The sequence below is a fragment of the Clostridium zeae genome (assembly GCF_017312485.1).
Classification (GTDB): Bacteria; Bacillota; Clostridia; order Clostridiales; family Clostridiaceae; genus Clostridium_AR; species Clostridium_AR zeae.
This window is the reverse complement of record NZ_BMBA01000001.1, coordinates 1,672,474-1,787,816: the sequence shown is the minus strand read 5'-3', so window position 1 is coordinate 1,787,816 and position 115,343 is coordinate 1,672,474. Positions and strand designations below refer to the sequence as shown.

The following is a 115,343-nucleotide window of genomic DNA, read 5'->3' as shown; positions in this document are numbered from 1 at the left end:
AAAACAAATTAAATATTATCGTTCTTATCTAGAGAGGTGGAGGGACTGGCCCGATGAAGCCCGGCAACCCGTATATGTTCATTTACATATACAATGGTGCCAATTCCTGCGACGCATTTTGCGTTGAGAGATGAGAGTAAATTCAGGGTCTATATCGCCGGAGTTTATTCTCGGGCGTTTTTTGTTCTATTTATATGATAATAATTATTGTTTAATACTCAATTTAGGGGGATTTGTATGATAAAAATTGAAGGTGTAAATAAGAGTTTCAATGATATACAAGTTCTTAAAGACATTAATCTAGATATCAAAGAGGGCGAAATATTTGGATTGGTTGGCCATAGTGGGGCAGGAAAGTCAACCTTGCTTAGATGTCTGAATGGACTTGAGTCCTATAATGCAGGAAGTGTTACTGTTGGTGGACAAGAGGTAAAAGACCTTAAAGGTAAGGAAATGAGAAGTTTCAGAAAAGATCTAGGAATGATATTCCAACACTTTTCTCTTCTAGAAAGAAAAAATGTGTATGCTAATATAGCTTTACCGATGGAATGTTGGGGCATACCAAAGGATAAAGTAAAAGCTAGAGTAGACGAACTTCTAAAGATTGTAGGATTGGAAGACAAAGCAAAAAGTAAGCCAAGACAACTAAGTGGTGGACAAAAGCAGAGAGTAGCAATTGCAAGAGCTTTAGCACTTGAACCAAAGATTCTTCTTTGTGATGAGGCTACTTCAGCACTTGATCCTAAAACAACTAAATCAATATTATCACTTTTAAGAGAGATAAATGAAAAGCTTGGGATAACTATAGTTGTAGTTACTCATCAGATGGAAGTAGTTAAAGAAGTGTGCCAAAGAGTAGCAATACTTGAAGGTGGAGAAGTTCTGGAAGTTGGAAATGTTGAAGAGCTTTTCTTAAGACATACTAAAGCTTTAAAAAATCTTCTTGGGGAAGAAGAAATACTACCAACTGAAGGGGTAAACATAAAGATATTATTCCCTAAGGATAATTCCCATCAAAGTATAATAACCTCAATGGCAAGAGAGCTTGACATCGATTTTTCAATAGTTTGGGGTAAACTTGAAAAATTTAGAGATGATGTACTTGGATCATTAGTTATTAATGTAAGTAAAGATAAAGAACAAGACATTATAAACTATTTAGATTCTAAGCATGTTGGATGGGAGGTTACTATAAATGAGTGATAATTTTAGTCAGTTTTTTAATCTAGTTTTGGTACCGGCTTTAGGAAAGACACTATATATGGTGATAATATCAACTATTATTGCAAGTATATTAGGTTTTATACTAGCTATTGTACTTATAGTAACTGATAAGAATGGGTTAAAGCCAAATAAGGTAATATACAGTATATTAGATTTTATAATCAATATATTTAGAAGCTTTCCATTCATCATATTAATAGTTGCCATAATACCTCTTACGAGATTTATAGTAGGTAAGAGTATAGGTGAAACAGCAGCTCTAGTTCCTTTAACAATAGGGGCAGCGCCATTTATAGCAAGAGTTATAGAAGGTGCTTTAAAGGAAGTAGACAAGGGATTAATTGAAGCAGCTAAGTCTTTCGGAGCTTCAAATATGCAGATAATATTTAAGGTTATGGTTAAAGAAGCGTTACCTTCCATAATATCAGGTATAACACTTTCAATAATCTCAATACTTGGATACTCTGCTATGGCAGGAGCAGTTGGGGCCGGCGGACTTGGTGCAGTAGCATTAACTTATGGATATCAAAGATTTGATAATCAAGTAATGTTTTACACTGTATTTACCTTAATAGTACTGGTTCAAATACTTCAGTCTATAGGTAATCTTGCTTATAAGAAATTAAGATAAGCAGAAAAAAGGGGGCATAATATATGAAAAAAATATTAACACTAGTATTAACAGCGACACTGGCTCTTACTTTAGCTGGATGTGGAAAAAAAGAAGAAACAGCTAAAAAAGAAGAAAATAAAACAAATATTGTAGTTGGGGCTACACTTAAGCCAGCAGGTGAGATACTAAATTATCTAAAGAGTGATTTTGAAGCAAAAGGCTATAAGCTTGAAGTAAAGATATTCGATGACTATGTAGCACCAAACACTGCTTTAGAAGAAGGTTCAATAGATGCAAATCTATTTCAACATGAACCGTATTTGTTAAAGTTTAATGAAGATCATAAAACAAATTTAGTGACAGTAAAGAAGATTTATCTTCCACCGCTTGGGGCATATTCAAAGAAGGTAAAAGATATAAAAGAATTAAAGGATAAAGCTGTAATAGCTGTTCCTGCAGATGCTACAAATGAATCAAGAGCATTAAAGCTTTTAGAAGCACAAGGATTATTTAAGCTTAACAAAAAAGATCTTGTTACAAAAGTTGATATAGCTGAAAATCCAAAAAATATAGAAATTCAAGAAGTAGATGCAGCTCAGCTTCCAAGAGTACTTCAAGATGTTGATGTTGCTATAATAAATGCAAGTTATGCATTACCAGCAGGTTTAGATCCTAAGAAAGATACGTTGTTCTCAGAACCAAAGGATTCACCTTATGCTAACATACTTGCAACTAAAAAGGGTAATGAAAATGCAAAATGGATTAAGGATTTAACAGATGTTCTTACTTCAGATAAAGCAAAAAAATATATAGAAGAACAATACAAAGGAAGTATAATTCCAGTATTCTAACTCAACGCTATATTATATTGAAATTTAATTTATGGAGGGAAAATATTATGAAATTTAAGAAGTTTTTATCATTAGGTTTAGCATTAGCACTAGCAGGTTCATTAGCAGCTTGTGCAACTAAGAAGGATTCAGGAACAACAGGTTCTACAGATACAAAGAAAGAAGATAAGGTTATAACAGTAGGAGCTTCACCTTCTCCACATGCAGAAATACTTGAAAAAGTAGTAAAGCCATTACTTCAAAAAGAAGGCTATACTTTAAATATTAAAGTATTTGATGACTATGTATTACCAAACACTGCATTAGATGAAGGATCAATCGATGCAAACTACTTCCAACACGTTCCTTATTTAAATGAAACAATAAAAGAAAAAGGATACAATCTTACTTACACAGTTAAAGTTCATATAGAACCAATTAGAGCTTACTCAGATAAGTTAACTAAATTAGCTGATATAAAAGACGGAGCTCAAGTAGCAGTACCAAATGATGCTACAAATGAAGCAAGAGCTTTAAAATTACTTGAAAAGAACGGTCTTATAAAGTTAAAAGAAGGCGATTTAGTAACAGTTAAGGATATTACTGAAAATACAAAGAAACTTAAGTTTACTGAAGTTGAAGCAGCTCAATTACCAACAGTATTAAAGGATGTTGACGTTGCTGTAATAAACACTAACGTTGCATTAGCTGCAAAGCTTGATGTTAACAAGGCTCTAGCTGTAGAAGATAAGGATTCACCATATGCAAACATTCTAGCTGTTAAAAAAGGTAACGAAAACAGTGATAAGATAAAAGCATTAGGTAAGGCTTTAAACTCTCCAGAAGTTAAGAAGTATATCGAAGACACATATAAAGGAAGCATAGTTGCAGCTTTCTAATAGCTAATAATATAATGTAAGATTTAATTTGAGCCTCTGCTTTGTCAGAGGCTTTTTACTGTAAAAGGGCGTTTCGACTATCTTTTTACTGTATACAATCTGCAAATTTTTAATTTACAGATTTACCTTAATGTAGTATATTAAAAGAATGGTAAAAAGGAGTCAACTATGAAAATACACATAAATTATTGGAGGTATGATCATGCTAGATAAAGAAAACATTAATGAGAATGAACAAAAAGAAGAGGTAAATGAGGTGCGTGAGGATAACAATACAGCACAAGATGAAGCTGTTATTGAACAGTCTACAGAGGATATAGTAGTTAGAGAAGAAAAAGCTGACGAAAAACCACAAAAAGCTGATAAGGCAAATTTCTTTGTAAGACTAATTGGAAATTTAATGGATCAAACTATTGTTTTAGCCGTAGCAGTAGTATTATATTTTATTTTTAGTAAGGGCTTACCATTAGCAGGATATATGATAATAGAAGACACAGCGAGTAAGCTAGGAATATTCTTTATCATGTACGTAATATCAAATGTATTATTAACATCAATTATTGAAAGTACAAAGCTTGGAACAACATTCGGAAAGAAGCTTTTAAGAATAAAGTAGACAGGAGTAACATATGAAAAAAGGCAATGAAATAGAGTTACTGATAGAAGATATGGAATTTCCTTCCCAAGGAATAGGTTACAGAGACGATTTAAAGATATATGTTAAAAATGCTTTTCCAGGACAAAAAATCAGAGGAAAGGTAACTAAAAAGAAAACTGATTATGCTGAACTTAAATTATTAAAGGTTGTGGAAGGTGCTGATTATGAATTAGAACAAAAATGTCCACACTATGCTTTTTGTGGTGGATGTTCTTCCCAAAACATACCATATGAGAAGCAGCTTGAATTTAAGAAGAACCAAGTGTTGAACCTTTTCAAAGGAAATAGTGTAGATACAGGTGAATTCTTAGGCATAGAAAACAGCCCTATTCAGTGGGAATATAGAAACAAAATGGAGTTCACCTTTGGAGATATGGAAAAGGGTGGAGACCTAACTCTTGGAATGCACATGAAAGGGAGATCTTTTGGGATTGTAACTGTTGATCAGTGCCACCTTGTGGATGAAGATTATAGAAAAATTCTAAATACTACAGTTGAATTTTTTAAGAAGGATAAGCTTCCGCATTATAAGATAATGGCGAGAGAAGGTTTCTTAAGAAACTTAATAGTGAGAAAGACAAAGCATAACGATGAGATATTAATAAATATAGTTACTACCACTCAAATAAACTATGATTTCAAGCCTTGGGTGGAAGTTATTTTGAGTTCAGGTATTGAAGGGAATATAAAAGGTATAATACATACAGAAAATGATTCCTTCTCTGATGCTGTTATAGCTGATAAGGTAAATATATTATATGGAGTTGATTTTATAACAGAAGAGCTATTAGGGCTTAAGTTTAAGATATCTCCATTCTCATTCTTTCAAACAAACTCACTAGGTGCAGAAAAGCTTTATAGCATAGTACGTGACTTTATGGGTGATACTGCTGATAACAAGGTTGTCTTTGACTTGTACTGTGGTACAGGAACAATAGGTCAGATAGCGGCTGGAAAAGCCAAGAAGGTTATTGGAGTAGAGCTTATAGAAGAAGCAGTAGTAGCTGCTAACGAAAATGCGAAGCTTAATGGACTTGATAACTGCACATTTATAGCTGGAGATGTAGCAAAGGTTATAAACACAATTCAGGATAAACCAGACATAATAATATTAGATCCACCAAGAAGTGGAGTACACCCTGTAGCTATGAACTATGTAATTAAGTTTGATGCTAAGGATATTATATATGTAAGCTGTAATCCAAAGACTTTAGTTACAGATTTAAAAGTATTAGAAGAGGCAGGATATAAGACAGAGAAGACTTTGCTTATGGATATGTTCCCTAATACACCACACGTGGAGACGGTTGTGAAGCTGAAAAGGAAATTGTAATAATTAAATAAAGTCTTTCAATTTTGAAAAAAGATTTGCTTTTATAAAAAAAGCTTTGCAAAGAATTATAGAAAGCAAAATCTGAGAAAGATTTAGGAGCTCCGTCAGGAGCTCCTTATTTAATTAAGAAACGAAAAAAGAAAGAAGAAAATAAAAAGAAAATTAGTAATAGCAGCATTTATTATAGTATAATGTGATTTTCTGCAAGACTATTTTTAAAATGCTACGGTGGAATGCGGGTTTTAGGGTGTTAAAATTGCAAGACTTTTTTAGAAGTATACAATAGGCTGATATCAAAGGTGTTAGAGGATTTTAAGAATTTAATATAGTGTGTTTTATGTTTCCTCAGACTTAGGTTTGAGGGAGTTTTTTTACTAGGAGAAAGATTTATGAATAACATTAAGCTTTTTCAAGTATTTTAAAAAGGACTAATAATCTAATTAAATCCGAAGAGTATAAAGAATCATATAGAATAGGTAACTCATTTTCACGTAAAAGAAAATTATCTTTTTCTAACACTGTTTATTTTATATGCTCTGCACTAAGAAAATCAATTTCTTCTGAAATTAACAGTTTTATTGAGGAACATTCTTATTAAGTTATACTAGACCAACTTATGTGTTAGCTAAAGCTGATAAAGATAAGCAAGAAGCTTTTAAAAAAGATTTTGAAAATCTAAAAAACACCTTAATGGTGAAGTAGATCATATATTATTTGAAGACGAATCTATGATTAGAGACTATCAAGCTATTCAAAAGACATGGTTTTTAAAGGGTCATCAGCGAAAAAATACTGCCAACAAACAAAATATTAAATTGATAATAAGAGTTTACTCGCTTAATATAAACTTTTCAATAACGTGAGCAACTCCATCCTCTTCATTACTTTTCGTAACAAAGCCCCCAATTTCTTTAATATTTTCTTGAGCATTTCCAATTGTTACTCCTAAACCAGCATACCCTATCATCCCTATATCATTAACAGCATCACCAATTTCAATTATCTCTTCTTTAGTGATTCCTAAAATCTGAGCTAGTTTACCTACACCAGTTGATTTATCACAGCCTTTTTTCATAAATTAGAACATAAAATCAAGGCTTTGGTGAGTTGCGTACTTATTTAATAATTCAGTTGGAGTTTTAGGAACTGCCCCATCGAAATGTTTTAGGTCTTTGCCATTAATGGTACCAAGACTGCTAACAACTGAATAATCACTAGTTTTGCAGGTTAGAACTCCATTTAGTGCAATAATATAATTACAAGTAATTTCCTTATTTTTGAAGTGCAAGATATCACCTATCTGACTGAGGTATACTCAACCCGTCCAACAGCCTATTTTAACTGATAATATCAGTAACTTTTTACTATCTTATCGTAACTTTATACTATTCCTATAAAAAGGTAGTTAATTTAATATAATTATATATTAATTGTCTGAAAAGTACTTGTTTAATAATTACATTAGAAATTAAAGGAGGTAAGTAAATGGAACAAGATATATGAAAAATATTATATAAAAAGTCAAGAAAAGTTCAAAAATCAAGAATAATTTCACCTTTCATTGAGGTGGGTAGTGTAGCAAGTGCGATTCTAACGAGAAATGGAAATATTAATAGATTATAAGACTATGAAAACTGTAAGATTAAAAGATTTAATTCGAGATTGGTGGGGAGCTTATCGCTTTAATAACTAAGAATCAGGAGATATATTTAGGGAGTTTACACACGAAAAAATTGAAGTTAATGACGGGATTACAGTAAAGTTACACAACTATAAATATACAAAAACACCTGTAGAAGTAATACCAAAGCATTGGCATAGCACGGTGGAAATATTGTATGTAGTAGCAGGTAGATTAGATGTATTTATTAATTCTGTAAAATATGAATTAACCAAGGATGATTTAATGGTAATAAATTTAAATGAGGTGCATTCCACTCAAAATTTATCAATGAATAATGTTATATTGGTTCAAATTCCGTATGAGCTTTTAAAAGAATACTATGAGGAAATAGACAATTTATCATTTAATTGTAATTCGACTTTAGTAAATGTTGATGAGGCTGTTTTTGCTAAGATTAAATACATGCTGAGAAGTATGGATGATGTATATAATAAACAAGAACTTGGATATAAGTTTAAATTCGATCTAACTTCTCAATATTTATCTAGATACTTATAAAATATATGGGAATCCCATTTGTAAAATATTTAAATAGTCTAATGTTAGAAAGTGCATATAAAGATTTGATTTATACAGATTATTCTATAACTTATATAGAAATTAATAATGGGTTTCCTGATAATAAAGCTTTTACTAAGACTTATATATATATAAGGTTAATCCTAGGGAATACAGTAAAGGTTTTAGTAATCAGTGTAAAAATAAATTAATAGTTTGAGAAAAGTATTTAGAAGCTAAAAATTAACCTTTTTTAGATTAAAAAAGACAACGAATTCTTAATTTTATGAGGCTTTAATTAAGATGAAATTACTTAAATTACAGAAGTTAAATTTAATAGTAGGAGGAAATAGGATGAATGATGAGTTAATTGTAAAGGATATCATTATTAGTGTTGGTGAAGCTAAAGGATATACATACGAAGCACTGGGAAAAGCACATGATATATATAAAAGAAAAACTTAGTATAAAAAAATTAAAACAAATCAATGGTCTGATGAAAATTCATATTTTTATGGATATGATTGGATTGATGCTTTTTGCCATGATGTAGAAGAACATTTGCCAGATAATTGGCATGAAGAAGGATTTAGTATAGTACAAGCAATTCAAGATGTAGCATTATTATTTCTAAGAGGACAAGAAATTACTTGGCATCATGCAATGAAGAAATTAGTTCCAAGGGTGTGTTCTCATATAGTTTTCTTGATGCATTAACTATTAATAGTAAAAGAATTCTCTAGTGCTTCATTCTGATAACGGAGCTCCAATGAAGTCTTATACATTAAAGGCTAAACTAGAGGTTCTTGGCGTTTTATCATCATATTCTAGACCTAGAGTAAGCAATGGTAACTCATTTTCAGAAGCTCAATTTAGAACTCTAAAATATAGATCTAATATAATGGCGTATAGTAAAAAAGCATAGTTTGATGAGAAGGGGGAGTAGATGTGTCAAAAATAAGTAAAATAGTAGCGGTTGTATTTTTATTTATGGCAACAATGATGATGAATGTATTTGCTGCTGAAGATACAAACAGACAGCCGGAATTGTCGGTGCAAACGGACAAATCTGAATATTCAGACAGTGATAATATCACTGAAATTGTCAAGGTGAATAATCTTAGTACAAATCCATTGACAAATATTGAAATCAAAGTACAGATGCCGGAAGGGTATGTAACAGAGGATGGGAAAGGTTCTTCGGGAGAGCGGATCTATACCATCGCACAGATTGCTGGAGGACATACATCAGAAACAAGCGTTGTATTAACACCGAAAAAGGCAGAAACAAGTGTTGTATTACCAACGGGAAATGCAGAAACAAGCGTTGTATCACCAACGAAAAATGCAGAAACAAGCATTGTATCAACACCGAAAAAGGCAGAAACAAGTGTTGTATTACCAACGAAAAATGCAGAAACAAGTGTTGTATTACCAACGAAAAATGCAGAAACAAGCGTTGTATCAACACCGGAAAATGGAGAAACAAGCGTTGTATCACCAACGGAAAAGTCAGACCAAGTGAAAGGACTGAACGCAAATAATACAAAGACTGGTATCTTTAGTCATAAAGAATTGTGGGTATGCATTGTACTCATAAGTGCAGGCTTAATTGTTTTTGCTGTAAAGAAGAAAAAGGGTAAAAAATTATTTACATTTCTTTTAGTAATCACAATGATTGGTGCAGTGGTTCAAGATATTTGCATGAGCAGAGCCTATGCAGCAGAAACAGGCACAGCAACCAAGACAATAACAGCAACCAAAGATATTACAGTTGCTGGAAAGAATGTAACTCTGTTAGTAACGATGACATTTGAGAATCAGGGAGAGGTTGCACAAAAATTGTCTTATGAAGGTTATAAATTAAAGTGGCAGGATGATTTTAATGAGACAACACTAAACAGAGATGACTGGAACGTAGAAACACATGATGCCGGATGGGTAAATGCAGAAAAACAGAAATATGTTGATTCTGATAAAAATATCTATTTGGAAGACGGCAAATTAGTAATAAAACCAATCAAAACTGTTGATGAGAATGGAGTGACATCCTACACATCAGGTCGTATTAATACACAGAATAAAAAAGACTTTAAGTATGGTATTTTTGAGGCGAGACTCAAGGTACCTAAAGGACAAGGATATCTGCCAGCATTCTGGTTAATGCCTACAGATGAGAATAAATATGGTCAATGGCCAAGATGTGGCGAAATTGATGCGGCGGAAGTAATGGGACAAGATACATCGAAAGTATATGGAACCATTCATTATGGTAATCCTCATAATCAATCTCAGGGAACCACTAAATTAAGTAATTATACATTTTCTGATACGTATCATGACTTTGCTGTAGAATGGCTTCCAGGTAAGATCAACTGGTATATGGATGGAGTTATGTACCATAGTGAAGATAACTGGTATTCCAGAACAGAAGGTCAGGGAGAGATTACTTACCCGGCTCCATTTGATCAGCAATTCTATATGATCTTAAATCTTGCAGTTGGTGGAAGCTGGGTTGGAAATCCAGATGAAACTACAGATTTTGAGAATCAGGCTTATAGTATTGATTATGTAAAAGTATATCAGAAGGATAGTTATGATGAAAATGTAACGAAACCTGAAATCAGTGTCACTTTTAGAGACCCGGCTGAAGATGGAAACTATATTATCAATGGTAATTTTGCAACTCAAGAAAATCTGACAGATGATAAAAATTGGAAGTTCATTACAGCTGTAGGAGGAAATGCAAAGGCGGAAATAAATAATAAAAAGATTGATATTAATACCACCAATGGTGGAACTGCAGATTACAGTGTACAGCTGGTACAGCCTAATATTCCATTGAAAAAGGGTGGAACTTATCAGGTTACGTTTGATGCATGGGCAGATGATGCCAGAGCAATGAAGGTAGCCGTGACAGGACCCAATAATGGTTATGTGCGTTATATGGCTGATACAGGACTTAACTTAACAACAGAAAAGAGTCCATATACTTTTAATTTTTCCATGAAACAGGATGATGATGCAAACGGGCGTATGGAATTTAATATGGGTAATGCAGCTTCCACCGCGAGTATCCATATCACCAATGTAACGCTGAAGAAGATTTCACAGTCTGATGGCTCTAATGAAGCGAAAACAGTACTTGCAGATGGTAACTACGTTTACAATGCTAATTTCCAGGAAGGAACCAATCATCTGGGCTTCTGGAATATCAAGGCAGCAAATGGTAAGGCTTCTGTCACACCATTAGAGGATGGAAGAAGATTAAAGATTGAGGCTCCAGAAGGAACAACAGATGCGAATCCGGTTGTGATTTCACAGAACGGACTTGCATTAACAGCAGGTACGAATTATGCATTAAGTTTCAAAGCTGAGGGAGAATCTGGTAAGGACATTAAGGCAGCAGTCGCAGGTAAGACTTTTGATGCTGCACTTGATGGAAAAAATAATCTCTATAATTATAATTTCAAAATGCCAGCTACAAGCGGGGGAAATGATATTGCATTTACAATCAACGAACCGGGAGTTTATTATTTAGATGAGATTCGTATTGTTGAGGATACACTGATTAAGAACGGAAGCTTTAATGCAGGATTGGCAGGATATGATCCATATGTTGATGGGAGTGCAGACGCAACTTATGTAGCAGACAGCCTAACAGAGAAAAATGCAGCAGCTTTTACCATTAAAAATACAGGTGATCAGGGTTGGAAGATTCAGTTAAAGCAGAATAATGTGGAACTGGATAAAGACCAGTGGTACAGACTTACTCTGGAAGCAAAATCAAGTTTGAACAGAAAGCTGATGTTTGCAATTCAGAGAGATGGCAGTGCTGATAATAACTGGGACCCATATTCCGGAGAGAAAATTGTAAACCTGACAAATGATTATCAGACATTTACAATTGATTTCCAGATGCAGAAACCAACAGATCTTAAGTCTATATTAAGTATCTCTATGGGTGCTGTAGGTGGAACTCAGATTACAACGCAGCATCAGATCTGTATTGATAATATTAACCTGGAAAAGATTGATGCACCAGTGGTACAGGTGACACCTGTTGAAGAAAATTTGTTGAAGAATTCTAATTTTGCAACTGGCAGCGATGGCTGGGAAAGTGCAATTACTGCACCAGGACAGGGAACATCAGCATTTACAGATAACAAGGCAACTTACTGTATAACCAATGTAGGATCAGCTGACTGGAATGTTCAGCTCAAGCAGAGTGGGATTACGCTGGAAAAGGGAGGAAAATATAAAGTAACCTTTAAGGCTAATTCTACAGAAGCAAGAACAATTAAACTGGCTATGCTTACAGCAACATATGGCTGGTATGGTGGAGCAGATATTGCTTTAACAAAAGATGTGACGAAAGATGTAGTAGCTGAGTTTACAGTGAATGATCCTACTGATACGAATATAACAATGGTAGTATCTATGGGTCTGATTGATGGGGCGACTACTCCTACATCAACCATAACTTTATCAGATTTTTCATTGGTGAAGGTACAGTAGTTTATTCATAAGGTAAGAATGGCATGTGGCAGCCTGGCCACATGTCATTTTTGCATTATTGGGATTTAGTCTGCTGAGCACATTTATACGAGTTTCTCAACAGAGAAACGAAGTATGTGCGAAGTCAAACTCCACCTGCTATGAGGGTGGAGTTAATTTGAAGATATAGTGTATGTTTAGAAAGAATTATCAATATAAATTAAGTGAAGTGAGCACTTAATTTTGGAAGTCAGTAAAAATCTTAACATCGATTTAAATCATGTTAAAAATATATAAAGTACACAAAAAATAAGATCTAGCTCTTGCTTATACTATAAATCTTATACCTGTTATGAAAACTGTTTTGGAAGATTTTATCATTTAAATATTAGAAAAAGGCTAAGATTTTAATTTAAAATCCTAGCCTTTTTTGATACTCTTATTTAGTTTTAATTGAAAATACCTTTGTTATACTTCCTATATAGTTTCCTTTTCCGGTAATAGTTACTTTTGTGGTTCTTGCTTTTGAATTATAAGAATAGCTTGTTGTATAATCTTTTCCTTCTATCAAAGTGATGTCTCCATCCTTTACAATAACCTTTCCGTCATAGATGTTAGTAGAAGTTCCTAAGCTTACTGATAATTTGCAGACTTTCTTAGGTTTAATGATAAAGCTTTTGGTTATTACTTCTGTATAACCTCCTTTTCCTGTAACTATTATTTTTGCAATTCCTGCACTTATATTATCAATATAAGTAACTGTATAATCTGTGCCTTCTACAAGAGTTTTATTTTTGTCTTTTACACTAACCCTTGTAGTTTTAGCTGTACCATCATATATATAGCACGAGTTTTCAGATTTTACTTTTAATTTACTGCTGTCTTTAGGGTTAATTAAAAAGTTTTCTGTTAAAGTTCCTGAGTAGATTCCTATTCCTGTAATAGTTACAGTGGCTGTTCCTGGATTTATATTATCAGTGTAGGCAACTGTATAATCCGTTCCTGCTACAAGAGTTTTGGTTTCGTCTTTTACTGTAACCACTGAAATCTTTGCTGTTCCATCATAATCGTAAGAATAACTATCTAAGGTTACTTCCGATGAGGTGATATCTTTTGAAGTAATAGCAAAGGTTTTTGTTATTGTTCCTGTATAATTGCCTTTTCCTGCGATTGTTGCTGTGGCTGTTCCTATATTTGTATTATCAATATAAGTAACTGTATAATCTGTTCCTTTTATAAGAACCTTAGAACCATCTGTTACTGTAACTGTTGGAGTCTTTGCTGTTCCGTCATAGGTATAAGTTGCATTACTTAATATTGCTGTAGGTGAAGAGTCATCAGCTATATAACCATAGAAGTATACATTGCTTATAGAGCAGTTTGCCTGGTCTGTCCACCATGAACCTTTACCAAAATATATATCATTAGCTGAAGAAGTAAGCCAAGTTAATACCTTACTGTAATCTGTTAGTGTACCTGCTCCCTTTGTGGAATCGCTTAATATGGATTGGTCATATGCTTTTACACCATTTACAGCTACTTCAAAGCCTGTTGCAGTGATAGATATTTCTACAGTTGCTTTTGAATCTCCGATATAATCTGTTACCATTTTATAGTTAGAAACATTTGCATCATACCAGCCGCCTAATGCGTTATATCCTAAATAAGAACCTGGTGTGAAATATAATCTCCCGTTTGTTCCGCCATTGCCCAAGAAAGAAATAATAGTTCCAAGTGCATTTTTTACTCCGGTAGATTGTACATCAAACTTAATCTTTATACCCTTAGAGGCATCAATATTAGAAATCATTTTATAAGGGTTTTTCATAGACAAAGTACCGTCTGCCCTTGTTGTTAAATCTTGAGGTTGATTTATAAAAGCTGAACTTACAACCTGCGTACCGTTAGCATCAGTCATCATTTTAGTTGTTTGTAAAAGATAACCATAGAAATATACATTGCTTATAGTGCAGTTAGCTGCTTGATCTGTCCACCATGAACCCTTACCAAAGTACACCTTATTAGAAGTTGTAGAAATCCAAGTTAATACATTATAGTAATCTGATAATGTTCCAGCGCCTTTGGTTGAATCACCTATTATTGATTGGTCATAGGCTTTAACTCCATTAACATCCACTTCAAAACCTTTTGTAGTAAGTGAAATTTCTACAGTATCTTTTGAATCTCCAAGAAAATCAGTAGCCATTCCATAGTTGTGAAGATTTGCATCATAAAATCCGCCTAAAGCGTTATATCCTAAATAAGAGCCTGGCGTGAAATAAAGTTTTCCATTTCCACCATCCATAAAGGAAATAATAGTTCCAAGTACATTTTTTGTTCCAGTAGACTGAACATCGAATTTAATCTTTATGCCTTTTGATACATCAAGATTAGGAACTGAGCTATAAGGATTCGCAATAGACAAGCTACCGTCTAATTTTGTTGTCAAATCCTGAGGATCGTTTACAAAAGCAGAGCCAAGCACTTGCATTGTGCTATCATTTTTAATAGCCTTATGAACTAATACATTAAAGCCCTTAGTATATACCTTATTATTTTTTGATATTGTTGCAGTCATAGTAACATTAGTATCTTCTGCTGGAGTAGTTACTTTTCCGTCATTTCCAATAACAGTTGTATTTGATGAGGACCAGCTCACTGTTGCACCAAACACACTTGCTGTAGGAAGCGTTATATCTGAATAAGTTTCAGAAGTAACTGAAAGGTTATCCTTTGCCATTGCAATTGAAGCTTCATCAGATGGATATTTGGCTCCCCATATGCATACATCATTTGTTCCAACTACAGTAAATGCCATTGTATTTACATTGGTTCCCTCAATTGTTTGTTCAACAAAAAGACCTTCATAAGTAGTTCCACCAACATTTAATGTAACATAAGGTGAATTGGCATCCATTGTCCATGTTCCTGTGTAATCACCTGAAATAGTACCATCTGAATTTAAAGTCATATTTTGACCACTGCAATATTCAAGGTTTGAATAATTAATATTCTGTTTCTGTAAAATAACTTCATAAGAACCAGTAACACTAGAAGCTACATAGCCTGTTTTTGAAACAGTTTCTCCGTTGTATTCAAATGGAGCTTCTACTAGGAAATGATTTTTTGTTGTAAATAATTGATGTACTCTGTCAGTAAATCCTTCTGAACCATCATTTGTTCTTGTATGGTAAACAATATATGACTTTCCATCAGAATCAACAAAAGCTGAGTTATGTCCTTGAGCTACTTGAGCATATTTTTGATAATTCCATTTATAATAAGACATTAGCCTTGTACCAACATCATTATTGGTATTTACAGTATAAGTAGAGTATTTTGGTGATTGACCAGATACATCTGTATATGGACCTTCTGGATTAGAAGCTTTGTAGGCTCTAACATTGTAACCGCCTTTTGCTACAAGTCCACCATCTGATATAAACAAATAATAATATCCATCAATATATTGAACATAGGAAGCTTCCCCGGAAGTACCACTTCCACCTGCAAGTTTGATTCCCATGTATGGATCAGAGTTACCTGCAGAATAGCTATAGGTAGCAGCGGTATCTCTTAAACCTGATGCTGAATCAAGCTGAATAATATATATACCGCCTGACCAAGAACCATAGGTCATGTAAAGCTTTCTATCTTGGCCGTAAAAAGCAGTAGGGTCAATAGCATGTGCGCCATAACTATTATTCCATGTGGTTGTTTCAGTAGTTGTTGAATTATCTGAACAGGTATATTTATTTGAAATATATCTGCTTGGAAGTGTAGTAAGTCCTGTCACTGTTGTAAAATCAGTGTTTGCAAAATCATGATTATTATTTGCATCAGTAAAGCCTGAATAAATAACAGTTCCTACATAAGTCCAATCTCCATCTAAGCTATCTGCTGTAAGCAGTGCAATAGATGAATTCCATGAACAACCGTTGATACTCATATACATACACCATTTGTTTAAAGTAGGGTTATAAATAACATCAGGAGCCCACATATTTCCGGATGGATCATATACACTGTCACCCATTTTAGCCCAATTAAATTCTTTAGCAAATAAAGTTTTATAATTTGAAGTAATGTTGTTTGTAAATGGTGTCCAGTTTTTTAAGTCCGTTGATTTAGCAAAAGCTAAATGTGATCCAAAAATATAGTAGGTTCCTTTTCCGTCTGAAATAATTGAAGGGTCATGCACAGATACACGATCTACAGATATTTTTGAATATGCTGATGCTAGATCCGCATCAGTTAAGGTTGTAGTTTGATCTGTTGTAGACGCCATAACATTAAATCCTTGAATCGGAGTTAATATCATCGTAGCCGTTAACCATACGGCTATTCCTTTTTTCACGCTTCTACCAAACCATTTTGAAAACGATTTAGTTTTTGTTAAACTTAAAGCTAGCTTTGATGTCAATCTCGTCAAAGTTTTTGTTAACAAATAAATCCCCCCTGTATATTTTGATTTTTACCAGATTGAATATCAAAAACAATTAATGTTATATATTTTTATAAAGTGTTTTAAATATTACGTATATTATAGAATTTATTAAAATGTTTTAGATATTACTATATAATTATATTATTTATTTTGCATGAAAACAACTAAATTAGAATTTTATACAGATAAAAGTGTGAATATATTTTATACTAATCTAAAGTAAATAATGGTCTTATGTCAATATTTTGGACACATCCTTTCTTAACTAAATAACATTTTACTTAGTTCGACTTATTTAATGATATTGGATAGTTTCTAATATCTATCAAAGAATTTTTTAATGAAATTTTAATAGGATTTTAATGAGCAGAGTTTATAGTAGAAAAAGCAACAGCAAAGCTTTAAATATAGGTACTCCAATAATATGATACATGTGTAATTTGTTTTTCTGATTGACAAGTACGGATTAGTAATAGGAGAGAAGCACAATAAATAGGATAAAAACAAACAGAAAAGCCATACTTTAAATGAATTATAGTGATGGATATGGAACAACAATAGGAAAGGTAGGATCATTTGAAATGGATCTAACAAACAAAAATAAAACGAAGATTTTACTTAGCAAGGTACCTGAAGTTACAATTTTCTTCTGGATAATCAAGATTTTGTGTACAACAGTTGGCGAAACCTTTGCTGACTTCTTGAACATCAATCTTGGCTTGGGATTAACATTAACATCAGTTATTATGGGGGTAGCTTTTGCCATTGTCTTGTTTATTCAATTTAGAACAAAGAAATATATTCCCGTCATTTATTGGCTTACTGTGGTTCTGATTAGTGTTTTCGGAACATTAATAACCGATAATATGGTTGAAAATATGAATGTTAAGCTTACAACAAGTGTAATTATGTTCACAATTCTTTTAGCCGCAACATTTGTACTGTGGTTTATGAGTGAAAAAACACTTTCAATCCACTCTATTTATACGTCAAAGAGAGAAGCTTTTTACTGGCTTGCAATACTCTTTACATTTGCACTTGGTACTGCAGTCGGGGATTATGTAGCTGAAGAATTAGCGCTTGGGTACACTCTTACTGGGCTTATTGTAGTTACAATCATTGCTTGCGTTTTTATAGCTGCAAAATATTTCAAGTTTGATTCTATATTAACCTTTTGGATTGCTTATGTTTTAACACGTCCGCTGGGTGCGTCGCTAGGTGACTTTATGTCTCAACCCAAAAGCTTAGGTGGTCTTGGTCTTGGGGCAACTGTAACAAGCATCATTTTCCTTACTGCAATTTTAGCCGTAGTGCTGTTTTTGTCATTTACCAAAAGAGATAAGGTTGAAAACGAGAAAACACAGGTAAATGAAAATCGTGCAACATCAAAGAGGTTAGCTGTTCAAGTTTGTGTAATGGCTTTAGTATTTGTTTTTGCAGGAATTTTTATAGGCACATATGCAAGCAAGCATAACAAATACGTTGGAGATAAAAAAGATTTATCGGGCGAACTTGCAGGATTTATCAGCACAGAAAATGATATGAGAGGTTATGTCGCAGCAAACGACTTTAAAGATGCTAGAGCAAAGGCAGATACTCTTGAACATGATTGGGATTCTCAGGAAGGCACACTTCGCCCGCAAAACCAAAGCCAGTGGACAGAAATTGATACGACATTTGATCAAGTATTAACGGCTGTACGAACAACCACCGATATCGAAAAATGTAAGTCGGTGATTGACAATTCGCTTGCAGTGCTTACAAAAATAAATAGCACATCGCCGGCTAAAACACAGACTTCACAGGAGGAAGTACAAATTCCACCAGCTAAGACACAGACTCCGGAGTCAACATCAACACAGCAACCGACTCAAAGTTCAACTTCTAACACACCCAAAACATCGCCACTTGGTGATTTATCAAGTTTTATAAAGATTGAAAAGGACGCCTTGGCTCTTGTCAATAACGGTGATTTAGCTGGAGCAAAAACACGGGTAAAGGATTTGGAAACTGCATGGGACAATGCGCAAGCGAATATTCAGACTAAGAATCCTGAAAAGTGGACTCAGATTGATGGTACAATTGATAAAGTATTGTCACAGCTGAGATCAAGTAATCCAAAACAAGCCGCCTGTAAATCTGCTTTGGAAGCTTCAATTTCCGCTATGCAATCATAAAAAAATTAGGAATAAGGAAAAAATATAAGCTCTTTTCCAGATTTGCTTGTAACAATACTTTCAACTATAATCTAATTCCTATTTTACGACATGTAATCTTATATATAAATTACTGTAGAATTCTAAGAATAGCTTGGCTACCAGAATTAATTTTTAAACACACCGAAAATAAAATTCATATTGAAGAATCGTATAAAAAGAATCAAGAATTAGAAGAACGAAATATGGAACTTAATTGAAAGGAAAATTTAGCATATGAGTAAAAATTTTTCACATACTATAAATAATGTAAAGCCTATACTTAACAAGGTTCCGGAAATTACAATTTTTTTCTGGATTATTAAGGTACTAACCACTGGAATGGGCGAGGTAGCATCGGACTACTTTGTAAATCATATAGATCCTGTAATAGCGGTTAGTATTGCGGGGGGGTGTCTTGCAGTTTCATTAGTTCTGCAGTTCTCAGTACGTCGATATGTACCATGGATATACTGGTTAAATGTAGTTATGGTAAGCATTTTTGGTACTATGGCCGCGGATGTTGTACATGTTGGATTTGGAATTCCGTATGTTATTTCAACAATGTTCTTTATAGTTACATTGGGAATTATCTTTGGAATTTGGTATTTCAGTGAAAAGACTTTATCAATACATAGTATATATACTCGTAAAAGAGAGTTTTTTTATTGGGCTGTTATACTGACTACATTTGCACTTGGTACTGCCGCTGGAGATATGACTGCCTCAACAATGAACTTAGGCTACTTCTTTTCAGGTATATTGTTTGCTATAATAATTGCTATTCCAGCTATAGCCTATTGGGTGTTTAGAATTAATGAAGTTTTCACTTTCTGGTTTGCCTATATAGTTACAAGACCATTAGGCGCTTCGTTTGCAGACTGGATGGGAGTGTCTCATGAGCGAGGAGGTCTTGGATTAGGAACCGGGTCGGTTAGTTTAGTTTTAACAATCATAATTCTTGCTCTTGTGGGTTACATGGCAATTACAAATAAAGATGCTAAATGCTAAACATATAATAAACAGTAATCTATTTATAATTAATAAAAAGGAAAACCTTAATACTATCTATATCATCTTTCTATCACAATTCATATGGAAACTATGATAAAACTAAGTAGGTAAGTATTAGGGAAGGGCTAGGATTTTGATTTGAAATCCTAGCCTTTTCTCACATTAAAATATTATGTAGAGATCCTAAGATTCAAGTGTTTTTTAATAATATTTTTTGCATCCTCAACGATATCATAAATAATTGAAAGTCTTTCAGTAAAAATTTGTGTTTTTAAATTGTGTAGGATATACTATTTCTATATTTTGTATATAGCCAATATTATAAGCCACAGTGAAAAACTAAGTTTTGCTACTATAATTTGTGCACGGTGAAAATTCAGAATCATTATTTATTATATTTTTTTGAAACTATTTTAAAGCATAAAAATTAAAAGAAAGAAGGTACTAGTATATGATGAAGCGATCGTTATCTTTGAGTAATTTTAATGAATTGAAAATAATATTAGACAACATCTTTAATGAAATAATTATAGTTGATACCAATAATAAGATATTCTTTATCAATGAAGCAGCTAGTATTCTCTTTGACTTAGATTGCAAAAGTAGTTTGGGGAAAAATATTAATAAATTGATACCTGATCCAGAACTTCCTTATCTCTTATCAACTAAAAAAGAAGAAACTAAAAAGCCTATAGTTATAAATGAATTAAGTTTAATATTAAATGTCATACCTATATGTAATGGAGAAAATTTAGAGGGATCAATACTGATTTTCAATAATATAACAAATTATAAGGAGCTGCTTCATAAACTTGATGAAGAGAAAAACAGCAGCGAAATATTAAATACTGTAATTGAGACAGCTTACGATGGTATGGTGATTATAGATAAGAATGGAATAATCACTATGATGAGTAAGGCATATAAAGATTTTCTAGGAATAAAAAGTGAAGATGTAATAGGCAGACATGTAACTGAGGTTATAGAGAATACAAGAATGCCAATAGTACTTGAAACCGGTAAAGAAGAAGTAGCACAGCTTCATAGGATTAAAGGAAATTATATGATAGCTTCAAGAATACCTATAATAAAAAATGGAGAAGTTATTGGGGTTGTAGGGAAGGTATTATTTAGAAATGTAAAAGAACTTAATAGTCTTTACAAGAAGATAAGTGCTATAGAAAAAGAATTGGCCAATTATAAATCAAGGTTTAAGGAATTTAATACAGCTAGCTACTCCCTTGAAAATATTATAGGGGAAAGTGAGGCTATTCAGTCAGCTAAGGCCATAGTGAAAAAAGCTGCTCATACTAGTTCAAATGTACTTATCTTAGGGGAAAGCGGAACTGGTAAGGAAATATTTGCACATGCTATACATTCAGAGAGTAATCGTTATGAGGGGCCATTTGTTAAGGTCAACTGTGCAGCAATTCCAAGCGATTTGCTTGAGTCTGAACTATTTGGCTATGAAGCAGGAGCTTTTACAGGTGCAAGAAAAGAAGGGAAAATCGGAAAGTTTGAAATCGCAAATGAAGGTACAATATTCTTGGATGAAATAGGAGATATGCCTCTACATATGCAGGTAAAACTTTTAAGAGTGATTCAAGAAAGAGAAGTTGAAAAGATTGGTGGAGTTGCAACCAGGAAGATTAACATAAGGATAATTGCAGCTACAAACAGGAATCTTGAAAGATTAGTTTCAGAGGGCAAGTTTCGTGAAGATCTGTATTATAGGCTTAATGTTGTAACAATTGAAATTCCTCCTTTAAGAGAGAGAGGCAATGATATTATACTTATTTCTAACCATCTAATTAAAAAGCTTTCAGTGAGTTTAGATAAGAAAGTTAATGGAATGTCAAAAGAGGCTGAAGAATATCTTAAAACCTATGAATGGAAAGGTAATGTTAGAGAATTAGAAAATATTTTAGAGAGAGCAATTAACATTATGGGAGATAGTAACGTAATTGACGTAGATGATTTACCGAAAGAAATTACAGGTAAAAAGGTTTCAATAACTCCTAAAAGGCTTCAGGACATCTTAGAAGAAAGTGAAAAAAATGCTATTATTCTCGCTCTTAGAGCAGCAGATGGAAATAAAACGAAAGCAGCAAAAATTTTGGATATAGGTCGTACTAGTTTATATGAAAAGATAGAAAAATATAAAATACAGAAGTAGTTGTGCGGAAGTTCGTACAACTACTTTTTTTACATATCATAAGTGTACGGAACTACGTACTGTATGTAAATGTTTACGTTAAATTATGTACGGAAGTGTGAACATTATTTTTGAGCTTTATAAGATTTGGATACCTTTAAAGCAGGTGAACTCCTTTATTTACGTTTCTTTTATCACTAAAGTCTTGGCATGAATCTTGCTAATATAAATAAGTGAAAGCGAACTTATTAATAAATATTACACTTTTACTTTATGGAGTATATGAAAAGGAGGAGAAAATATGAGCAAGGTAATGTTGGCGGAACAAGCAATCTCCTTAATAAAAAATGGAGACACAGTGGCAGTAGGCGGCTTCATAGGTATTGGACATCCAGAGGGAGTTACAAAGAAGCTTAAAGAAATTTACCTAGAGAAAGGTGCTCCGAGTAGCTTAACTCTTGTTTATGCAGCAGGTCAAGGAGATGGTAAAGAAAAAGGCTTAAATCATTTAGGTCAAGAAGGTCTTCTTTCTAAAGTGATAGGAGGACATTGGGGACTCGCTCCTAAGGTTCAGGAACTAGCAATTAAGAATAAGATAAAAGCTTATAATCTTCCTCAAGGAGTAATATCAAGTCTTTACAGAGATATTGCAGCAGGAAAGCCAGGAACAATTACTCATGTTGGTTTGAAAACTTTTGTAGATCCAAGGGTTGAAGGCGGAAAATTAAATGACTATACTACTGAAGACATTGTAAAGGTTATCAATATTGACGATAAAGAGTATCTTTACTATAAAGCTTTTCCTATAAATGTAGCAATAATTAGGGCTACTTATGCAGATGAAGAAGGAAATGCAAGTCTTCAAAAGGAAGCTGCAACTCTTGATGGTCTTTCAATGGCTCAGGCAGCAAAGAATTCAGGTGGAAAAGTTATTCTTCAGGTTGAAAAAATAGTATCAAAAGGAAATTTAGATCCAAGACTTGTAAAAATTCCAGGAATACTTGTAGATGCCGTAGTTGTAGCTAGTGCAGAAGATCACATGCAGACCTTTGCAGAAGCATTTAATCCTGCTTTCTGTGGAGAAATAAAAATGCCAGCTAGTTCTATTAAATGCCTTCCTATGGACGAAAGAAAAATAATAGCCAGACGTTGTGCTATGGAACTTGTTCCAAATGCAATCGCAAATTTAGGAATTGGAATGCCAGAGGGTATTTCTATGGTGGCAAATGAAGAAAATATAGGTAATACCTTGAGACTTACAATTGAGTCTGGTCCAATTGGAGGAATACCTGCTGGTGGTCTGAGCTTTGGAGCAGCAATTAATCCAGATAGTATAATAGATCAATCATCGCAGTTTGATTTTTATGATGGTGGAGGTTTAGATGTAGCGTTTTTAGGGCTTGCGCAATGTGATGAAAAAGGAAACATCAATGTAAGCAAATTCGGTCCTAAGATAGCTGGATGTGGTGGCTTTATAAATATAACTCAAAATGCAAAAAAGGTTGTTTTCTGTGGAACCTTTACTGCAGGAGGACTTAAGATTAATATTTCTGATGGCAAGCTAATCATTGATAATGAAGGTAAATCAAAGAAATTTATCAAGGATGTTGAGCAAATCACTTTTAGTGGAGATTATGCAAGAGAAGTAAACCAATCAGTTCTTTATATAACTGAAAGAGCAGTCTTTAGATTGACCAGTGATGGAGTGGAACTAGAAGAAATAGCTCCGGGAGTAAATTTAGAAAAAGATATTCTGGATCAAATGGATTTTAGACCAATAATATCACAGAATTTAAAGCTCATGGATGTAAGAATCTTTAAGGATGAACTTATGAATCTCAAGTAACTTCTAAATGTGAAAAATAACTATGGTTAGAAAAAGTGGTTATTAAATAAAAAATAATAAATAAATGGAGGTTTTTTATATGGCGGTTATAGGTATTATATTAAGCTTAGTATTATTAATGATTATGGCTTATAGAGGATTCTCAGTTATTGTTTTTGCACCTATATTTGCAATTGCAGCAGCTATATTTTCTGGAATGGCAATAATGCCAACCTATACGGAAATATTCTTACCTAACTTAGGCAATTACGTAAAGGTTTACTTTCCGTTCTTCTTATTAGGTGCTGTATTTGGAAAAGTTATGGAGCAATCTGGTGCAGCAAAATCTATTGCTAAATTTATAGTTGAAAAATTGGGTAAAAAGCGTGCTATGTTATCTGTAATTTTATCAGCAGCCATTTTAACTTATGGTGGTGTAAGCCTTTTCGTTGTTGCATTTGCAGTATATCCATTTGCAGCATCAATATTTAAAGAAGCAGATATTCCAAAGAGACTGGTTCCTGCGACTATCGCAGTTGGTGCCTTCACATTTACAATGGATGCACTTCCAGGAACCCCTCAAATTCAAAACTCTATACCAATGAAGTTTTTTAACACAGATCTTTATGCAGCTCCTATATTTGGAACCTTAGGTGCGATTATAGTTTTAGTTTGCGGAGTATCTTATCTTGAGTGGCGTAAACGTATAGCTCAAGCAAATGGAGAAGGCTATGGAGATAACCATAAAAATGAGCCAATACTTGTTGAAGATGGAAGTTTACCAAATCCATTAATAGCAGCATTACCATTAATATCTGTACTTGGAGTGACTTTGGCCTTGCAAAAATTAGTATTTCCTAAATGGGATATAGTTTCTTGGGTTACTAAAGCTCCTTATAATATCCCACAGGCTAGTGTTGTAGGTTCAATGAATAACTGGGCTTTAATGATTGCACTTGTTTTTGGTATTCTACTTGCAGTTTGTATTAATCCAAAGCGTATGAAAGGTAATTTAGCTTCAGCAATTAATGCTGGTGCAGTTGGATCGCTACTAGCTGTTATGAATACAGCGTCAGAAGTAGGCTTTGGTAATGTTATTAAAACTTTACCAGGATTTCAATCCATAGCTCATGCTTTAACTAACATTAATCCAAATGGTAGTCCATTACTTTCAGAAGCAGTAACAGTAAACGTACTTTCAGGAGTTACAGGCTCTGCGTCTGGTGGAATGAGTATAGCACTTGATACTTTTGGTAAGCAATATTTAACTTGGGCAAATAGCTCTGGGATAAATCCACAATTACTTCATCGTGTTGCTGCAATGGCATCAGGTGGAATGGATACCTTACCTCACAATGGTGCTGTTATAACTCTACTTGGAATTGCAGGCTTAACTCACAAACAATCATATAAAGATATTTTCATGATCACTTGTATTAAGACAGGAACTGTATTTGTATTAATAGCTTTACAAAGCATATTACATTTTGTTTAATTAAGTACTTTGTGTATTAGTTGATAAATGGGAAAAGTCTTATAAAAGGAGGAATTGAAAGTGAAGGGTTTAACTATAAAAGAAATAAATATTGGTGATAAAGCGTCTTTTCAAAAGACAATTACAGAAACAGATGTATACTTGTATGCTGGTATAACAGGAGACTTAAATCCAGCTCATATAAATCAAGTTGAGGCAGAAAAAACAATGTTTCAAGGTAGAATTGCTCATGGCATGTTAACGGCCGGTTTAGTATCAGCAGTACTTGGTATGCAATTGCCAGGACCAGGTTCAATATATCTTGGACAAGAACTTAAATTTGTTGCTCCAGTGAAGATAGGAGATACAATTAAAGCTGAAGTTGAGGTTATAGAGAAGCTTGAAGATAAGAATAGAATAAAATTAAGTACTATATGTACAAATCAAAATGGTGTTGAAGTACTGATAGGTGTTGCAACTATAATGCCTCCAAAATAAAGACAAGTTATCTAAAAGCAGTGTGAGTCTTAAATAAATAAGATTCACACTGCTTTTTTGTATAGGTAATTATTTGAATACTTAGTTCAAATTAATGTGTCCACTGCTTTATACTAACACCACTACGTTACTATGAAAGAATAGGTCTTATTCTACCAGTTTGCAGGACAGAGTCTGGTATCCGAAAGTGTGATGAAATGTCATTCTGTGTTTTATATCAAGAGGATGTAAAGATATGAGACACAAATGTTATATTAGATTGCTGATGTATTCTGTTTTTCCACTAAGTACATCCTTGTAAAAGCCTTGTTTCCATTCAATATAATTAATAGAAGCGGTTATCTCTTCAATTTGGGAGAGTAAGGCTTCTTTTTTTATTTTCAACATTACCTGACGAGATGGAATGGATGATTTCCCTTCAAGACAAAGTGCAAGATATTCCTTCATATCTGCAATACTCATAGAACATTTCTTTAAACAGCTCAGGTCTTTTATCCATGCTAAATCTCTGTCATCAAAAATTCGACGCTTATTCCTATCACGTTTTACGTTAGGTACGAGACCTTCATTACAATAGAATTTTAATGTCTCATAGGTCAATCCGGTAGCTTCGCAAACTTTTTTCATCGTATACATATTTCATTCTCCTCTTCGCTTAGAAATTTAGATTTAAAAATTTTTCAAAAACACTTGACCGGTTGTTACAACCGATTGATACAATCGGATTATAACAAGAAGAAAAAGATTATTCAAGGAGGTTTCAGATGTTATTTTATTTTACAGGTACAGGTAATAGCCTTTATGTAGCAAAACATATCGATGACGAACTAGTTAGCATTCCACAGATTATAAATAAGGAGAAATTAAGCTTTAGAGATGAGAGCATTGGTATTGTATCTCCTGTCTATGGGCATGAGGTTCCACCTATGGTAAAGGAATTTTTGAAAAAAAGCACCTTTAACACAGAATATTTCTATATGATTCTAACCTATGGAAATCGTCATGGCGGTGCAGCAGAACTGGCTGATAAGCTTTGTAAAGAATGTGGGATAACAGCAAGCTATATCAATATCATTGTTGTGGTAGATAACTGGCTTCCAAGTTTTGATATGAATGAGCAGATTTTGCTTGATAAGAAGGTGGGTGAACATATTGCTGAAATCGTGGAAGATATTAAAAACAAAAAGAATATGATTTCTGAAGTAACAGATACTGATAGAGAAGCACATAAGCAATTTCTTGGAAATATGAGCAAAATGCCATCGGATGCATGGCAGCATCTTTTAAAAGTAGGAGAAAAATGTGTAGGATGCGGCATCTGTGAGAAGGTTTGTCCATCCAGCTCAATCAAAATAGAAAATGGAAAAGCCGTTCATATACCAGGAAACTGTCAGACATGTCTGGCTTGTGCACATGCCTGTCCGCAGAAAGCAATCGGACTTACCATACCAGAAAAAAATCCTGATGCAAGATACCGAAACGAGCATATAAAGCTGAAGGAAATTATAGAAGCTAATAACCAGAATAAGTAAAAAGTGGAGGTTTTAATATGAATGAAGTAGCAAAGAAAAGAATGAACGAACTTTTTAAAGGAGTAGAATGCACTTTGGCAGTAAGTGATCCGGAATGGGTAGAAATTACTGCAAACTTTTCTCAGAATGAAGTAGTTAATGCTGGAAGTCTAACAGAAAAAGAGCGAATGCTATGTATCCTTTCTGTATTGCTCGGATGTCAGGGCATGGGAGAATATCGAAATATGCTGCATGCTGCATTAAATGCAGGTATTGACCCGGTAGCTATCCGTGAGGTTGTTTATCAGGCAACGGCTTATTTGGGAATTGGCCGTATCTATGATTATGTGGTTGTTACAAGTGAAATCATGCAGCAGCACGGTATCAAACTTCCACTTGAAAAACAAACTACCACAAATGCAGAAAGTCGCTTTGATGAAGGATTAGCTAAGCAGGTAGAGTTGTTTGGTGCAGGAATGGCTTACAGACAGACCAACGGTCCGGTTTTAAGAAAAAATGTAAATCACTGGCTGGCGGATAACTGTTTTGGAGATTATTACACCCGAACCGGACTTGATAATCAGGAGAGGGAGATGATTACCTTCTGCTATATTCTTGCACAGGGCGGTTGTGAGAATCAGCTACGTGGTCATGCAATGGGAAACTTTGGTATTGGTAATGGTAAGGAAAAGATGTATCAGGTTGTAGAACAATGTTTGCCATACATCGGCTATCCACGTACGTTGAATGCGATGAATATTATTGATGAAGTTGCTGCAAAGGCACAATAGGAGGAATTAATAATGAATACAAATAATAATCCAAGTGCTTTTCCTATGGGACAGGAATTGCCGAAAGGTTCTTCAACTGAATGGCTGGAGCCAGTTACTGACGACGAGTATGAGAATCTTTAAAGTATAAATTTTTGATTAAAAGGAGATAGAAGTTATGGCATTTATGACTTATTTACCAACATTGACACTCTTTGGGGTAGGTTCTTTAAATAATCTGCATACACAACGTATCCCGGGAAAGAAGGCATTAGTAGTAATATCAAATGGAAAGTCAACAAAAACAAATGGTTCTTTGGATAAAACGTTGGAAGAACTTAAAACGGCTGAAGTAGAAAGCGTTGTTTTTGACAAAGTACAGGCGAACCCAACGAAAGTTATCGTTGAAGAAGGCGCACAGATAGCAAGGGAAAATGGATGTGACTTCATTGTTGCACTTGGCGGAGGAAGCTGCATTGATGCTTCAAAAGCTATTGCACTTTTGACATCAAATGAAGGCGATCTCTGGGATTATGTAGCAACAGGCTCTGGTGGTAAAAAACAAGCACCCAATAATCCACTTCCAATTATAGCTATTCCTACCACAGCAGGTACTGGTTCAGAGGCAGATCCTGCAGGTGTTATAACAAATGAAAAGAATGAAAAGCTTGGTGTGGGAGATTTGAGATTATTTCCAGCTATTGCAATTATTGATCCGGAACTTATGAAGAGCGTGCCACCCAAGTTTACAGCTTATCAAGGCTTTGATGCATTCTTCCATAGTGCTGAAGGATACATCGGAAAGAGAGCTAACCTTATGAGTGATATGGTAGGAGAAACTGCAATGAAAAATGTAGGAAAATACCTAGAGAGAGCTGTAAAGGATGGAAGCGATATGGAAGCAAGAGAACATATGGCATTTGCAAGCTATCTATCTGGCATTGAGATGGTTGTAGGATCTACTTCAAGCCAGCATTCACTAGAACATGCATTAAGTGCTTATCATCAGGATATTCCTCACGGTGCAGGATTAATTATGCTCAGTAAGGCATATTTCACTTATTGGATTAACAAGCACGTATGTGATGAGAGATTTGTCAAAATGGCTCAGCTTATTGGTATGGAAAATGCATCGAAAGCAGAAGACTTTATTGTTGCGTTAGACAAATTAATGAAAGCCTGTGGTGTGTCAGATTTAAAAATGTCCGATTATGGAGTTGTACCAGATGAATTTGAAAAAATGGCTGAAAATGCTATCTACACAATGCCGGGACAGTTTGCAGTTGGATATACAGAAATGACTAAAGATGATTGTGTTGCCATTTATAAACAAGCGTATGTATAAAAGAATTTTGGCAATGCTAAGCAATTATAATTTCAAATAAAAAACTGCTTTGAAGAAGCTTATTAGACAAAGATTAACTAATGTCTAATAAGCTTTTAGTATAAGTCATAAAAACGACCTTTAAACATAGTTTTTAAAATAATTAAAAATATTGACTTGGATTTAACTCTAGTAGGTATAGCACTAAATGAGGATCAGCTTGAAGAAATAGACAAGTTGCAAGGATTTGGTTAAGAATGAACTGGTCTAAAAATACTTATTTTTATAAGATAATAGTTTAACTTCTTAAGAACAGATTAATTTGGCATATAGCGCATATAGTGTCAGTGTGACGTTATATCGTTTCTCTCATTATAAATTGTTTTATCTTTTCTTTTGTATCTGTCTCAGCCATAGGGGTAAATACAGTCATTCTTAAGCTGGTATTATCGGCAAGCAATAAACTTGTTTCCTCAAAATCCAGTTTGCCTAAAACTGGGTGAATAATTGTCTTAAATCTAGTATCCTCTGTTTTAACATTATGCATTGACCACCACAAGTCAAATTCTTTGCTTTCTCTTTTAAGTTCATTTACCAATTCTTCGATCCAAGGATCGTCTATAAATTTACTGTAGACAGTACGGAATCTTGCAATCATCCCTTGTGCAGCAGAACTCCAATCAGTAAATGTCTCTTTAAATTCTTCGTTTGTAAACATAATTCTGAGCACATTGCGCTTATAAAGACTGATTTTACTGTAATCCAAGGAGAGTTTTGAAGCTGCATCATTCCACGCAATCACATTTAAGCGGGCGTCCATAATTAATGCAGGAGAAAATTCTAAGCTGTCCAGTACATGTTGAAGCATCGGGTCAACAGATTCATCGTAATTTGGAAAGCTTGTTGGTGGTGCTTGCCCAGCAAGAGTGTAGAGATGTATGGTCTCCTGATTATCAAGCATTAAGGTTCTTGCTAAACTTTCAAGTAATTGCGTAGAAACCTGTATAGGGCGGCCCTGCTCAATCCAGGTATACCATGTTAAACCGATTCCTGAAAGAGAAGCAACTTCTTCACGTCTAAGGCCAGGGGTTCGGCGACGTGTGCCTTCAGGTAAACCAACTTGTGAGGGTAATATCTTTGCTCTACGAGTTTTTAAAAAATCTCCGAATTCTTTATATCTTTGATTTGAATTATCCATAGTAATTAGCGCCTTTCTTTATGGTAGTAGTAATAATACTAGTATAATTACACTCCTATTACTAGTATAAATCAAATGATAAGATAAATACAAACTTAGGTTTACAGCTTATAGATAGGATAAAAGAGTTCTAAATTGTCAAACTACCATAACTTACTAAATAGCATGGTTTGGGTTAACTGGTACCTAAAATCAAAAAGAATAACAATCTTAATCAAATCACAACTATTAATAAATTGAAAGGGGTAAAAAAATGGAAAAAGAAAAAACTGTACTTGTTACTGGAGGATCAGGTTATATTGCAACATATATTATAGCTGAATTACTAAAGCAGGGGTATTCCGTTCACACCACAGTTCGTTCGCTTAAACGAGAAGCGGAAGTTCGAACAGCATTAGCAGAGCTTGGACAAACTACTAACCAAAGATTACAATTTTTTGAAGCAGATTTAACAAAAGATACTGGGTGGGAAGCTGCTGTAGCAAATGTTACTTATGTACTACATGTAGCATCTCCTCTTCCATCAGTTATGCCAAAAGATGAAAATGAACTGATTATACCAGCTAAGGAAGGAACATTGCGGGTTTTACGAGCAGCTAAAGATGCCGGTGTCAAAAGAGTAGTGATGACTTCCGCTTTTGGTGCTGCGGGCATGGGGTACACAGCAGCAAGAAATGATTATATATTTACTGAAAAAGATTGGAGTAATCTTGAGCATGACACAAAACTTAATGCTTACTATAAAAGCAAAACTCTTGCTGAAAAAAGCGCTTGGGAATTTATTAAGGGAGCGGGCGGAAATTTGGAATTTACAACTATTTTGCCAGTAGCAGTTATGGGACCTGTTCTTGGTAAGAAGGCCACTGGTTCTAATCAATTAATAGCTATGATGTTATCAGGTCACTTACCAGGATTTTTTGATTTGTATTTTCCGATAGTTGATGTACGTGATTTAGCTAAAGCTCATATATTAGCATTAGAAACACCTAATGCTGCTGGAGAACGTTTCATTATTTCTAACAATAACGCCATATCCATGAAACAGTTAGGTATGATTTTAAAGAATCATCTTGGTGAAGCAGCTAAGAAAATACCAAATAGAACAATTCCTAGTTTTATATTGAAATTTGCAGCCTTATTTAGCTCAATGGCTCGGTATACTAGTTCAGATTTAGGGATTAATTATAAAATGAGTAGTGATAATGCTCGTAAAATATTGCACTGGAAACCAAATTACAGCGTTGAACAAACAATTATTACAACAGGAAGATCAATAATTGAAAAAAGTATAATCTAAGAAAAGATCAATCATACATATTAATATAAAAAACATGTATTGAAAAAGTAAGGTTGGAAATATACGGTATTATCCAACCTTAATATAGATGAACCACTTCGATTTAAGAATATAAATTTTATTACGAAGTGGTTCATCTATATAAAACAAAATCTATTTAAAATTTATTTTAAGATGTCAGCAACAATTTGCTCTGCAGTTAAGTGATATCTCTTATATAGCTCATTCATAGGCACACCATCTGTAAATTCTTTATGAGCACCGTAACTGAAAACTCTCATCTTTGTAGGACCAAAGAATCTAGATATCTTTTCCCCAAAACCTCCATTTAAGAGACCATCTTCAAGAGTAATTACAGTATCATGGTTCTTAAGTAATAAGGTAAGCATATCTTCATCAACTCCAGTAATAAATCTTGGGTTAATCAAAGTTGGAGTTATTCCTTGCTTTTGCAATTCTTCAGAAACTTCTTCGCCTAGGCTTAAGAAATTTCCAAGACCTATGATTGCAACCTTTTCTCCTTCTGTAACTTTCTCAAATTTATTTAATTCATATTTTAGAGAAAGTTTGTTTTTTAGTTCCTTAATTGGAGAAGAGGATATTCTTATAGCAACAGGAAAATCTTTTTGTTCCATTGCCCAGTCTATCATTGCTGTTACTTCTTCTTTATTAGCAGGTGCTAGATATACTAAGTTAGGAATATTACTCATCATTGGTATATCAAATATTCCAAGGTGAGTTGCATCGCTACCAGAGATTCCTGCATTTTCAACCATGATTATAGCAGGATTGTTATTTATACATAAGTCCTGTGATATTTGGTCATAGGTTCTTTGTATGAAAGTACTTGGGAAGAAAGCAAAAGGCTTCATTCCTTGAGAAGCTAAACCTGAAGCAAAGGCAATAGCATGTTCTTCTGCAATTCCTACGTCAAAGTATCTGTCAGGATGATTTTCTCTAAATTCTACTAGATCAAGTGCACCAGGAACAGCTGCGTTTATTACAACAATTCTATCATCCTTTTGAAGTTTTTCAGTAATATGATTTATAGTAACTCTTTTATAGTTTTCACAAGTATTTTGAGCAAAAGTCTTTCCAGTCTCAATATCAAACGGCATTGACCAATGGAATCTTTCTTTATTAGTTTCTGCATGTGAATATCCGTTACCTTTAACTGTGTGGATATGTACAACTATAGGTTCATTTATATCCTTAATCTTTTGCAGTTCTTCTATTAAAACATTAACATTATTTCCTTCTTCAATATAAACATACTTAAATCCTAAAGCCTTGAATATGTTAAGTTCAGCGTCTCCCTTTGTCTTTCTAAGTAGGGCAAGGTTGCCGTAGATTCCACCATGATTTTCAGCTATAGACATTTCATTGTCATTAATGATTGTAATAAAGTTTGATTTAAATTCAGCTACATTGTCTAAACCTTCGAAAGCTTCACCACCGCTTAGAGAGCCATCACCAATTATTGCAACAATGTTTTCCTTTGTTCCTTTAAAGTCTCTAGCTTTTGCAAGACCTGAAGCTAAACTTATAGAAGTTGAAGTATGACCTATAGTGAAGAAGTCATGTTCACTTTCCTTAGGAGAAGTAAAGCCAGTTACAGTTTTATATATATCTTCAAATAGAAATGCATCTTTTCTTCCAGTTAAAATTTTATGAGCATAAGACTGATGACTTACATCCCATACAAATTTATCTGTAGGGGAGTTAAATACATAATGTAAGGCTACTGTTAGCTCAACAACTCCTAGATTTGGACCAAGATGTCCACCTACCTTACTAACTTTAGTTAATATAGCATTTCTCACTTCAGAGCATAAAATATTAAGTTCCTCAGTTGTTAGTTTTTTTATATCAGAAACATTTGATATTTTATCTAATATATTTGCCATGTTTTTACCCTCTTTCGTATGAACTAAATTTATTATTTCTTTGTGTAAGCGCATTAAAGCATCGGATGGATAAACACTTAATTTCATCCGGTGCTTTAACAGCATCATTATTTTATTCAAGAAGATATGAATAAATATCATACTTATACTAGCACTTAGAGTTAACTATAAGTCAAGAATTTTTTTGCTCAACCATTTTTTGGAAAATAAAAAAGTGCTTGACCTAAAGTAAGGTTTAGGTATTAGGATAAAAGCATAGCATTTTTGTTGAGTATTTGAATATGTGTAGAAATGCAACTTAAATGCAGGAAACAGTGTACATTTTGGAGGGGATATTAATGAAAAATTTAGAAGAATTAAAAGCAGCTACTGTATTTCCTATGGGAGATGAAAATAAAATGTTTGAAAAGTACTTTATAGGAAAGAGCTATTTAAACATGCTGACTATGGAAAGAATCGGAATCGGAAATGTAACCTTTGAACCAGGATGTAGAAATAACTGGCATATTCACCATAAGGGGGGACAGGTGCTTTTATGCACGGCAGGTAGAGGTTATTATCAGGAATGGGGAAAAGAACCTCAAGAATTACATGCAGGAGATGTGGTTAATATTCCGCCAGAAGTAAAACATTGGCATGGAGCTGCTCCAGACAGCTGGTTTGCACATCTGGCAATAGAAGTTCCATCAGAAGGTTCATCTAATGAGTGGTTAGAGCATGTATCTGATGAAGAATACGGTAACCTAAAATAGTAGGAGTAAAGATTTAGATAGAATATATTAGTTAATTTGAAGTCTCAAATATCATTAACTATATTGATGAAATTGTAAAAAATAAAAATTTAATTTATGCATCAAAGAGGTGCAGGAATGGAGAAAAGAATGAATTTAGATTTTACTTATCAGAACCCAACAACAATATATTTTGGGAAACATGCTTTAGATAACTTAAGCAGTGAGCTTGCAAGCTATGGTGAGAACATTATGCTTGCTTATGGAAAAGGTGCCATTAAGAAGAATGGGCTTTATGATCAAGTTGTAGCTATCTTGAAAAAAAGTGGTAAGAACATAGTGGAATTACCTGAAATTATGGCAAACCCAACTTATGAAAAGGTGATGGAAGGTGCTACTCTTGTACGTGAGAACAGTGTAGATTTGATTTTAGCAGTTGGTGGAGGTTCAGTAATTGATTGTGCAAAGGCAATTTCTGTATCTGCATATTGTGAAGGTGATGCATGGACACGTTACTGGTTAAAGTTTGAACCTGTAGATAATAAAATAGTACCAGTTGCATCTATTCTAACACTAGCAGGAACAGGATCAGAAATGAATGGGGGATCAGTAATTACTAACGATGATATGAGGCTTAAGATGGGTCGTGTTTTTCCATCAGAGATGAATCCTAAATTTTCAATATTGAATCCTGAATATACACTTACATTACCAGAATATCAGATGGTAAGTGGAATTTTTGATATGATGTCACACTTAATGGAAGCTTATTTCTCAGGTGAAGATGATGTAACTTCAGATTATTTGATTGAAGGACTTCTTTGTTCTATCATCAATAGTTCAAAAATCGCAGTGAAAGACCCTAATAACTATGAAGCAAGAAGTAATTTAATGTGGAGTTCTACACTTGCAATGAACCCAATTATGGGATTAAGCAAAGCTCAAGACTGGGAAGTTCATATGATTGAACATCAGCTTGGTGCTTACACAGACTGTGCACATGGTATGGGACTTGCAGCAGTATCACTTCCATATTACAGATATATATATAAGTTTGGCTTAGATAAATTTGTTCGTTTTGCTAAGCAAGTATGGGGTGTAGATGAAGCAGGCAAGACAAAGGAACAAGTTGCTTTAGAAGGTATTGATGAAATGGAAAAGTTCATAAAAGAATGTGGTATAGTAACTAGCCTTAAGGAACTTGGTGCAACAGAAGAAATGCTTCCACTAATTGCAAATTCAACTGTGCTTTTAGGAGGATATAAAGTGTTAACAGCAGAGGAAGTTTTAGAAATTTTAAAAGCTGCGTATGTTGCTGAATAAACGGAACATTGTATTCTAATTAGCGATTCTGATCACTGATGTGTGGTGAAGGATTACTATTGAAAATATAGGTAAATACTTTGACGCAGTTTTAAAATATGATGCGTTTCAGATATATTGATCAAAACTTATATGACAGGAAAAGAAATATATATAGAAAGGAATAAAGTTATGAAAAAACAAACAGCAGGTAGGGATGCTCTTGGATCATTTGCACCGAAATTTGCTGAATTAAACGACGATGTTCTTTTTGGAGAAGTTTGGGCAAGGGAAGATAAATTATCATTAAGAGATCGTAGTATCATTACTGTAACTGCATTGATGTCGAAAGGGATACTGGATAGCTCTCTAAAATATCATATTCTTAATGCAAAGAATAATGGTGTCAGTGCTGAGGAGATGTCAGAAATCATCACTCATTTAGCGTTTTATGCAGGATGGCCTAATGCGTGGGCAGTATTTAGATTAGCAAAAGAAGTATACACAGAATAGTAAACTATATTTTACATTCCCTCAGACTGATAGTTTGGGAGAATTACTTGCCAGTTATGGTTTTAATTCCATAGCTGGCATATATTATTTATATTGCATATTTTTAATATCAGTTATTATATCCATAATGTCCGTATCAAAACATAAACTTTTGTGTATAATTTGTTTATCAACTTCTGGATAGTCCATGTTCAATCTAATAAGAACAGCATCAGGATGCTTCATTGTAATTCTTTCAAAGGGCCATCGAATAATACCAGGAGTATTAAACCCAACCCCTAACTCTATTAGCACTAGTTTCCCATCCATTGAATTATTAACAAAATCCGTATAATCTTTTTGTTTTATCATGTGTGGAGCTTCTACAAAGGTATCATCTACACGAAGGTTTTTAGACATATATGAGCCACACTTAGGACAGTAGGGTATATCTTGTTCTAAAACTTCAAATTTATCAGTATCCATATTAACAATCATTTTATCAACGAATACTTTATTATCATAAAGTTCGTCACTGCAAGGCTTGTCACATTGAAAAAGACCGTAATCTCCTTGCGGAGCAAATATATTTTCTTTATTAAAGCCTGCTTTAATAAATTGCCCGTCTACATTTGTTGTTATAATAAAATGATTTTTGTTTTTTAATACTTCAAATAATTCTAGATATGGCTTTAATGCTGGTGACTCATAACGTATTTTATTAATGTGATTTGCCCAGTATGCCCAGAAACTTCTTCTGTGTGAATCATCTACATTCCAGTAAAAGGAGATTGCCTCACCGATAGTATCAATATCAAACTCTGAAAGCTTTGGGAACCATTTCTTAAATAGCTGACTATCACCATAATTTAATCCTCCAGTTGCTGAAAGACCAGCCCCAGCACCTACGAGGATATAATCAGCTTCTTGAATAAGTTTGGCTGCTTTATTTATATTATCTAAGTAGATTTGCGTATTCATTATAATCCTCCCTTGTAAATACATTGAAAATAATTCTATGGAACCTGTCTGGGTTTGTTTTAAGCCAGTTACAGATTGTATTGAGTGCTATTTGTGAAGCAATATTCTTTGGAAACCTGAATTCTCCTGTAGAAATACAGCAAAAGGCAATTGTTTTAATATCTTCATACTCACTAGCCTTATTTAGGCAGGAGGTATAGCAGGATGCAAGAAGTCTACGGTCGTCCTCGGATAATTTATCATATATTATAGGACCAACGGTATGAAGCACATATTTACTTGGAAGGTTATAGGCATTTGTGATTTTAGCATCACCAGTAGGTTCATCAAATCCTTGTTTCTGCATAATTTCATTACACTCAAGCCTTAATTCTATGCCAGCAGCTGAATGTATAGCATTGTCTATACATCTATGCATAGGCACAAAACATCCTAGAAGCTTTGAATTAGCAGCATTAACTATAACATCTGCAGCTATAGAAGTAATATCTCCCTGCCAAAGTACTAATTTTTCAGGAAAAGATATTTTTGTTCCTTTAAAAACCTCATATGCAGTAGGTAGCTTGTATGGATCAACTGGATTTTTCTCCTTAGTTTCCTCCGATAATAATTCATCATGTAATTCAAGGATATCTGAATCTATTGGCTCAGCATCTCTTATATTCATTAAAGCTCTGAGAAGCTTTCTTTTTTTCATATAATCAGAGGGAATATCTTTAACTTCTATTTCTCTATTTTCAGCTACGAGATATTTTACTAATTTATTTAAAACTTGTTCTTTTTTCATGGTAATCTCCTTAATGATAGCAAAAGTATAGGCTTTCATAGAAAGAACTATTATTTTATTTTTCATTATAGCTTTTATTACTATTTTTAATCTTTCAGATTTTCTATAATTAAATGGTTAGTAACTTAATACCGTTAGAAGGACAAGTTTAAAGACATAATCCACAATGCAGGCAGTTTTCCTGTCAAATAAAATATGGTGATAGTTTATCACTTATCTTTAAATTAAACACTCCTGTATGATAAATCATAACCAGGGCACTTCATTATATTTTAGCAAAGGTACGCATCCTATTAAACTAAAGAGAATATTCTGCAGGGAGATTACCTGAGAAGTCAGCTATAACAGCCTTTGCATTATCAAGGTAAAACACTTCAAATATTGGATTATTTGCAGTTTGATACTGGCCTTTTACAATAGGGTTGTTCATGCATGCTTCTTTTACATCTATGTTGTTTTCAATTACAACCTTGCCATTCAAGCGAATCCATGCATATGCATGACTGGAAACAGAAACTTCAACATATGGGTTTTCTTTAATATCCTTATAAACCTCTTTAGTATTATTAGTGCAGAACCATAGCTTGCCCTCTTGTTCAAAACAGAACATGAAAGGTCGGCACTTTGCCTTTCCATCGCGCCCAACTGTAGCGAGATACTGCACAGGATTTTCTTGTAAAAACTTTACTACTTCATTCATCTTTAACATCTCTCCTAAATTAAATTGATTTTTGACGGCTACAATCATATAATAAATGCTATAGTATTTGTTCGCAAGTAAGCACCTTAAAGTGCTATAGGTACCTAAAAGTAACTAATGGATGCTTTTGTAATTAAAAGAAAGAGGGGATAATTCATGAAGAAGGAATTACCTGCCTGTCCTGTTGAAACAACTCTTTTACTCATAGGAGACAAGTGGAAGGTATTAATATTAAGAGACTTAATTGGAGGAACCAAGAGGTTTGGAGAGTTAAAAAAATCTATTGGTTCTATAAGCCAAAAGATGCTGACACAGCAATTAAGAGAGATGGAAGAGGACGGTCTTGTAGATAGAAAGGTTTATGCAGAAGTTCCACCAAGAGTTGAATATTCTCTTACTGAGGACGGTTTTAGTCTGAAACCTATCTTGGATTCATTGTGGGCTTGGGGGGAACAGTATAAGTGTAAGATTAACCAAGGATAATAAATAAGTTGTTTTCCATTGTATAATATAGCAAAGTTTAAGACAGGAGATGAGTTTGTAGTGAATTTTGAAGAGATATCTTTAAAGAACTTTGATTTTAATCCATTTACTAAAGTTGAGGATTGGGCGCTTCTAACCGCTGGAACTAAAGACAAATTCAACATGATGACTATTACTGGTGTGATGTGTGGAAAGTTTTTTCTTAAACCAATGATGCAGGTATATGTTCACCCAGACAGGTACTCTTATAAGTTTGTAGAGGATAACGATTATTTTACCGTATCTTTCTTTGACGTTCCTCGCCATCCTGCTTTACAAATCTGTGGAAGACTGCATGGCAATGAATGTGATAAAGTAGCTGAGTCAGAACTACATCCTATTTCATTTGAAAATACTATTATTTTTGAAGAGGCAAAAACAATTTTTGTTTGCAAAAAAGTTTATCATACAGATGTAAAAAAAGAAAATTTTGATTCACAGCAGTTGTTTAAAGAATATTATAAAGAAACATCAACATATCATAGAATTTATTTAGGACAGATTGAAAAAGTATTGCAACGCAAATAACTGAACATGAAAGAAATTAAAATAAATATTGAACGGTGTTTTCCCTCAGACAGATAGTTTGGGGGAATTTTTGTGCACGTTTATACAGAAATATGGACAGTTTGGTTCTATACATTTGTTTAAAGTAAAAAAGTGAAAATTTATCTTCTGATTATTGTATAAATATACTTTGGGAAACACATTTTAAGATGAGTCAATAAGTATCAGTTAAAACTCTACTTGGAGCATTAGAAAAGTATTTAGATAGGGAAAGATTGTAGTTAATCATAAAAAAATTAAGATATGATAAGGATGAGAATAGCATTATGTTATCATTTTTGAGGTTTACTTTATTGAAAATAAAACTACCCCCACTTTAATTATAACATAAATAGAATTCTATTTAAAGACTGTTTGTTCTCAGGTGCTAGTGCTATAATTCAATAACAACAAATGAGATTTACTATTTTATAATTCAAGGAATTTGAAGAATTGTGGGTTTAAATAAGGAGGTAAAAACATGAGTTCATATGTGCTTGGTTTTCAGGAAGTTGATAAAACAAAAATCATGTTTGTTGGTGGGAAAGGCGCGAACCTAGGAGAACTTTCTAGAGTTGAAGAGATACGCGTACCAGATGGCTTTTGTATTTCTACCGAAGCCTTTAAAAGAGTTATTGGGGAAAAGTCGTCGATTAATGAATTACTTGATCAGTTATCACTTTTAAAGGTGGAAGACCGGGATGAAATAGTTGAGCTTAGTGGTGAGATTCGCAAGGTCATAGAAGGTATAGCCATCACTGAAGATATTAGTGAAGAGATCACCCACCTTCTTTCAAGGCTAGGAGAAAGGGAGGCTTATGCAGTGCGATCCAGTGCCACTGCAGAGGATTTACCAACAGCTTCCTTTGCTGGGCAGCAGGATACGTATTTAAACATTATTGGAAAAGAGGCAATCCTAAAGCATATCAGTAAGTGCTGGGCATCTTTATTTACAGAAAGAGCAATAATTTACCGCCTTCAAAATGGCTTCGATCACCGTAAAGTCCATCTGTCTGTGGTGGTTCAGAAGATGGTCTTTTCACAGGCTGCAGGAATTTTGTTTACTGCCGATCCAATTACTTCAAATAGGAAGGTGTTATCCATTGATGCCAGTTTTGGACTTGGAGAGGCCATGGTTTCTGGCTTGGTGAATTCTGATGTCTATAAAGTGTGCAAGGGTAAAGTTACAGATAAAAAGATATCTACCAAGAAGCTAGCTATCTATGCGTTAAAAGATGGAGGTACGAAAGAACAAAAGATTGATTCTGAGTTGCAGGATAGCCAGGTATTAACTGATAAGCAGATTTTGCAACTTGAGTATATTGGAAGAAAGATTGAAGCACATTTCGGTCATCCACAGGATATCGAATGGTGTTTGGTTGATGATACATTTTATATAGTGCAGAGTCGTCCAATCACTACTTTATACCCGATCCCTGAAGTAAATGATGGTGAAAATCACGTTTACTTATCTGTGGGGCATCAACAAATGATGACTGATCCATTAAAACCATTGGGTATGTCTTTAATGGAGTTAATATCTTTTGGACATAGGTTTAAAGCTGGTGGAAGGTTGTTTGTTGATGTGGCACAAATGTTGGCTTCACCAGACAGTAGAAAAATGTTATTAAATAATATGGGACAACACGATCCACTGACAAAAGACGCAATTATGACCATTATAGAGCGAGGAGATTTTATAAAATCTTTACCAGAAGATAAAGAGAATAAAAGTTCAGGCAAAAGCAATAAAGGTATGGCTTCTGCGGGGACAGAGTCAAAAGTAGAAAATGGACCTACAATAGTATCTGATTTAATTAATAAAAGTCAAACATCCATAGAAGAGTTAAAGCAAAATATTCAAAGAAAATCAGGAACAGATTTATTTGATTTTATCTTTGAAGATATTAAGGAGTTAAAGAAGATTTTATTTGACCCACAAAGTTCTGCTGTATTTATGGCTGCTATAAATGCTTCAGTATGGGTAAATGAAAAAATGAATGAATGGTTAGGTGAAAAAAACGTAGCAGACACACTTTCTCAGTCTGTACCAAACAATATTACTTCGGAAATGGGTCTAGAATTAATGGATGTGGCAGATGTGATTCGTCCCTATCCAGAACTAATTGATTATTTAGAACATGTAAAAGATGATAACTTTTTGGAGAAAATAGTTAAGTTTGATGGGGGACAGAAAACCCAAAATGCTATCTATAATTATCTTAAAAAATACGGGATGCGCTGTGGCGGAGAAATCGACATTACTAAAACTCGCTGGAGTGAAAAACCAACTACACTTATCCCCATGATTTTAAGTAACATCAAAAACTTTGAGCCTAATGCTGGCAATAGGAAATTTGAGCAGGGGCGACAGGAAGCTTTGAGAAAAGAGCAAGAGTTATTAGATAGATTGAAGGAGTTACCGGATGGTGAACAAAAAGCCAAAGAGACAAAGCGAATGATTGACCTAATTCGAAATTTCATTGGCTACCGTGAGTATCCAAAGTATGGAATGGTTAGTCGCTACTTTGTTTATAAGCAGTCCTTACTTAAAGAAGCTGAACAACTGGTGAAAGCAAACATTATTCATGATAAAGAAGATATATACTATCTTACTCTTGAAGAACTTAGCGATGCGGTAAGCACACATAAACTTGATTACAAGATCATAAGAGAACGAAAAGACCAGTATAAACTATATGAAAAGCTAACTCCACCACGTGTTATGACATCTGATGGTGAAATCATTGCAGGTGAGTACAAACGAGAAGATATCCCAAAGGGAGCTATTGTAGGTCTACCTGTTTCTTCAGGAGTTATAGAGGGGCGAGCACGTGTCATATTAAAACTAGAAGATGCTAATCTAGAAGCTGGAGATATATTAGTTACTTCTTTTACGGACCCTAGCTGGACACCATTATTTGTATCCATAAAAGGTCTAGTCACCGAAGTTGGTGGACTGATGACCCATGGAGCAGTTATCGCACGTGAATATGGCTTGCCAGCAGTTGTAAGTGTAGAAAATGCTACTAAACTAATAAAAGATGGACAGCGAATTCGTGTACATGGGACAGAAGGGTATGTAGAAATCTTATAATAAGGAAGGGCATATCTTTCTTATACAGTACGCATAGAAAAAACAAGAAAGCACATTGATAATCTTATCAGTGTGCTTTTCATTATACAGAAAAAAATTATGAAGCTTCGTGATCAATGGAATCTGGGGATATGGATTCTTCCTCTTTTGATTCTGAACTAGAAGTACTCCATTCTCCAGGGTTACTATTGTCTGGTATACGGTGGTTCATTATGTCTAGATACCAGGTTACTTTATTCTCAATATATTTATATCGTTCATTCATTTCCTTTAATTGTTCTTCTATTTTCTTCTTTTGCTCTAAAATAATTTCATATCTTATTTCTATGGTGGATTCACCCTTGAGACATAAATCTACATAGTCCTTAACTGCTTGTATGGACATACCTGATCCTCTAAGATTCTTTATACCTATAAGCCAATTCTTAGATTGTTCGTCAAAAAGTCTGTTTCCGTTTTTATCACGTTTTAAGGTAGGAACTAGTCCCATATCTGTGTAATATCTTACTGTATGTTCCGTCATATCAAGAAGCTTTGATATCTCTTTTACTGTATACATAGTTACCTCATTTCCATAGTCAAAAACGAAATATAGTTTTTCATTTCTGATATATTTTTTCATTAAATTCTTGACTTCGAGTTACACGAATGGTATACACTAACTTTAACACAGCTATCTAAATTGTGTAAAGATAGTTCTGCTTAATCAAATACAAAGAGTAGAATGAAATTAGAGTAAAGGAGAATTAATATGGAATTTGTAGAATTAAACAATGGTGTCAAGATGCCAATCTTAGGGTATGGAGTATTTCAAATTGCGGATCAAGAAGAATGTGAAAGATGTGTACTTGATGCGATAGAGGCAGGTTATCGCTTAATCGATACTGCTCAAGCTTATGGTAATGAAGAAGCAGTAGGAAAAGCTATTAAAAAATGTGGTATTCCAAGAGAAGAATTATTCATCACTACAAAGGTATGGATTTCTAATGCCGGATATGAAAAGGCAAGGAAGTCTATTGAAGAATCCTTAGAGAAACTTCAACTAGATTATTTAGATCTACTATTAATCCATCAACCATTTGGTGATTATTATGGAACTTATCGTGCAATGGAAGAACTATATAAAGAAGGAAAACTTAAAGCAATAGGTGTAAGTAACTTCTATCCAGACAGATTAATTGACCTAATCAAGTTTAATGAAGTTGTTCCAGCAGTTAATCAAGTTGAAACACATGTGTTCAATCAACAAGCAAACTCACATGAAATAATGAAGAAGTATGGAGTACAAATTGAGTCCTGGGGACCTTTTGCTGAAGGAAAAAACAATCTATTTACTGATGAAACATTGAAGGCAGTTGGAGATAAATATAATAAATCAAATGCTCAAGTTGCTTTAAGATATCTTATTCAAAGAGGTGTAGTTGTAATTCCTAAATCAGTTCATAAGGAAAGAATGATTCAGAATATTGACGTATTTGATTTTGAACTAACAAAAGAAGATATGGATTTGATTGCTACTTTAGATAAAGAAGAAAGTTTATTCTTCTCACATTATGATCCGCAAACAGTTGAATATTTAACAAGTTTAGTAAGATAAAATTTAATTTAGGACTTTTTTCAGCTAAGTGAGTATTTATAAGCTGCATTAAGAAAAGTGAGGAACCTCCTTGTTTGGAGGCTCCTTTTAATATACTTGAAGTTATTTTATTTTTGAGTACGATATTTTATACGGCTTATATTTTTTAGTAGAATTTAAATGCAATACCCCAATTTTTAATTTTAACTCATTGACAGATGAATTTTAATAATGATAGTATATGTATATGCATATAAGGTGATGAGAAAAATAAAACAAAAAATTTTTTAACATTTACGTGTATGTACACGAAAAATAAAAAATTGCCTATTTATAAAATTGGTATGGATTAAACGCAATTATTGTTTCTTAAAATAAAAAATAACGTGTTATAGCAATGTAAGAAATCTATATATTATTGAAAGGAATGTTGGAAATGGATTCTTTAGCATTACAAATAAAAAATGCAGCATTAGATATGGGATATGAAAAGTGTGGAATTATTAAAGTATCTGATATGTATAGTTATGAAGAAAAACTTGATGAAAGAATAGAAAGACTTCCGCACACTAAGCCTTTTTATGATCGTTATTACAAATTTGCACGTATACAAGAATCACATCCTTGGGCAAAATCTGTTGTAGTATGCGTAAGGAGATACGGAAAGTATAAGATTCCAGAACATTTAAAAGGTATGGTAGCTAAATATTACTTAGTTGATAGTAGGACAGATGAAAATTCTAAAGACTTTCAAGATAGTTTAAGCTTTGAAAAGGCTCTTCAAGATATGGGGCTTAGGGCAGAAACTGAGAGGAAATATGGCTTTACTGCATTACGCTGGGCAGCAATTAAAGCTGGACTTGGAATAGTTCGTAGGAACAATTTCTTTTACACTGAAAATGGATCGTGGGTATATTTAGAAGCATGGCTTATCGATAAGGAACTTGAAGCAATTGAAACACCAAACCTAAGACCATGTTCTGATAAGTGTAATTTATGTATAAAAGCTTGCCCATCAGCTTCTTTATCTCAGCCATATACTATGAATCCAATGGCCTGCGTTTCGTGTATAACTACATTTATGGGGAGAGATATGCCCAATGAAAGATATAAAGAAGAAATCGGAGATTGGGTCTATGGCTGCGATGCTTGTCAAGATGTATGTCCTATGAATATAAATCGTTGGAAAGAAGCAGAGGATTTTCCTTACTTAGAAGAATTGAGTAAAGAAATATCCCTAAAAAAAATCATTAAAATGGACTATGACTTTTTGGAAAATGTAATGCAGCCAAAGTTTTGGTATATTCCAAAACAAGATGTTTGGAAGTGGAAAGCTAATGCTATAAATGCGATGGTAAATAATTATAAAGAACAATATAAAGAATCTATTTATGAAGCTTGTAAAGATAGTCATGAAAAGGTAAGAGAAATGGCAGAATGGGCAATCCATAAATTGAATATATAGAGTTGGATTTATAAATGTAACGTGTCTGTGATAGGTAAATCTTTAAATATGGGGGTATCCTAATGAAAGAGGTTATAAAAAACAAAATTACTAATTATATTTTAAGCAGTGAAGACAATTGGAATATTGAAACTGATGACAGAATTTTTGATGAACCTATAATTAAATTTGCATCAGCAGATGATCCATTGTTTGAACAGTATAAAACAATAATTGGTGAAGAGCATTTTACGCCTAGGGAGATATATGAGAAAGCTTTTGGCGAGGATAGCTATCATGGTGGAACTGTAATTGGCATTGTTTTGCCTATAAATGAAAAAATTAGAATGGCAAATAGAAAAGAGAAACAGTGGGCGTCAAAAGAATGGAGTCATATTCCAGATTTTGATATGAAAGAATTATATAAATATATTATTAGCATGTTATCAGAGATGGGATATAAAACTATAGTTCCAGAAGATTCTGAGTGGTTTAAAAAATTAATTTCTGATAAAGTAGGACCATCTTCAAATTGGTCAGTACGCCATGCTGCATATGCAGCAGGACTTGGAACTTTTAGTTTAAATGATGGTTTTATTTCTGAAAAAGGTACTGCAATAAGGCTATTATCTGTTTTGACAGAGCTTAAGTTAGAGCCGGATGTAAGAGAAGCTACTAATCATCTTGAAAATTGTGTGTATTTTAATAAAGGAATTTGTGGTGCCTGTATAAAAAGATGCCCTGCAAATGCTCTTTCTAAGAATGGACATGATAAAATCAAATGTTATCAGCGTGCCTATGTAGAAGCTCCAAATAAAATTGGTGTTTCGCAGTGTAGTTTGTGTCAGACCAATGTTCCGTGTGAGTATAAAAATCCAATTAGATAAGTTTTTGAATGTTTTAGTTATCCTTCAAATTTTATGAAAGCCACCATTTGGTGGCTTATTTGCTTGCAAAAATTAACAATTAAATGAAAAAAATTAAAATAATTTTCCAATTCCATATATTAATTAAGGATAAATTAATAGAATGCAGCTTTAAATCTATGGAAAATAGAAAGAGGGCAAAGGTGAGAAAAAAGAAGCTGATTATGCAATGTACAGGCAAAAAATATAAAAAAGTAATTAGAAAAGATTATATATCAACCAGTTGACATATATGTTTCGCAGTCATATACTGTAAATATAATATTTTATTAATATACGCTATAACCATATAATTATTACTTTATATGGTTATTATTATACGCATTATGTCAATCGGTTGACATATAATAAGGGGGAAAGCAAAATGTTTGAGTTTGAGAATAAAATAAATTTTCTTAATAAGAAGAATGACATTTTAACTGTAGGAGAACTGCTTATAGACATGATCTCAGCAGATTATGGTGATGACTTTGAATGTAATAGTTATAATAAGTTTTTTGGGGGCTCACCAGCTAATATTGCTATGAATACAAAGATGTTAGGAATTAATTCGTTAGTTGCCTCTGCGGTTGGAAATGATGGCCTGGGTAAATTCTTAATAAATCATATTAAAAATGCTGGGATTAATACAAGTTATATAGATATTGTTGAATATTCAACAAGCATGGTTTTAGTTACAAAAAGCAAAAGTAGCCCTATACCAATTTTTTATAGAGCTGCGGATTATAATTTAGCTTATACTGATAGCTTGCAAGAGGCATTGAAAAATTCTAAAATCTTTCATTTTTCATGCTGGCCTATATCAAAGGAACCATCTAGGAGTACTATCGAAAAGTGCATAGAGGAAGCAAGAAAGAATGGTGTACTTGTTTCCTTTGACCCAAATTATCATCCTATGATATGGGAAAAAGGTGAAGATGGACCAGAGTATATTAAGTCAATTCTAGATAAGGTTGATATAGTGAAACCTTCAGAAGACGATGCTGAAAGATTGTTTGGAAGGGATACCCGTAAAAATCAAATAGATAAATTTTTAAGGCTTGGAGCAAAACTTGTTGTTATGACCTTAGGTAAAGATGGTGCTATAGCTTCAAATGGATCACAGACTATAACTTTCACAACACTAGCCACTAATGTTGTTGATACTACAGGAGCAGGAGATGCTTTTTGGTCAGGTTTTTATACTTCACTTATTAAGGGACATACCATAAAGGAAGCTTTAAATTTAGGTTTTGCAGTTAGTGCTTATAAGCTTAAATATACAGGCTCAGTGGTAGAACTACCAAAGCTTGAAGAAATAAAAGAAATGTACAAGTTATAGAAAGTAAATCTAAATAATATAAAGGAGAGATAAATATGGCAGTAAAGAATAAGGTACAACTTATAACCTATCCAGATTCACTAGGTGGAGATTTAGAAGCATTGAATGATATACTTTTAAAATATTTTTCAGATATTTTTAAGGGGGGAGTTCATATCCTACCTCCATTTCCATCATCAGGAGACAGAGGATTTGCACCGCTTACTTATTTAGAAATAGAACCAAGATTTGGTGACTGGAAAGACATAAAAGCTATAGGTGAAAACTTTGATGTATTGGTGGATTTAATGGTTAATCATATATCAAGGCAATCAGGGTATTTTCAAGACTTTCTTAAAAAGGGAGGAAAATCAGAGTATGCTGATTTTTTTATAACTCTTAATAAACTTTGGGAAAATGGAAGGCCTGTACAAGAGGATATAGATAAAATGTTTCTTAGAAGGCCATTGCCATATTCAACATTTACAATAAAAGAAACAGGTAAGGAAGAAAAGATCTGGACTACCTTTGGAAAAACTGATCCATCAGAACAAATTGATTTAGATATAAAATCAGAGAGAGTTAAGGAGCTTTTTACTGCTTTTTTTGAGAATTTTAGTAGAAATAATGTTAAGATAGTGAGATTAGATGCTGTTGGATACGTTATTAAAAAACTTGGAACTAGCTGTTTCTTTGTGGAACCTGAAATTTATGAGTTTCTAGAGTGGATAAAGAAATTGGCTGATTCCTTTGATATTGAGTTATTACCAGAGGTGCATGCACACTATTCAATTCAATATAAGTTAGCTGAAAGAGGATATTGGATATATGATTTTATATTACCTTATAGAATATTAGATACTTTGATAAATAGGTCAAGTGAGGATTTATGTGAGTATCTTAGGACTAGACCTAGTAATCAATTTACTATGCTAGATTGCCATGATGGAGTTCCGGTTAAGCCAGATTTGGATGAGCTTATAGACACTAAGGAAGCTAGAAAACTAATAAATCTATGCCTGGAAAGAGGATCAAACCTAAGTCTTATCTTATCAGATGAGCATAAATCAAAGGATGGATTTGATGTTCATCAGATAAGGTGTTCCTACTATTCTGTATTAAATTGTGATGATGACGCTTATATAGCAGCAAGAGCAATACAGTTCTTTACTCCAGGTATTCCTCAGGTGTACTATGTAGGACTTTTGGCTGGAAAAAATGATCTGGAAGCTGTAAGAAAAACTGGTGAAGGACGTGAGATTAATCGTCATAATTTCAGTCTTGAAGAAATCGAAGAAGCATATACAAAAGACGTTGTTCAGAGACTTTTAAAACTTATAAGATTCCGAAATGAATATGATGCTTTTGATGGAGAGTTTAAGATATTAGACTCTGGTAAGAATCAAGTTTGGTTATCATGGAAAAAGGAAGATAAATATTGCACATTGAATATAGATTTGAATACATATAAAGCCATAATTAATTTTGTTAATGATGACAGAAAGGAAGTTCAATATTTAGTATAAATATCGACAACATTGGTTAACTTTTAATTTGAAATTAATGGTTAACCATTTTGTTTACAATTGTTTAAAGTGTTTGTCAAACATAAAATATATTACTAGAACATTAATGATAAAATTTATTTATAATAACTATTTAACGTAGAAGGTTACTTAGTATAAACATAATATAAGTTCTTGATGCAGGTACAATAATAATATATAATGTTGTGAAAATAATAGAAGCGAAGTACAAACTGTACTAATGCTTAACAGTAGGTGCAATACAATGATTGATAAAAGAAAATATAAAAATTCTTTAGTATTTAGGATTACTGGAGGAACAGTGACTGTAATTATATTGCTTTTATTGGTGTTAGTTACTAGTAACTTTTATTCTTTATATGTTGTTAAGAATAATACTATAAACTCTGCCATGAATGAAATGAGAATTCATATTAACAATATGAATAATTGTTTCGATAATGCAATAAATGATTTAAATGAAATAGTTTTAGGAATAAATAATCAAGTTGATTTAAAAAATGGTGATGAAAGTACCAGATATTTTGAAACTAAAAGATTACAGGATATTTTAATAGAAAGAATGAATATAAGCAAAACTACTGATGTTTATTCTATATATAACTCATCAGCGGATTTACTTTTGATGAGTGTAAGCAGTAGGGTTACATCGAAGGAAAAAATTGAGCTAGACAATATTATTAGGAAAGATTTGTTGAATAGAAGATATTCTGTAAAAGATTTATGGTCTCCAATTAAGCTCGATAATAAATGGTTCTTCTTTAAAATGTACCGATTTTCGGATAACATTATTGTTGGATTTATTAAAGCCGATACATTAATGGCTCTTGTGGACTTAAAGGGTGGGAATATAGACGAGCAAATAGTTTTAACTGATAGCTTAGGTAATTCTTTATCTAAAGCAGGGAATATAAACTTTACAGATATACCATCTAAATTGGCAAATGAAAGCGAAGTAGTAAATAACTTTGATAATAAATATATTATGGTTTCAACTAGAGTAGATTCAAGTAAAGCAAGGCTTTCTACATTAATTGAAGAAAAAGGAGTGCTTTTAGGACTTGGATATATTCAATGGTTCATAGCAATCTTAGGAATTGTTTCTTTGATTTTGATGCCTTATATAATTTACTATTTGAATAGGGAAATTTTAAGGCCTGTGAAGGGATTAGTATTAGGAACGCGACAGGTTGAACAAGGTAATTTCGAATATCGTGTTAATGAGGAGGTAGATTCGCTTGAATTTAATACCTTAATTCATTCATTCAATTCTATGATAAAAGAGATTAAGACTTTAAAAATTAGTGCCTATGAAGAAAAATTGGAACTTAATAAAGCAGAATTAAGATATCTACAAACGCAGATTAGACCTCATTTTTTTCTTAATGCACTTACTACTATACATAGTTTAGCCTATAAGGACAAAAATGAGGAAATTAGAGAATTTATAGATGCTCTATCCAATCATTTAAGATATATGTTCAGAGGTGGATTGAATAAAGTATCGATAAAAGAAGAAATTGAACGTATAAAAGATTATTTCTATATGCAGGAAATAAAGTTTCCTAATAGCGTGTTCTATATTATTGATATAGAAGAATCTACTGAGCAGGAACATATACCACAACTTCTTATTCTTACCTTTGTAGAAAATGCATTTAAGCATTCAATGACACTGGAAGATATGCTTTCAATTTTTATTAAAACAGAGCGGTGTATTTTTGATGGAAAGGATTCTGTAAGAATAATAATCGAAGATAATGGCGAGGGGTTTCCGGAAGATATTATAAAAAAAGTAAATGATGATAGCAGTGCTTATATCTCTGATGGATATAGAATTGGGATTATAAATATTAAAAGGACATTAGAATTATTATATGGAAAAGATAATCTTCTAAAGATTTCTAATGAAGAGCCCATGGGAGGAAAAGTTGAAATAGTAATTCCTTTAGAGAAAGGTGATGAAATTGAGATTAATAATAGTAGAGGATGATTTGCTTACAGCAGAAGTAATACGGGATTCTATAAATTGGTCTATGTTTGGAATCCATGAAGTCAGTATGGCACATAATGTTATCGGAGCTCAAAAACTTTTTGAAGAAAAGGTTCCTGATATTGTTATATGTGATATTGAAATGCCAAAAGGTACTGGAATTGATCTTATAAAATGGGCACGTTCCAATAATTATAAAAGCGAATTCATTTTTCTAACTTGTCATGAAAGCTTTGAATTTGCATCTACTGCCTTAGAGTACAATGCAATAAGCTATATAACGAAACCTTTTAATATAGATAAGACTGAAATGGCGATTTTAAAAGCTGTTGAAAAAATTAAAAAAGAAAGTTATCTTCATAGATATAGTGAATACGGACAGTATTGGTTAGATAACAAAAGATTAATGATTGAAAATTTTTGTAGAGAGCTTTTATTCTTCAGCATACCTGCAGAAGAGGAGATAGTTTTAGAGGAAATATCAAGGAGAAAAATTCCACTAAGTATTGATGCTTCGTACTATTTGGTATTAATTAGTGTAGTAAAATCAGAAAATCAAACTATAGTTCTTGATGATAAAACTTTTGAGTATTCCCTTAAAAAAATACTATCTGAAGTTTTGATAGATGAATTTGATTTGGGTTATACTGTTCATTATGTTACTGAAAGGAATCATAACGTTGCTATAGTAATACAAGACAAATATTCCGTTGAAGAAATAAAAGAGCAATGTATAAGTTTAATTGAAAAGTATGAGAAATATCTAAAGTGCAGCGCTACATGCTATATCGGTAGTAAATCACCAATAACTTCGCTTGGGAAAAATCGAGTGGAGCTAGAAGAAATGGATCAAAACAACATCATTTTTAGAAGTAAGGTATTCTTTCAAGGTGAAAAAAATTCTTTAACTTTAAATGCTCAATATAGTATTGATACAGTCTTACTTAATAGTATGTTGGAAAAAAGAGATAAACTAAATATAGTTAATTATATTAAGAAAGAATTGGAGTTACTAGTAGCTAAGAATAATCTTGATGTTTCCGTTATGCGTTCCATTCATCAGGACTTTATGCAGATTATATATGCTTTTTTGTATAAAAGAGAGATACAGGCTCATAAATTATTTTCAGATAAAATATCACAAAAACTAAATTTTTCTGCAGATAATTCAATCTTTGATATGATGAAATGGGTACACTTTATAGTAACAAAAACTATTGATTATGCAGAAGAAGCAGAAAAGTCTCAAAGTATAATAGAAAAATCAAAGAAATATATTCATGATAATTTTAATGAAAACATTACTAAAAATGATGTAGCTGCAAAAGTCTTTCTAACACCAGATTATGTGGCTAAGTTGTTTAAAGCTGAAGTAGGTATTGCTATTAAGGAATATATTAACCAGTGTAGGATTGAAAGAGCTAAAGAATTACTTATAAGCAGCAATACTAGTATAAGTATTATTGCTTCAGAGGTAGGATTCGATAACTTTTCATATTTCTCAACAATATTTAAAAAGCTCACTGGAGTGAGTCCATATTCATATAGAAAGAAGGATGAAAAGTAATTTTCATCCTAAAATTATTGCTATTTAGAAAAAACACTTAAAATTGAAAAACTATTGCTTGTTTTTGAAAGCGTTTACTAATGATGAAAATTATAATATAAGTATGATGAAAAAACAAATAAAAGGCTAACACTAAATAGTGTAAGGGGGATTCATATGAAAAGATCAAAAAAAATCTTAAGTCTATTGATGGCTGTTGCTCTTGGTACTACAGCGTTAACTGCTTGTGGCAACAGTGAATCAAAAGAATCAGCTAATTCATCAGGGAAAAATGGAAGCCCAGATGAAATTGTTTATGCATTTACAACCTTTAATAAAATCTCAGAAGACTTAGGAAGTGTAGAAAAAGCTATAAATGACATTACTATTCCCAAAATAAATGTCAAAGTAAAATTAAAGCCGCTCAGTGTATCAAATTACTCACAACAAGTAAATTTAGCTATACAAAGCGGAGAGCAGCTGGATGTATTTCATACCCTAGGGGATTTAAATCAATATATTTCTAAGAATGAATTAATGCCACTGGATGATTTGCTTGACAAGTATGGTAAAGAAACAAAGCAGATTGTAGGTAATGATTTCTTAGAAACTACTAAGTCTAATGGTAAAACTTATGCAGTTCCATCTAATAAAGGTGCCGCTATTGCTCCTAATTTAGTGTATAGGGTGGATATAATGAACGAATTAGGAATATCACCAGATAGTATTAAAACTGTAAATGACTTAGATGCACTTTATGAAAAAGTAAAAGCGAAATATCCCAATATGATTCCTGTTGCACCTACAAATCAAGGAATTTCAGGTGTTTTGCACACAATCGATAATGTAGACTACCTTACTGATGATTTATTTAAACCAACAGCAGTTTTAATTGGAGATAGCACTAAAGTTTTGGATTTTTATGAAACTGATGCCTTTAAGGAAAAGGTAAAGATAGCTAGAGAGTGGTACAATAAGGGATACCTTTCTAAAGATGCAGCTACTACAAATACTTTAGCTAGTGAGCTTATTTCATCGGATCGCTGTTTCTCGTACGTGGCAAGCTATGCAGGAAAAGAGTCAGCTGCTCAAATTTCAGCAGTGACAGGAAAGAATATGGGAATGATAAGATTATCGCAGCCATACTTGTCAACTACAAATGTAAATGCTGTTAGCTGGGGCATAGCTTCATCTAGCCAAAAACCAGAAGCAGCAATGAAGTTCTTAAATTTAACTTATTCTGATAAAGCTGTAGTAAACCTACTTATTTATGGTATTGAAGGTACAGATTATGTTAAGGTTGATGCTGATCATGTAAAATATCCAGATGGAAAAGATGCAAATTCAGTACCATATACTGCTCAACTTAGTTGTGGAATAATAGGAAATCAATTTATTCAATATTCAATGGCTGGTCAAAGTACAGATGACTTGAAGCTTATGGAAAGTGAAAATAAAAACTCAGCAAGATCTAAAGCCTTCGGATTTACTTTTGATAGTACAAATGTTAAAACTGAATACTCTTCAGTTATGAATGTAATTAATCAGTACTTACCTGGACTAAATTGTGGAGCACTAGATCCTGATAAAGAAATTCCAAACTTTATCAAAAAACTTAAGGATGCAGGCATGGATAAAATTGTTGCAGAAAAACAAAAACAACTTGATGCTTGGCTAGCAACAAAAAAATAGAACATTTATTTTGATGAAGTGAAGAGTTGCAGAAAACCTTCACTTCATTTATCAAATAAGGAGGATAAGTTGATGAGAAGAAATTCAAAATGGAAGAGTTCAAAAAATTCATTACCATTATTGATGCTGACGATTCCGGGTTTACTTTACCTTTTAATAAATAATTACATACCTATGGCGGGAGCAATTATCGCATTTAAAAGTCAAAACTTTCAAAAGGGTATTTTTGGAGGAAGATGGGTTGGATTTGATAATTTTGCCTTTTTATTTAAGACCAAGGATGCCTGGATAATGACAAGAAATACGATATTATATAACCTAGGTTTTATAATTTTAGGTACTATTGGTGCTGTATTTGTTGCCATACTTATGACAGAATTAACTAAAAAGGCTATGTCAAAGTTTTATCAGAATGCACTAATATTGCCAAGTGTAATTTCTATGGTAATCGTATCTTATATTGCTTTTTCATTTTTAAATTCAGATTCAGGACTAATAAATAAGTCAATTTTAAAGGTATTTGGGTTACCAGAGGTTTCGTGGTATTCAGAACCAAAATACTGGCCATTCATTCTGATATTTGTTTTTCTTTGGAAAACTACAGGATACTCATCTTTAGTCTATATAGCTAGTATTGCTGGAATAGATAAAAGTATTTATGAAGCAGCTCAAATAGATGGGGCCGGAAAGTTAAGACAGATAAAGGATATTACACTGCCTTTATTAAAGCCTACAATAATTATAATGACCTTAATGGCTGTAGGAAGAATTATGAATTCAGATTTTGGATTATTTTATCAAGTACCGATGAATTCTGGTGCATTATATGATACCACACAAACAATAGATACCTTTGTTTATCGTGCAATGATGCAGCTAAATGATACAGGAATGGCGGCTGCTTCAGGTTTATATCAATCTTTAGTAGGATTTATTTTAGTAATAGCTGCAAATGGAATCATAAGAAAAATAGAGCCGGAAAATTCACTATTTTAGGGGGAAAGCAAATGAATAAGTTAAAAACTCGGAGTGAGAAAGCATTCATTATTTTTGCTGAAATATTAGTTATTCTTTTAGTAATAGTCAGCTTAGCACCTTTACTATTAATTTTTATTGCATCTTTTACAAAAGAAACAACATTAGTAGCCAATGGTTATAGTTTTTTCCCTAAAGCCTTAAGTCTAGATGCATATTACTACATGATTTCTCAATCTACAATGATTCTAAGAGCATATGGTGTCTCGTTGCTTGTTACAGGAGTAGGAACATTCCTAAGTATTATTATAACCTCTATGCTAGCATATCCACTTTCAAGAAAGGATTTTAAGTATGGAAAATTAATTTCCTTTCTAGTTTTATTCACTATGCTATTTAGTGGAGGGGTGGCTCCTGCATATATTATGTGGACAAGAATTTTTCATATTAAAAACACTATATTTGCATTGATTATACCTAATTATTTGATGAATGCCTTCAATGTATTTTTAGTTACAAATTATTATAGAAATAGTATTCCAGATGCGCTTGTTGAGGCAGCTAGAATTGATGGAGCAGGAGAATTAAAGATATTTTTCCGTATAATATTGCCATTATCTATACCAGCTGTAGCGACTATAGGAATATTTACTGGACTTGCATACTGGAATGATTGGATTAACGGTATATATTATATTACAAATCCAAAGCTTTATGGAATACAAAATCTTTTGGTAAGAATAATGGATAATATTCAGTTCTTAAAATCGGGAGCAGCAGGGTCCACTATAGGGACGGTAGCAACCCAATTGCCAAGTACATCTGTACGTATGGCGTTAGCTGTAATAGGTATATTACCAATTATTATACTATTTCCATTTGTTCAAAAATATCTTATTAAGGGTGTTGTTGTAGGAGCAGTAAAAGAATAAAGTTGTAGGCTTCAAAGGTAACAATAATTATGGAGGTTATATATATGAAGGTAAAAGAGATTATTGATGAAATCATAAATAAATTTGGCGGGGTTAAATTTGAAGAAACCTGCGATCAGCTAATAAGCGGAAGTTATGATTTAGAGGTTTCAGGCGTTGTAACAACATTTATGGCAACTGTAGATGTAATCAAGCAAGCAATAGATTGTAGGGCCAACTTTATTATTACTCATGAGCCAACCTATTATACTGGAACAGACAAATTAGATTGGTTAAAAGATGATCCAATATATATGGAAAAGAAAAAGATGTTGGATGATCATGGCATTGCTATATGGCGTTTTCATGATCATATGCACGCTGCACCGACTGATTTAATATACGACGGCTTGTTAAAAGAAATAGGTTGGGAAGAGTACTTAATTAAAGACCTTAAGTTTCCACATTGCTATGAAATACCGGAAATGTCTTTAAACAAACTAGCAGAATTTTTTAAGATTAAATTGGAAATGGATGTGATTCAAATTGTTGGATCACCTGAAACAAGATGTAAAAGAGTTGGCATTTTAGTTGGGGGTGGAAGTCTCGGACTTGGAGTAGAAGAAATGCCGATGGTTTTAATGAAAGAACAAAACCTGGATGTTGTTGTATGTGGTGATATCACAGAGTGGACTTTATGCCCTTATATACGTGATGCTGCTGCGTTAAATATGAATAAAGCTATGCTTGTGTTAGGGCATGAACGTAGTGAAGAAGCTGGCATGAAATATATGTCACAATGGCTTGCTCCAATGATAAAAGAAATACCTGTATATTTTATAGATACAAAGGAACCCTTTATATACTTGTAAACTCAATAAGAAAAAAATTTATTACTGACTAAATGGGGGCATATTTATGGCATACGAAGAAAGAGTTTTACCAGAATTATTGCCAATCTTACAAAGTGCTGTAAGGTTTGATTTAAATAAGGACTTGGATATGATGAGAAACCTTAGATTACCTTATATAGAAAAGTCTACAAATGTATCAACTACTACCCTTATGATCAATGGACCAGAGTCAGAACTGTTGGTAAAAATTTATGAACCTAAGAATAGAAAAAATGTGAATTTGCCTGCAGTGTTTTGGACTCATGGTGGTGGATATGTACTTGGACACCCTGATGGTGATGATGGTATATGTGGATATTTTGTTAATGAAGTAAGCTGTGTTGTGGTTTCAATAGATTATAGGTTGGCGCCAGAAAATCCGTATCCAGCGGCATTAGAGGATTGTTATGCTGGACTTAAATGGACAGTGGATAATGCAGAAAGATTAAAAATAGATACTTCAAGGATTGCTATTGCTGGAGCTAGTGCCGGAGGTGGGTTAACAGCTGCACTTGCGTTGATGGTTCGAGATCGAGGTGAAATAAAAGTTGCATTTCAGATGCCTTTATATCCAATGCTAGATGATCGGAATATAACGCCTTCCAGTTATGAAGTCAATGAAGGAAACCTACCTACAGCATGGAATAGGGAGGCAAACGAGATTGCATGGAAAATGTATTTAGGAAATATCAATTCAGATCAAGTACCTTACTATGCTGCTCCTGCTAGAGCTAAAGATTTGACTGGGCTTCCTCCTGCATATACATTTGTAGGCCAGCTTGATCCTTTTAGGGATGAGACAATAGATTATGTTGCTCGATTGGCGCAGGCAGGTGTTGATGTGGAATTTCATTTATATCCAGGATGTTTTCATGGCTTTGATTCGATTTTTAACAATACTAATATTAGTAAACTAGCTAGGAATGGCTGCATAGGTGCATTATTAAAGGGATTAAATATAGGCAAATAAAGAGGAGGAGAAAAAATGGCGTTTTCACAGGTGAATTTTTATTCAAAAGCATTAAGGAAAATTGTCACTTTTAATGCAATTGTTCCAATAGATATAATTGAGATACCAGGAATGAAAGAAGTTGAGAAGGGGCCTATGAAGTCTCTTTATATTTTAAGTGGGTACTCAGGGAACTATACTGATTGGATTTGCGGAAGTAGAATTCAAGAATTAGCTCTAAAACACAATATTGCAGTATTTATGCCTTCAGGCGAGAATAGTTTTTATCTAGATGATACTGACAAAGGAGAGCTATATGGAGAATTTGTTGGAAACGAGTTAGTTGAGTTTACACGAAAGTTATTTCAGTTATCAAACAAAAGAGAAGATACCTTTATTGGTGGACTTTCCATGGGAGGGTACGGTGCAATAAGAAATGGCTTAAAATATTGTGATAATTTCAGCCGCATAATTGCATTATCTTCTGCCCTTATAATTCATAATGTTGCAGGAATTCCGGAGGATTTTAAAGATCCAATTGCTGACTATAAATATTACGCAAGAGTTTTTGGAGATTTGAATAAATTATTAGGAAGTGACAAAGACCCTGAGGCACTTATAAGCAAACTAAAGCAGGAAAATAAAACTATTCCTAATATATATATGGCTTGTGGAACAGAAGATTTTCTCATAAATGAAAACAGAAGTTATCATAAATTTTTAGCTTCAGAGGAAGTGAAACATACCTATGTGGAAGGACAAGGCATTCATGATTGGAACTTCTGGAATGAATATATAGAGAAAGCCATACTTTGGGCGCTCGAATAAAATACGGAGGCATAGATATGGAAATAATAAAACAACTTTTTCCGGGAGGAGTTAAGAAGGCATTTACCTTAAGTTATGATGATGGCATTACTCAGGATAAAAGACTAGTTAGTATATTTAATCGGTATAACTTGAAAGCTACATTTAACTTGAATTCTGGACTGCAAAACGAAGATGGGTCTTTTGTAATAAACGATTTTCTAATAAAAAGAATAAATGAAAATGAGATAGTTGATGTATATAGAGAACATGAAATTGCAATTCATGGATTAACTCATCTTTCACTAACTGATATAACTAAAGAACTTATGATTAAAGAAATCCTTGAGGATAAGAAAAATCATGAAAAGACTTTTGGATATCCTGTAAGAGGGATGGCATATCCTTATGGAACTTATAATAAAACAGTTTTTGAGGTATTAGAAACTCTTGGAGTGGCTTATTCGAGAACTGTAAACAGTCACGGCAAATTTGATTTGCCTTCAAACTATTTAGAATGGAATCCTACAGCTCATCATAATACACCAAACTTGATGGGGATAGCTGAAAAATTTATTGAAGAAGAATTTAATTCGTTAGGTATTTTTTATTTATGGGGACATAGTTATGAATTTGATTTGGATAATAATTGGAAAGTAATAGAGGAACTTTGTCAATATGTAAGCAATAAGGAAGATGTTTGGTATGCAACAAATATACAGATAATAGACTATCTTAATGCGTTAGATAAATTGAAGTTTTCTAAAGATTTTACCTTTGTCCATAATCCGGCTGCACTTTCAACTTGGATAGAATTTAATGAAACATCCATAGAGATAAAAGCAGGTGAGACAAAAATATTAAGTTAACAATTAACAAATTGTCTAAATATATAATAAGTTATACATCTATATTAATGAAGGAAGTGTAATAGAGTGTTATTAGATGCGGAGTTAGTGTTAGCATAAAAGTTTATGAAATGAAATAAATTACTCCAATAGATTTATAGTGTTTATACCATAGACAACAATAGAGGGGTATAATATAATTTAACTAAATTAGGATCGGATTAAGAAAAGGATGATTTTTGGTATGGCAACTATAAAGGATGTGGCTGAAATAGCTGGAGTGACAGTTACAACAGTTTCAAGAGTTTTAAATGACAGAGGATATATTAGTGAGACTACAAGAAAAAAGGTCTATGATGCTATGAAGGAGCTGAGCTATCAACCAAATGAGCTAGCTCGATCTTTGTTTAGAAAAAAATCTAATATTATAGGTCTGATTGTCCCGGATGTATCACATCCGTTTTTTGCAAAATTAACAAGTTATATTGAAGCATATGCTTATGCTGCTGGATATAAGATATTGCTATGTAATTCATATCAAGATAGCGTAAAGGAAAAAGATTATGTTGAGATGCTTAAAAGGAATCAAGTTGATGGTATAATAATGGGAAGTCATACCTTAGAAACTTCAGATTATTTGACTCCAACTCTTCCTATTGTTGCAATAGATAGGGATTTTTCGAATAATATACCTTTTATAACCTCCGATAACTATGCCGGAGGATTACTTGCTACTAATTTATTACTAGACAAAGGGTGTAAAAAACTTGCTCACATAAGTGGCCCTTTGGAGCTTAACACTCCGGCAAACAAGCGCTATGAAGCTTTTATGAATGCTGTGCTTGAAAGAAAGGTTCAGCATGTTGTAGAGCAGACTAAGCTAGATGTATATGAAAGTTATAAGAAGTTAGCCTACAAGATTTTTAAGGAACACCCTGATATTGATGGTATATTCGCTAGCAGTGATATGATAGCTGCTGCAATGATGCAGGTTTCACAGGAGCTTGGTAAAGAAGTGCCTAGAGATATAAGAATTATTGGATATGATGATGTTGAAGTTGCTTCATTAATGACAATTCCATTAACTACAATAAAGCAGCCAATCGACGAAATGGCTCAGTTAGCAATTGAAATTCTATTAAATCAAATGGAAAATAAGAAAGTTGAAATTGAAAATATTCTACCTGTAAAATTAATTGAAAGAAAGAGCTCTTAATTATCTGATTTTTTATAATGCATTGTTATAAAATGAAGTTAGAAACTGTTCTAAAGATTCCTATTTTAATAGAGGAAAATACCCATAGTTAGCCACATTAGTAATTGTGGGACTAAAAGGGTATAGAAGAAAGCTAAGATCTATAATAAAAAGAGAGTGTAAAATAAGTCTGTGTAAACTTCAGAAGCTGATATAATAAAATATCATGATGAAGAGAGCACAGACTATGTCTTTTTCTAAAGATGAATTATGTAAATATTTGATTAGCTTCAACCTAATTATTAACAAATATATTGAATTATTGTAAGGATAATAATATAATATTTGTATATAAACATGATTGATGGGTTATATATAAATTATATATGCCAAATACAAAGAAGCATCACATTGAAATCTTCATTTCTAAAAGCTTAGATACAGTAGTTTTAATGTCTATCTGTCTCAATAAATCAAAATACTTTTACTAATATAAAATTTTCTATAATCATAATCACAATAATTATGATTATTTACAATAATATAAGATATTTTAACATGATTAAAAACAAATCTACAAATTTCTTTTGATACTTTAATCCTAAAAAATTTTCATTCAATATATTACGTTGCATTAGGTAAATTTTATTAATCTCAGTTATCTTAAATTAAAATCTCTAAATTATAAATAGGATGTATGCTTGGATATTACAGAAAGTTGAAAAAATAATAATTAAACAAGGGAGGGATGAGAGAAAAACAACATTACCTAATATATCAAATTCAAATTTGGAGAGGTGTATATTAAATGTTTAAAAAGTTTTTTCTATGTTTAGTCATGATTTTTCTAATTTGTTTACCAGATCTAGGTGTTAAAGCATCTGCTGCCACTTTTACTAATCCGCTAGGAGGTGGGGCGGATCCTTGGGTTATTTCAGCTGGTGGATCTTACTATTATGTTCAGTCAAATGGTGTTAATACTATAACTATTAGAAAATCCTCAACTCTTGAAGGCATAACTAGTGGAACAGCAACAACAGTATGGACAGCCCCTTCAGGAACCCCATATTCAAGTGAAACCTGGGCACCAGAATTGCACTATGTAAGAGGCAGATGGTATATTTATTTTGCTGCTGATAACGGCGCAAATGAAAATCATAGAATGTATTGCTTAGAAGGTGGTACAGATGCAAATAATCCACTAAATGGAGCTTTCAACTTTAAAGGAAAGGTTGCAGCTGCTACAGATAGATGGGCTATAGATGGGACAGTTTTAGATTACAATAATCAACTATACTTTATATGGTCTGGTTGGGAAGGTACTACTAATGTGGCACAAAACTTATATATAGCTAAGATGAGTAATCCATATACTATATCAGGCGATAGAGTACTAATATCTACACCTGATCAAAGCTGGGAGAGGAATGGAACACCATATATAAATGAAGGTCCAGAAGTAATTGTAAGCGGATCAACAGTAAATATAATCTATTCTGCAAGTGGAAGTTGGACAGATGATTATTGTTTAGGAAGGCTTACTTGTACAAATGGAGATTTAATGAACAGAGCTGCTTATACAAAGGTTGGTCCTGTATTTTCTAAGTTTGGAGATGTATATGGCCCAGGACATGCTAGTTTTGTAAAATCACCAGATGGAGTGCAAAACTGGATTGTATATCATGCTGCAGTATCACAGGGATCAGGATGGACAAGAAATATAAGAATGCAGCAATTTACAATGCTAAGTAATGGCACTCCAATGTTTGGTGTGCCAGTACAGCCAAATGTTCCACTTCAAGTACCATCCACTGGAAACAGCATGCCACTTGTAAATAACGGTATATATACCCTTACAGCACTATGCAGTAATCTTAACTTAGATGTATCTGGTGGCAAAAATGCTGATGGCACTAAGCTTCAGCAATATCAAAGTAATGGAACAGCAGCACAACAATTCAAATTTGTAGATTGTGGTGGTGGATACTACAAGATAGTTCCAATGTGTGCTCCTAATATGTGTGTTGACAATCCTTATGGATCAACAGCTCTTGGTGGTGCCGTTGCATATCAGATATGTACTGATAATGGCCAAGATGCACAAAGATTTAGAATTGAAGACATGGGCAATGGAGTATATAAGATAGTGAATAAAGCTAGTAATCTTCCTCTAGATGTTGCAGGAGCATCAACACAAAGTGGTGCGCAGATAGATCAGTGGCAGGATAACGGAAATAATGCACAAATATGGAAATTAACTAAAGTAGGTTAGGACTTATAATATTACAAATCAATATTATAATATTAAGGGCGTTATATTGGTGATAAAAAATCGTTGATATAACGCCTATTTATTTTTAGTAAAACTATACTTCAATCTAGTAGTTGCAACTACATAACCTTATAGAATTTAAGTAAAACATTTTCAGGTAATCTAGTAGCATATTTTATGGACATAATTACATTGAGGGGTAGAAGAGGAAAAACTGATTTTATGTAAATTATATGGTAAAATGAAAATGGTATGAGGCTATAGATAGCTTGAGCTATATTTATATGATATAGGAAGTTCAGGAGGTACTAAATGTACAGTATAATGATAATCGAGGATGATAAGAAATTAAGTGAATTAATAAAAAATCATCTAGAGAGATATGGGTATAAAACTTATCTTGTAGAGGATTTTTCTAAGATAAAAACAGAATTTGTAACTAACAATCCTAATCTTGTTCTTATGGATATAAATCTACCACTGTTTGATGGTTTTTACTGGTGTAGAGATATAAGAACGGTGTCAAATGTTCCTATTATATTTATATCAGCAAGAGATTCAGATATGGATCAGGTTATGGCTATTGAAAATGGTGGGGATGACTATATAACTAAGCCCTTTTCCTATGATGTGCTGTTAGCAAAAATAAAGGGAGTTATAAGAAGAGTTTATGGAAGTTATGCTGAAAGTACCAGTAGTGATGTGTTTGAAGTAAATGGTTTGTTTTTATATATCGATCAAAATATAGTAGAGTATAAGGAAAAGAAAGTTGAACTAAGTAAGAAGGAGTTTCAACTATTATATTCTTTAGTGAAGAACAGTAATAAGATTGTTTCAAGGGAGACCTTACTAGAAGTTTTATGGAATGATATAGATTTTGTTGATGATAACACGCTATCAGTAAATATGACAAGGGTAAGAAAAAGACTAGAAGAACTCGGTATTAAAGATGTAATAGAGACAAAGAGAGGACAGGGCTACAGAATAATAGCAAACTGGTAATACCCAGAGAATAAGATTATATAATTTAGAAATATAGTTTTTTACTAAATGAGGCATTATCATGTAAGGCAGGTGATATAAATGAAGTTTAGAAGTTTTCTTAAGGATAGAATTACCTATACTGCGGTATATATTATTAGCACTTGTGTAGTTATTCTTATAATGTATTTAACCTTAATAATAAATAGATTGGAAATTCCGATTAGCAATATATTTTATGCTTTCTTAGTTTCTATAGCTTTTTATATGATTTTTTTATTATATGATTATTGTAGAAATAAGAATTTTTATAATCAGCTGAATTCAATACTTAATGCTGAAGAGGATTTGGATTATATACTTAATATAGGTAGTTCTAATAACTCTGAGCAAGAGATTTTTAAAAAGATTTTGTTGAAACTTTATAAGCTTTCAGGGAATAGAACAATAAAGTATGAGGAAGCACATAAACAGTATATCTATTTTGTAAATCAGTGGGTTCATCAGATGAAGACACCAGTATCGGTTATTAATCTTTTACTTCAAGAGCAAGTAAATGAAGAGTCAAGAGAGGTGTTTCAAAGTATATCGGAAGAAAATGAAAAACTAGCTCATGGTCTTGACATGATGCTTTATAATGCTAGGCTTAATGAATTTAATCTTGATTTTAATGTGGAAAGTTTGGATATAATATCTATTGCTAGAAAAGTTATTAATGATAATAAAAAGTCTATGATAAGACATCATATATTTCCTAAGATAAACATTAATAAAGAAGTATCGGTGGAATCAGACAGAAAGTGGATTTACTTTGTGATAAACCAAATAGTTATAAATGCAATAAAATATTCTAAATCTGACTCAGAAGAAAGTAAGTTTATTACCTTCGATGTTATTGAAGAAACTTCAAAGATCACATTATCTATAAGTGATCAAGGGATAGGTATACCTAAAGAAGACTTAAGCAGAGTTTTCAATGCCTTCTTTACAGGAAAAAATGGACGAAAAACCTCTGAATCCACAGGTATGGGGATGCATCTATCAAAGAAAGTTTGCGACAACTTAGGACACGGACTACTTGTAAACTCACAAGAAGGTTTCGGAACTACTTTCTCTATTATATTCTACAAGGGTAAGAACATATTTAACCTTTAATAGTTATATAGTTTTAGCTATCTCATTGTAGAAAATCATATTAATTCTTTGTGAAGCTCATTAAAGTCTCGGAGGAGTGATAGATAAATTTTAACATTAGAAACCTTTCAATATTGTAAGCTTAAAATTATATTTGAAAGAGAAATCGATACCTTGATTTCTCTATTTTTTTTATAATAAGTACATAGGATTAAGGTTAGATCCTAGATAATGTTTAAGAATACTGTTTAAATTAAATCTTTGCAAAGTACATTAAAGCATCGAATGAATAAAAAATTAATTTGAACAGAGTGCTGAAAACTAAAATAGCAACTGAAAGGAAGGATACAATGTCTATATTAAAGGCTGAAAATATAACAAAGATATATGGTGATAAAAGAGGAGGCTTAAAGGTAAAAGCATTAGATATGTTTAACATAAATATTCAAGAAGGAGAATTTGTTGGGGTTATGGGACCTTCAGGAAGTGGAAAGAGTACCCTTTTAAATATCCTTGCCACAATTGATATTCCGTCTTCAGGAGAACTTCTTATAAATGGAGTGAATCCTAGCAAGCTTGATGAGAAAAAATCTGCTTTATTTAGAAGAAAGGAGCTAGGATTTATATTTCAAGATTTTAACCTACTGGATTCCTTATCTATAAAGGAGAATATAATACTTCCGCTTGTACTTGATAAACTTAAGGTTTCAGAAATTGAAAAAAAGGTAGAGGATATTGCTGATCTTTTAAATATAAAGGACATCTTAAATAAAAGACCTTATGAGACTTCTGGTGGTCAGCAGCAAAGAGCAGCTTGTGCAAGAGCGTTAATACATGATCCATCTATAATTCTTGCAGATGAACCAACAGGTAATCTTGATTCAAAGGCCTCTCAGGATGTGATGGAGTCTCTAACTAATTTAAATAAAGAAAAGAAAGCAACTATTATGATGGTAACTCACGATCCTTTTGCTGCTAGTTTCTGTGAGAGAATAATAATGATAAAGGATGGCAAGAATTTTTTAGAAATTGTAAAAGGAGGCAACAGACAGGCTTTCTTTAAGGAAATTATGGACTCACTTACTTTAATAGGAGGACGATACAATGACCTTGCGTAGTATAGCCTTTAAAAATATAAAAGGAAATTTGAATAAATTTGTAATGTATTATTTAAGTAATGCCTTAGTGGTTATGGTGTTCTTTATATTCGCTAATTTTATGCTAAACCCTAAAGTGGGCAAAATTGGTATAATGGGGCAAATGGGTGCAGGAACGCTACGAGCGATGTATCTTTGTGAGATTGTAATACTTGTATTCACAGTAGTATTTACAAACTACTCTATCTCAAGTTTTTTGAAGTCTAGAGAAAAGGAGTTTGGTCTTTTATCGTTATTTGGGCTTACTAAAGGCCAGATAAGAAGTTATGTCATGTTTGAAAATCTTATTGTTTCCGTCTTTTCTATAGCAACAGGACTTCTTTTAGGAGTATTGTTTTCGAAGCTATTTTTTATGGCAGTTTCAGCAATTTTGATATTGGATGCTGAACTTCCGTTAGTTATATCACTTAAAGCTTTGATATTGACAATACTGTGTTTCTTAGTATTGTTTCAAGGAATAGGTTTTATATCAAGCTATAGAATAAAGAATAACAATATAATAGAGTTGCTTAGAGGCGCTAGAGTTGCAAAGCCAGTGCCTAAATTTTCAAGAATAAAAGCAGTTTTATCTATAGTTCTTATTGCAATTGGATATATCTTGGCTCTGTTCTCAAACCAAGCGATAATATTTACTATGTTTCCTATCTTGATAGTTACTGTTGCGGGAACCTTTATGCTGTACTCACAATTCAGCGTGTATTTTACCAATAAACTTCAAAAGAATAAGGAAGTTTTTTATAAGGGCATCAACATGATAACACTATCTCAAATAGTATATAAACTTAAAGATAATTCAAGAATATTATTTACTGTTTCAATACTTTCAGCAGTGACTTTGACTGCTTCTGCATCAGTATACTCTTTTCAAAAGGTAATACAAAAAAATATTACAACCAATTTTCCACAGGACTTAAGCTTTTATGAAGAGGGGGTAAATTCACATCAGGTAATTGCGCCTGAAAGAGTAGAAAAAATTCTTAAAGATGGTGGAGAAGAAATAACATATAAAAATAAAGTTATTCTTATAAATGCTGTTAATGAAGGTTTGTCAGCAGAAGAAACAGCAAAACATAGTACTTTTCCTAATAAAATGAATTTTAATATTATGTCTAATACAGATTATAATGCTCTAGCAAAGGTGCAAAAAACATCGTCTATTAATCTTAAAGCTGGAGAAATATTTATAGATTCCTATAACTTTAACGGTGGTGAGTCAAAAAAACTGTTTGCTGATAAAAGTGAGTTAAAGTTAAATGTAGAGGGAAAATCTACTACTTGGAAGATAAAACAAGAAATTAGTGGGAGCGTAATTAATACTGATGAAAGAAATGCTAGTACAGCTGTAGTAAGTGATGAAGAGTTTAATAAGCTTAAAACTAATATAAAGGATGAAAACCTAAAGGTTTACTATGGATATAGCTTAAAAAATTGGATGAAATCGGCAGATTCAGTATCGAAAATTAAGGGTGAAGTTCCAAAGGAAATGCTTAAAAAGTTCGATGAAAGAGTAACGGATGTGGTAGAGATTATGAAAGGAATGACCTTAACCTTCTTTATAGGGACCTTTATATCAATATTATTTTTTGTAGCAACAGGAAGTATATTGTATTTCAAGCTGTTCAATGAAGTTCAAAAAGATAAACAAGAATTTATAGCGCTTAAAAAGATGGGGTTATCAATAAGTGAAGTAAAGAGAATAGTAAGTACCCAATGTGCGGTGATGTTTTTTCTACCTTTTATAGTTGCCTTTATCCATACTTGTTTTGCTATAAAAGCCCTAAGCAATTTGTTAAAAGCAAATCTAAGTGTATACTTAATGGTTATAGTTGGGGTATATCTATTACTTCAAACAATTTACTATGTATTTGCAAAATCAATGTATGTAAGACAGATTAATAGTTGGGAATAAAACTATAGGGAGAAATCGTCATTATAAAAATATAAAGTTTAAGACCATGGATATAAAGAAGAATATCTTCTTTATATCCATGGTTTTTATTATTTACTGTATAGGAGAGTATATAAATTTTATGATAGCTTTTCAAGTGATCAGGGTAAATCTTTAGGAAATATAGTGAAAAATAAACTTGTGCGCCTGCCTGATTTTAACAATTGTAAAAGGAAAGATAATTTATTTAAATATATTTTGGCTAAAAATATGAGTATTTTCCATCTATTCCGCAAACTATATTATTATAATTCTATTGATAGAGTGGTGATTGTAGTGGCAAAAAAAGCAGGATTTTTAATTAAAATACTATCTTATATTTCATATAAAGATAAAAAACAAGTTAAGGAATTCTACATACCTACTGTTGATGAGCTAAAAGAAGAGAAGGTTAATAATACAGATACTACTTATAATGGAAAAAACAATGACCAGAATAAAAAATCCACTAGTACATTTTCAGGAGTAAATAATAATGATAAAAGACAAAATGATAAAAATGAGACAATAACAACGTCAATTGAAGATAACATTAAATTTATTAATTCAAAATTTAATGCTCCAGTAAATAAAGATATTATTATTCGAAGATTTCTAATAGCAGATAAATATATGGCGTTTATTGCTTATCTTGATGGGGTAGTAGATAAGCAGCTAGTTAATGATTTTATATTAAGGCCATTATTAAATGTTAATGAATTTAAGCAAAAAGAGCAACAATGTCAATTAGAGTACATCCTTGAAAGTATACTTGAAACAAATAAAGCTCAAAAGTTAAATAAACCTAAGGAGGTAATTAATGAGATACTTTTAGGAAACACGGTGCTTTATATTAATGAATGCAATTTCTATGTGACTAATGAAACAAAGGGGTTTCCAGCTAGAGGGGTTGAGAAGCCAGCTATTGAAGGAACTGTAACAGGTGCGCAAGAAGCTTTTAATGAAAGTTTAAGGGTTAATATATCTTTAATAAGAAAAATTATTAAGAATGAGAATTTAACCACAGAATTCTTAAGTATGGGAGAAAGAAATAAAAATCAATGTGCCATTATGTATCTGAATGGGCTTGCAAATCCAGCAATTGTTGATGAGGTGAAAAGGAGAATAGCCAGTATTGAGACTGATTATAATGCAGGGGATGGCATGTTAGAACAATTTATTGAAGATAGTCCTTTTTCTATTGTTCCAACCATATTAACAACTGAACGACCAGACAGAGCTGCATCACACATAGTGGAAGGACGAATTGCTATTATTTGTGAGGATACTCCTTTTGCTAAGATTGTACCAATAAATATTATGTCATTGATTCATAGTCCAGAGGATGCATTTATGAGGTTTCCTTATGGGACGCTTTTAAGATTTGTAAGATTGATTGGTATATTTATTGCGACGCTATTACCAAGTCTATATGTTGCTATGACAAATTTTCATCAGGAGATGATACCAACTGATTTGCTTATTGCAATTGTCAAAGCGAAGGAAAATGTACCGTTTCCTACAATAGTTGAAGTGATTTTAATGGAATTTTCGTTTGAACTTATTAGAGAAGCGGGTATCAGAATACCTGGAATAATTGGTAATACACTGGGGATAATTGGAGCTTTAATCTTAGGGCAAGCAGCTGTTCAGGCTAATATAGTTAGCCCAGTGCTTATTATAATCGTTGCTATCACAGGTCTTGGCAACTTTGCTATACCAAGTTTTAGTTTAGGATTATCAATAAGAGTAGTAAGATTTGGTTTTGTTGTTTTTGGCGCCTTGCTTGGGTTTTATGGAATAACTTGCTTTTTAATGCTAGTGGGTATTCATTTAGTCAGTATTAAATCTTTTGGTGTGCCGCTGTCAGTGCCTGTTTCTCCAAAAGTCTCAAAAAGTAAAGATTATGTTATAAGGTATCCGATATGGCAACAAGAAGAGAGGCCAGATGCCATTAATCCATTGGATAGCAAAAGACAACCGAAGGTTTCTAGAAAGTGGACCTTGGAAGATCCTAACTATAATTACGATAGGGGGGAAGGTGATGATTAAGGAAGGTAAATTTGGAACAAGAGAAGCTGTGAGTCTTACTACCTTGGTATTAATTTCTAAACTTTTTTATACTAGTATAAGTGTGTTGATTAAAACTACAAGCACTTCTGCTTGGTACACCACTTTAATTTCATGCATAACTAGTATAATCTTATTCCTTTGTGTTTCTCAATTAATAAGAAGATATCCAAATAAAAATCTTGTTCAAATATTTGATTTAGTGGTAGGCAGATTTATTGGGAAAACTTTATCACTTATTTTTATTGCTTATTTTATCTTTTATTCAGGTGCAACTATAAGAGAGTTTGTCGAAATGTTAATAGCATATATCTTGCCATATACTCAGCCAAGCATTATTTTAGTTGTATTTTTAGGTGTTGTTATTGCTTATTCATATGTGGGTATAGAAGGAATTGCAAGAATGGCATATATAGGCTTTTTTTGTGTAGTGGTAGGTTTAATCACAATACTTGTATTGCCTTATAAACTTTATGATGTAAGTAACCTGACACCTATAGGTGGATATGGTATAAAAGTGGCATTTACTATGGGACTTTGGAGAACATCAGCCTATAGTGAGGTAATTATTCTTGCATTTATAATTAATTGTCTTCATGGATATGAACAATTCAAGAAAGTAGGATTAATAAGCTTAATTCTGTCTGGAATTGTTATAAGCATCGGTACTGCATGTTCCTTAATGGCTTTTGAATATACACAAGGAAGTGAAAATCTTTCATCACTTTTTCAGCTTTCAAGAGTAATTTATTTAAGCAGATTTCTTCAAAGAATTGAAAGTATATTTATATTTATTTGGGTTATTGCTTCCATAATTAATGTTTCAGTGACCTTTTATTTAGCTATAAGTATATTTTGTAAGGCATTCAATATTCCTAGACATAGGCCTTGTTTACTACCTTTTGCTTACTTAACCTTTATGGTTACACTTATGCCGAAGAATATAAGTGAAGCCACTGAGATTTATATTACACTTATTAGGCAATATAGCATGATAATTACTTACTTTATACCAATATTAGTACTATTAATTGCCATAGTTCGTGGTGAAAAAGGAGGTAAGGTTACTAGTGAAAAGAGTTAGTGTAATGGTAATGATAATTTTCTCAACTTGTTTTCTTTTCCTAGGGTGTACTAAGGATAGTAAGGAAATTGATGATCAGGTATATTCACTTGTTATTGGCTGTGATAAAGGAATTCACAATAAAATTAGGCTTACTATTCAGTTCCCAGTTTATAAAGCAAGTGGAGGAGGTGGTTCTCAAAGTAATAGAAGTACTTCCTCTAATGCAGAAACAAACAATGGTAATACATTATTTGAAACCGTTGAAGCACCTTCTATTTTAGAAGGAATTAATCTCTTAAACGGTGCAACAACTAGAAGGATCTCACTTGTACATACAAAGTCTATAATTATTTCTGAGGCGGTGTCAAGAGAAGGCGTTCAAGACTTCTTAGAACCTATTGCGAGGTTCAGAGAAACAAGAAGAATAATGCAAGTTATTATATGTAGAGGAAGTGCTGAGGAGTTTATTAAAAACAACAATACTTTAATAGGAGAAAGTACAGCAAAAGCTATGGAACTTGCATCTACTCAAGCAAACTATTCAGGATTCTTTCCAGAACAATCTTTTCAAGAATTTTACTCAGGTATGATTTCTCCATATAAGCAACCCTATGCTGTTTATGCTGGCTTAAATGAATTTAAAAGGTTAGAACCATTAGATAAGAAGGGAGCATTACCTATAGGTTCAGATGAATTTTATCCATCTATGCTGAAAACTGAATATAATATGCTACCAGGAGAAATGCCAAGAAATGGAAATAGGAAACTAGAATTTATGGGAACGGCAATTTTTAATGGAAATAAGATGGTAGGCTATTTGAATCCATATGAAACTAGGTATTTACTTATGGTAACAGGTAAATTCCAAAGAGGTTTCTTCACAATAGAGGATGAGAAAAGTAAAAAACATGCTATAGTGTTTGATTTTCGATTAGGAAGAAGACCTAAGATAACTGCATATTTTAAAGATAACATACCTATTATTAATGTTAAATTGAATATTGAAGCAGATGTTGGAGCTATTCAAAGCAGAATTCCTTATGAAAGATTGGATAAAATTGAAGAGTTAAATATGTCAATAGAGCATCTTGTGCAAAAAGGAGTCTCTGATGTTATAAGGAAAACTCAGGAAGAATACAATACCGATATTTTTGGATTTGGAAAAAAGGTGGCTAGAAATTTTTATACTGTCACAGAATTTGAGGAGTATAACTGGTTAAAACATTACAAAGATGCAAAAATAAATGTTGAAGTTGATGCCAATGTAAGAAGGACAGGAATTATGTCCAAATCTTCGCAAATTAGAAATAATGAGAACACGATAATAAGTGGAGGAAATTAATATGAAGGTTTTACTGCTGCTATTTATGTTAGCAAGTTGTTTTTATACATGTACTTATGGGATGAACTTGTTGAAGAAGTATAATAATAAGCTTGGTGGAATTGCTGTTATAGCTCTTGCTATATTGGGAACTTGTATTCCTGCATTTGTGTTGTTTAGTAGATAAAAAATCAAGTGAATAAAATACACCGATACTATAATTAATATCGGTGTATTTTATTATATAGATATACCAATTTCAAATAAAGTCTATTTATTAAGCCTTATTTTGATAGATTTCGAATTGAAATGATACATCTTTAATAGAACAATATTTAATAAATATATAAAAAAAGAAGTGCATATCTAAAAAAAGAGGTGTTGTGAAATATTACAGTAGTATCTATAATGTATCGTAAATGTAGTGAATTGTGACATGTAATGGAAAATAAATCACATTAATAATCGAATTTAAGTTGCTTTAACTGTAGGTGAAAGTTTAATAATCACTTTAATTGTTACTACGGATTCATAAGTTTATAGTTTAATATTTAGACAATAACAAGATATATTACAAAAAGAAGCACAAAAGTTATAATTATGGAATAAGCAAAATTAGAAACTTATAATACAGCAATCTTAAGATAATTAAAGTCATGTCATGAGAAGGAAAAGAAAGAATGGAGGGATTTATGTAATCGTTATAATTGGATTAAGTCATAATATATTCCTAAATATAGAGGAGAGAATCTATGAGTAAATTTATGAGTTCTAAAGGTAAAAAGTCAAGAAATAGGGTCAAACGTGGAGTAGGCATATTTATGGCAGGACTATTTGTACTTGGAGAGGTTGGACTAAGTCCTGCATTAGTAGCACTTGCGAACACCACTTCAACTACTACTAATGCTATAACTAGTAAAGTGACTGCTGCCTTAGCTGCTGCTGTTGGTAGCGAACTCGCATTGAATGATCAATTTGCATTAAAAAATGGAGATTTTTCAAATGGAATGACAAAATGGTCAGATTTCGTACAAGGCAGATATGATGGTTGGGATAAGGTTACAGGAGCAAGTGTACAAAATGGAGAACTTAAGTATACAGTTTCAAGTATTGGTAACAACCCTTGGGATGTTATGTTGATGCAAAATGATTTTAAGATGTACGCTGGACAAACTTATGTTGTATCTTTAGACATAAGGTCAACTGCTGCTAGAAACGTTGAAATTGTAGTTGACGATGCTAATGGAACAAGATATATTTCTAAAAATGAAGCTATTACAGCAACCAAAAAAACTTTAAGCTATGAGTTGCCAGTTACTGCAGATATTACTACTTCCTTTAAGGTGCTTTTAGGTAAGGTTGATGGAAATGGAACCTTAGCAGCCCATGATGTATATGTGGATAATGTAAGAGTAGAGGTAAAGGGAGCAAGAGATAAGGCCTTTTTACTTAAAAATGGATATTTTACAGATGGAACAAACAATTGGACTGAATTTGTACAGGGAAGAAGTACTGGAGCTGATACTGAAACAAAGTATGTAGTAGAAAATGGAGGTATGAAATTCCATGTAGCTAATGTGGGTAGTGTTGCAGGAGATGTAAGCCTTTCTCAAGGAAATCTTTCTTTAGTGAATGGTAAGACTTACACTGTATACTTTAATGGAAGATCTACTATTCCAAGAAATATACAAGTAGTTGCAGCAAATTCAACAAATACTCGTTACTTGGACAAGACACTTAAGTTAGACAGTTATGTTCAGACTTATAGTTTTGATTTTACAATGGGCAAAGATGATGTAGCAGCTTTAAAATTCTTGCTTGGAAAGGTAGATGCTACAGCAATTGGTGTTCATGATGTATTTATAGATAATGTTAGATTTGAATTAAAAGGAGCAAAGGATGCAGCTGGAGAAGCAGCTGATGCTACAGATAATATACATCTTCCATCAGGCCCAGTGTTGTCGCCTGATGCAGATAAAAATGAATTAGGTCAAGATATAAAGATAACCTTTGCTGATAATCTAGCATGGAGAAACGCTATAACTGAACTTACTATTGATGGAAATACAATAGCTAGTAGTAACTATACAAAAGGTGTAGGATATATACTCATAAAGGCAAGCCAATTCACTCAGTTAAAGGATTATGCTATAGCTGTAAGAGCTAATGGCTATGAAAAAACAGATGTTGCACAGTCTATACAAGCGAAGAGCGATTGGTCTTTAGTATGGGATGATGAATTTGATGGTTCTGGTACTAATGTTGATACCAATGGTGTTAACTTAGATAAATGGGCATATCAAAACGGAACAGGTGCAGAATTCGGTTTAGATGGATGGGGAAATAACGAAAAGCAATATTACCAAAAGGAAAATATAAAAGAGCAAAATGGTAGCTTAGTAATTGAAGCAAAACCAGAAGCTAAAAATGGAAAAACTTATACCTCAGGAAGATTATGGACTAGTCCTACCTTTAATCAGAGATATGGAAAGTTTGAAGCTAGAATGAAGCTTCCAAAGGGACAAGGCTTCTGGCCAGCTTTCTGGATGATGCCAAAGGATAATGAATACGGAACTTGGGCATCCTCAGGTGAGATTGATATTATGGAAGCAAGAGGCCGTGAACTAAATAAGGTAGATGGTACAATCCATTATGGAAAGCCATTCCCAAATGACAAGGCAACTGGAGCTTCTTACAACTTCCCAACAGGCCAAGATATAACTGGTTTTCACACTTATTCAGTAGAATGGGAACCAGGAGAAATCAGATGGTATGTGGATGGAATTTTATATCAAACTACAGATAATTGGTTTAGCCAAAGTGAAGGACAACCAGATAAAAATTCTTACCCAGCACCTTTTGATAAACCATTCTATATAATCTTAAACTTAGCAGTTGGCGGTAACTATGATGGTGGTAAAGAGCCAGCTTCAAGTGATTTTCCTGCAAAGATGGAAGTTGATTATGTACGTGCTTACAATTTAACTGGAAGAGGATATAAGCAGCCAGTAGAGCCAGTGCTTGCAAAGGATACCCTTCCAAGTAATGCTAAACAGCCTATAGATGGAAACTATGTACATGATATTAACTTTAATCAACCAATTACAGAAGTTACAACAGGAAGCTTAAATACTGAAAATTGGAACTTTGTTCATGTACCAGATGCAGGAGGAGCAGGTAGTGTAGCTATAGACACAATTAATAATACAAGATTTGCAAAGGTTAATATTGCAAATGCAGGCACTCAAAACTATGCACTTCAGCTCATACAAAACATCTCTTTAGCAAAAGGCAGATATTATAAATTGACCTTTGATGCAAAGGCAGCAGCCAGCAGAAATATGAGTATCAAATTTGGTGGTGGTGCTGATAAAGGTTGGGGCGTATATTCAGATAATTTTGATGTTCCACTAAAAACTTCATTACAAAGCTATGAATATAGATTCCAAATGCAGTCTGCAACAGATATAGCTGCTAGAATGGAATTTAATATGGGAACTAATAACAGCGCAGTATGGATAGGTAATGTTAAGGTTCAAGAAGTAGATGCTTTATACGATTCAAATGCAGCTAAAACTCCTTTAGATGATGGAAATCATGTTTATAATGGAAGCTTTAAGCTAGGAACAATGCAGCGTATGGCCTTCTGGAACTTCAATACAGCTTCAGCTACTGCAACAGCTTCTGTAAATCCAGATACTACAGAACTAGGAGTAGTAATTTCTAATGGTGGTACTACTAGAGAAGCTGTACAGTTAGTTCAAAAGGGAATAAATCTTCTTCAAAACGACACATATCAATTGACCTTTGATGCTAGAGCTGCTGCAGCTAGAGACATGGAAGTTAAATTCCTAAGTAAAAATGGAGCAACAGTATATACTGCTAATACTTTGAATTTGACAACTACAAATGCAAAGCAAACTATTACCTTCACAATGCCAGCAGGGGTAACTGATACTGAAGGACAACTTGTATTTAACCTAGGGGGAAAGAATATAAATGTTTACTTAGATAATATTAGTTTAATACGTACAACAAACAATAATGTTGATTACTCAGTAATAGATTTATTCCCACTTAAAAATGGTGATTTTTCACTTGGATTAAATAAATGGGAACAATTCCTTCAAGGTGGAGCAGCTACCTATGATGGATCAAATGGAGAGGCGAAGATAAGTGTTTCAAATCTTGGTGGTGAAGCTTGGAATGTAATGTTAAACCAATCCAATCTAAAACTATTTAAGGGATATGACTATATTCTATCTTTTGATGCTAGATCTTCAGTAAATCGTGATATACAGGCTACTTTAGAAAATGCTTCTTATACAAGAAGGCTTGATACAGGAGCAATAGCAGTAACTCCAACTAGTAAGCATTTTGAATACAACTTTAGAGTATCAGCTGATGATACAGTTGCACTTAAATTCTTACTTGGAAAAACTCCTCAAGGAGCAGTTGGAGATGTATTTATAGATAACGTAGTTTTACAAATAAAAAATCCTCCAGTGAAAAAACCTCCAATGCTTGTAGCAGATTCTACTACTAATAATGTAGGTCAACCAATCGATATAGCAATTGGACAAGATTCTAGCTGGGGAAGTGCTGTTACAGCTGTTAAGGTTAACGGTACTACTTTAGCAAAGAGTTCATATACACTTACTGCTGGAAAGCTTTCGATAGTACCAGGAGTATTTACTACTGAAGGCAGCTATACTGTTACAGTGGAAGCTACTGGATATGACAAAACAACAGTTACTCAAACAGTTTATTCGGCTGATGGCAACATGGTGTTGAATGGTAACATGGCATTAGGCAATACTAATTGGGAGTTCTGGAACAATGCACCTGACTGGTCAAGCTATTCTATTGCAAATGGAGTGGCTAATATAAAGATTAATTATCACGGTGCAAAAGATAATGAGTGGAAAGTACCATTTAGCTGGTCTACTCAATTTTCTCAAAAGAATATACAGCTATCAGCAAATAAGACTTATGAATTAAGCTTTAAGGCATGGTCTACAGTTAACCGTCCAATAATAGTTGAATTGACTAATTATCAAGGGAGTCCAAAATTAAACTTTAATATTACTTCAGATCAAAATGCAGTTTATAAATACACTATTAAACCAACTCAAGATACAACTATGAATTTAACTTATCTGCTTGGTTATATTGAAGACGGAACAAATGTTACACCTACTGGAGAGCACAATATATACATTGATGATGTAAGTATAAAGGATGTAAATAGTACTCAAAATCCAGCACCTACAACTAATTTAGCATTAAATAAAAAAGGCAATGCCTCAACAAATGTTCAACCTGTTCAAAACGCTTTTGATGGTAACGCAGGTACAAGATGGGAGTCAGAATCTTCAAATACACAATGGATTTCAGTAGACTTGGGTGGATTATATAAGCTTGATAGAGTAGACCTAAACTGGGAAGGTGCTTATGGTAAAACTTATAAAATTCAAGGTTCTACTGTAGCAAACCCAACAACAGACAGTGATTGGACTGACCTTTATACAGAAGTAAATGGAAAGGCTGGAGTAGTCTCAAGTAAACTTTCAGGACAACAAGTAAGACATGTAAGAATATATGGCTTAGAAAGAGGAACTATATGGGGATACTCATTATGGGAATTTGAAGTATACGGAACAGCGGTATCATCAACTTCTGCAGATAAGACTGCTTTAAACTCTAAGATTACAGAAGCTCAAGGAAAGGTTCAAGCAGATTACACAGCAGCTTCTTGGTCAACTCTTCAAAATGCACTAACAAATGCAATTACAATAAAAAATAAAGTTGATGCTACACAAGCTGAGGTTGATAATGCAGTTACTACTTTAACAGCAGCAATAAATGGTTTGATTAAGGCAACAGTAGCAACTGAAAATATTGCTTTAAACAAAACAGCAACTGCATCTTCAGGAACTACATCTTTTGCTTTCGATGGTGATAAAGGTACAAGATGGGAATCGGCTTTCAATGATACTCAATGGATAGAAGTAAATCTAGGAGATCTTTGCACTTTAGATAAGGTTGTGCTAAACTGGGAAGCAGCTTATGGTAAGCAATATAAGATACAAGTTGCAACAGTAGCAAATCCTACTGAAGCTGATTGGAAGGATGCATATACAGAAAACAATAGTGATGGTAATATAGATGAAATCCAAATGAATAAGGTTCAAGCAAGACATGTAAGAATGTATGGAACTTTAAGAGGCTTGCCTCCATATGGCTTCTCTTTATGGGAGTTTGAGGTATATGGAACTAAGTAATAAAAAATAACCTAAGAGAAAAGAGATTGTAAGCTGAGAATATCAGAGTACAATCTCTTTTTCTTTTGAAGAGGTTAAAGCACCTGAGGTATGAAGAAGATATAAAAAAAGCACTGCATATCCAAAAAAAGTGACGTTGTAAATGTTTTAACAGGTACCTATAATTTATATGGATAATAGAACATTATGACATATCTGTAGTATCCTTTACAATTATAAACTCAAATCTAATCTTTATCATAATATTTAGCATCACTTATATTTAACTTTATCGGTATCTTTAGATGTACCACTTCAATCTGAAAACTATTTTCAAAACTCATCTGGGTTTTGAGAGGAGAATTGGAAAATATAAATTTTATTATGAAGTGGTACATCCATATTTCACATAAAAGTATATTGAAAAATTTCAAGGGCTATCTTTAGTAAAGATAGATTATAAAGATTGATACCGATAAAGTCATGTCATAAATATTGAGCCAAGGAGGGATAAGTTCAATAAAAGAAATATTTTCAAAAGTGTAATCGTTTATAGTCCTAAGTTTAGAGTTGTTCAAAATCTTACTTTAGGGGGGAAAGTATGGCGGAATTATCAAAAATTAATAAGAAAAAATCATCTAGAAATAAATTTAAGCGCTTTATTTCAATGTTTATAGCTATACTGTTTATATTAGGAGATATGGGAGTTAATCCTGCATTAGTTACAACTGTAAAGGCGTGCACTGATGATTCTAATAGTACTACAGTAAAAAGCGTGGTTAAGCCTGAGGATTTTTATGTTCAAAAAGGAACTAAGCTTAATGAAATAATAGAGCTTCTTCCGACAAAATTAAATGTGGTTATGGCAAATTATACAAAAGGTACAGCGGAGGTTATTTGGGATACAGTTCATTATGTATCTGCTGCAAAACCAAGTGAAAGCTATACCTTTAGTGGAACAATAAAAGAAACAAAATTAACTACAAAAATAACTGTGTATGTAGCTAATTCATATATAAAATCTATAAAAGAATTATCACAAATAGAAGTTGACAATGGCACAAAGTTAGAAGGAGTCGGTTTGCCTCAATACGTTAGTGCTATAACAAGTGATAAAACTAATGTTAATGCTAAAGTAAGTTGGGATGCTTCAACTTACAACGGAAATGTGGATAAGGAAACAACCTTTGAGCTTAAAGGTACTGTTAGCGGATATGATAAACCTATATCAATAAAAGTAAAGGTTGGAAATCCATTTATAGTATTTGCTATAGATCCATCCGCAGTAACTGTGAAGAATGGAACTTCTTTAAGTGATTTAAATACCACTTTACCTAAAACTGTACAAGTTAAACTTTCAAATGGTACAAACAGTTCTGTAAAGGTTTCTTGGAATACTTGTGGATATAACGGAAATGTATCGAAAGAAACTGTGTATACTTTCAAAGGAGATTTAGAAGGGCAATCAAAAATTGCTACAAATATAACTGTCAAGGTAGGAAGTCCATTTGTAACTTCAATAACTGAAGCTAAGATGATTACCGTTGACAATGGTACTACACTAGAGGTAGTTAAAAGACAACTTCCTAAAACAGTGGAAGTAAAATGGTCAAATGGATATAGGAAGGATACTAAGGTTTCTTGGGATACTTCTAGTTATGACGGAAATACAGCTGCAGAAAAGATATTTACTTTTACAGGTTCAGTAGAAGGAATAACTCAAACCACAGCTATAAGTGTTAAAGTAGGAAATCCAATAGTAGTGTCTGTTAAAAATCCTTCTTCAATAACAGTAGGAAATGGAGTTTCAGATGAGGATTTATTATCTTTACTACCTAAGACAGTAGAGGTAAAAATGTCAAATGGCACAGTTGGAACTGCTAAGGTTACTTGGAATATAGAAAAATATAATCCTAAAAAGACTAAAGCAGAAACTTATGTTTTTAAAGGAAAGCTAGAACAGTGCAAAGAAACAGCTGAAATAACTGTATATGTGAGATCAAAAAATGAAGCTCCAACAGTAGTATCAGTTATTAATCCAGCTTCAATTAATGTAGCAAATGGAACATCAGCATCGGATTTACCACTGCCAAAAACAGTTAGTGTAAATCTATCCAATAGAACTGTAGGAACAGCAAATGTAACTTGGGACACTACAAGCTATAATGGTAATGTTTCAGGGATACAATCTTTTACCATTCAAGGGACAGTTGAAGGAACTACAACAAAAGCAAGTATAACTGTGAATATTGGTGCACCTTATGTGATTTCAGTAGCTGCTCCAGCAGCAATATATGTTGATAATGGAACTGCACTTCAAAATTTACCTTTACCTGAAACTGTTGAAATAACTTTATCAAATGGGATAAAGACAAGTGCTAAAGTTACTTGGAACAGTTCAAGTTATGATGGAAATGTTACAAAAGCAACGCAATATGTATTTAATGGAACAATAGAAGGAACTGATAAGACAACTTCTATAGAAGTAAATGTAGCAGCTCCAAAGGCTCCACAAGATCCATGGTCGCTTGTATGGTCAGATGAATTTGATGGTACAGGCAATAACCTTGATACAAATGGAGTAGATCTAAGTAAATGGGCATATCAAAATGGAACTGGTGCTGAATATGGCTTAGATGGATGGGGAAATAACGAGCAAGAATATTACACAAAGGACAATATAAAAGTACAAGATGGCAATTTAGTTATACAAGCAAAGAATGATGGTAAAAATGGAAAACCATATACATCAGGTAGACTTTGGACAAATCCAACTTTCAATAAGACTTACGGAAAGTTTGAGGCAAGAATAAAGATGCCAAAAGGAGAGGGGTTATGGCCAGCCTTCTGGATGATGCCAAAGGATCAGATGTATGGAACCTGGGCAGCTTCTGGAGAAATAGATATAATGGAAGCTAGAGGGCGTCTTTTAGATCAAGTGGAAGGAACCCTACATTATGGAAAGACATGGCCTAATAATAAGTCTACAGGAGATCATTACACTTTCTCAAGTGGACAGGATATAACTGGATATCACACTTACTCAGTAGAATGGGAACCAGGTGAGATGAGATGGTATGTAGATGGTAATTTATATCAGACTACTAGTAACTGGTTTAGTCAAGGAGAAAATCAACCAGATAAATATGCATATCCAGCACCATTCGATAAGAATTTTTATATGATATTAAACCTTGCAGTAGGTGGGAATTTTGATGGTGGAAGAACACCTTCAGCATTAGATGTACCTGCTACAATGTCAGTTGACTATGTAAGAGTGTATGATTTAACTGGAAGACCATATAAAGCTCCAGTGGAGCCAGTTATGGAAAAAGACAATCTTCCAGATGGTTCTAAGACAGCAGTAGCTGGAAATTATGTTTACGATACAAATTACGAAAAAGGTTTTACGGATATAACCTCAGATACTCAAAGTTTAGATAACACTTATTGGAACTTTGTACATCAAAGTCAATTTGCTGGAGCTGGCTCTGTATCTGTAGATACTATAAATAGCGATAAGTATGCAAAAGTGGATATAACAAATGCTGGTTCAGAAACACACTCAATTCAAATGATACAAAAGGTAGCTTTAGCAAAAGGAAGATATTATAAATTAAGTTTTGATGCAAAAGCATCAGCTGCTAGAACTATGGCTGTAAAATTTGGAGGAGATGCAAGCCGAGGCTGGCAGGTTTACTCTGATAATTTCAATGTAAATCTAAAAAATGAAATGCAGAGTTATGCGTTCACCTTCCAGATGCAAGCGAACACTGATCCACTAGCAAGATTAGAGTTCAACATGGGACTTAACACAAACTCTGTATGGGTAGGGAATGTCAAGCTTGAAGAAATTGATTCCTTAACTGATCAAGATGCTCCTAAGGAACCTCTAAAAGATGGAAATCATGTTTATAATGGTTCCTTTGATCTTGGTACAATAGACAGAATGGAGTACTGGAATCTTCAAAACTTAGGAAGTTCTGCAGCAGTGGCATCTGTTGATCCAAATACAAGAGAACTTCAGGTAGCTATATCAAATGGAGGCTATATTGCAGATTCTATAAATCTTCTTCAAAAGGGAATGAATTTACTTCCTACTGATAAGTATAAGGTTACCTTTGATGGTAGAGCAGCAGCTGCTAGACAAATTAAGGTAGCACTTATAAGTAAGGATGGAAGAACAAATTACTCTGGTGATCAAACCATAGACTTAACTAATACTATGGGAGAAAAATCCTTTGAATTTACTATGCCAAATGTTACTGATACAGAAGGGCAGTTAGTATTTAAATTAGGATTAGGTTCTGAAACTGTATATCTTGATAATGTAAAGATGGTTCGCTTAACTAATAATAATATAGGAGAGCTTCCATTAAATGATCAGTTCCCACTTAAGAATGGTGATTTCTCAAATGGTATAACAAAATGGACTGATTTTGTGCAAGGTAGATATGATGGATGGGATAAGGTTACATCAGCTAAAGTGGAAAATGGTCAGTTAAAATATTTAGTTTCAAGCATAGGCAACAATCCATGGGATGTAATGCTAATGCAAAACGACTTCCAGTTATATAAAGGTAAAACTTATGTTGTATCTTTAGATATTAGATCAACTGTGCCAAGAACTGTTGAAGTTGTAGTTGATGCTAATGGAAATAGATATCTATCTAAAAATGAAAGTATATCAACTACTACAAAGACTTTAACTTATGAATTGCCGGTGGATTCAGATCTTTTAGCTTCCTTTAAGCTATTATTAGGTAAAGTTGATGGTACAGTAAATAATGTTTCACATGAGGTTTATGTAGATAATGTTAGAATAGAAGAAAAGGGAGCAAGAGCAAAGGCATTCCCACTTAAGAATGGCTACTTTACAGATGGAACAGCTAACTGGAATGAATTTGTACAAGGCAGATATGATCAATGGGATAACGAATCTAAATATTCTGTTGAAAATGGCGGTATGAAGTTCCATGTTTATAGTGCTGCTAACAATCCATGGGATGTTATGCTTTATCAAGAAGGATTAGCTTTATCAAAAGGAAAGACTTATAAAGTTTCCTTCAATGCTAGAGCTACTACTCCAAGATTAATAGAACTTACTACTGAAAATTCTAGTTATACTCGTTATTTAGACAAGATGGTTAAGTTAGAAGACTATGTTCAGACTTATAGCTATGAATTTACTATAGATAAAGATGATGTAGCAGGATTAAAGTTCCTATTAGGAAAGGTAGAAGGTCTTGGACAAATAGGTATTCATGATGTTTACATTGACAATGTAAGATTTGAAGTAAAAGGCGCCAAGGATGCAACAGGAGAATTAGCAGAAACAGCTGATAATATTCATCTTCCAGCTGCACCAGCTTTATCACCAGATGCTGATAGAAATGAACTTGGTCAAGATATAAAACTAACATTTGGTGACAACTCAGCATGGAGAACTGCTATAACAGCTTTAACTATTGATGGAAAGACTATAGATAGCACTAAGTACACAGTAGATGCTGGAGCTATAACTATAAAAGCAGACCAGTTTGCAGCAGAAAAAGATTATGTTATTGCTGTGAAAGCAACTGGGTATGAAAGGACAGAAGTTACTCAAAGTATTCAAGCTAAGAGTGATTGGACCTTATCCTGGGATGATGAATTTGATGGTTCAGGTACTAATGTTGATACAAATGGTGTCAATTTAGACAAATGGGCATATCAAAATGGAACTGGAGCTGAATATGGAATAGACGGCTGGGGAAATAACGAAAAAGAATATTATCAAAAAGAAAATATAAAAGTTGAGAATGGTAACTTAGTAATAGAAGCTAAGCCAGAAGCTGAAAATGGTAAGACATATACTTCTGGAAGACTATGGACTAGTCCAACCTTTACTCAGCAATATGGAAAGTTTGAAGCTAGGATGAAGCTTCCTAAAGGTCAAGGCTTATGGCCAGCCTTCTGGATGATGCCAAAGGATTCTGCTTACGGAACTTGGGCTTCTTCTGGAGAAATAGACATTATGGAAGCAAGAGGTCGTTTGACTAATAAGATAGACGGTACACTCCACTATGGAAAGCCATGGCCAAACAATAAATCTACAGGAGCGACTTACAACTTCCCTACAGGCCAAGATATAACAGGTTTCCACACTTATTCAGTAGAATGGGAACCAGGTGAAATAAGATGGTATGTAGATGGAAATCTATATCAAACTACTAATAATTGGTTTAGCCAAAGCGCAGGACAGCCAGATAAAAATGCTTATCCAGCACCATTTAATAAGCCTTTTTATATAATCTTAAATCTAGCAGTGGGAGGAAACTTTGATGGAGGAGTTGAACCTTCAGCAAGTGATTTCCCAGCAAAGATGGAAGTAGATTATGTACGTGCTTATGACTTAACTGGAAGACAATATAAACAACCAGTAGAACCAATACTAGACAAGGATACTTTGCCAGCAGATGCAAAGCAGCCGATAGATGGTAACTATGTTCACGATGTTAACTTCAATCAGCCAATTACAGAAGTTACTACAGGAAGCTTAAATCCTGAAAACTGGAACTTTGTACACGTGCCAGATGCTGGTGGAGCAGGTTCTGTATCTATAGATACAATTAATAATGAAAGATTTGCTAAGGTTAGTATAACGAATGTAGGTACACAAAACTATGCGTTACAGCTTATTCAAAATGTTTCCTTGGCTAAGGGAAGATACTATAAGTTAACCTTTGACGCCAAAGCTGCTGCTAATAGAAATATAAGCGTAAAATTTGGCGGTGGAGCAGATAGAGGCTGGAGTGCATATTCAGATAACTTTGATGTTGCACTTAAGGATTCTGTTCAAAGCTATGAATATAGGTTCCAGATGCAAGCTGATACAGATAAGCTAGCAAGAATGGAATTTAACATGGGAACAAACAACAGTGCTGTATGGATAGGAAATGTAAAGGTTGAAGAAGTTGATGGTCTTTACGATCAAAACGCAGCAAAAACTCCATTAGATGATGGAAACCATGTATATAACGGAAGTTTTGAACTAGGTACAATGGAGCGTATGGCTTTCTGGAACTTTAATACTTCTGGTGCTACAGCACAGGCTTCAGTAAATCCAGATACTACAGAGCTTAAAGTAGGTATTACTAATGGAGGTGCTTCTAGAGATTCAGTTAACCTAGTTCAAAAGGGAATGAATTTACTTCAAAGTGATTCCTATGAACTAACCTTTGATGGAAGAGCTGCTGCAGCTAGAGATATAGAGGTTAAACTGTTAAGCAAAGATGGAAGCACAGTTTATAAAGCACAAATAGTAAACTTAGGTACTTCTTCCTCAAAACAAACTATTGATTTTACAATGCCTCAAGGGGTAACTGATACTGAAGGTCAGCTGGCATTTAATCTAGGTGGCACAAATGTTGATGTTTATCTAGATAATATAAAACTGATCAGAACAACTAATAACAATGTTGACTACACAGGTGTAGACCTATTCCCACTTAAGAATGGTGATTTTTCACTCGGATTGAATACATGGGAACCATTTACTCAAGGGGGTAATGCAAGCTTTGATGTGTTAAATGGAGAGGCAAAAGTAGGTGTTCAAAGTTTAGGAACTGAAGCATGGAATGTTATGCTAAATCAATCAAATATGAAGTTAAGTAAAGGCTTTGAATATGTATTATCCTTTGATGCTCGAGCTTCTGTAAATCGTGATATTGAAGCTACTCTTGAAAATAGTTCCTATACCAGAAGATTTGACTCTGGCTTTATAGCTCTTACACCACAAACCAAGCATTTTGAATATAATTTCAAGATGACAGTTGATGATGTATTAGCACTTAAATTTATCCTTGGAAAAACACCACAAGGTGCTGTTGGGGATATATTTATAGATAATGTTGTATTGCAAGTTAAAAATGCACCGGTAAAAATGCCACCTATGTTAGGTGCAGATTCAACTAATAATAATGCAGGACAGCCAATTGATTTAATATTTGGTCAAGATGATGCTTGGCTTAATGCAGTAACCGCAGTTAAGATAAATGATAAGGTTACTGAAAAGAGTAAGTATACTTTATCCTCAGGAAAGCTTATTTTAGCACCAGAATTATTCACTTCAGAGGGAAGCTACAATATTTCAGTGGAAGCTAGTGGATATGCAAATACCACAGTAACTCAAAAGATATTCCCAAGTAGCGGAAATCTAGTATTGAATGGAGATATGTCTCTTGGAGATAAAAACTGGAGCTTCTGGAACAATGCTCCTGATTGGTCAGGTTACACCATAGCAGATGGAGTAGCTGATATAAAGATTAATTATCATGGAGCTAAGGATGATGAATGGAAGGTTCCATTTAGCTGGTCAACTCAATTTGCACAAAAGGGAATACAACTTTCTGCAAACAAGACCTATGAATTAAGCTTTAAGGCATGGTCCACAGTTAATCGTCCAATTATTGCAGAAATGACAAACTATAATGGAAGTCCTAAGGTTAATTTTAATATTACTTCAGATAAAGATGCAGTTTATAAATATACATTAAAGCCAACTCAAGATTCAAACATGAATTTAACTTATCTTTTAGGATATATTGAGGATGGAACTAATGTTACGCCTGATGGAGAACATCATGTATATATTGATGATGTTTCTATAAAGGAAGTAAAGGTATCAGTAGATAAATCAGCATTAGGTTCAAAAATAACTGAAGCACAAAGCAAGGTTCAGGCAGATTATACCCAGGAGTCTTGGCAAGCACTACAAAATGCTTTATCAAACGCAGTTGCAGTAAATGCTAAGGGTGATGCAGCTCAAGCTGAGGTAGACGGTGCTGTAGCAAGCTTAACAACAGCTATAAATGGGTTAGTGAAAAATTCAACGGTGCCACCAGTTGCAGGTACAAACATTGCATTAAATAAGACTGGAAAAGCATCATCTGGAAATACTGTTTTTGCTTTTGATGGAAATAAGGGCACAAGATGGGAGTCTGAGTTTAATGACAACCAATGGATATCAGTATATTTAGGTGGAGTATATAGTTTAGACAAGGTTTTGCTAAACTGGGAAGCTGCCTATGGTAAAGAGTATAAGATACAAGTCTCTTCAGTTATGAATCCAACAGAAGCTGATTGGAAAGACGTCTATACTGAAAGTAACAGTGATGGTAATATTGATGAAATTCCTATGAATAAGGTTGAGGCAAGATATGTGAGAATGCTTGGTGTAAAGAGAGCATTACCTTATGGATATTCATTATGGGAGTTTGAAGTATATGGTAATCAAATAGGGGATTTAGATCCAGTGCTTGCTACTAAAACTATATATTTGAACACTGGAGGAAAATTATCATTAAATACAGGTACAAGTGAAGCTAAAGATATACTGCCACAAAATCAAACTCATGTAGAATATACTATAGATAATTTAAACGGAAGCTACAATAAAAGTGGAAATACTTCTACAGAACTATATCTTAATGGTTTAGCAATAGGAGAAGGCATTAAAGGAGATATATCCTATGATTTTGATGGTGACGGAACTATTGATAGAATTGAAAGTATAGATATGATGCCAACTGATGGAGCAATAAGCAGTGGTAGCTATGAGAACTTTAAAAGAGCTTCCTCCTTTGTTTCTGGATCAGAGTACAAAGACTTTACCAATGGAAGGGTTAAAGTGAGTCTTTATGTTTTATTTGGCACAGGTAACGGAGAAGTGAAGGTTAATGCTCCAGAAGGTTCATCTAATATTGTGCTACCATATGATATAAAGTAAGTATCATTTAAGTAAGTTAAATTAATTAAGAGGTTGCATGAAGATAAAGGTTTTGCATGCAATCTCTTTTTCACTTGTTCATCCTTTATGAGCTTATGCAAAGCAAAGACTGTAAAATATTTTTATATAAATATAAAATGAAACTTTTAAAATAAAGTGTTAGGTATTAAAATGAGCTATATACACTAAAATGAAATATTTCCATAAAGTTTATAGAATGTTTATTAAAAAGTACCCTCATAAATAGAAAAATCACATAAGGACTAGATACATATGAACGATAATATAACTAGGGATAAATCTAAAATAGTGGATAATAAAATTTAGGGGAATTACTGGAGGTTTTTTTAATGATTAAGAGATTAAATAATGGGGAATTAGATCTTGAAGCTTTAGAGATAAAAGATGTAATAGATCTTAAACTATTGCAAACTTTCCAAGATAATTTTGCAGTGGGTATGAACATAGCAAGTGTAACCGTAGACAGGAATGGAACACCAGTTACAAAGCCAAGCTCTTATACAAACTTCTGCATAAATTTGACTCAATCAACTAGTGCAGGTGAAAGTAGATGTGCGAAGTCTCATAAAAAAGGTGGGGAAGAGGCTGCAAGAACTGGAAAACCTTATATTTATAAATGTCATGCTGGATTAATAGATTTTGCTGCTCCGATAATTATAAACGGACATTTGATTGGAACTATATTAGGTGGACAGATTTTAACTTCTAGTCCAGATGAAAAGAGTTTTAGAGAAACTGCATTAGAAATAGGAGTTAATCAAGATAAATATGCAGATGCGGCTAGAAATGTATATATGACTAAGGAAGACAATGTAAAAGCTGCTGCAGAAGTTCTATTTATTGTAGCTAACTCATTATCAAGGGCTGGATACGAGCAGCTTGTACTAAGCAATATGTCACAAGTGCTTTCAGAGAACTTTAGTCAAATATCAGCTACTATGGAAGAACTTAATGCTACCTCAGCAAACGTAGCCAACAATCAGCATAACTTAAATGATGAAATATCAAATGTTAAAAATATTTCTATAGAGATTAACACAATTCTGGATTCTATAAAGAGTATTGCAGATCAAACAAGAATGCTTGGATTGAACGCTGCCATTGAAGCTGCAAGAGCAGGGGAAGCAGGTAGAGGATTTGGTGTTGTTGCAACAGAAATAAGAAAGCTTTCTCAAAGTTCAAAGGAGACAGCATTTAAGATTATGGATCTTACAGGTAAGATTCAGGAGTCCGTAGATAAAACAATGGAAACTTCAAATGCCACTCTTGAAAACGCAGAGCAACAGTCAGCAGCTATGCAAGAAGTTACTGCTAGTCTAACTGAAATTGCTACCTTAGCAGAAGATTTAAATATAATGACTAAGGAAAAATAAATACTTGTAGATACATATTAAAATTGTTTACTGAATATTGCCAGAGTCCGAAAGGATTCTGGCAATATTTTTGCTATTTATGAAGATTATGGTATAAATATGCGTTGTAAAAGAAAGTGATGTTTCAAATTTTGAAAAAATATTGTTTATTAGATCAAAAGAGATTATTGTTTTAGTTATGAATCTTTTCGTGAAATGGGGGCTTAATTGTTATGGATTTAGTTTTGATAAAAGCTGCTGGATATGTGTGCATAATAATAATTGGATATTTGCTGAAAAAGATAGGTTTATTTGATTCTAGAGATCAAACTACTGTGATGAAGATTATAATGAATATAACTCTTCCAGCTGCAGTTGTATCTGCATTTTCAAACTTTCAGAAAGATGTAAGCCTAATCTCTATAACTTTTATTGGGTTATTAATGAATCTAATAATGAGTGGAATAGGTTATCTAATAGCATTAAAAAGAGATAATAATAACAAAGCTTTCAATATAATAAATTATTCAGGCTACAATATAGGTACTTTTGCAATGCCATATTTACAAAGTTTTTTAGGAAGTATGGGAGTGATTGTAGCATGTCTTTTTGATGCTGGAAATGCGATTATGTGCACAGGAGTTACTTATGCTATAGCATCACAGGTAACTAAAAAGGAGAAGAATTCTGTGAAAGACTTTTTACTTAAAGTATTTTCTTCAGTACCTTTTGATGTATATTTAGTTATGCTTTTTTGCTATTTTGCTAATATTAAGTTTCCCAAGGCTGTATACAGTATAGCTAGCTTGGTTGGTAATGCTAACGCATTTTTGGCTATGTTTATGATAGGATTATCTTTTGAGTTAGTATTTGAAAAAAGCGTTTTAAAACAAGTATGGACAGCCCTAATAATCCGTTATTCCTTAAATGCAGTTTTTGCGTACATAGTTTATAACTTTATGCCTTTTGGTAAGGAAGTTAAAATAATAGTAGTACTTATAATGTTTGCACCTATGTCAGCACTAAATGTAATAAACACAATAAAGTGTGGAGGGAGTAAGGAAAAATCAGGACTTGTTAATTCATTATCTATATTGATAAGTTTAGTTATTATAACTTTATTAGTTGTAGTATTGAAATTAGGATAGAACTGAGCTTACTGGTGATCTAAAAACTTTAGTAGGAAATTTTAAGATATAATAGAATACATAAATTTTGAATGAGAAACCATTAATAAACCAATTATAGTTTGATTTACTTGTGATAAGTCTCTATAAAATACACAAGATATAATTGGTAAGTTAAATAAAGAAGTGATTTTGAACTTAAATAAAGTTTAGCTGTGTATTTAATTACAAGTGGAAAAGGAGAATAAAATCATGATTGTTAATAAGAATGGGGTACAAGAAACTAAAAAAGCAAATCAACAATCAAAGCAAGGACAAAATGGTCTCACTAATTCTGCTTACAGTACGAACACTAATAGTCCGGGGAGTCAAGCAGGAAAACAATTAACAGCGCCTCAATCTATACCGGGAAACGTGGTAAGTTTAGATAGCAAAACTCCATCATTTAATCAGGAGTTTTAGAAGGAATTAACAGTGGCGTAGAGGAAGAAAAGCATCTACACAAAACAAAAGTAAGTATTATATTTATGCTGGTAGGTATGCATTGCATGCCTACTTTTTTAATATATAAGAAAGTATAAAGTGTTATTGAATATTTTTACATAGATGTATAAATGAGAATCGTTAAAAAGTACCGTAAACCATACAAACTAATACTAATAAATGCATTGATAAAAAATAGTGAATAATTTCACAAAAACTTTGTTCACGTGAACATTTTTCTATTGTATTCTTTTAAGAAAACGATTATAATAACATTGTAAGTGATTGTTCACGTGAACAATTTATAAAAGTTAAATGAAAAGTAAGGTGATTATTATGAAAAAATTTATGGATGAAAATTTTCTATTATCAAATGAAACAGCAGTAAAATTATTCCATGATTATTCAAAAAGTATGCCAATCATTGACTATCACTGCCATTTAAATCCTAAAGAAATTTATGAGAATAAAAGATTTAAAAATATAACTGAAGTTTGGTTATATGGGGATCACTATAAGTGGAGAGCAATGAGAAGTAATGGAGTAGATGAAAACACTATAACTGGAGATGCAAGTGACTATGATAAATTTTTAGCATGGGCAAAGACATTGCAAGTTGCTATAGGAAATCCACTTTATCATTGGACTCACTTAGAGCTTCAAAGATTTTTTGGAATCTATGAGCCTTTAACTGAAAAAACTGCTCCTCAGATATGGGACAAGTCTAATGAGATACTAAACGCAGGTGATTTTGCAGCAAGAGATTTGATTAAAAAATCTAATGTAGAAGCAATATGTACAACTGATGATCCAGTTGATTCACTTGAGTATCATATAAAACTTAAAGAAATAGAAGACTTTAATGTAAAAGTTTTACCAACTTTTAGACCAGATAAAGGAATCGAAATAAATAGAGCTACATTCTTACCATGGGTTAAAAAACTAGAAGAAGTATCAGGCAAAGAAATAACTGATTATGAAGCATTCTTACAAGCTTTTGAATCAAGAGTTGAATTCTTCCACTCTGTTGGATGTCGAGTATCAGATCATGCTTTAGATACAGTAGTATATGCAGATTCAACTAAAGAAGAAGCTGCAGAAATATTTGCAAAAGCATTAAAAGGTGAAGCTGTTAGTTTTGAAGAAGAAAAGAAGTATAAAACATTCACTTTAGGCTTTGTAGCTAAGATTTATCATAAATTAGGATGGGCAATGCAACTTCATATAGGAGCTCTTAGAAATAATAACACAAAAATGTTTAATAAATTAGGAGCAGATACTGGATTTGACTCAATTAATGATGGACAAGTAGCAGAGGCACTTTCTAGATTCTTAGATTCATTAAATAGAGAAGATTTACTTCCAAAGACTATATTATATACATTGAATCCAAAAGATAACTATGTTCTTGGAACAATGCTTGGAAACTTCCAAGGAGATGGAATACCAGGAAAGATACAGTTTGGTTCAGGCTGGTGGTTTAATGATAGTATAGATGGAATGACTCAACAAATGAAAGCATTAGCTAACTTGGGACTTTTAAGCAGATTTGTTGGAATGCTTACAGATTCAAGAAGCTTCTTATCATACCCAAGACATGAGTATTTCAGAAGAATAGTATGTAATCTTATTGGTGAATGGGTTGAAAATGGAGAAGTTCCAGATAATATAGAACTTTTAGGAAGCATAGTTCAAGATATATCATATAGAAATGCTAAAGAGTACTTTAACTTATAGAAATAAAGCAGTAAAATTGTTAACGTGTGCAAAGGGCGATAATATTATTGCATGCGTTAACCCAAATATATAAACTATATATACACTTATGAAAATCAATAATTTAAAGTTTTACAGCAAAGATATAAAAAAAGTTTTTGTGTAAACGTTATTGAAAAACAATATAAACTAAATATAAATTAAACCAATAAACCATCAAATAATATCAGGTTAGTAAAGCATTTTATAAAAAAATTCCATAATAGGACTTAAGCAATTAAAGGAAAAAGGTATTTATAAAATTTATTTAAATAATAATATTAAGAAAGAGGTAACTAGTATGAGTAAATTAACGTTGAAAGAAAAGATTTCATACGGTCTAGGTGATTTTGGTAATGGCTTCATGTTCGACTTAGGGCAAGCGTACTTGCTAAAGTTTTACACAGACGTTTGTGGGATAGCATCAGCTGCAGCAGGAGGAATATTCTTATTCACAAAGGTATTTGATGCATTCATGGATCCAATAGCAGGTATAGCAATTGATTCAAGAAAGAATATAGGTAAAAATGGAAGATTTAAGCCAGTAATGTTCTTCTCAAGTATACTACTTGCAATACTTACTGTAATAACATTTACAACACCAATGGGTGCAACAGCTCATCAAAAATTAATATATGGATACGCTACATACATGATATGGGGACTTCTATATTCATTTACTAACGTTCCTTACGGTTCATTAGCTTCAGTTATGACTCAAGATGTTCAAGATAGAGCTAATCTAGCTTCCTTTAGACAAGCGGGTTCAGTTTCAGCGCTATTAATTACTAGTGTAGTATTTATGCCAATAGTAACATCTTTTTCTAACACAAAAATAGGTTTCCCAATAGCTGCAGGAATAATGTCTTTAGTAGGTGTAATATCTTTCTTCGTAACTTTCAAAAACACGAAAGAAGTCGTAGAAGTTAAGAGAAGTGCTGAAAAGATAAGACCAAAAGATTTTGCAACAGCTGTATTTACAAACAAACCATTACTTACTTTAATACTTATGACTGTATTCTCAATATCAGCTTATAATATTAAAACTTCAATGATGATATATTTCTGTCAATATTATCTTGGAAATCAAGCCCTTTTAGCTAGAACAAACTTCTTTACAATAGGTAGTTCGGTAATTGCAATACTTTTCATACCTACATTAGTAAAGAAATTAGGAAAGAAGAGAACAGCAATATTAGGATTTTCAATGGCTTTCATAGCTGACGGACTAAACTTTATACTACCAGTTCATATAGTTCCATTTACAATACTATTAGCTATATCATATATCGGAATAGCACTACCAAACGGTGTTACATGGGCATTTGTTTCAGACGTTATAGATTACGGTGAATGGCATACAGGTGAAAGAAGAGAAGGTATAACTTACTCAGCATTTAACTTCTCAAGAAAGATAGCTCAAGCAATAGCAGGATCTCTTTCAGGTTTTGGTTTAGCATTAATAGGATATGTTCCAAACGTAAAACAATCAGCTCAAACATTATTAGGAATGAAGGGATTATTAATGTTATATCCTTGTATAGCCTTAATAATAGCTGCAATAGTACTTGGAGTATTGTACGGATTATCAGATAAGAAGTACAAAGAAATCGTTACTGATCTTCAAGCTGGAAAGTATGAATCAAGCAGAGCATAATAATTTAATTAATATAATGTATATAATTTAATCAATTATTGTTTAAGACTACAATTTCATAGATAAGCTCAATATATAATACTTAAATTTAGTAAAAATCCACCTACTTCTATAGTACTATAGAGCTTATCTCTGAACTTCTTCCTTATTACCCACAAGGACCATTAACTTAGTTTTGATAATAAGTGATTTAATTTATATAAAGTATACGGTTCATTTGAGACTAAACATATTTTTCCGCTACTAACCCTAAGTATAATGAACTGTATGCCTAAATAAATGTTATAGATTTAAATTCTATAAAAATCATGTGGAAAGCAAGTACTTATAATAAATAGGTACTTGTTTTTTATTTATATATATAAGGTCTAATAAGTTTTATTCATAAAAATATCGTAGTAAATATACTTTAAGCTATTAATTGATTAATCAAATTAAATAGAACTTAGACATCAAAGATAGTTATAATAGTGTATTTTTGCAATAAACACACTATTATTTATCGCAAGCTATATACTTATAGTATATTTTTTCATTATACAGTTATATATTAATTAAATGTTGTTAAATATTTATGCGAAGGCGGACAACCATGTTGTTAACTTTATGTTTTTAAAGCTTCTTCTCTGAACCTAGTACAGTATTAAAACAGTTTTCTAATAAGCTACATCTCTTTACAATTTCTTCAGAGTAAATTAGCTGTTTTACTATCTTATTAATTTTAATTAATATCAAGAAAATATTTTCAACTATATTAAATTTTAATCAGACAAAAAGCTGAATTTTCAATATACTTCCCAAGGATTATTCAGAGTTATATTTAATTATAATTTCTTTGAAAAAGTGAACTTCTAATTCTTATATCATCAGTTTTTATGAATCTATTTCCTTTAAACAACCTATCATATATCAAGTCCATGTAATCGACCACCTTATCCAAGTTCATGATTATAAAAAAACTGAGATATCTTTGGAGATACTTTGAGGCCACCCCATGGAAGAGTGATAGCCATTTTTTTAAATTTGGCCAAAGATATTTTATCCTATACTCAACCTCTACCTTAATCGAGTTTTTTCTATTATGTCTCTTCGCTACTGAATTTATATATCTGTCTCCGTATGGAGCAATGTATGATTTTTCTTCTATTTTAGAATAGACTTTTTCACTGAAAGCTCTTCGATTCCAGCAATGCTTAAATATTGGTTTTATAAACATAGAGTCTTCTTGTCCTTTTGCACCAATAATCCAAATTTTTTCTCTTGGTGTTGCTGAGGCTAGTATTTCTGCATCTCTACACCCTTTAAAGTTTTCTTTTATAATAACTTTTCCTATATGTACAACTCCTGATAAACTATCTGGAGTTGAGTCTATACTTAATGCTTGAAGTATTTTATGTCTCCAATAAAAAGCTGTACCAATACTTATATTTAGCTTCTCCGCGCAGAATTTTAAAGTTCTATTTTCAGTCATTAATTCAGTAAATTCCATCCAAATTCTAGTATTCTTTTTTGAATAACTCCACAATGAATTAGTAGATCGTGAAAAAGTTTTTTGGCACACTTTACATTTATATCTTTGAATTCCATTATAAAATCCATATTTAATATACCAATTTGATTCACAAATTGGACAAACATCTACAACTCTGTCTTTATAAAAATCTCTTTTTAGAACATCATTAATATGAAGATCAAATTTTTTTAATTCAACATCATGCTGTAGCAAATGGAACACCTCTCTAAGAAAATTTAATAATTAAGCTATAAGCTGTCCTATCCTCTTAATGCTTGCCATATATTGATTTTTCTAATCATCACCAACATTTATTTAATAAATAGTTGTATACTATAAAAATTCATTGAAGCGACCTTCTTCAGTGAGTTTTTTGCTCATCTATATTGAAATTCATATTTTTACATTACATAATTATAATGGGTAAGAGGTTTAAAAATAGATTTTTATATTTCATATATTGACATAGCTTTATAATGTTGTTAACCTAAAGTTTGATATGGTTCTACAAAATCATATTAGAACAAATTGGTTAGATTATAGAAAAATTAAAAATAAGTGTTATTTAAAAAGTATTTTAGTGTATATATTCATAAGAGCAGTAGCTCAAATGAAAGGTGTACAACTTTAATTTAGATGTAATATTAATAGTTTTTAAGGATTTTGATTAAAAATAAGAAGGGTGAAAGCATGAGCATAACTATAAAAGATATAGCAAAATTGGCGAATGTATCGCATACCACTGTATCGAGAGCGCTAAATGATAGTCCTCTAATTAATGAAGAAACTAAAGCTAAGATCAAGGCTATAGCTGAAGAACTTAATTATGTTCCTAACTATAGTGCAAAAAGTCTAGTTTTGGATAAGTCCTATACTATTGGATTATTCTTCTCTAGTATAAGCAGAGGAACGTCTCCAAGTTTTTTCTATGAAATAGTAAGAGGAGTAAATAGTGTAATAAAAGAAAACTATAATTTAGTAGTAAGAGGTATAGATGACTACAAGGATTTTTCAGGAATTAATAATAAAAGATTCGATGGAATTGTGCTTATGAGTCAAAGTGATAAGGATAATGAATTCATATATCATGTATGGCAAAGACAGATACCACTTATTGTTTTAAATAGAGAAATCGAGGGTAATTCATTAATAAATATATTATCAGATGATGAAGAAGGAGCTTTTAAAGCAGCCAGTTATTTGATAGAAAACAACCATAAAGATATAGCTATTATAGAGGGAAAAGAAGAATTTAAATCATCTAAAAAGAGAAAAGATGGATTTTTAAAAGCTTTGCTAAATAACAATATTCCAGTAAGAGGCGAATATTTGGTTAGAGGAAACTACGATATAAAGAGTGGTTATGAAGCTATGAAAAAATTACTTGATCTTCCTAACAAGCCAACAGCAGTATTTTGTTCAAACGATGATATGGCTATCGGAGCTATAAAGGCTGTTTTTGAAAAAGGGCTTTCAGTACCTAAGGATATATCAATAGTAGGTTTTGATAACATAGGTTTTGCAGAGTACGCTACCCCTGCATTAACTACAGTAAAGAGACCTATGGAAGAAATAAGTATAATAGGTGGAAGAACGATTATAGATTTAATTGACAAAAAAGACTATAAAGGTGAGAAAGTATATATAAAAACTGAACTTATGATTAGGGAATCTGCATCTAAGTTAGAGAAATATTAAGATGTAGAATTTTAAAAGTGAAAAAGATGTGCCAATTATAGGAGCTAAAATTCATTAAATATACCTAAGAAGCAGGTAGATCTAATTGATTTTTAGTAGTATAAGGCATGTCTTTTTTTATTTTGTTAAAAACACTACAAGCCAATAAAAAATTTAAATAGACAATACTATATTTTCCATAAAGTAATGAGAGAAATATTTAAAAAAACTTATTGTTAACGTGTGCATTAAATGATATAATATATTTGAAAAAAGAAATATTAATATCGGATTGTTAATAAAAAAATTTAAACTAATTTGCACACGTGAACAAAATGTGTATGGAGGAGTCGGAAATGAAATTAAATAAGGAAACTTTTAAAGAGTACAAACAATATCCAGAAAAAGTTTTACAATTCGGAGAAGGTAACTTCTTAAGAGCATTTGTAGATTGGCAAATAGATAAAATGAATAAAGAAGCAGATTTTAACGGTAGTGTAGTTGTAGTGCAACCTATAGAATTTGGTTTAGTTGATAAATTAAATGAACAAGATGGATTATACACACTTTATTTACAAGGAATAAAGGATGGAAAGGCTGTTAAAGAACATGAAGTTATAAACAGCATCAGTAGAGGAATAAATCCATATACTCAATATGATGAATACTTAAGAATTGCAGAAAACCCAGAATTAAGATTTATAATATCAAATACAACTGAAGCTGGAATAGCTTTTGATGAAAATGATAAATTAGAAGACAGACCGCAAAAAAGCTTCCCAGGTAAGTTAACAGCTTTACTATATAACAGATTTAAAGCTTTCGCAGGAGCTAAAGAAAAAGGTCTTATAATAATACCATGTGAACTTATAGATAAAAATGGTGAAAAGCTGAAGGCTATAATTCTTAAGTATGCAGAACTTTGGAACTTAGGTGAAGAATTCGTAGCTTGGATAAATGAAGCTAATACTTTCTGTGGAAGTTTAGTTGATAGAATTGTACCTGGGTACCCAAGAGATACAATAAAGGAAATAACAGAAGAATTAGGATATGAAGATAACCTAGTAAATGTTGGAGAACAATTCCACCTATGGGTAATTGAAGGACCAGCATGGATAGGAAATGAATTCCCAGTTGCAAAAGCAGGTCTTAACACTATTTTTGTTGAAGATATGACTCCATATAGAACAAGAAAGGTTAGAATCCTTAATGGTGCACATACATCATTAGTTCCAGTATCATATCTTTATGGACTAGAAACAGTAGGTGAATCAGTTGATCATGAAGTTATTGGTCAGTTTATAAAGGGAGTTGTTTATGACGAAATAATCCCTACATTAGACCTTCCACAAGAAGAGTTAGAATACTTTGCAGGTGCAGTACTTGAAAGATTCCAAAACCCATTTGTAAATCACTACTTAATGAGCATAGCATTAAACTCAATGTCTAAGTTTGAAACTAGAGATTTACCTTCATTACTAGAATACATAAACAGAAAAGGAGAACTTCCTAAGAAATTAGTATTCTCACTTGCTGCTTTAATAGAGTTCTACAAAGGTAAGAGAGGCGAAGAAACTATAGCTTTAGCGGATGATGCAGATATATTAGATTTATACAAAACTGCATGGGGAAGCTGTGATGGTAGTGAGGTTGGATTAAGAAGTGTTGTTACTACAGTTCTTGGATATGAAAAGAATTGGAAGATGAACTTAAATGAAGTTAAAGGATTAACTGATGCTGTTACTTATTACCTTACTAAAATAGAAACACTAGGAATTAGGGAAGCACTTAAAGAAGTTATGTAATTAAGAAGAAAAGAGGTAATTTCATGAAGAGTGTTCTTAAAATAAATGAAAATGATAATGTAGTTGTAGCATTAATGGACTTAGATAAAGATAAAAATATAGAAGTAGACGGAACAGTTATTACTCTAAAAGAAGAGGTAAAAAGAGGACATAAAATTGCTATAAAAGAAATAGGCGTTAATGAAGACGTAGTAAAGTATGGATTTCCAATAGGTCATGCTATTACTCCTGTATTAGAAGGACAATGGATTCATACACACAACACTAAGACTAATCTTGATGGTATAAAAGATTATAGCTTCAATCAGAAATTATTGGATAACATTTATAAGGATCAAGCTTTAACATTTAAAGGCTATAAGAGAGCAAACGGCAGTGTAGGAATAAGAAATGAACTTTGGATTGTTCCGACTGTTGGATGTGTAAATGGAATGGCTGACAGAATGTTAGATAGGCTTAAGAGGGAACTTGGAGAATTAGAAATAGATAATACTCTAGTGCTTAAGCATAATTATGGATGCTCACAACTTGGTGATGACCATGTTACTACAAGAACTATACTCAGTGATGCTGTAAAGCATCCAAATGCTGGTGGAGTTTTAGTTCTAGGTCTTGGCTGTGAAAACAATAATATGGCTGATTTCAAAAAGTCTCTAGGAGAATATGATGAAAGCAGAGTTAAATTTCTAGTTTCTCAAGAAGTTTCTGATGAACTAGAAGAAGGTGTGAAGCTATTAAAAGAACTATATGAAAACATGAAAAATGATGTGAGAGAAGAAGTTCCTCTTTCAGAACTAAAAGTAGGTCTTAAGTGCGGAGGATCTGATGGATTTTCAGGAATTACTGCAAATCCTCTAGTAGGAAGATTTTCAGATTTCCTAGTAGCACAAGGCGGAACTACTATCCTAACAGAAGTTCCTGAAATGTTTGGAGCAGAAACACTGCTTATGGATAGAGCTTTAGATGAAGAAGTGTTTGATAAAGTAGTGCACTTAATAAATGACTTTAAAGAATATTTTATAAAATATGATCAACCAGTATATGAAAATCCTTCACCAGGAAACAAGGCTGGCGGTATTACAACTCTTGAAGATAAATCTTTAGGGTGTACACAAAAAGCTGGTACAGCTACAGTAGTTGACGTACTTAAATATGGTGAAGCACTTAAGGAAAAAGGATTAAACTTGTTAAGTGCACCTGGGAATGACTTAGTTGCTGCTTCTGCTTTAGCATCTGCAGGTTGTCAAATGGTACTATTCACAACTGGAAGAGGAACTCCATTTGGATCTTATGTTCCTACATTAAAGATATCAACAAATACACAATTATTTGAACTTAAACCTCATTGGATTGATTTTAATGCAGGAAGCCTTCTTGAAGATAAAAATTCAGAAGAAGTGCTTAAGGAATTCATTGACTACATAATAAGTGTAGCTAGTGGAGAACTTGCAAATAATGAAAAGAATGATTTTAGAGAATTAGCTATATTCAAAACTGGTGTAACTCTTTAATTATAAGATAAATTAAGATTACTGAGTTTCATAAAATTCAAACTTAAAGTAAGTAATTTCTTGAATTTTCATAAGTCCTGATGAGGATTGAAGGAATATGTATTATAAACATTAGTATATTTAAAATATATTAAGTACAAAGACTATAATATAAAAAAATGAGATACACTACTCCATATTATAATTGATTACTTTTGATTCATCTGCCCTTTGTTTTTGAAAGTTACCAATAAAACTATGGAGTAGTTCATCATTTTGAAGTGGTTCATTTATATAATCAAAATTTTTAATGTGCAAAATTAAAAAAATGTATAAATTGAGCTGTGAAGAAAGAACTAAAGATGTACCACTTCGATCTGAAATCTATTTTTAAAACTCTTACGGGTTCTGATGAGAGAATCTAAAAATAATAAGTTTTAATGCGAAGTGGTTTATCTTTATAGATAATAGGAGGACTAAATGAAAAGAATACAAGTAGTACAAAAAATAACTGAATGTGGTGTTGTAGCTGTTATAAGAGCTGAATCAAAAGATCAAGCAATCAAAATTATAGATGCAGTTAAAAAAGGCGGAATAAAAGCTTTAGAAATAACTATGACAGTACCAGGTGCTGTTGAGATAATAAAAGAAATATCAGAAATCTACAAGAATGAAGATTTAATAATAGGAGCAGGAACAGTTCTTGATCCAGAAACTGCTAGAGCATGCATACTTGCAGGAGCAGAATTTATAGTAAGCCCTTATTTCGATGCAGAAACTGTTAAACTATGTAATAGATATAGAATAGCAGTAATGCCAGGAATAATGACAGTTAAAGAAGCTGTTGAAGCTCTTGAATACGGTGTTGAAGTATTAAAGGTATTTCCAGGAAATGCTTATGGCCCTTCAATAATAAGTTCATTTAAGGGTCCTTTACCACAAGCTAACTTTATGCCAACAGGTGGAGTAAACTTAGATAACATAAAAGATTGGGTAAATGCAGGAGCTGTAGCGGTTGGAACAGGCTCTGACTTAACTAAGGGTGCTAAAACTGGTGATTATGAACTAGTTACAGAAACAGCTGCAAAGTTTGTTGAAGCATTAAGAAAAGCAAGAGAAGCTTAATACAAATTAAAATGAAAATTGAGAGCAGGTGTAAGCATAGATGGAAGTATTAACTTTTGGTGAAACTATGGTGCTTTTCAATCCAGAATCTAATGGACCGTTAAGATATGTTAATAGTTTTGGCAAGTCTGTAGGTGGAGCAGATTCTAACGTGGCTGCAGCACTTTCAAGACTTGGACACGATGTAGCATGGTTTTCAAAATTAGGAAAAGATGAATTTGGAAGACAAATTTTAAATGTAGTAAGAGGAGAAGGTGTTGATACCTCTAGAGTTAAATTTGATGCTGAGGCAAGTACAGGTATCATGTTTAAAGAAAGAATCGGGGGAGACAATCCTAGCGTTTATTATTACAGAAAAGGTTCTGCAGCAAGCAGGCTTTCTGTAGAAGATATAGACGCAGAATATATAAAGCAAGCTAAGATAATTCATATAACTGGTATAACACCAGCATTATCTGAAAGTGCAAGAGCAATGGTTTTTGAGGTTTTAAAAATAGCAAAAGAAAATGGTATAACAGTTTCTTTTGATCCTAATATAAGACTCAAATTATGGACTATTGAAGAAGCAAAGCCAGTGCTTTTAGAAATAGCTAAGATGTCAGATATAATCTTCCCTGGTGCTGATGAAGGTGGACTTCTTCTAGGGACCACTGATGAAAAAGAAATAGCTGAGACTTTTATAGCTTTGGGAGCTAAAATTGTAGCTGTAAAGCTTGGTGCTGATGGTTGTTATGTTGCTGATAAAGATGGAGGAGTATATGTTTCTGGTTTTAAGATAGAAAAGCTAGTTGATACTGCTGGAGCAGGAGACGGATTTGCTGCAGGATTTTTATCAGGAGTACTTAAGGGGCTAAGCTTAAGTGAATGTGGAACTCAAGGTAACGCAGTAGGAGCAATGGCAACTCTTGTTCAAGGTGATATGGAGGCATATCCATATGAAGAGCAACTTATGACTTTTATGGGTAAGAAAAAAGTAGTAGATAGATAAGAAGACAGATAATCCCTGAGAGGATTACGATTCTTGAGGATAAATAGTATATTATAAGAAAATGTTTTGGACGAACATGGTAAAAAAGCTTGAAGTTTTTCAAGCTTTTTTATTTTTTTATAAAAATATTTTAAATTTCTATTGACCTTTACGCTACGTATAAGTTTATAGTATAGATATCAGGAGGTGGTACACATGGAGTACACAGTTCAAAAATTAGCTCATTTAGCAGGTGTTAGTGCACGAACACTTAGATATTATGATGAGATAGGTATTCTTAAGCCGGCAAGAATCAATTCATCTGGATATCGGATATATGGTCAAGAAGAGGTAAATAGATTGCAGCAAATACTTTTTTATAGGGAACTTGGAGTAGAGCTAGACAATATTAAAGATATAATAACAGAACCTTCTTTTGACAGAGCTGAAGCGCTAAAGGAACACCGTGTAAAACTTCTTGAGAGAAAAATGCAGTTAGATCTTTTAATTGCAAATGTTGATAAGACCATTGAGTCTATGGAGGGGAGAATTACTATGAGTAATAAAGAAAAATTTGAAGGCTTTAAACAAAAGCTAGTTGACGATAATGAGAAGAAATACGGCAGGGAAATTCGTGAAAAATATGGAGATGAAGCTGTTAATAAATCTAATAATAAAATTAAAAATATGACAGAAGAAGAACATGAGAAGATTACTAGACTTACAAATGAGGTTACTGAAACATTAGCGGAAGCGTTTAAGACAGGAGACCCAGCAGGAGAATTAGCACAGAAAGCAGCTGATTTACACAAGCAGTGGTTATGTTTTTACTGGGATCAATATAGTAAAGAGGCTCACGCAGGACTTGCTCAGATGTATGTGGATGATGAGAGATTTACTCAGTATTATGACAAGGAGCAGCCAGGTACTGCAGAGTTCTTAAGAGATGCTATCCTTATATATACAGGAATAAAAAAGTAGCACAGAAAATAAGAGTTATAGGAGCAATTTCCTATAACTCTTTAAAGTTTTAGTATGATTAATAGTAATATTACGTATAATTACTTTTTCGTACCTTCAATTTTTTGTTCAGTTGTTGATTTTTTTTGAGCGAACTCTAAATTATCGAAGGCAGTTGCATTTATAATACTATTATCTGAATCGATATATTCAAGCTCTATCTTATCACCAGGCTGAGTTAGTGCTAGTTCACTAGACGCATCCGAACTTACGACAAAGACAACATCAGATTTTTCTTTAACTATTATATGGTAGTAGGTTGTTTTATCTATACTTTCTTGACCAATTCTTAAAACAGTACCTTGTTCATGATTAACTTTTCCGGAAGAATTTAATGATGAAGAACTACCTTTTCCTGTAAGTGCCTTTGTATAATCTGATAATGCTTGTTTAGTTGTTTCACCAACTCCAACAATGTTATAGTCTTGTACACTAATCATCCCATACATTCTAACTATACCATCTTTATCCTTAAGAGTAGTAAAATAAGTAGGCATATTTTCTATATTTATTAATATTGGAGAAGTTGCAGTATAGCCCATGTTTTGAACTTTTCCTTCTGCTGATTTTATACTTGCAGATTCAGTTGCTCCTGAGGTTTTATACAAAGTTGTTTCGTGGGTTTTCATATTTGTCAAAGTGAATCCTATAGTTGCGCTATCCTTTCCTACAGAAGTAAGGCCAGTGTAAAAATAGCAATTACCTTTATCGTATATTATTTCTCCATCATCAGTGGTTTTTAGCTTGTCGTTCTTAGTAAACCATTGATAGCCTTTTATATATTCTCCGTATAAATTCAATTGATCCTTAATGATTTCTTCAGGTTGTATTCTATCTACCCACTTTGGAGTATTATCGATATCGTAGTTATCAACTTGTCCAGTTTGAGCATTTACGATACAAGTACCGATAACATTTTCTCCAGAAAAACCAATGGTATTTTTATATCTAGTAATGACCCAATATGGAGTTCCGTTGTCATCTATTTCAAAAGAATAGTCTGTTAGTCCAGTGAATTCATTACCTTTATAGTAAGCATGCCTCTGAAGATCATCACCTAAATATGCGTTTGGTTGATATTTTAAAAAAATAGGTTTATTGTTTAATTCCTTTACGAAAGTAATATCATCAGCATTTGTAGCACTTACAACTATATAACCTGGAGTTCCTTCACGATTGCTTGCCCAGCTGAAAAAACCAGAATGAAGTAAAGGTACAACCCAACAAAGTTTATCTTTGACTATTTGTTTTACTGGCTCACCGGTTACAACTTGGCTACCTATTGCGCCAGCTTCTCCTAGTTTCTTTTCCGCTAATTTCTCTGCATAAGCTTTATCTACAACAGGTAATTGTGTTATATCAATTGGAGATATGTCTTTTGAAAACTCCTGCTCTTTTATAGTTCCAATTAAGCTTTTATAAGACTTAGATCTAAACATACCGCTTGTGGATACACAATAACCGATAAACAGTATTATTGTAAGTGGTATTAGTAAAAGTACTAGCTTCTTCTCAGAAAATCCCGAAAATAGTATCGAAAAAATTATGATTGCTATGGATATAAATAATGTAGAGGAAAAAAAGTTAAGAGATAGTGGCATCAAAAATATAAAATGAAAACATAACGCAACTATAGCGAAGAAAATTATTGCGGTCACACGTAGCTTAGAATTAAATTCTTTTTTCATAGTAAGTCTCCTTTTTGTATGTTTAAAGTTGATACTTATAAGCTTAATATATTACTTAAAGTACAAATAGAGTCAAGTATGTTCAATTTTAACATAATTTGTAGAAAAATTAAATAATGTGTGATAGTTATAAATACACATAGGAGTTTTGTTGGATACACCTCCCGATATAGAATATAATTGTAGCTTGAATTGTTTAAAATAACAAATATATAGTTATCATATACAATTTTCTTCAGTCCAGTTTAAAATCTTTGAAAATATCTTATTTCTATCAATTTCATTTGTTAGTTCATGTCTTTTACCGGGATATAATTCCATAGTAACAGTTTCTAGTGGCATGTTTTTATATAGATTATATAGTTTTCTTACCCATTTTCCATAGTTTCCTACTGGGTCGTCATCTCCGGATATAATTAATATAGGAAGATCTTTTGGTATTTGTTTTAATCTATTATTTTTATATAGATCTTTCAGACCTTTCAGAAAATAATAATAAAAATTACAGGTTGATATATTTCCACATAGAGGATCATTTTCATAGTTTTTTATTTCTATTTCATCTGTGGTAAGCCATGAAAACTTTGAAGCTGAGTTTTTAATTTTTTTATTGTAATTGTAAAAGCTTAAAAAATCTAATAGTGTGCTTTTTTTATTTTCACCAAAGATACTTTTTTGAATGTAGGATATAATAATTCCAGCATTAACATCTAACCCCTTTCTCATAGCTGAACCAGAAAGTATTATACCTGAAAGCTCATTTCCATGTCGTATAATATATTCCTGTCCTATAAAAGAACCAAAACTATGAGCAAAAAAGATTATTGGGAGATTGCTATGATTATTTTTGATAAAGTTTACTATAGCATGTTGATCCTCTACGATTTTGTTAAAACCATCTTCACCGATGTATCCAAGACTTGATTCATCAGTTTTACCATGACCTCTATGATCGCCGGCATAGACAATAAAACCATGAGAATTAAGGTAGTTTGCAAATTCTTCATATCTACCAGCATGCTCTGCCATACCATGAACGATTTGGATAACACCTTTTGGATAAATAACATTATCCCAACAATATACAAATATTTTTTTATTATCTTCTGTATTAATAAAAAAGCTGCCGTTGGTGTTTTTATTTGTCATTTAAATCAATCCTTTCTAGGATACAGAATACAATCAATTTTAATAGATTTAGTGGTTAAGTCAAATAGCGTAAGCTTAATAAAAATGGAGATTTTATGTTATAAGCTAGCAAATATGGCTTTAGGCAGTCTAAACTCTATATATTCATATAAATATTTAAATTAGGTGCTGCTAAAGTTACTAGTTTTAGCCATTCTATGTTTTAAAGAGTCTTCATAAAGAATTAATATGAAACATCTATATTATTGATGTTTCAATATTTTTATAAATAAACTTTTTAGAACTTATATAGTATTGTAAAAGATAAAGTTATAACTTGATAATAAAAAATATGTAATGTTATGTAATTAATAAATAAAATAAGTAACTAAAATATTTAAAATAGTGTTTACAAATGGAGATTATGATTATATAATAAGGATATAAAAATTAGTAATTATTTCTAAGAAGTATAAATACTAAACTCAATAAATGAATATTTTACTAACTGTTATCTACAGTCGCTAATATAATACATTTCTATAATTTAATTCTAAATAACTTATTTTCTACTTTTAGATCTACTAAATCACAATAATATAACAATAAAATCAATATTTATCTATAGGTTAAGCAAAAGAAAATGAAGCATTTTAACAAAACAGAACTGGTATATACGTCTATATATATAAACCTCTTGAAGAGCAATTGTCTTATTTAGCTATAACTAAAGATGTACTAATTCGAACCGAAATCTATTTTTAAAACTCTCACGGCTTCTGGTGAGAGAATTTTAAAATATAAATTTTATTACGAAGTGGTACATCCATATAAAGATGAAATACTTCAATCTGAAATCTATTTTTAAAACTCCTCTGGTTTCTGAGAGGAGAATTTGAAAATATAAGTTTAATTATGAAGTGGTTCATCTATATCTAAAAATGCTAATACAAGTAAAACAATACTATATCAAATCTTATAGAGATACTAATAAAAAAGCTCGACCTCAATAAGGACATTATCAAAAAGCAATCTTTAAAATCATATAAAAAATTAAATATTGAAAGGAGTTTTTTATGAAAAGAAAGCTTAAACTAATTTCCTCACTTCTTGTGGCAATGGTATTTACTTTCTTAGTATTACCATCCTTTAGCGCCCTTGCCGCACCAGCCCTTAACAGCCGACTTCTTGTAGGATACTGGCATAATTTTGACAATGGGACAGGCATAATAAGACTTAAAAATGTGTCGACAAAATGGGATGTTGTAAATGTTGCTTTTGCAGATTCAGGTAGCGACAGAAGTACAATGCAATTTACACCAGTTACAGGAACAGACGCAGATTTCAAATCAGATGTAGCATATCTAAACAGTATAGGAAAGAAAGTAGTAATATCAATTGGCGGACAAAATGGAGTAGTGCTTTTACCAGATGCCGCTGCAAAGACTAGATTCGTTAATTCAATGATATCTATAATTGATAAGTATGGTTTCAATGGTATAGATATAGACCTTGAAACAGGTATGTCTTTAAATGGTGGAGATAGTGACTTGAAAAATCCTACAACACCACAGATAGTAAATTTAATTGCAGCAATAAAAGAAATATATAACCATTATGGTTCAAGTTTTATTGTTAGTATGGCGCCTGAAACTGCATATGTTCAGGGTGGCTTTGGCACTTATGGCGGTATATGGGGAGCATATCTACCTCTTATATATGGAGTAAAAGATATCTTAACTTATATCCATGTACAACATTATAATTCAGGTTCATGCTATGGACTAGATGGAAAAGTATACACTCAAGGAACTGCTGATTTTGAAGTAGCTTTAGCAGAAATGTTATTAAAAGGCTTCCCAGCTGGAGGCAATGCAAACAATGTATTTCCTGCATTAAGACAGGACCAAGTTATGATTGGCTTACCTTCAAATCAAGCTGCAGCACCAAGTGGTGGATATATAAGTCCTACAGAAATGATAAAAGCATTGAATTATTTAATTAAAGGACAATCTTATGGTGGAACTTATAAGCTTGTAAACACTCAGGGGTATGCTAACTTCAGAGGATTAATGGCATGGTCTATTAACTGGGATGCATATACCGGAAATGAATTCACAAACAATTATCGCCCTTACCTTGATGGTTTAGGAAACAATCAAACAGCACCTGCAGTACCTACTGGACTCGCAGCATCAGCTGCAAGCACATCTCAAATAAACGTATCTTGGAGTGCTGTATCAAATGCCACAAGTTATGATCTTGAAGTAGATGGAACTGTAGTAACTAATGTTACAAGTCCATATGCACACAAAAACTTAGCGGCAGGTTCTACTCATACTTATAGAGTAAGAGCTGTAAATTCAGTTGGTACAAGTGCATGGAGTTCATCTGTATCAGCTAAAACATCTACTACAGTTACTGTACCAGCAGTACCAACTGGTTTAACAGCAGTTGCTGCAAGCACATCACAAATAAATATATCTTGGAGTGCAGTATCAGATGCTACAAGCTATGATATTGAAGTAGATGGGACTGTAGTTACAAATGTTACAAGCCCATATGCACACAAGAACTTAGCAGCTGGCTCTACACATTCTTATAGAGTAAGAGCTGTAAATTCAGCTGGAGCAAGTGCATGGAGCACATCTGTATCAGCTAAAACTCAAACTTCTACAGGAATATCTGCATGGGCACCTAATACTGCATATGCCGTAGGAGCTTTAGTAACCTACAATAGTGTTACTTATAAGTGTATACAAGCTCATACCTCATTAGTAGGTTGGGAACCACCAAATGTGCCTGCACTTTGGCAAGCACAATAAAAAGGATAAATGAAAGGGGTTAAAAAATGAAAAAATTATCTCTAAAAAAGATACTTTCTATTGCTGTTTCTTTATCTGTTTTATCTTTAGCTGCTCCTACTTTTGCTGGTGCTAAAGCTTCAGCAAGTACTAACAGCACCTTGGCTACACAAGCAGCAACCGCAAAAAGATTTGTTGTATATTTTCCAAATTGGGGAATGTATAATGCAGCTCATAATAGTATGTCTGTTGATAATATTCCTTGGGATAAGGTTACGGTTGTAAATCATGCCTTTTTCACAGTGGATTCAACTTATAAGCTAGCAAGTACTGATGAATATGCCGATTATCAAGCTACATTCCCTCATTCAGGTGGATGGAATCCTGGTGATCTAAGAGGACATTTTGGAGAGTATAAATACTACAAATCACTTTATCCAAATGTAAAAATACTTGTTTCAATTGGTGGATGGACAAGAGGAGAGAACTTCCATGCTATGGCAAGTTCCGCAGCTAATAGAGCTACCTTTATAAACAGTGTAGTTTCTTTCTTAAAGCAATACCCTTTTATCGATGGTATTGATATTGACTGGGAGTATCCAGGTGTTAACAGAACTGCTGCTCCAGGGGATCAATATGATAGAGGATGTCCAGGTGGACCAGAGGATAAACAAAATTATACTTCTTTGATGCAAGAAATAAAACAGGCTTACAATAGTAATGGGTTATCAGGTAAATTGCTAACTATTGCTGCCCCAGGAGGATATGACAAGGTAGATCTAACTCAACCAGATTTATATAGTCAATATCTAGATTGGATAAATGTCATGACTTATGACATCCATGGTGCTTTTGAAAATACCACAAATCATCAATCAGCTATATATGCAAATCCAAATGATCCATCACCTACATCTCCGGTGGATATAAAAAATAAATATAATACAGACTATATAATGAAGTATTTTGTAAGTAAATATCACGTTCCAGCTGACAAGCTTAATGTAGGCTCACCTTTCTATTCAAGAGGATGGAAAAATGTTGATAAGACTACTGGAACTAATGGACTATTTGCAAAGGCAAGTGGAGCACCTGTAGGAAATCTTGATGATCCAAACAATCCAGGTGGACAAAACTCTTATAGCCAAATGTTACAATTAGAAAAGACATCAGGCTATGTAAAATATAGAGATAGTTATTCTCAAGTTCCATGGTTATATAATTCTTCATTAGGTATAACCTATACTTACGAAGATACTACCTCAGCTGCAGCAAGATGTGATTATGTTATAAATAATGGCTTTGGTGGAGTCATCGCTTGGGATATATCAAATGATGATCCTGCTACTGGAATGCCACTTACTAGTACTATTTCCTCAAAGCTTGGAATTGGTGGAACAGTAACTCCAACTGCACCATCAGTACCAACTGGCTTAGCAGCAACAGCTGCAAGTACTTCACAGATAAATGTAACTTGGGGTTCAGTATCAAATGCTACAAGCTATGATCTTGAAGTAGACGGTACAGTAATTACTAATGTAACTAATCCTTATGCACACAATAATCTAGCTACAGGTTCAACTCACTCCTATAGAGTAAGAGCAGTAAATTCAGTAGGGGCAAGTGCTTGGAGCACAGCGGTATCAGCTAAAACTGCTACTTCAGTCACAGTACCATCAGTGCCAACTGGCTTAGCAGCAACAGCTGCAAGTACTTCACAGATAAATGTGACTTGGAGTACAGTATCAAATGCAACAAGTTATGATATTGAGGTTGATGGAGCTGTAGTAACTAATGTGACAAGTCCTTATGCCCATAAAAATTTAGCTGCAAGCTCAACTCATACTTATAGAGTAAGAGCAGTAAATTCAGCTGGAGCAAGTGCATGGAGCAGTTCTGTATCAGCAAAGACTCAAGCTTCAACAGGAGTTTCTGCATGGGCACCTAATACTGCATATGCGGTAGGCGCTTTAGTTACCTATAATGGAGTTACGTATAAGTGCTTGCAAGCACATACCTCATTAGTAGGTTGGGAACCACCAAATGTACCAGCACTTTGGCAGGCACAATAAAAAGGAAACAATAATAAAAATCTCTGTAGAGCTAGATGATAGCTTTACAGAGATTTTTCTATATGTCATTTATGTAATTTGGTAATAATATTGTTGAAATTAAGTGGTTATAAAGCATCGGATGTATAACCACTTAATTTCAATGGTACTTTACAACTACAATTTAAATTTAGAGATCATTGAAACTAGACTATCTACCGTTTCTTTTGATTTATTAGATTGAGTTATCACTTCATTTGCCATTTCAACAATAGTAGTGGTTTTTTCCGCAATGCTTGTCATTCCCATGGCACCTTCGTTAGTTGCACTACTAACTTCAGTGATTGATCTAGTAACATCTTGAATAGATGCAAGTAGTTCCTCAGTTGTAGAACTTAGATCCGTAACTAGATCATTAAATGTTAAGGAATCTGCGTTGTACTGATCTCCGGTATTAACAAGTTTCTCGTAGTCAGGAATTACTTGTTTCTCCATATAATCTAACACATCCACAGAACTTTCTCTTAATTTATTAACAGCAGTTATAACAGCAGCTGTAACGTTTTGAATTTCCATTGCACTTTGTTTTGAAACTTCTGCGAGCTTTCTTATTTCATCAGCTACAACTGCAAAACCTTTTCCTGATTCTCCAGCTCTTGCAGCTTCAATAGCTGCATTCAAAGCAAGTAGGTTGGTTTGTGATGATATCTCTAATATACTTGAAGTTAATGAATTAATTTGCTCAACAGCCTTTACTTCATTAAGTGATGCTTTTAGATTACTATCAAGAGACACTAATATTTGTTGTGATTTTTTCTGAGATTCAACAGCCTCAGATTTTAATGTAGTAGCACGACCACTAATTTCTCTTGAAGAAGTAACGCCATCTTCTGATTTGCTTGCAATATTTTCAACAGCTTTTTCAATTTCTAAGGTAGATGCATTCATTTCTTCCGTAGCCGCTGATGTCTCCTCCATACCAGCAGATAATTGCTCAACTGTCTTGGATATATCCTCTAGTTCTAGTCCTAAGCTTGACATGTTAGAATTAGACTTATCCACCATTATATTTACAGATTTAGTTGAGGAAATAACATCCGTTAAAGTTTGTCTAAATTCTTTTCGTGAAGTTCCTTCTGCTTTAATTATTTGACCAAACTCATCTTTATCTTCTAAATATTTTGCATAACTATCATCATATTTGAGATCAAAATCAGCAGTTTTATTAATTAAAGAAATAGCAGTTTTCGCTCTTCTATTAATGTTAACTATTAAAGCTATGCCTAAAAGTAAAGAAATTATTAAGGTAGATATAGAAACAGTCATAATTATATTTTTTACACTCTGTACAGAATTTGCACTATTAAAAATAACCTGTTTACCATAATCATCTAGGATTTCTTCCATCTGATTTATATTATTTCTTGCTGAATTAAAAGCATCTAAATACTGCTTCTTATCCTTTAAAGTATTAGTTTCAGGGTCGTAGAGACTTGTCCATAAACTAAGATCTTTATTAAAGTTATCATAAAGCTGAAAAACATTTAATTTTGAATCTTTATGAGTTAGTTTACTTAAAGTATCTTTATCTTTATTTAGTATATCAATTGCTAACTTAACTCTATCTTGAGTCTGCTTTACGTTTTCAGTGTAATCATTTTTCAAACTTTTAAGATCAGAGTCTTTATCCGGACTTTCTAATTCTGTTTCAGCATCCAAGGCCTGATAAAAATCTCTATCTGCATTTAGAAGCCAATATTCACTTTGATGGACTTTATCATACAAATCTGATACTAATTTTTTATTTATTGAATCAATATCAATTAATGCAAGAGCTGAAACAAAAAATAAAGATATTACAGGAATAAGCAAAATTAAGCTCATCTTGCCACCTAGTTTTATGTTGTTAATTTTGAAAAATTTAGACATACAATCCCACCCCGAATTTTAAATTTAGAAGTAATAAAAAGAACTTAATAAAATTTTGGAAATATCAATGAAATTTAGTTACTTATATGACATTTTTCGTAGAATTTCTACAAAACTTTATATTTTCATGTTAATATAAACGAGTGGGAAAAATGTTGGCTTATAAGGTCATGAAATAAA

Annotated in this window: 79 protein-coding genes and 1 riboswitch; of the genes, 65 read left to right on the top strand and 14 right to left on the bottom strand. The window is 32.9% G+C overall.

The window, feature by feature from the left end:
* The first annotated feature begins 21 nt into the window (after nt 1–21).
* Nucleotides 22–137, top strand: a riboswitch (SAM riboswitch).
* Between the two features lie 100 nt (nt 138–237).
* The 6 genes from J3477_RS08165 to rlmD all read left to right on the top strand — a co-directional run bounded on the left by J3477_RS08165 (nt 238) and on the right by rlmD (nt 5,557).
* Nucleotides 238–1,203, top strand: a complete 966-nt coding sequence (locus tag J3477_RS08165) for a methionine ABC transporter ATP-binding protein (protein WP_206869244.1) — start codon at nt 238–240, stop codon at nt 1,201–1,203.
* The gene (locus J3477_RS08160) at nt 1,196–1,855 is read left to right on the top strand and encodes a methionine ABC transporter permease (protein ID WP_206869243.1); all 660 of its coding nucleotides are present in this window, start codon (nt 1,196–1,198) and stop codon (nt 1,853–1,855) included. Before J3477_RS08165 ends, J3477_RS08160 begins: the two co-directional genes overlap by 8 nt.
* Before the next feature lie 23 nt (nt 1,856–1,878).
* Nucleotides 1,879–2,688 carry a MetQ/NlpA family ABC transporter substrate-binding protein gene (locus J3477_RS08155; RefSeq protein ID WP_206869242.1) on the top strand — a complete coding sequence of 270 codons (810 nt, stop codon included), beginning with the start codon at nt 1,879–1,881 and terminating at the stop codon, nt 2,686–2,688.
* 47 nt (nt 2,689–2,735) lie between these two features.
* Complete coding sequence (locus J3477_RS08150; protein ID WP_206869240.1) at nt 2,736–3,566, top strand: MetQ/NlpA family ABC transporter substrate-binding protein; 831 nt, start codon at nt 2,736–2,738, stop codon at nt 3,564–3,566.
* A 202-nt stretch (nt 3,567–3,768) separates the two neighbouring features.
* Complete coding sequence (locus tag J3477_RS08145) at nt 3,769–4,182, top strand: RDD family protein (protein WP_206869239.1); 414 nt, start codon at nt 3,769–3,771, stop codon at nt 4,180–4,182.
* A 13-nt stretch (nt 4,183–4,195) separates the two neighbouring features.
* Nucleotides 4,196–5,557: a 23S rRNA (uracil(1939)-C(5))-methyltransferase RlmD gene (rlmD, locus tag J3477_RS08140; RefSeq protein ID WP_206869237.1), complete on the top strand. Its 1,362-nt coding sequence runs from the start codon at nt 4,196–4,198 to the stop codon at nt 5,555–5,557.
* A gap of 829 nt (nt 5,558–6,386) precedes the next feature.
* Here rlmD and J3477_RS08130 read toward each other — a convergent pair.
* On the bottom strand, nt 6,387–6,632 hold the full coding sequence (locus J3477_RS08130) for an HAD hydrolase family protein (RefSeq protein WP_206869235.1): 246 nt from the start codon (nt 6,630–6,632) through the stop codon (nt 6,387–6,389).
* A 3-nt stretch (nt 6,633–6,635) separates the two neighbouring features.
* Nucleotides 6,636–6,845 carry a hypothetical protein gene (locus J3477_RS08125; protein WP_206869234.1) on the bottom strand — a complete coding sequence of 70 codons (210 nt, stop codon included), beginning with the start codon at nt 6,843–6,845 and terminating at the stop codon, nt 6,636–6,638.
* 417 nt (nt 6,846–7,262) lie between these two features.
* Here J3477_RS08125 and J3477_RS08120 point away from each other — a divergent pair, with 417 nt between their 5' ends.
* The 4 genes from J3477_RS08120 (at nt 7,263) to J3477_RS08105 (ending at nt 12,257) form a co-directional block, all read left to right on the top strand.
* Nucleotides 7,263–7,739, top strand: a complete 477-nt coding sequence (locus J3477_RS08120; protein WP_308483202.1) for a cupin domain-containing protein — start codon at nt 7,263–7,265, stop codon at nt 7,737–7,739.
* Between the two features lie 561 nt (nt 7,740–8,300).
* Nucleotides 8,301–8,456, top strand: coding sequence for a hypothetical protein (locus tag J3477_RS08115; RefSeq protein WP_206869229.1), 156 nt, complete (start codon nt 8,301–8,303; stop codon nt 8,454–8,456).
* Nucleotides 8,457–8,508: 52 nt separating this feature from the next.
* On the top strand, nt 8,509–8,664 hold the full coding sequence (locus J3477_RS08110; protein ID WP_443092727.1) for a hypothetical protein: 156 nt from the start codon (nt 8,509–8,511) through the stop codon (nt 8,662–8,664).
* A gap of 23 nt (nt 8,665–8,687) precedes the next feature.
* A complete protein-coding gene (locus tag J3477_RS08105) occupies nt 8,688–12,257 on the top strand; it encodes a carbohydrate binding domain-containing protein (protein WP_206869227.1) in 3,570 nt (1,189 codons plus the stop codon).
* A 418-nt stretch (nt 12,258–12,675) separates the two neighbouring features.
* On the opposite strand, the gene J3477_RS08100 is transcribed toward J3477_RS08105, so the two are convergent.
* Nucleotides 12,676–16,683, bottom strand: coding sequence for a glycoside hydrolase family 43 protein (locus J3477_RS08100; RefSeq protein ID WP_206869226.1), 4,008 nt, complete (start codon nt 16,681–16,683; stop codon nt 12,676–12,678).
* Between the two features lie 581 nt (nt 16,684–17,264).
* Here J3477_RS08100 and J3477_RS08095 point away from each other — a divergent pair.
* The 6 genes from J3477_RS08095 to J3477_RS08070 all read left to right on the top strand — a co-directional run bounded on the left by J3477_RS08095 (nt 17,265) and on the right by J3477_RS08070 (nt 25,844).
* Nucleotides 17,265–18,860: a hypothetical protein gene (locus J3477_RS08095; RefSeq protein WP_206869225.1), complete on the top strand. Its 1,596-nt coding sequence runs from the start codon at nt 17,265–17,267 to the stop codon at nt 18,858–18,860.
* Between the two features lie 255 nt (nt 18,861–19,115).
* Nucleotides 19,116–19,889: a COG4705 family protein gene (locus J3477_RS08090; RefSeq protein WP_206869224.1), complete on the top strand. Its 774-nt coding sequence runs from the start codon at nt 19,116–19,118 to the stop codon at nt 19,887–19,889.
* 454 nt (nt 19,890–20,343) lie between these two features.
* A complete protein-coding gene (locus J3477_RS08085) occupies nt 20,344–22,068 on the top strand; it encodes a sigma 54-interacting transcriptional regulator (protein ID WP_206869223.1) in 1,725 nt (574 codons plus the stop codon).
* Between the two features lie 280 nt (nt 22,069–22,348).
* Nucleotides 22,349–23,893 (top strand): acyl CoA:acetate/3-ketoacid CoA transferase, encoded by a 1,545-nt coding sequence (locus J3477_RS08080; protein ID WP_206869222.1) that lies wholly within the window; start codon nt 22,349–22,351, stop codon nt 23,891–23,893.
* Nucleotides 23,894–23,972: 79 nt separating this feature from the next.
* The gene (locus J3477_RS08075) at nt 23,973–25,367 is read left to right on the top strand and encodes a GntP family permease (protein WP_206869221.1); all 1,395 of its coding nucleotides are present in this window, start codon (nt 23,973–23,975) and stop codon (nt 25,365–25,367) included.
* Between the two features lie 60 nt (nt 25,368–25,427).
* Nucleotides 25,428–25,844 (top strand): MaoC family dehydratase, encoded by a 417-nt coding sequence (locus J3477_RS08070; protein ID WP_206869220.1) that lies wholly within the window; start codon nt 25,428–25,430, stop codon nt 25,842–25,844.
* Nucleotides 25,845–26,093: 249 nt separating this feature from the next.
* Here J3477_RS08070 and J3477_RS08065 read toward each other — a convergent pair whose 3' ends face one another.
* Entirely contained in the window at nt 26,094–26,480 is a 387-nt protein-coding gene (locus tag J3477_RS08065; RefSeq protein ID WP_206869218.1) for a MerR family transcriptional regulator, read from the bottom strand.
* Between the two features lie 128 nt (nt 26,481–26,608).
* Here J3477_RS08065 and J3477_RS08060 point away from each other — a divergent pair, with 128 nt between their 5' ends.
* From J3477_RS08060 to J3477_RS08050, 3 genes are all read left to right on the top strand, one after another.
* The gene (locus J3477_RS08060; RefSeq protein WP_206869216.1) at nt 26,609–27,376 is read left to right on the top strand and encodes an EFR1 family ferrodoxin; all 768 of its coding nucleotides are present in this window, start codon (nt 26,609–26,611) and stop codon (nt 27,374–27,376) included.
* A gap of 17 nt (nt 27,377–27,393) precedes the next feature.
* A complete protein-coding gene (locus tag J3477_RS08055) occupies nt 27,394–28,146 on the top strand; it encodes a carboxymuconolactone decarboxylase family protein (RefSeq protein ID WP_206869214.1) in 753 nt (250 codons plus the stop codon).
* A 157-nt stretch (nt 28,147–28,303) separates the two neighbouring features.
* Nucleotides 28,304–29,470, top strand: a complete 1,167-nt coding sequence (locus tag J3477_RS08050) for an iron-containing alcohol dehydrogenase (protein WP_206869213.1) — start codon at nt 28,304–28,306, stop codon at nt 29,468–29,470.
* 334 nt (nt 29,471–29,804) lie between these two features.
* Here the strand turns inward: J3477_RS08050 and J3477_RS08045 are convergent, their stop codons facing one another.
* On the bottom strand, nt 29,805–30,647 hold the full coding sequence (locus tag J3477_RS08045; protein WP_206869212.1) for a helix-turn-helix transcriptional regulator: 843 nt from the start codon (nt 30,645–30,647) through the stop codon (nt 29,805–29,807).
* A gap of 253 nt (nt 30,648–30,900) precedes the next feature.
* On the opposite strand from J3477_RS08045, the gene J3477_RS08040 reads away from it, so the two are divergent.
* Nucleotides 30,901–31,944, top strand: a complete 1,044-nt coding sequence (locus J3477_RS08040) for an SDR family oxidoreductase (protein ID WP_206869211.1) — start codon at nt 30,901–30,903, stop codon at nt 31,942–31,944.
* A 164-nt stretch (nt 31,945–32,108) separates the two neighbouring features.
* Here J3477_RS08040 and J3477_RS08035 read toward each other — a convergent pair whose 3' ends face one another.
* Nucleotides 32,109–33,851, bottom strand: coding sequence for a 1-deoxy-D-xylulose-5-phosphate synthase (locus J3477_RS08035; protein WP_206869210.1), 1,743 nt, complete (start codon nt 33,849–33,851; stop codon nt 32,109–32,111).
* Nucleotides 33,852–34,231: 380 nt separating this feature from the next.
* On the opposite strand from J3477_RS08035, the gene J3477_RS08030 reads away from it, so the two are divergent.
* The 3 genes from J3477_RS08030 to J3477_RS08020 all read left to right on the top strand — a co-directional run bounded on the left by J3477_RS08030 (nt 34,232) and on the right by J3477_RS08020 (nt 36,397).
* Nucleotides 34,232–34,603, top strand: a complete 372-nt coding sequence (locus J3477_RS08030) for a cupin domain-containing protein (RefSeq protein ID WP_371876590.1) — start codon at nt 34,232–34,234, stop codon at nt 34,601–34,603.
* Between the two features lie 129 nt (nt 34,604–34,732).
* Entirely contained in the window at nt 34,733–35,905 is a 1,173-nt protein-coding gene (locus J3477_RS08025) for an iron-containing alcohol dehydrogenase (RefSeq protein ID WP_206869700.1), read from the top strand.
* Nucleotides 35,906–36,076: 171 nt separating this feature from the next.
* Nucleotides 36,077–36,397 (top strand): carboxymuconolactone decarboxylase family protein, encoded by a 321-nt coding sequence (locus tag J3477_RS08020; protein ID WP_206869699.1) that lies wholly within the window; start codon nt 36,077–36,079, stop codon nt 36,395–36,397.
* Nucleotides 36,398–36,481: 84 nt separating this feature from the next.
* On the opposite strand, the gene J3477_RS08015 is transcribed toward J3477_RS08020, so the two are convergent.
* The 3 genes from J3477_RS08015 to J3477_RS08005 all read right to left on the bottom strand — a co-directional run bounded on the left by J3477_RS08015 (nt 36,482) and on the right by J3477_RS08005 (nt 38,844).
* Entirely contained in the window at nt 36,482–37,357 is an 876-nt protein-coding gene (locus J3477_RS08015; RefSeq protein ID WP_206869208.1) for an SIR2 family NAD-dependent protein deacylase, read from the bottom strand.
* Nucleotides 37,332–38,144 (bottom strand): protein-ADP-ribose hydrolase, encoded by an 813-nt coding sequence (locus J3477_RS08010; protein ID WP_206869207.1) that lies wholly within the window; start codon nt 38,142–38,144, stop codon nt 37,332–37,334. The genes J3477_RS08015 and J3477_RS08010 overlap by 26 nt, the downstream gene beginning before the upstream one ends.
* A 298-nt stretch (nt 38,145–38,442) precedes the next feature.
* Nucleotides 38,443–38,844: a pyridoxamine 5'-phosphate oxidase family protein gene (locus tag J3477_RS08005; RefSeq protein WP_206869698.1), complete on the bottom strand. Its 402-nt coding sequence runs from the start codon at nt 38,842–38,844 to the stop codon at nt 38,443–38,445.
* 156 nt (nt 38,845–39,000) lie between these two features.
* On the opposite strand from J3477_RS08005, the gene J3477_RS08000 reads away from it, so the two are divergent.
* From J3477_RS08000 to ppsA, 3 genes are all read left to right on the top strand, one after another.
* Complete coding sequence (locus J3477_RS08000; protein WP_206869206.1) at nt 39,001–39,327, top strand: winged helix-turn-helix transcriptional regulator; 327 nt, start codon at nt 39,001–39,003, stop codon at nt 39,325–39,327.
* 18 nt (nt 39,328–39,345) lie between these two features.
* Nucleotides 39,346–39,894: a flavin reductase gene (locus J3477_RS07995; protein ID WP_206869204.1), complete on the top strand. Its 549-nt coding sequence runs from the start codon at nt 39,346–39,348 to the stop codon at nt 39,892–39,894.
* Nucleotides 39,895–40,393: 499 nt separating this feature from the next.
* Nucleotides 40,394–43,009 carry a phosphoenolpyruvate synthase gene (ppsA, locus tag J3477_RS07990; protein ID WP_206869203.1) on the top strand — a complete coding sequence of 872 codons (2,616 nt, stop codon included), beginning with the start codon at nt 40,394–40,396 and terminating at the stop codon, nt 43,007–43,009.
* 97 nt (nt 43,010–43,106) lie between these two features.
* On the opposite strand, the gene J3477_RS07985 is transcribed toward ppsA, so the two are convergent.
* Nucleotides 43,107–43,568, bottom strand: coding sequence for a MerR family transcriptional regulator (locus J3477_RS07985; protein WP_206869202.1), 462 nt, complete (start codon nt 43,566–43,568; stop codon nt 43,107–43,109).
* A 192-nt stretch (nt 43,569–43,760) separates the two neighbouring features.
* On the opposite strand from J3477_RS07985, the gene J3477_RS07980 reads away from it, so the two are divergent.
* The 31 genes from J3477_RS07980 (at nt 43,761) to J3477_RS07830 (ending at nt 95,966) form a co-directional block, all read left to right on the top strand.
* The gene (locus J3477_RS07980; protein WP_206869200.1) at nt 43,761–44,606 is read left to right on the top strand and encodes an aldo/keto reductase; all 846 of its coding nucleotides are present in this window, start codon (nt 43,761–43,763) and stop codon (nt 44,604–44,606) included.
* Nucleotides 44,607–45,021: 415 nt separating this feature from the next.
* Nucleotides 45,022–46,050 (top strand): epoxyqueuosine reductase, encoded by a 1,029-nt coding sequence (locus J3477_RS07975; protein WP_206869198.1) that lies wholly within the window; start codon nt 45,022–45,024, stop codon nt 46,048–46,050.
* A gap of 62 nt (nt 46,051–46,112) precedes the next feature.
* Nucleotides 46,113–46,916 (top strand): (Fe-S)-binding protein, encoded by an 804-nt coding sequence (locus tag J3477_RS07970; protein ID WP_206869197.1) that lies wholly within the window; start codon nt 46,113–46,115, stop codon nt 46,914–46,916.
* A gap of 403 nt (nt 46,917–47,319) precedes the next feature.
* Nucleotides 47,320–48,276 (top strand): carbohydrate kinase family protein, encoded by a 957-nt coding sequence (locus J3477_RS07965; RefSeq protein WP_206869196.1) that lies wholly within the window; start codon nt 47,320–47,322, stop codon nt 48,274–48,276.
* A gap of 35 nt (nt 48,277–48,311) precedes the next feature.
* Complete coding sequence (gtfA, locus tag J3477_RS07960) at nt 48,312–49,781, top strand: sucrose phosphorylase (RefSeq protein ID WP_206869195.1); 1,470 nt, start codon at nt 48,312–48,314, stop codon at nt 49,779–49,781.
* Between the two features lie 265 nt (nt 49,782–50,046).
* Nucleotides 50,047–51,795, top strand: a complete 1,749-nt coding sequence (locus J3477_RS07955) for a sensor histidine kinase (RefSeq protein WP_206869194.1) — start codon at nt 50,047–50,049, stop codon at nt 51,793–51,795.
* Nucleotides 51,770–53,362, top strand: a complete 1,593-nt coding sequence (locus J3477_RS07950; RefSeq protein ID WP_206869193.1) for a response regulator transcription factor — start codon at nt 51,770–51,772, stop codon at nt 53,360–53,362. Before J3477_RS07955 ends, J3477_RS07950 begins: the two co-directional genes overlap by 26 nt.
* Before the next feature lie 156 nt (nt 53,363–53,518).
* Nucleotides 53,519–55,033, top strand: coding sequence for an ABC transporter substrate-binding protein (locus tag J3477_RS07945; protein WP_206869191.1), 1,515 nt, complete (start codon nt 53,519–53,521; stop codon nt 55,031–55,033).
* A 72-nt stretch (nt 55,034–55,105) separates the two neighbouring features.
* Nucleotides 55,106–56,029 (top strand): ABC transporter permease, encoded by a 924-nt coding sequence (locus J3477_RS07940; RefSeq protein WP_206869190.1) that lies wholly within the window; start codon nt 55,106–55,108, stop codon nt 56,027–56,029.
* Nucleotides 56,030–56,040: 11 nt separating this feature from the next.
* A complete protein-coding gene (locus J3477_RS07935) occupies nt 56,041–56,940 on the top strand; it encodes a carbohydrate ABC transporter permease (RefSeq protein ID WP_206869189.1) in 900 nt (299 codons plus the stop codon).
* A gap of 44 nt (nt 56,941–56,984) precedes the next feature.
* Complete coding sequence (locus tag J3477_RS07930) at nt 56,985–57,791, top strand: Nif3-like dinuclear metal center hexameric protein (protein WP_206869188.1); 807 nt, start codon at nt 56,985–56,987, stop codon at nt 57,789–57,791.
* 46 nt (nt 57,792–57,837) lie between these two features.
* Nucleotides 57,838–58,782 (top strand): alpha/beta hydrolase, encoded by a 945-nt coding sequence (locus tag J3477_RS07925; protein ID WP_206869187.1) that lies wholly within the window; start codon nt 57,838–57,840, stop codon nt 58,780–58,782.
* A gap of 15 nt (nt 58,783–58,797) precedes the next feature.
* The gene (locus J3477_RS07920; protein WP_206869186.1) at nt 58,798–59,589 is read left to right on the top strand and encodes an alpha/beta hydrolase; all 792 of its coding nucleotides are present in this window, start codon (nt 58,798–58,800) and stop codon (nt 59,587–59,589) included.
* Nucleotides 59,590–59,606: 17 nt separating this feature from the next.
* Entirely contained in the window at nt 59,607–60,437 is an 831-nt protein-coding gene (locus J3477_RS07915; protein ID WP_206869185.1) for a polysaccharide deacetylase family protein, read from the top strand.
* Between the two features lie 223 nt (nt 60,438–60,660).
* A complete protein-coding gene (locus J3477_RS07910) occupies nt 60,661–61,632 on the top strand; it encodes a LacI family DNA-binding transcriptional regulator (protein WP_206869184.1) in 972 nt (323 codons plus the stop codon).
* Nucleotides 61,633–62,419: 787 nt separating this feature from the next.
* Complete coding sequence (locus tag J3477_RS07905) at nt 62,420–63,883, top strand: family 43 glycosylhydrolase (RefSeq protein WP_206869182.1); 1,464 nt, start codon at nt 62,420–62,422, stop codon at nt 63,881–63,883.
* Between the two features lie 312 nt (nt 63,884–64,195).
* A complete protein-coding gene (locus J3477_RS07900) occupies nt 64,196–64,885 on the top strand; it encodes a response regulator transcription factor (RefSeq protein ID WP_206869181.1) in 690 nt (229 codons plus the stop codon).
* Nucleotides 64,886–64,966: 81 nt separating this feature from the next.
* Nucleotides 64,967–66,019: a sensor histidine kinase gene (locus J3477_RS07895; protein ID WP_206869180.1), complete on the top strand. Its 1,053-nt coding sequence runs from the start codon at nt 64,967–64,969 to the stop codon at nt 66,017–66,019.
* A gap of 329 nt (nt 66,020–66,348) precedes the next feature.
* Nucleotides 66,349–67,116 (top strand): ABC transporter ATP-binding protein, encoded by a 768-nt coding sequence (locus J3477_RS07890; protein WP_206869179.1) that lies wholly within the window; start codon nt 66,349–66,351, stop codon nt 67,114–67,116.
* Nucleotides 67,103–69,064, top strand: coding sequence for an ABC transporter permease (locus J3477_RS07885; RefSeq protein WP_206869178.1), 1,962 nt, complete (start codon nt 67,103–67,105; stop codon nt 69,062–69,064). The genes J3477_RS07890 and J3477_RS07885 overlap by 14 nt, the downstream gene beginning before the upstream one ends.
* Before the next feature lie 315 nt (nt 69,065–69,379).
* Nucleotides 69,380–71,134 carry a spore germination protein gene (locus tag J3477_RS07880; RefSeq protein ID WP_206869177.1) on the top strand — a complete coding sequence of 585 codons (1,755 nt, stop codon included), beginning with the start codon at nt 69,380–69,382 and terminating at the stop codon, nt 71,132–71,134.
* A complete protein-coding gene (locus J3477_RS07875; protein WP_206869176.1) occupies nt 71,127–72,236 on the top strand; it encodes a GerAB/ArcD/ProY family transporter in 1,110 nt (369 codons plus the stop codon). The genes J3477_RS07880 and J3477_RS07875 overlap by 8 nt, the downstream gene beginning before the upstream one ends.
* Entirely contained in the window at nt 72,223–73,560 is a 1,338-nt protein-coding gene (locus J3477_RS07870) for a Ger(x)C family spore germination protein (RefSeq protein ID WP_228731233.1), read from the top strand. The genes J3477_RS07875 and J3477_RS07870 overlap by 14 nt, the downstream gene beginning before the upstream one ends.
* Nucleotide 73,561: 1 nt before the next feature.
* Nucleotides 73,562–73,726: a hypothetical protein gene (locus J3477_RS07865; protein WP_206869175.1), complete on the top strand. Its 165-nt coding sequence runs from the start codon at nt 73,562–73,564 to the stop codon at nt 73,724–73,726.
* Nucleotides 73,727–74,291: 565 nt separating this feature from the next.
* A complete protein-coding gene (locus J3477_RS07860; protein WP_206869173.1) occupies nt 74,292–79,823 on the top strand; it encodes a carbohydrate binding domain-containing protein in 5,532 nt (1,843 codons plus the stop codon).
* A gap of 580 nt (nt 79,824–80,403) precedes the next feature.
* Nucleotides 80,404–89,571 (top strand): carbohydrate binding domain-containing protein, encoded by a 9,168-nt coding sequence (locus tag J3477_RS07855; protein WP_206869172.1) that lies wholly within the window; start codon nt 80,404–80,406, stop codon nt 89,569–89,571.
* A gap of 350 nt (nt 89,572–89,921) precedes the next feature.
* Nucleotides 89,922–90,965, top strand: a complete 1,044-nt coding sequence (locus J3477_RS07850) for a PocR ligand-binding domain-containing protein (RefSeq protein ID WP_206869171.1) — start codon at nt 89,922–89,924, stop codon at nt 90,963–90,965.
* A 212-nt stretch (nt 90,966–91,177) separates the two neighbouring features.
* Complete coding sequence (locus J3477_RS07845; protein ID WP_206869170.1) at nt 91,178–92,092, top strand: AEC family transporter; 915 nt, start codon at nt 91,178–91,180, stop codon at nt 92,090–92,092.
* Between the two features lie 231 nt (nt 92,093–92,323).
* Nucleotides 92,324–92,533 (top strand): hypothetical protein, encoded by a 210-nt coding sequence (locus J3477_RS07840; protein WP_206869169.1) that lies wholly within the window; start codon nt 92,324–92,326, stop codon nt 92,531–92,533.
* A 357-nt stretch (nt 92,534–92,890) separates the two neighbouring features.
* The gene (gene uxaC, locus J3477_RS07835) at nt 92,891–94,291 is read left to right on the top strand and encodes a glucuronate isomerase (protein ID WP_206869168.1); all 1,401 of its coding nucleotides are present in this window, start codon (nt 92,891–92,893) and stop codon (nt 94,289–94,291) included.
* Between the two features lie 319 nt (nt 94,292–94,610).
* The gene (locus tag J3477_RS07830) at nt 94,611–95,966 is read left to right on the top strand and encodes a glycoside-pentoside-hexuronide (GPH):cation symporter (RefSeq protein WP_206869167.1); all 1,356 of its coding nucleotides are present in this window, start codon (nt 94,611–94,613) and stop codon (nt 95,964–95,966) included.
* Nucleotides 95,967–96,786: 820 nt separating this feature from the next.
* On the opposite strand, the gene J3477_RS07825 is transcribed toward J3477_RS07830, so the two are convergent.
* Nucleotides 96,787–97,692, bottom strand: a complete 906-nt coding sequence (locus J3477_RS07825) for an IS1/IS1595 family N-terminal zinc-binding domain-containing protein (RefSeq protein WP_206869166.1) — start codon at nt 97,690–97,692, stop codon at nt 96,787–96,789.
* 477 nt (nt 97,693–98,169) lie between these two features.
* Here J3477_RS07825 and J3477_RS07820 point away from each other — a divergent pair, with 477 nt between their 5' ends.
* From J3477_RS07820 to J3477_RS07795, 6 genes are all read left to right on the top strand, one after another.
* Nucleotides 98,170–99,177 carry a LacI family DNA-binding transcriptional regulator gene (locus J3477_RS07820; RefSeq protein ID WP_206869165.1) on the top strand — a complete coding sequence of 336 codons (1,008 nt, stop codon included), beginning with the start codon at nt 98,170–98,172 and terminating at the stop codon, nt 99,175–99,177.
* Nucleotides 99,178–99,512: 335 nt separating this feature from the next.
* Nucleotides 99,513–100,961, top strand: a complete 1,449-nt coding sequence (locus J3477_RS07815; protein WP_206869163.1) for a tagaturonate reductase — start codon at nt 99,513–99,515, stop codon at nt 100,959–100,961.
* A 23-nt stretch (nt 100,962–100,984) separates the two neighbouring features.
* Nucleotides 100,985–102,472 carry a UxaA family hydrolase gene (locus tag J3477_RS07810; RefSeq protein WP_206869162.1) on the top strand — a complete coding sequence of 496 codons (1,488 nt, stop codon included), beginning with the start codon at nt 100,985–100,987 and terminating at the stop codon, nt 102,470–102,472.
* 459 nt (nt 102,473–102,931) lie between these two features.
* Nucleotides 102,932–103,576, top strand: a complete 645-nt coding sequence (locus J3477_RS07805; protein ID WP_206869161.1) for a bifunctional 4-hydroxy-2-oxoglutarate aldolase/2-dehydro-3-deoxy-phosphogluconate aldolase — start codon at nt 102,932–102,934, stop codon at nt 103,574–103,576.
* A 40-nt stretch (nt 103,577–103,616) separates the two neighbouring features.
* Nucleotides 103,617–104,564: a sugar kinase gene (locus J3477_RS07800; RefSeq protein WP_206869160.1), complete on the top strand. Its 948-nt coding sequence runs from the start codon at nt 103,617–103,619 to the stop codon at nt 104,562–104,564.
* Nucleotides 104,565–104,759: 195 nt separating this feature from the next.
* Nucleotides 104,760–105,524, top strand: a complete 765-nt coding sequence (locus J3477_RS07795) for a MerR family transcriptional regulator (protein WP_206869159.1) — start codon at nt 104,760–104,762, stop codon at nt 105,522–105,524.
* Between the two features lie 80 nt (nt 105,525–105,604).
* Here J3477_RS07795 and J3477_RS07790 read toward each other — a convergent pair whose 3' ends face one another.
* Entirely contained in the window at nt 105,605–107,251 is a 1,647-nt protein-coding gene (locus J3477_RS07790; RefSeq protein WP_206869158.1) for a cell shape-determining protein, read from the bottom strand.
* A 219-nt stretch (nt 107,252–107,470) separates the two neighbouring features.
* Nucleotides 107,471–108,400: an alpha/beta hydrolase gene (locus J3477_RS07785; protein WP_206869157.1), complete on the bottom strand. Its 930-nt coding sequence runs from the start codon at nt 108,398–108,400 to the stop codon at nt 107,471–107,473.
* A gap of 1,055 nt (nt 108,401–109,455) precedes the next feature.
* Here J3477_RS07785 and J3477_RS07780 point away from each other — a divergent pair.
* Together J3477_RS07780 and J3477_RS07775 are read left to right on the top strand one after the other, a co-directional pair.
* A complete protein-coding gene (locus J3477_RS07780) occupies nt 109,456–111,204 on the top strand; it encodes a carbohydrate-binding protein (RefSeq protein WP_228731232.1) in 1,749 nt (582 codons plus the stop codon).
* 26 nt (nt 111,205–111,230) lie between these two features.
* On the top strand, nt 111,231–113,255 hold the full coding sequence (locus tag J3477_RS07775) for a glycosyl hydrolase family 18 protein (protein ID WP_206869156.1): 2,025 nt from the start codon (nt 111,231–111,233) through the stop codon (nt 113,253–113,255).
* 156 nt (nt 113,256–113,411) lie between these two features.
* Here the strand turns inward: J3477_RS07775 and J3477_RS07770 are convergent, their stop codons facing one another.
* Nucleotides 113,412–115,163, bottom strand: a complete 1,752-nt coding sequence (locus J3477_RS07770; RefSeq protein ID WP_206869154.1) for a methyl-accepting chemotaxis protein — start codon at nt 115,161–115,163, stop codon at nt 113,412–113,414.
* Nucleotides 115,164–115,343: the final 180 nt, after the last annotated feature.

What these genes read in the sequence shown, in the direction of transcription:
- J3477_RS07940 (WP_206869190.1), top strand. Translation starts at nt 55,106, where the DNA reads ATGAGAAGAAATTCAAAATGGAAGAGTTCAAAAAATTCATTACCATTA.
- J3477_RS07845 (WP_206869170.1), top strand. Translation starts at nt 91,178, where the DNA reads ATGGATTTAGTTTTGATAAAAGCTGCTGGATATGTGTGCATAATAATA.
- J3477_RS07985 (WP_206869202.1), bottom strand. Translation starts at nt 43,568, where the DNA reads ATGTATACAGTAAAAGAGATATCAAAGCTTCTTGATATGACGGAACAT.
- J3477_RS07795 (WP_206869159.1), top strand. Translation starts at nt 104,760, where the DNA reads ATGGAGTACACAGTTCAAAAATTAGCTCATTTAGCAGGTGTTAGTGCA.
- J3477_RS08010 (WP_206869207.1), bottom strand. Translation starts at nt 38,144, where the DNA reads ATGAAAAAAGAACAAGTTTTAAATAAATTAGTAAAATATCTCGTAGCT.
- J3477_RS07840 (WP_206869169.1), top strand. Translation starts at nt 92,324, where the DNA reads ATGATTGTTAATAAGAATGGGGTACAAGAAACTAAAAAAGCAAATCAA.
- J3477_RS08110 (WP_443092727.1), top strand. Translation starts at nt 8,509, where the DNA reads ATGAAGTCTTATACATTAAAGGCTAAACTAGAGGTTCTTGGCGTTTTA.
- ppsA (WP_206869203.1), top strand. Translation starts at nt 40,394, where the DNA reads ATGAGTTCATATGTGCTTGGTTTTCAGGAAGTTGATAAAACAAAAATC.
- J3477_RS07785 (WP_206869157.1), bottom strand. Translation starts at nt 108,400, where the DNA reads ATGACAAATAAAAACACCAACGGCAGCTTTTTTATTAATACAGAAGAT.
- J3477_RS07930 (WP_206869188.1), top strand. Translation starts at nt 56,985, where the DNA reads ATGAAGGTAAAAGAGATTATTGATGAAATCATAAATAAATTTGGCGGG.
- J3477_RS08095 (WP_206869225.1), top strand. Translation starts at nt 17,265, where the DNA reads ATGGATCTAACAAACAAAAATAAAACGAAGATTTTACTTAGCAAGGTA.
- J3477_RS07770 (WP_206869154.1), bottom strand. Translation starts at nt 115,163, where the DNA reads ATGTCTAAATTTTTCAAAATTAACAACATAAAACTAGGTGGCAAGATG.
- J3477_RS08075 (WP_206869221.1), top strand. Translation starts at nt 23,973, where the DNA reads ATGGCGGTTATAGGTATTATATTAAGCTTAGTATTATTAATGATTATG.
- J3477_RS07890 (WP_206869179.1), top strand. Translation starts at nt 66,349, where the DNA reads ATGTCTATATTAAAGGCTGAAAATATAACAAAGATATATGGTGATAAA.
- J3477_RS08035 (WP_206869210.1), bottom strand. Translation starts at nt 33,851, where the DNA reads ATGGCAAATATATTAGATAAAATATCAAATGTTTCTGATATAAAAAAA.
- J3477_RS08045 (WP_206869212.1), bottom strand. Translation starts at nt 30,647, where the DNA reads ATGGATAATTCAAATCAAAGATATAAAGAATTCGGAGATTTTTTAAAA.
- J3477_RS07970 (WP_206869197.1), top strand. Translation starts at nt 46,113, where the DNA reads ATGAAAGAGGTTATAAAAAACAAAATTACTAATTATATTTTAAGCAGT.
- J3477_RS07980 (WP_206869200.1), top strand. Translation starts at nt 43,761, where the DNA reads ATGGAATTTGTAGAATTAAACAATGGTGTCAAGATGCCAATCTTAGGG.
- J3477_RS08050 (WP_206869213.1), top strand. Translation starts at nt 28,304, where the DNA reads ATGGCATTTATGACTTATTTACCAACATTGACACTCTTTGGGGTAGGT.
- J3477_RS07900 (WP_206869181.1), top strand. Translation starts at nt 64,196, where the DNA reads ATGTACAGTATAATGATAATCGAGGATGATAAGAAATTAAGTGAATTA.
- J3477_RS07800 (WP_206869160.1), top strand. Translation starts at nt 103,617, where the DNA reads ATGGAAGTATTAACTTTTGGTGAAACTATGGTGCTTTTCAATCCAGAA.
- J3477_RS08065 (WP_206869218.1), bottom strand. Translation starts at nt 26,480, where the DNA reads ATGTATACGATGAAAAAAGTTTGCGAAGCTACCGGATTGACCTATGAG.
- J3477_RS07895 (WP_206869180.1), top strand. Translation starts at nt 64,967, where the DNA reads ATGAAGTTTAGAAGTTTTCTTAAGGATAGAATTACCTATACTGCGGTA.
- J3477_RS07805 (WP_206869161.1), top strand. Translation starts at nt 102,932, where the DNA reads ATGAAAAGAATACAAGTAGTACAAAAAATAACTGAATGTGGTGTTGTA.
- J3477_RS07915 (WP_206869185.1), top strand. Translation starts at nt 59,607, where the DNA reads ATGGAAATAATAAAACAACTTTTTCCGGGAGGAGTTAAGAAGGCATTT.
- J3477_RS08015 (WP_206869208.1), bottom strand. Translation starts at nt 37,357, where the DNA reads ATGAATACGCAAATCTACTTAGATAATATAAATAAAGCAGCCAAACTT.
- J3477_RS08155 (WP_206869242.1), top strand. Translation starts at nt 1,879, where the DNA reads ATGAAAAAAATATTAACACTAGTATTAACAGCGACACTGGCTCTTACT.
- J3477_RS07965 (WP_206869196.1), top strand. Translation starts at nt 47,320, where the DNA reads ATGTTTGAGTTTGAGAATAAAATAAATTTTCTTAATAAGAAGAATGAC.
- J3477_RS07860 (WP_206869173.1), top strand. Translation starts at nt 74,292, where the DNA reads ATGAGTAAATTTATGAGTTCTAAAGGTAAAAAGTCAAGAAATAGGGTC.
- J3477_RS07925 (WP_206869187.1), top strand. Translation starts at nt 57,838, where the DNA reads ATGGCATACGAAGAAAGAGTTTTACCAGAATTATTGCCAATCTTACAA.
- J3477_RS07865 (WP_206869175.1), top strand. Translation starts at nt 73,562, where the DNA reads ATGAAGGTTTTACTGCTGCTATTTATGTTAGCAAGTTGTTTTTATACA.
- J3477_RS07875 (WP_206869176.1), top strand. Translation starts at nt 71,127, where the DNA reads ATGATTAAGGAAGGTAAATTTGGAACAAGAGAAGCTGTGAGTCTTACT.
- J3477_RS07905 (WP_206869182.1), top strand. Translation starts at nt 62,420, where the DNA reads ATGTTTAAAAAGTTTTTTCTATGTTTAGTCATGATTTTTCTAATTTGT.
- J3477_RS08025 (WP_206869700.1), top strand. Translation starts at nt 34,733, where the DNA reads ATGAATTTAGATTTTACTTATCAGAACCCAACAACAATATATTTTGGG.
- J3477_RS07815 (WP_206869163.1), top strand. Translation starts at nt 99,513, where the DNA reads ATGAAATTAAATAAGGAAACTTTTAAAGAGTACAAACAATATCCAGAA.
- J3477_RS07775 (WP_206869156.1), top strand. Translation starts at nt 111,231, where the DNA reads ATGAAAAAATTATCTCTAAAAAAGATACTTTCTATTGCTGTTTCTTTA.
- J3477_RS07780 (WP_228731232.1), top strand. Translation starts at nt 109,456, where the DNA reads ATGAAAAGAAAGCTTAAACTAATTTCCTCACTTCTTGTGGCAATGGTA.
- J3477_RS07920 (WP_206869186.1), top strand. Translation starts at nt 58,798, where the DNA reads ATGGCGTTTTCACAGGTGAATTTTTATTCAAAAGCATTAAGGAAAATT.
- J3477_RS07855 (WP_206869172.1), top strand. Translation starts at nt 80,404, where the DNA reads ATGGCGGAATTATCAAAAATTAATAAGAAAAAATCATCTAGAAATAAA.
- J3477_RS07935 (WP_206869189.1), top strand. Translation starts at nt 56,041, where the DNA reads ATGAATAAGTTAAAAACTCGGAGTGAGAAAGCATTCATTATTTTTGCT.
- J3477_RS07885 (WP_206869178.1), top strand. Translation starts at nt 67,103, where the DNA reads ATGACCTTGCGTAGTATAGCCTTTAAAAATATAAAAGGAAATTTGAAT.
- rlmD (WP_206869237.1), top strand. Translation starts at nt 4,196, where the DNA reads ATGAAAAAAGGCAATGAAATAGAGTTACTGATAGAAGATATGGAATTT.
- J3477_RS07850 (WP_206869171.1), top strand. Translation starts at nt 89,922, where the DNA reads ATGATTAAGAGATTAAATAATGGGGAATTAGATCTTGAAGCTTTAGAG.
- J3477_RS08030 (WP_371876590.1), top strand. Translation starts at nt 34,232, where the DNA reads ATGGGAGATGAAAATAAAATGTTTGAAAAGTACTTTATAGGAAAGAGC.
- J3477_RS08150 (WP_206869240.1), top strand. Translation starts at nt 2,736, where the DNA reads ATGAAATTTAAGAAGTTTTTATCATTAGGTTTAGCATTAGCACTAGCA.
- J3477_RS08080 (WP_206869222.1), top strand. Translation starts at nt 22,349, where the DNA reads ATGAGCAAGGTAATGTTGGCGGAACAAGCAATCTCCTTAATAAAAAAT.
- J3477_RS08060 (WP_206869216.1), top strand. Translation starts at nt 26,609, where the DNA reads ATGTTATTTTATTTTACAGGTACAGGTAATAGCCTTTATGTAGCAAAA.
- J3477_RS07945 (WP_206869191.1), top strand. Translation starts at nt 53,519, where the DNA reads ATGAAAAGATCAAAAAAAATCTTAAGTCTATTGATGGCTGTTGCTCTT.
- J3477_RS08160 (WP_206869243.1), top strand. Translation starts at nt 1,196, where the DNA reads ATGAGTGATAATTTTAGTCAGTTTTTTAATCTAGTTTTGGTACCGGCT.
- J3477_RS08130 (WP_206869235.1), bottom strand. Translation starts at nt 6,632, where the DNA reads ATGAAAAAAGGCTGTGATAAATCAACTGGTGTAGGTAAACTAGCTCAG.
- J3477_RS08165 (WP_206869244.1), top strand. Translation starts at nt 238, where the DNA reads ATGATAAAAATTGAAGGTGTAAATAAGAGTTTCAATGATATACAAGTT.
- J3477_RS08020 (WP_206869699.1), top strand. Translation starts at nt 36,077, where the DNA reads ATGAAAAAACAAACAGCAGGTAGGGATGCTCTTGGATCATTTGCACCG.
- J3477_RS08145 (WP_206869239.1), top strand. Translation starts at nt 3,769, where the DNA reads ATGCTAGATAAAGAAAACATTAATGAGAATGAACAAAAAGAAGAGGTA.
- J3477_RS08040 (WP_206869211.1), top strand. Translation starts at nt 30,901, where the DNA reads ATGGAAAAAGAAAAAACTGTACTTGTTACTGGAGGATCAGGTTATATT.
- J3477_RS08055 (WP_206869214.1), top strand. Translation starts at nt 27,394, where the DNA reads ATGAATGAAGTAGCAAAGAAAAGAATGAACGAACTTTTTAAAGGAGTA.
- gtfA (WP_206869195.1), top strand. Translation starts at nt 48,312, where the DNA reads ATGGCAGTAAAGAATAAGGTACAACTTATAACCTATCCAGATTCACTA.
- J3477_RS07910 (WP_206869184.1), top strand. Translation starts at nt 60,661, where the DNA reads ATGGCAACTATAAAGGATGTGGCTGAAATAGCTGGAGTGACAGTTACA.
- J3477_RS07790 (WP_206869158.1), bottom strand. Translation starts at nt 107,251, where the DNA reads ATGAAAAAAGAATTTAATTCTAAGCTACGTGTGACCGCAATAATTTTC.
- J3477_RS08005 (WP_206869698.1), bottom strand. Translation starts at nt 38,844, where the DNA reads ATGAATGAAGTAGTAAAGTTTTTACAAGAAAATCCTGTGCAGTATCTC.
- uxaC (WP_206869168.1), top strand. Translation starts at nt 92,891, where the DNA reads ATGAAAAAATTTATGGATGAAAATTTTCTATTATCAAATGAAACAGCA.
- J3477_RS07830 (WP_206869167.1), top strand. Translation starts at nt 94,611, where the DNA reads ATGAGTAAATTAACGTTGAAAGAAAAGATTTCATACGGTCTAGGTGAT.
- J3477_RS07820 (WP_206869165.1), top strand. Translation starts at nt 98,170, where the DNA reads ATGAGCATAACTATAAAAGATATAGCAAAATTGGCGAATGTATCGCAT.
- J3477_RS07810 (WP_206869162.1), top strand. Translation starts at nt 100,985, where the DNA reads ATGAAGAGTGTTCTTAAAATAAATGAAAATGATAATGTAGTTGTAGCA.
- J3477_RS07955 (WP_206869194.1), top strand. Translation starts at nt 50,047, where the DNA reads ATGATTGATAAAAGAAAATATAAAAATTCTTTAGTATTTAGGATTACT.
- J3477_RS08085 (WP_206869223.1), top strand. Translation starts at nt 20,344, where the DNA reads ATGATGAAGCGATCGTTATCTTTGAGTAATTTTAATGAATTGAAAATA.
- J3477_RS08000 (WP_206869206.1), top strand. Translation starts at nt 39,001, where the DNA reads ATGAAGAAGGAATTACCTGCCTGTCCTGTTGAAACAACTCTTTTACTC.
- J3477_RS07975 (WP_206869198.1), top strand. Translation starts at nt 45,022, where the DNA reads ATGGATTCTTTAGCATTACAAATAAAAAATGCAGCATTAGATATGGGA.
- J3477_RS08090 (WP_206869224.1), top strand. Translation starts at nt 19,116, where the DNA reads ATGAGTAAAAATTTTTCACATACTATAAATAATGTAAAGCCTATACTT.